At 53.5% G+C, this 115,343-nt stretch carries 99 protein-coding genes and 2 pseudogenes (2 of these 101 cut by a window edge); 52 read left to right on the top strand and 49 right to left on the bottom strand.

The genetic code is table 11. From position 1 onward, the window contains the following. Nucleotides 1–120 carry the 5' end (the start) of a septal ring assembly protein ZapB gene (gene zapB, locus O1Q74_RS00800; protein WP_225086497.1) on the bottom strand. The gene continues 120 nt to the left of window position 1, outside the view, so the window shows 120 of its 240 coding nt (coding positions 1–120); its start codon is at nucleotides 118–120; its stop codon lies off the left edge, out of view. A gap of 696 nt (nucleotides 121–816) precedes the next feature. Between zapB and O1Q74_RS00795 the strand changes: the two genes are divergently transcribed. From O1Q74_RS00795 to fpr, 4 genes are all read left to right on the top strand, one after another. After that, nucleotides 817–1,656, top strand: a complete 840-nt coding sequence (locus O1Q74_RS00795; RefSeq protein ID WP_180775882.1) for an MIP/aquaporin family protein — start codon at nucleotides 817–819, stop codon at nucleotides 1,654–1,656. 53 nt (nucleotides 1,657–1,709) lie between these two features. Then, nucleotides 1,710–3,221 carry a glycerol kinase GlpK gene (glpK, locus tag O1Q74_RS00790; RefSeq protein ID WP_271875584.1) on the top strand — a complete coding sequence of 504 codons (1,512 nt, stop codon included), beginning with the start codon at nucleotides 1,710–1,712 and terminating at the stop codon, nucleotides 3,219–3,221. Nucleotides 3,222–3,355: 134 nt separating this feature from the next. Next, nucleotides 3,356–4,366 carry a class II fructose-bisphosphatase gene (glpX, locus tag O1Q74_RS00785; protein ID WP_271875582.1) on the top strand — a complete coding sequence of 337 codons (1,011 nt, stop codon included), beginning with the start codon at nucleotides 3,356–3,358 and terminating at the stop codon, nucleotides 4,364–4,366. Nucleotides 4,367–4,660: 294 nt separating this feature from the next. Then, nucleotides 4,661–5,407: a ferredoxin--NADP(+) reductase gene (gene fpr / locus O1Q74_RS00780; protein WP_271875580.1), complete on the top strand. Its 747-nt coding sequence runs from the start codon at nucleotides 4,661–4,663 to the stop codon at nucleotides 5,405–5,407. Between the two features lie 17 nt (nucleotides 5,408–5,424). Here the strand turns inward: fpr and O1Q74_RS00775 are convergent, their stop codons facing one another. Further along, the gene (locus tag O1Q74_RS00775; protein ID WP_271875578.1) at nucleotides 5,425–5,847 is read right to left on the bottom strand and encodes a DUF805 domain-containing protein; all 423 of its coding nucleotides are present in this window, start codon (nucleotides 5,845–5,847) and stop codon (nucleotides 5,425–5,427) included. A 257-nt stretch (nucleotides 5,848–6,104) separates the two neighbouring features. Between O1Q74_RS00775 and O1Q74_RS00770 the strand changes: the two genes are divergently transcribed. The 4 genes from O1Q74_RS00770 to O1Q74_RS00755 all read left to right on the top strand — a co-directional run bounded on the left by O1Q74_RS00770 (nucleotide 6,105) and on the right by O1Q74_RS00755 (nucleotide 8,419). Further along, a complete protein-coding gene (locus tag O1Q74_RS00770) occupies nucleotides 6,105–6,704 on the top strand; it encodes a YiiQ family protein (protein WP_271875576.1) in 600 nt (199 codons plus the stop codon). Nucleotides 6,705–6,883: 179 nt separating this feature from the next. After that, complete coding sequence (gene tpiA, locus O1Q74_RS00765) at nucleotides 6,884–7,651, top strand: triose-phosphate isomerase (RefSeq protein WP_225086490.1); 768 nt, start codon at nucleotides 6,884–6,886, stop codon at nucleotides 7,649–7,651. Nucleotides 7,652–7,887: 236 nt separating this feature from the next. After that, nucleotides 7,888–8,118 (top strand): BrnT family toxin, encoded by a 231-nt coding sequence (locus tag O1Q74_RS00760; RefSeq protein ID WP_271875575.1) that lies wholly within the window; start codon nucleotides 7,888–7,890, stop codon nucleotides 8,116–8,118. After that, nucleotides 8,105–8,419: a BrnA antitoxin family protein gene (locus tag O1Q74_RS00755; RefSeq protein WP_010299332.1), complete on the top strand. Its 315-nt coding sequence runs from the start codon at nucleotides 8,105–8,107 to the stop codon at nucleotides 8,417–8,419. Before O1Q74_RS00760 ends, O1Q74_RS00755 begins: the two co-directional genes overlap by 14 nt. A 136-nt stretch (nucleotides 8,420–8,555) precedes the next feature. Here the strand turns inward: O1Q74_RS00755 and aguA are convergent, their stop codons facing one another. From aguA to O1Q74_RS00720, 7 genes are all read right to left on the bottom strand, one after another. Then, nucleotides 8,556–9,659, bottom strand: a complete 1,104-nt coding sequence (gene aguA, locus O1Q74_RS00750; RefSeq protein ID WP_271875571.1) for an agmatine deiminase — start codon at nucleotides 9,657–9,659, stop codon at nucleotides 8,556–8,558. Between the two features lie 3 nt (nucleotides 9,660–9,662). After that, the gene (gene aguB, locus O1Q74_RS00745; protein WP_180787170.1) at nucleotides 9,663–10,547 is read right to left on the bottom strand and encodes an N-carbamoylputrescine amidase; all 885 of its coding nucleotides are present in this window, start codon (nucleotides 10,545–10,547) and stop codon (nucleotides 9,663–9,665) included. 636 nt (nucleotides 10,548–11,183) lie between these two features. Continuing rightward, nucleotides 11,184–11,942 (bottom strand): ABC transporter ATP-binding protein, encoded by a 759-nt coding sequence (locus tag O1Q74_RS00740; RefSeq protein ID WP_271875569.1) that lies wholly within the window; start codon nucleotides 11,940–11,942, stop codon nucleotides 11,184–11,186. A 17-nt stretch (nucleotides 11,943–11,959) separates the two neighbouring features. Beyond that, nucleotides 11,960–13,558 carry an ABC transporter permease gene (locus O1Q74_RS00735; RefSeq protein ID WP_271875567.1) on the bottom strand — a complete coding sequence of 533 codons (1,599 nt, stop codon included), beginning with the start codon at nucleotides 13,556–13,558 and terminating at the stop codon, nucleotides 11,960–11,962. A 21-nt stretch (nucleotides 13,559–13,579) separates the two neighbouring features. Then, nucleotides 13,580–13,981 (bottom strand): ExbD/TolR family protein, encoded by a 402-nt coding sequence (locus O1Q74_RS00730; protein WP_271875565.1) that lies wholly within the window; start codon nucleotides 13,979–13,981, stop codon nucleotides 13,580–13,582. A 1-nt stretch (nucleotide 13,982) separates the two neighbouring features. Beyond that, nucleotides 13,983–14,699 carry a MotA/TolQ/ExbB proton channel family protein gene (locus O1Q74_RS00725; RefSeq protein ID WP_271875563.1) on the bottom strand — a complete coding sequence of 239 codons (717 nt, stop codon included), beginning with the start codon at nucleotides 14,697–14,699 and terminating at the stop codon, nucleotides 13,983–13,985. Between the two features lie 10 nt (nucleotides 14,700–14,709). Further along, complete coding sequence (locus tag O1Q74_RS00720; protein WP_271875561.1) at nucleotides 14,710–15,567, bottom strand: energy transducer TonB; 858 nt, start codon at nucleotides 15,565–15,567, stop codon at nucleotides 14,710–14,712. Nucleotides 15,568–16,013: 446 nt separating this feature from the next. Between O1Q74_RS00720 and O1Q74_RS00715 the strand changes: the two genes are divergently transcribed. From O1Q74_RS00715 to O1Q74_RS00700, 4 genes are all read left to right on the top strand, one after another. Continuing rightward, nucleotides 16,014–17,021, top strand: coding sequence for an ABC transporter substrate-binding protein (locus O1Q74_RS00715; RefSeq protein WP_271875560.1), 1,008 nt, complete (start codon nucleotides 16,014–16,016; stop codon nucleotides 17,019–17,021). An 86-nt stretch (nucleotides 17,022–17,107) separates the two neighbouring features. Further along, a complete protein-coding gene (locus tag O1Q74_RS00710; RefSeq protein WP_271875559.1) occupies nucleotides 17,108–19,378 on the top strand; it encodes a TonB-dependent receptor in 2,271 nt (756 codons plus the stop codon). Nucleotides 19,379–19,382: 4 nt separating this feature from the next. Then, complete coding sequence (locus tag O1Q74_RS00705) at nucleotides 19,383–22,160, top strand: exo-rhamnogalacturonan lyase family protein (protein WP_271875557.1); 2,778 nt, start codon at nucleotides 19,383–19,385, stop codon at nucleotides 22,158–22,160. Then, the gene (locus O1Q74_RS00700) at nucleotides 22,160–22,888 is read left to right on the top strand and encodes a DUF6250 domain-containing protein (protein ID WP_271875555.1); all 729 of its coding nucleotides are present in this window, start codon (nucleotides 22,160–22,162) and stop codon (nucleotides 22,886–22,888) included. Before O1Q74_RS00705 ends, O1Q74_RS00700 begins: the two co-directional genes overlap by 1 nt. On the opposite strand, the gene O1Q74_RS00695 is transcribed toward O1Q74_RS00700, so the two are convergent. The 5 genes from O1Q74_RS00695 to cpxP form a co-directional block, all read right to left on the bottom strand. Next, the gene (locus O1Q74_RS00695) at nucleotides 22,875–23,804 is read right to left on the bottom strand and encodes a LysR family transcriptional regulator (RefSeq protein WP_271875553.1); all 930 of its coding nucleotides are present in this window, start codon (nucleotides 23,802–23,804) and stop codon (nucleotides 22,875–22,877) included. The genes O1Q74_RS00700 and O1Q74_RS00695 overlap by 14 nt on opposite strands. A gap of 519 nt (nucleotides 23,805–24,323) precedes the next feature. Then, nucleotides 24,324–25,286, bottom strand: a complete 963-nt coding sequence (pfkA, locus tag O1Q74_RS00690; RefSeq protein ID WP_225086477.1) for a 6-phosphofructokinase — start codon at nucleotides 25,284–25,286, stop codon at nucleotides 24,324–24,326. 205 nt (nucleotides 25,287–25,491) lie between these two features. Next, nucleotides 25,492–26,394, bottom strand: a complete 903-nt coding sequence (gene fieF, locus O1Q74_RS00685) for a CDF family cation-efflux transporter FieF (protein WP_271879015.1) — start codon at nucleotides 26,392–26,394, stop codon at nucleotides 25,492–25,494. A gap of 43 nt (nucleotides 26,395–26,437) precedes the next feature. Then, on the bottom strand, nucleotides 26,438–27,625 hold the full coding sequence (locus tag O1Q74_RS00680) for a sugar transporter (protein WP_271875551.1): 1,188 nt from the start codon (nucleotides 27,623–27,625) through the stop codon (nucleotides 26,438–26,440). A gap of 398 nt (nucleotides 27,626–28,023) precedes the next feature. Further along, nucleotides 28,024–28,548, bottom strand: coding sequence for a cell-envelope stress modulator CpxP (cpxP, locus tag O1Q74_RS00675; RefSeq protein WP_271875549.1), 525 nt, complete (start codon nucleotides 28,546–28,548; stop codon nucleotides 28,024–28,026). A gap of 153 nt (nucleotides 28,549–28,701) precedes the next feature. Between cpxP and cpxR the strand changes: the two genes are divergently transcribed. From cpxR to O1Q74_RS00655, 4 genes are all read left to right on the top strand, one after another. Beyond that, nucleotides 28,702–29,400 (top strand): envelope stress response regulator transcription factor CpxR, encoded by a 699-nt coding sequence (cpxR, locus tag O1Q74_RS00670; RefSeq protein ID WP_271875548.1) that lies wholly within the window; start codon nucleotides 28,702–28,704, stop codon nucleotides 29,398–29,400. Then, nucleotides 29,397–30,767: an envelope stress sensor histidine kinase CpxA gene (cpxA, locus tag O1Q74_RS00665; protein ID WP_271875547.1), complete on the top strand. Its 1,371-nt coding sequence runs from the start codon at nucleotides 29,397–29,399 to the stop codon at nucleotides 30,765–30,767. The genes cpxR and cpxA overlap by 4 nt, the downstream gene beginning before the upstream one ends. A gap of 197 nt (nucleotides 30,768–30,964) precedes the next feature. Next, the gene (locus tag O1Q74_RS00660) at nucleotides 30,965–33,139 is read left to right on the top strand and encodes a hypothetical protein (RefSeq protein WP_271875545.1); all 2,175 of its coding nucleotides are present in this window, start codon (nucleotides 30,965–30,967) and stop codon (nucleotides 33,137–33,139) included. Next, entirely contained in the window at nucleotides 33,109–33,909 is an 801-nt protein-coding gene (locus O1Q74_RS00655) for a DUF3142 domain-containing protein (protein ID WP_271875543.1), read from the top strand. The genes O1Q74_RS00660 and O1Q74_RS00655 overlap by 31 nt, the downstream gene beginning before the upstream one ends. Before the next feature lie 10 nt (nucleotides 33,910–33,919). Here the strand turns inward: O1Q74_RS00655 and O1Q74_RS00650 are convergent, their stop codons facing one another. Continuing rightward, nucleotides 33,920–34,384: a tRNA (cytidine(34)-2'-O)-methyltransferase gene (locus O1Q74_RS00650; protein WP_271875541.1), complete on the bottom strand. Its 465-nt coding sequence runs from the start codon at nucleotides 34,382–34,384 to the stop codon at nucleotides 33,920–33,922. A 309-nt stretch (nucleotides 34,385–34,693) separates the two neighbouring features. Between O1Q74_RS00650 and O1Q74_RS00645 the strand changes: the two genes are divergently transcribed. Next, complete coding sequence (locus O1Q74_RS00645; protein WP_271875539.1) at nucleotides 34,694–34,990, top strand: hypothetical protein; 297 nt, start codon at nucleotides 34,694–34,696, stop codon at nucleotides 34,988–34,990. Nucleotides 34,991–35,333: 343 nt separating this feature from the next. Here O1Q74_RS00645 and O1Q74_RS00640 read toward each other — a convergent pair whose 3' ends face one another. From O1Q74_RS00640 to ugpB, 6 genes are all read right to left on the bottom strand, one after another. Then, entirely contained in the window at nucleotides 35,334–36,290 is a 957-nt protein-coding gene (locus tag O1Q74_RS00640; RefSeq protein ID WP_271875538.1) for an AEC family transporter, read from the bottom strand. A gap of 334 nt (nucleotides 36,291–36,624) precedes the next feature. After that, nucleotides 36,625–37,374, bottom strand: coding sequence for a glycerophosphodiester phosphodiesterase (gene ugpQ / locus O1Q74_RS00635; protein WP_271875536.1), 750 nt, complete (start codon nucleotides 37,372–37,374; stop codon nucleotides 36,625–36,627). Further along, on the bottom strand, nucleotides 37,374–38,447 hold the full coding sequence (locus O1Q74_RS00630; protein WP_271875534.1) for a sn-glycerol-3-phosphate import ATP-binding protein UgpC: 1,074 nt from the start codon (nucleotides 38,445–38,447) through the stop codon (nucleotides 37,374–37,376). Before O1Q74_RS00630 ends, ugpQ begins: the two co-directional genes overlap by 1 nt. A 25-nt stretch (nucleotides 38,448–38,472) precedes the next feature. Next, on the bottom strand, nucleotides 38,473–39,318 hold the full coding sequence (ugpE, locus tag O1Q74_RS00625) for a sn-glycerol-3-phosphate ABC transporter permease UgpE (RefSeq protein WP_271875532.1): 846 nt from the start codon (nucleotides 39,316–39,318) through the stop codon (nucleotides 38,473–38,475). Nucleotides 39,319–39,345: 27 nt separating this feature from the next. Beyond that, on the bottom strand, nucleotides 39,346–40,233 hold the full coding sequence (ugpA, locus tag O1Q74_RS00620) for a sn-glycerol-3-phosphate ABC transporter permease UgpA (protein ID WP_271875530.1): 888 nt from the start codon (nucleotides 40,231–40,233) through the stop codon (nucleotides 39,346–39,348). Nucleotides 40,234–40,305: 72 nt separating this feature from the next. Continuing rightward, nucleotides 40,306–41,640 carry a sn-glycerol-3-phosphate ABC transporter substrate-binding protein UgpB gene (gene ugpB, locus O1Q74_RS00615; RefSeq protein ID WP_271875529.1) on the bottom strand — a complete coding sequence of 445 codons (1,335 nt, stop codon included), beginning with the start codon at nucleotides 41,638–41,640 and terminating at the stop codon, nucleotides 40,306–40,308. Nucleotides 41,641–41,837: 197 nt separating this feature from the next. Here ugpB and O1Q74_RS00610 point away from each other — a divergent pair, with 197 nt between their 5' ends. Further along, nucleotides 41,838–42,080, top strand: a complete 243-nt coding sequence (locus O1Q74_RS00610; RefSeq protein ID WP_271875527.1) for a type II toxin-antitoxin system ParD family antitoxin — start codon at nucleotides 41,838–41,840, stop codon at nucleotides 42,078–42,080. Next, nucleotides 42,073–42,366 carry a type II toxin-antitoxin system RelE/ParE family toxin gene (locus O1Q74_RS00605; RefSeq protein ID WP_271875525.1) on the top strand — a complete coding sequence of 98 codons (294 nt, stop codon included), beginning with the start codon at nucleotides 42,073–42,075 and terminating at the stop codon, nucleotides 42,364–42,366. The genes O1Q74_RS00610 and O1Q74_RS00605 overlap by 8 nt, the downstream gene beginning before the upstream one ends. A 77-nt stretch (nucleotides 42,367–42,443) precedes the next feature. Here the strand turns inward: O1Q74_RS00605 and O1Q74_RS00600 are convergent, their stop codons facing one another. Both O1Q74_RS00600 and O1Q74_RS00595 read right to left on the bottom strand, forming a co-directional pair. Continuing rightward, a complete protein-coding gene (locus tag O1Q74_RS00600) occupies nucleotides 42,444–42,743 on the bottom strand; it encodes a type II toxin-antitoxin system TacA family antitoxin (protein ID WP_271875524.1) in 300 nt (99 codons plus the stop codon). Between the two features lie 70 nt (nucleotides 42,744–42,813). Then, nucleotides 42,814–42,984: pseudogene (locus O1Q74_RS00595) on the bottom strand (DeoR family transcriptional regulator); the annotation flags it as partial. A gap of 210 nt (nucleotides 42,985–43,194) precedes the next feature. Here O1Q74_RS00595 and O1Q74_RS00590 point away from each other — a divergent pair. Further along, nucleotides 43,195–43,620, top strand: a complete 426-nt coding sequence (locus tag O1Q74_RS00590; protein ID WP_271875522.1) for a type II toxin-antitoxin system RelE/ParE family toxin — start codon at nucleotides 43,195–43,197, stop codon at nucleotides 43,618–43,620. After that, the gene (locus tag O1Q74_RS00585; protein WP_271875520.1) at nucleotides 43,571–43,900 is read left to right on the top strand and encodes a helix-turn-helix domain-containing protein; all 330 of its coding nucleotides are present in this window, start codon (nucleotides 43,571–43,573) and stop codon (nucleotides 43,898–43,900) included. The genes O1Q74_RS00590 and O1Q74_RS00585 overlap by 50 nt, the downstream gene beginning before the upstream one ends. 23 nt (nucleotides 43,901–43,923) lie before the next feature. Here O1Q74_RS00585 and ygbI read toward each other — a convergent pair whose 3' ends face one another. Then, on the bottom strand, nucleotides 43,924–44,685 hold the full coding sequence (gene ygbI, locus O1Q74_RS00580; protein ID WP_271875518.1) for a DNA-binding transcriptional repressor YgbI: 762 nt from the start codon (nucleotides 44,683–44,685) through the stop codon (nucleotides 43,924–43,926). A gap of 354 nt (nucleotides 44,686–45,039) precedes the next feature. Between ygbI and ltnD the strand changes: the two genes are divergently transcribed. The 8 genes from ltnD (at nucleotide 45,040) to O1Q74_RS00540 (ending at nucleotide 56,916) form a co-directional block, all read left to right on the top strand. After that, nucleotides 45,040–45,954, top strand: coding sequence for an L-threonate dehydrogenase (ltnD, locus tag O1Q74_RS00575; protein WP_271875516.1), 915 nt, complete (start codon nucleotides 45,040–45,042; stop codon nucleotides 45,952–45,954). Continuing rightward, nucleotides 45,951–47,216 (top strand): 3-oxo-tetronate kinase, encoded by a 1,266-nt coding sequence (otnK, locus tag O1Q74_RS00570; protein WP_271875514.1) that lies wholly within the window; start codon nucleotides 45,951–45,953, stop codon nucleotides 47,214–47,216. Before ltnD ends, otnK begins: the two co-directional genes overlap by 4 nt. Further along, on the top strand, nucleotides 47,213–47,869 hold the full coding sequence (otnC, locus tag O1Q74_RS00565) for a 3-oxo-tetronate 4-phosphate decarboxylase (RefSeq protein ID WP_271875512.1): 657 nt from the start codon (nucleotides 47,213–47,215) through the stop codon (nucleotides 47,867–47,869). The genes otnK and otnC overlap by 4 nt, the downstream gene beginning before the upstream one ends. A 33-nt stretch (nucleotides 47,870–47,902) precedes the next feature. Next, complete coding sequence (gene otnI, locus O1Q74_RS00560) at nucleotides 47,903–48,688, top strand: 2-oxo-tetronate isomerase (protein ID WP_271875511.1); 786 nt, start codon at nucleotides 47,903–47,905, stop codon at nucleotides 48,686–48,688. A gap of 176 nt (nucleotides 48,689–48,864) precedes the next feature. Further along, entirely contained in the window at nucleotides 48,865–50,223 is a 1,359-nt protein-coding gene (locus O1Q74_RS00555; RefSeq protein WP_271875509.1) for a GntP family transporter, read from the top strand. Nucleotides 50,224–50,527: 304 nt separating this feature from the next. Continuing rightward, the gene (locus O1Q74_RS00550) at nucleotides 50,528–52,198 is read left to right on the top strand and encodes a methyl-accepting chemotaxis protein (protein ID WP_271875507.1); all 1,671 of its coding nucleotides are present in this window, start codon (nucleotides 50,528–50,530) and stop codon (nucleotides 52,196–52,198) included. 816 nt (nucleotides 52,199–53,014) lie between these two features. Beyond that, nucleotides 53,015–54,685: a methyl-accepting chemotaxis protein gene (locus O1Q74_RS00545; RefSeq protein WP_271875505.1), complete on the top strand. Its 1,671-nt coding sequence runs from the start codon at nucleotides 53,015–53,017 to the stop codon at nucleotides 54,683–54,685. A 584-nt stretch (nucleotides 54,686–55,269) separates the two neighbouring features. Continuing rightward, nucleotides 55,270–56,916 carry a methyl-accepting chemotaxis protein gene (locus O1Q74_RS00540; RefSeq protein ID WP_271875504.1) on the top strand — a complete coding sequence of 549 codons (1,647 nt, stop codon included), beginning with the start codon at nucleotides 55,270–55,272 and terminating at the stop codon, nucleotides 56,914–56,916. 90 nt (nucleotides 56,917–57,006) lie between these two features. Here O1Q74_RS00540 and O1Q74_RS00535 read toward each other — a convergent pair whose 3' ends face one another. From O1Q74_RS00535 to O1Q74_RS00510, 6 genes are all read right to left on the bottom strand, one after another. Next, a complete protein-coding gene (locus O1Q74_RS00535) occupies nucleotides 57,007–58,197 on the bottom strand; it encodes an aminotransferase-like domain-containing protein (RefSeq protein WP_271875502.1) in 1,191 nt (396 codons plus the stop codon). Nucleotides 58,198–58,325: 128 nt separating this feature from the next. Then, nucleotides 58,326–59,027, bottom strand: a complete 702-nt coding sequence (gene livF / locus O1Q74_RS00530; RefSeq protein ID WP_012772851.1) for a high-affinity branched-chain amino acid ABC transporter ATP-binding protein LivF — start codon at nucleotides 59,025–59,027, stop codon at nucleotides 58,326–58,328. A gap of 5 nt (nucleotides 59,028–59,032) precedes the next feature. After that, on the bottom strand, nucleotides 59,033–59,803 hold the full coding sequence (gene livG / locus O1Q74_RS00525; RefSeq protein WP_271875500.1) for a high-affinity branched-chain amino acid ABC transporter ATP-binding protein LivG: 771 nt from the start codon (nucleotides 59,801–59,803) through the stop codon (nucleotides 59,033–59,035). Then, entirely contained in the window at nucleotides 59,800–61,074 is a 1,275-nt protein-coding gene (locus O1Q74_RS00520) for a high-affinity branched-chain amino acid ABC transporter permease LivM (protein WP_271875499.1), read from the bottom strand. Before O1Q74_RS00520 ends, livG begins: the two co-directional genes overlap by 4 nt. Then, nucleotides 61,071–61,997 (bottom strand): high-affinity branched-chain amino acid ABC transporter permease LivH, encoded by a 927-nt coding sequence (gene livH, locus O1Q74_RS00515; RefSeq protein ID WP_271875497.1) that lies wholly within the window; start codon nucleotides 61,995–61,997, stop codon nucleotides 61,071–61,073. Before livH ends, O1Q74_RS00520 begins: the two co-directional genes overlap by 4 nt. A 155-nt stretch (nucleotides 61,998–62,152) precedes the next feature. Beyond that, nucleotides 62,153–63,265, bottom strand: a complete 1,113-nt coding sequence (locus O1Q74_RS00510; protein WP_271875495.1) for a branched-chain amino acid ABC transporter substrate-binding protein — start codon at nucleotides 63,263–63,265, stop codon at nucleotides 62,153–62,155. Between the two features lie 404 nt (nucleotides 63,266–63,669). Between O1Q74_RS00510 and panM the strand changes: the two genes are divergently transcribed. Then, nucleotides 63,670–64,116, top strand: coding sequence for an aspartate 1-decarboxylase autocleavage activator PanM (gene panM, locus O1Q74_RS00505; protein ID WP_271875493.1), 447 nt, complete (start codon nucleotides 63,670–63,672; stop codon nucleotides 64,114–64,116). Between the two features lie 83 nt (nucleotides 64,117–64,199). Here the strand turns inward: panM and rpoH are convergent, their stop codons facing one another. The 4 genes from rpoH to ftsY form a co-directional block, all read right to left on the bottom strand. Next, complete coding sequence (gene rpoH, locus O1Q74_RS00500; RefSeq protein WP_225086447.1) at nucleotides 64,200–65,057, bottom strand: RNA polymerase sigma factor RpoH; 858 nt, start codon at nucleotides 65,055–65,057, stop codon at nucleotides 64,200–64,202. A 356-nt stretch (nucleotides 65,058–65,413) separates the two neighbouring features. Then, the gene (gene ftsX / locus O1Q74_RS00495; protein WP_271875490.1) at nucleotides 65,414–66,382 is read right to left on the bottom strand and encodes a permease-like cell division protein FtsX; all 969 of its coding nucleotides are present in this window, start codon (nucleotides 66,380–66,382) and stop codon (nucleotides 65,414–65,416) included. Beyond that, on the bottom strand, nucleotides 66,372–67,043 hold the full coding sequence (ftsE, locus tag O1Q74_RS00490; RefSeq protein WP_012772843.1) for a cell division ATP-binding protein FtsE: 672 nt from the start codon (nucleotides 67,041–67,043) through the stop codon (nucleotides 66,372–66,374). The genes ftsX and ftsE overlap by 11 nt, the downstream gene beginning before the upstream one ends. 5 nt (nucleotides 67,044–67,048) lie before the next feature. Further along, complete coding sequence (gene ftsY / locus O1Q74_RS00485; protein WP_271875486.1) at nucleotides 67,049–68,518, bottom strand: signal recognition particle-docking protein FtsY; 1,470 nt, start codon at nucleotides 68,516–68,518, stop codon at nucleotides 67,049–67,051. Between the two features lie 341 nt (nucleotides 68,519–68,859). On the opposite strand from ftsY, the gene rsmD reads away from it, so the two are divergent. Next, complete coding sequence (rsmD, locus tag O1Q74_RS00480; protein WP_271875484.1) at nucleotides 68,860–69,435, top strand: 16S rRNA (guanine(966)-N(2))-methyltransferase; 576 nt, start codon at nucleotides 68,860–68,862, stop codon at nucleotides 69,433–69,435. A gap of 26 nt (nucleotides 69,436–69,461) precedes the next feature. Continuing rightward, nucleotides 69,462–69,740 carry a DUF1145 family protein gene (locus O1Q74_RS00475; RefSeq protein WP_271875482.1) on the top strand — a complete coding sequence of 93 codons (279 nt, stop codon included), beginning with the start codon at nucleotides 69,462–69,464 and terminating at the stop codon, nucleotides 69,738–69,740. A 3-nt stretch (nucleotides 69,741–69,743) separates the two neighbouring features. On the opposite strand, the gene O1Q74_RS00470 is transcribed toward O1Q74_RS00475, so the two are convergent. Together O1Q74_RS00470 and O1Q74_RS00465 are read right to left on the bottom strand one after the other, a co-directional pair. Next, complete coding sequence (locus O1Q74_RS00470; protein ID WP_271875480.1) at nucleotides 69,744–70,103, bottom strand: DUF2500 domain-containing protein; 360 nt, start codon at nucleotides 70,101–70,103, stop codon at nucleotides 69,744–69,746. Next, nucleotides 70,103–70,423, bottom strand: coding sequence for a DUF1820 family protein (locus O1Q74_RS00465; RefSeq protein ID WP_225086441.1), 321 nt, complete (start codon nucleotides 70,421–70,423; stop codon nucleotides 70,103–70,105). Before O1Q74_RS00465 ends, O1Q74_RS00470 begins: the two co-directional genes overlap by 1 nt. 192 nt (nucleotides 70,424–70,615) lie before the next feature. On the opposite strand from O1Q74_RS00465, the gene O1Q74_RS00460 reads away from it, so the two are divergent. Both O1Q74_RS00460 and O1Q74_RS00455 read left to right on the top strand, forming a co-directional pair. Next, nucleotides 70,616–71,245, top strand: a complete 630-nt coding sequence (locus O1Q74_RS00460; RefSeq protein ID WP_271875478.1) for a lysoplasmalogenase — start codon at nucleotides 70,616–70,618, stop codon at nucleotides 71,243–71,245. Between the two features lie 94 nt (nucleotides 71,246–71,339). Then, the gene (locus O1Q74_RS00455) at nucleotides 71,340–73,739 is read left to right on the top strand and encodes a zinc/cadmium/mercury/lead-transporting ATPase (RefSeq protein ID WP_271875476.1); all 2,400 of its coding nucleotides are present in this window, start codon (nucleotides 71,340–71,342) and stop codon (nucleotides 73,737–73,739) included. Between the two features lie 137 nt (nucleotides 73,740–73,876). Here the strand turns inward: O1Q74_RS00455 and tusA are convergent, their stop codons facing one another. Then, complete coding sequence (gene tusA, locus O1Q74_RS00450; protein WP_012772835.1) at nucleotides 73,877–74,119, bottom strand: sulfurtransferase TusA; 243 nt, start codon at nucleotides 74,117–74,119, stop codon at nucleotides 73,877–73,879. Between the two features lie 215 nt (nucleotides 74,120–74,334). On the opposite strand from tusA, the gene O1Q74_RS00445 reads away from it, so the two are divergent. Continuing rightward, a complete protein-coding gene (locus O1Q74_RS00445) occupies nucleotides 74,335–75,012 on the top strand; it encodes a 7-cyano-7-deazaguanine/7-aminomethyl-7-deazaguanine transporter (protein ID WP_271875468.1) in 678 nt (225 codons plus the stop codon). Between the two features lie 185 nt (nucleotides 75,013–75,197). Next, nucleotides 75,198–75,764, top strand: a complete 567-nt coding sequence (locus tag O1Q74_RS00440) for a DcrB family lipoprotein (RefSeq protein WP_271875466.1) — start codon at nucleotides 75,198–75,200, stop codon at nucleotides 75,762–75,764. A 48-nt stretch (nucleotides 75,765–75,812) separates the two neighbouring features. Here the strand turns inward: O1Q74_RS00440 and O1Q74_RS00435 are convergent. Further along, nucleotides 75,813–76,337: pseudogene (locus O1Q74_RS00435) on the bottom strand (MFS transporter); the annotation flags it as partial. A 331-nt stretch (nucleotides 76,338–76,668) separates the two neighbouring features. Here O1Q74_RS00435 and yhjD point away from each other — a divergent pair. Next, complete coding sequence (gene yhjD / locus O1Q74_RS00430) at nucleotides 76,669–77,685, top strand: inner membrane protein YhjD (protein WP_271875464.1); 1,017 nt, start codon at nucleotides 76,669–76,671, stop codon at nucleotides 77,683–77,685. A 149-nt stretch (nucleotides 77,686–77,834) separates the two neighbouring features. Beyond that, the gene (locus tag O1Q74_RS00425; RefSeq protein WP_271875462.1) at nucleotides 77,835–78,767 is read left to right on the top strand and encodes a sugar kinase; all 933 of its coding nucleotides are present in this window, start codon (nucleotides 77,835–77,837) and stop codon (nucleotides 78,765–78,767) included. A 96-nt stretch (nucleotides 78,768–78,863) separates the two neighbouring features. Here the strand turns inward: O1Q74_RS00425 and O1Q74_RS00420 are convergent, their stop codons facing one another. The 7 genes from O1Q74_RS00420 to bcsE all read right to left on the bottom strand — a co-directional run bounded on the left by O1Q74_RS00420 (nucleotide 78,864) and on the right by bcsE (nucleotide 87,732). Next, nucleotides 78,864–79,022, bottom strand: coding sequence for a hypothetical protein (locus O1Q74_RS00420; RefSeq protein WP_271875461.1), 159 nt, complete (start codon nucleotides 79,020–79,022; stop codon nucleotides 78,864–78,866). Nucleotides 79,023–79,239: 217 nt separating this feature from the next. Continuing rightward, on the bottom strand, nucleotides 79,240–80,733 hold the full coding sequence (locus tag O1Q74_RS00415; RefSeq protein ID WP_271875459.1) for a M16 family metallopeptidase: 1,494 nt from the start codon (nucleotides 80,731–80,733) through the stop codon (nucleotides 79,240–79,242). 378 nt (nucleotides 80,734–81,111) lie between these two features. Next, nucleotides 81,112–82,404: a dicarboxylate/amino acid:cation symporter gene (locus O1Q74_RS00410; protein ID WP_271875457.1), complete on the bottom strand. Its 1,293-nt coding sequence runs from the start codon at nucleotides 82,402–82,404 to the stop codon at nucleotides 81,112–81,114. 318 nt (nucleotides 82,405–82,722) lie between these two features. After that, a complete protein-coding gene (locus O1Q74_RS00405) occupies nucleotides 82,723–83,907 on the bottom strand; it encodes a diguanylate cyclase domain-containing protein (RefSeq protein ID WP_271875455.1) in 1,185 nt (394 codons plus the stop codon). A gap of 342 nt (nucleotides 83,908–84,249) precedes the next feature. Next, entirely contained in the window at nucleotides 84,250–85,911 is a 1,662-nt protein-coding gene (bcsG, locus tag O1Q74_RS00400; RefSeq protein WP_271875453.1) for a cellulose biosynthesis protein BcsG, read from the bottom strand. Between the two features lies 1 nt (nucleotide 85,912). After that, a complete protein-coding gene (bcsF, locus tag O1Q74_RS00395; protein ID WP_271875451.1) occupies nucleotides 85,913–86,131 on the bottom strand; it encodes a cellulose biosynthesis protein BcsF in 219 nt (72 codons plus the stop codon). Further along, the gene (bcsE, locus tag O1Q74_RS00390; RefSeq protein ID WP_271875450.1) at nucleotides 86,128–87,732 is read right to left on the bottom strand and encodes a cellulose biosynthesis protein BcsE; all 1,605 of its coding nucleotides are present in this window, start codon (nucleotides 87,730–87,732) and stop codon (nucleotides 86,128–86,130) included. Before bcsE ends, bcsF begins: the two co-directional genes overlap by 4 nt. A gap of 340 nt (nucleotides 87,733–88,072) precedes the next feature. On the opposite strand from bcsE, the gene bcsR reads away from it, so the two are divergent. The 6 genes from bcsR (at nucleotide 88,073) to bcsC (ending at nucleotide 98,679) form a co-directional block, all read left to right on the top strand. Further along, nucleotides 88,073–88,282, top strand: a complete 210-nt coding sequence (gene bcsR, locus O1Q74_RS00385; protein ID WP_271875448.1) for a cellulose biosynthesis protein BcsR — start codon at nucleotides 88,073–88,075, stop codon at nucleotides 88,280–88,282. Nucleotides 88,283–88,284: 2 nt separating this feature from the next. After that, nucleotides 88,285–89,022 (top strand): cellulose biosynthesis protein BcsQ, encoded by a 738-nt coding sequence (gene bcsQ / locus O1Q74_RS00380; RefSeq protein ID WP_271875446.1) that lies wholly within the window; start codon nucleotides 88,285–88,287, stop codon nucleotides 89,020–89,022. Further along, a complete protein-coding gene (bcsA, locus tag O1Q74_RS00375; RefSeq protein ID WP_271875444.1) occupies nucleotides 89,019–91,718 on the top strand; it encodes a UDP-forming cellulose synthase catalytic subunit in 2,700 nt (899 codons plus the stop codon). The genes bcsQ and bcsA overlap by 4 nt, the downstream gene beginning before the upstream one ends. A 74-nt stretch (nucleotides 91,719–91,792) precedes the next feature. Beyond that, a complete protein-coding gene (bcsB, locus tag O1Q74_RS00370) occupies nucleotides 91,793–94,096 on the top strand; it encodes a cellulose biosynthesis cyclic di-GMP-binding regulatory protein BcsB (protein ID WP_271875442.1) in 2,304 nt (767 codons plus the stop codon). Between the two features lie 6 nt (nucleotides 94,097–94,102). Beyond that, complete coding sequence (gene bcsZ / locus O1Q74_RS00365) at nucleotides 94,103–95,218, top strand: cellulose synthase complex periplasmic endoglucanase BcsZ (protein ID WP_271875441.1); 1,116 nt, start codon at nucleotides 94,103–94,105, stop codon at nucleotides 95,216–95,218. After that, a complete protein-coding gene (gene bcsC / locus O1Q74_RS00360) occupies nucleotides 95,200–98,679 on the top strand; it encodes a cellulose synthase complex outer membrane protein BcsC (protein WP_271875439.1) in 3,480 nt (1,159 codons plus the stop codon). The genes bcsZ and bcsC overlap by 19 nt, the downstream gene beginning before the upstream one ends. Before the next feature lie 6 nt (nucleotides 98,680–98,685). On the opposite strand, the gene qhpR is transcribed toward bcsC, so the two are convergent. Both qhpR and O1Q74_RS00350 read right to left on the bottom strand, forming a co-directional pair. Then, the gene (qhpR, locus tag O1Q74_RS00355; RefSeq protein ID WP_271875437.1) at nucleotides 98,686–99,744 is read right to left on the bottom strand and encodes an AraC-like transcriptional regulator QhpR; all 1,059 of its coding nucleotides are present in this window, start codon (nucleotides 99,742–99,744) and stop codon (nucleotides 98,686–98,688) included. 157 nt (nucleotides 99,745–99,901) lie between these two features. Then, nucleotides 99,902–100,909, bottom strand: coding sequence for a phosphotransferase enzyme family protein (locus O1Q74_RS00350; protein WP_271875435.1), 1,008 nt, complete (start codon nucleotides 100,907–100,909; stop codon nucleotides 99,902–99,904). 258 nt (nucleotides 100,910–101,167) lie between these two features. On the opposite strand from O1Q74_RS00350, the gene eat reads away from it, so the two are divergent. The 7 genes from eat (at nucleotide 101,168) to O1Q74_RS00315 (ending at nucleotide 112,360) form a co-directional block, all read left to right on the top strand. Continuing rightward, on the top strand, nucleotides 101,168–102,529 hold the full coding sequence (eat, locus tag O1Q74_RS00345) for an ethanolamine permease (protein ID WP_012772811.1): 1,362 nt from the start codon (nucleotides 101,168–101,170) through the stop codon (nucleotides 102,527–102,529). 25 nt (nucleotides 102,530–102,554) lie between these two features. Next, nucleotides 102,555–103,898: an aspartate aminotransferase family protein gene (locus O1Q74_RS00340; protein WP_271875432.1), complete on the top strand. Its 1,344-nt coding sequence runs from the start codon at nucleotides 102,555–102,557 to the stop codon at nucleotides 103,896–103,898. Nucleotides 103,899–104,155: 257 nt separating this feature from the next. Next, nucleotides 104,156–105,838, top strand: a complete 1,683-nt coding sequence (locus O1Q74_RS00335) for a ShlB/FhaC/HecB family hemolysin secretion/activation protein (RefSeq protein ID WP_271875430.1) — start codon at nucleotides 104,156–104,158, stop codon at nucleotides 105,836–105,838. A 39-nt stretch (nucleotides 105,839–105,877) separates the two neighbouring features. Then, the gene (locus O1Q74_RS00330) at nucleotides 105,878–110,398 is read left to right on the top strand and encodes a DUF637 domain-containing protein (RefSeq protein ID WP_271875428.1); all 4,521 of its coding nucleotides are present in this window, start codon (nucleotides 105,878–105,880) and stop codon (nucleotides 110,396–110,398) included. A gap of 550 nt (nucleotides 110,399–110,948) precedes the next feature. Continuing rightward, complete coding sequence (locus O1Q74_RS00325) at nucleotides 110,949–111,467, top strand: hypothetical protein (RefSeq protein ID WP_271875426.1); 519 nt, start codon at nucleotides 110,949–110,951, stop codon at nucleotides 111,465–111,467. A gap of 144 nt (nucleotides 111,468–111,611) precedes the next feature. After that, nucleotides 111,612–111,956: a DUF4279 domain-containing protein gene (locus tag O1Q74_RS00320; RefSeq protein ID WP_334311371.1), complete on the top strand. Its 345-nt coding sequence runs from the start codon at nucleotides 111,612–111,614 to the stop codon at nucleotides 111,954–111,956. A gap of 74 nt (nucleotides 111,957–112,030) precedes the next feature. After that, on the top strand, nucleotides 112,031–112,360 hold the full coding sequence (locus O1Q74_RS00315; protein WP_271875424.1) for a zinc ABC transporter substrate-binding protein: 330 nt from the start codon (nucleotides 112,031–112,033) through the stop codon (nucleotides 112,358–112,360). Nucleotides 112,361–112,476: 116 nt separating this feature from the next. Here O1Q74_RS00315 and ggt read toward each other — a convergent pair whose 3' ends face one another. Continuing rightward, entirely contained in the window at nucleotides 112,477–114,270 is a 1,794-nt protein-coding gene (gene ggt / locus O1Q74_RS00310) for a gamma-glutamyltransferase (RefSeq protein ID WP_271875422.1), read from the bottom strand. 43 nt (nucleotides 114,271–114,313) lie between these two features. Further along, nucleotides 114,314–114,511: a hypothetical protein gene (locus tag O1Q74_RS00305; protein ID WP_271875420.1), complete on the bottom strand. Its 198-nt coding sequence runs from the start codon at nucleotides 114,509–114,511 to the stop codon at nucleotides 114,314–114,316. Nucleotides 114,512–114,846: 335 nt separating this feature from the next. Between O1Q74_RS00305 and O1Q74_RS00300 the strand changes: the two genes are divergently transcribed. Beyond that, a protein-coding gene (locus O1Q74_RS00300) for a valine--pyruvate transaminase (RefSeq protein WP_271875419.1) crosses the window boundary here: on the top strand, nucleotides 114,847–115,343 show its 5' portion. It continues 754 nt past the right edge of the window; the window shows 497 of its 1,251 coding nt (coding positions 1–497); its start codon is at nucleotides 114,847–114,849; its stop codon lies off the right edge, out of view.

Here is a 115,343-nt window from a genome sequence, read left to right as displayed (position 1 = left end):
ATCCTGCGACAGCGCGTTGTTCTGCTCTTTCAGCTCTTCAATTTCCATTTGCAACAGCGTGATGGTATCAATCGCCTGCTGAACTTTCGCTTCCAGCTTTTCAAACACTTCAAATGACATTCTTCAAACCCCTTTTAATCGCAACAAGGCAAAGATCGGTTAACGCTGGCTTTCGGACTCTGTAACCAACACCCAACGGTGCCGCCATCCGCCCGTAAACATAATCCTGACCGCGGGACGGCTGGCAAGACAGACCATAGCGAAATTGTATGTAGCCAACCGCCACCTGTCTAGCGCACATCCCCCACTACACGAGTGTGGCAGCTTTTCTTATGTAACACTATCAGTACAAACTGAAAAACGGGCAGCGCGAACTGAAAAACAAGCTGCGCAAACGGAAAAGCGAGTGGCATAGGCTGAAAACGACTCCTGTTCGCCTCCCCATTACTCCTATGTTACCCAAAATAATTCAAATTGTAGGAAGGCGGCAATCGCACGAATCCCCAGGAGCTTACACCAGTAAGTGACTGGGGTGAGTAAGGGAAGCCAACGCACATACAGTTTGAAGTATGACGGGTAAGTGTTAATAAATTTAACCTGAGCGTTACTATCACCCCTGTGTGAAAAATCACTTAGAGTCATTTTATAAGCGAATACGCTCATTTTTTTGACACGCAACACACATTTAAATTTCGATATTTCTCGTTTTCGAGCATTAACGATAAATTCACATCATAAATACATTTAAAACAGAGGATGCCACTAAGCGGTATCCTTAGACCTACCACTCTGTACGTTACCCAGCAGGAAAAAAATATGAGCCAAGCAGAACGTTCAACGCTAAAAGGCCAGTGTATCGCCGAATTTCTCGGCACTGGCCTGCTGATTTTCTTCGGTGTCGGCTGCGTCGCCGCATTGAAACTGGCGGGAGCCAGCTTCGGACAGTGGGAGATCAGCATCATTTGGGGTCTGGGGGTTGCGATGGCAATCTACCTGACTGCCGCCATTTCCGGCGCCCACCTCAACCCGGCCGTTACCATCGCCCTGTGGCTGTTTGCCTGTTTCGATGGTCGCAAGGTGGTGCCTTACATTCTGGCGCAGATTGCGGGGGCATTTTGTGCCGCCGCGCTGGTCTACGGTCTGTATCACAATCTGTTTGTCGATTTTGAACAAGCCAACAATATGGTGCGCGGCAGTACGGAGAGTCTGAGTTTAGCCGGCATTTTCTCAACCTATCCGAACCCGCACATTTCCGTCATGCAGGCGCTGCTGGTTGAAACCGTCATCACTGCCATCCTGATGTGCCTGATTCTGGCGCTGACCGACGATGGTAACGGCATTCCACGTGGGCCACTCGCTCCCCTGCTGATCGGTATTCTGATTGCCGTCATCGGTGCGTCTATGGGGCCGCTGACCGGCTTCGCCCTCAACCCGGCGCGTGACTTTGGTCCTAAGCTGTTCGCTTTCCTGGCGGGCTGGGGCAACGTGGCCTTCACTGGTGCACGCGACATTCCTTACTTTCTGGTTCCTATCTTCGGCCCCATTATCGGTGCCTGTCTGGGTGCCTTCGGTTATCGCGCGCTAATTGGCCGTAATCTGCCATGCGATGTCTGCGAACCCGAGGCAGAAACTACCACGCGTCGTGAAAGCCGTTAAACTTAACGCCACGACCATCCTATTTCACGGTTAATCATTACAGGATTGGATTTATGAACCCGGAAAAAAAATACATTGTCGCGCTCGATCAGGGCACAACCAGCTCCCGCGCCATCGTACTGGATCACGATGCCAATATCGTGAGCGTCTCGCAGCGTGAATTCACTCAGATCTATCCAAAAGCAGGCTGGGTAGAGCACGACCCGATGGAGATTTGGGCATCACAAAGCTCCACGCTGGTCGAAGTGCTGGCTAAAGCCGACATCAGCTCGGATGAAGTCGCGGGCATTGGTATCACCAACCAGCGTGAAACCACCGTGGTCTGGGAAAAAGAGAGCGGCAAACCGATTTATAACGCCATCGTCTGGCAGTGTCGTCGTACTGCTGAAATTTGTGAAAAACTGAAGAAAGACGGTCTGGAAGAGTACGTTCGCAACACCACTGGACTGGTGGTCGACCCCTACTTCTCCGGCACCAAGGTGAAGTGGATTCTGGATCACGTTGAAGGCTCTCGTGAACGCGCCAAACGCGGCGAACTGCTGTTTGGTACGATTGACACCTGGCTGATTTGGAAAATGACGCAGGGGCGTGTTCACGTCACGGATTACACCAACGCTTCCCGCACCATGCTGTTTAATATTCATACGCTGGAGTGGGATACCCGCATGCTGGAAGCGCTGGATATCCCACGTGAGATGCTGCCAGAAGTGCGCGCGTCGTCAGAAGTGTACGGCCAGACCAACATTGGTGGTAAAGGTGGTACACGTATTCCCATCGCTGGTATCGCGGGTGACCAGCAGGCGGCGCTGTACGGCCAGCTTTGCGTCAACCCAGGACAGGCGAAAAACACCTACGGCACCGGCTGCTTCCTGCTGATGAATACCGGTAAAGAAGCGGTGCTGTCCAAACACGGTCTGCTGACCACCATCGCCTGCGGCCCACGCGGCGAAGTTAACTACGCGCTGGAAGGCTCAGTGTTCGTTGGCGGTGCCTCTATCCAATGGCTGCGTGACGAACTGAAGCTGATCGGCGACTCAATGGACTCCGAATACTTTGCGACGAAAGTGAAGGACTCTAACGGCGTCTATGTCGTACCCGCCTTCACCGGTTTGGGTGCCCCTTACTGGGACCCGTATGCCCGTGGCGCGATCTTCGGTCTGACCCGTGGCGTGAACGCTAACCACATCATTCGTGCGACGCTGGAATCGATTGCCTTCCAGACCCGCGATGTACTGGATGCCATGCAGGCAGACGCCGATACGCGCCTGAAAGCGCTGCGTGTCGACGGTGGCGCGGTCGCCAACAACTTCCTGATGCAGTTCCAGTCCGATATTCTCGGTACGCGCGTGGAACGTCCAGAAGTGCGTGAATCCACGGCGCTGGGTGCTGCGTTCCTGGCTGGCCTTGCTACTGGCTTCTGGAACGATCTGGATGAAGTGAAGAGCAAAGCGACTATCGAGCGGGAATTCCGCCCCAGCATCGAAACGGTGGAGCGCAATGTTCGCTACAGCGGCTGGCAGAAAGCCGTGGCTCGTGCCCGTAGCTGGGAAGATCACGACGCGTAATCCATCCACTAATCCATCAACAACGGGCACGCCTGTCGCGCCCGTTTTTTCATCTCGCTCAATCGCCCTTCTCCCGTTGTGATAAAATCGCTGCCACATCTCTTCCTTTCCCGATCGACAACAGACAGGTATTTATGAAACGTGAATTAGCCATTGAGTTCTCACGCGTCACCGAAGCAGCCGCGCTGGCTGGCTATAAGTGGTTAGGCCGTGGCGACAAAAATGCCGCCGACAATGCTGCCGTACAGGCGATGCGCATCATGCTGAACCAGGTCAATATCAACGGCCAGATTGTCATCGGCGAAGGGGAAATCGACGAAGCGCCGATGCTATTCATCGGTGAGCAGGTCGGCACCGGTCAGGGCGATGCCGTGGACATTGCCGTCGACCCGATTGAAGGCACGCGGATGACGGCAATGGGTCAGGCGAATGCACTGGCCGTGCTGGCTGTCGGTGAAAAAGGCGCATTTCTGCACGCGCCAGACATGTACATGGAAAAACTGATCGTCGGGCCCGACGCGAAAGGCGCAATTGACCTCAACCTGCCGCTGGCGGACAACCTACGCAATGTCGCGATCAAGCTGGGCAAACCACTCAGCCAGTTAACGGTGATTACGCTGGCTAAACCGCGTCACGATGCCTGCATCGCGGAAATGCAGCAGTTGGGCGTGAAAGTGTTCGCGATTCCAGACGGCGACGTGGCCGCCTCCATTCTCACCTGCATGCCGGAGAGCGAAGTTGACGTGCTGTACGGCATCGGTGGTGCACCAGAAGGCGTAATCTCGGCGGCCGTCATTCGCGCGCTTGATGGCGACATGCAAGGACGTTTGCTGGCACGTCATCAGGTCAAAGGTGATAACGCCGAAAACCGCCGTATCGGTGAAGATGAGCTGGCACGCTGCCGACAAATGGGCATCGAAGCCGGCGGCGTTCTCAAGCTTGATGACATGGCGCGTAACGATAATGTGATTTTCTCCGCGACCGGCATCACCAAAGGCGATTTACTGGACGGGATCGCGCGTAAAGGCAACATGGCTACCACAGAAACGCTGCTGATCCGCGGTAAATCCCGTACGATCCGCCGGATTAAATCGACGCACTATCTGGATCGCAAGGATCGCACTCTGCACGAGTTTTTGCTGTAACAACCGATTACCCGGCTGACTGATTGTTTCACAGTTGTTAATAAATAGCGTATCGTAGACGCACAAATATAGTGGCGTCGATACCCTAAATAATTCGAGTTGCAGGAAGGCGGCAATCGCGCGAGTCCCCAGGAGCTTACTCAAGTAAGTGACTGGGGCGAGTAAGGACAAATTGGCTTAGCCAATTTGAACGCCGCTTGCGGCGGCCCCTCAGGGCGAGGCTCAGAGATGAGCCGAGTATTGCCAACGCACATGCAGCTTGAAGTATGACGGGTACAACAGGAGCAGAAAAATATGGCTGAATGGGTGACAGGCAAAGTGATTCAGGTGGAAAACTGGACAGAAAGTCTGTTTAGCATTCGGGTTCACGCGCCCACCGATGCATTCACTGCTGGGCAGTATGGCAAGCTGGCGCTGGAGATTGAGGGAGAGAAAGTGCAGCGTGCGTATTCCTATGTGAATGCGCCTAGCGATCCCACGCTTGAGTTCTATCTGGTCACCGTGCCGGAAGGCAAGCTCAGCCCCCGTCTGCATGCGCTACAACCCGGTTCAGACGTCATGATCGTCAAAGAAGCCGCTGGGTTTTTCGTGCTGGAAGAAATTCCTGATTGTGAAACGCTGTGGATGCTGGCAACAGGCACAGGCATTGGCCCGTACCTGTCGATTCTTCAGGAAGGTAAGGATCTGGAACGCTTTAAGAACATCGTGCTGGTTCACGCCGCCCGATTCTCACGCGATCTGAGCTATCTGCCGCTGATGCAACAATTACAGCAGCGCTACCACGGCAAGCTGCGTATTCAGACGGTAGTCAGCCGGGAAGAGGAAACGGGCTCGCTGACAGGCCGCATTCCTCAGCTTATCAGCAACGGTTCGCTGGAAGCTGCCGTGGGCTTGCCGATGGATGCTGCAACCAGCCACGTCATGCTGTGCGGCAACCCGCAGATGGTGCGTGATACCCAGCTGTTGCTGAAAGAAGAACGGCAAATGACCAAGCACCTGCGCCGCAGACCCGGTCATATGACCGCTGAAAACTATTGGTAAACAGTCGGTTGTTTTAACTAGCGGCGGAAGCGAAACGGTTCCGCCTCTACGCCAAAGCGGTTTTCCCCTTTTGTGCCGAGAAAAACGCCGCAGTCGAGCAGCGTCATCACGACAATCAGGATCGGCAGGAAACGACCAATTCCCCACTGCCAAACGGCGGAAAACATCGTCCAGTTCCCCGAAGCCAGCATCCATGCAACCACTAACAGCAGCGCCCACCAGCCGCTCTTATTGCGGTCGTGCAGTCGTTTCACCATAATGGCCGCCGTCGGCCACAGCAATACCACCAAACCAAACGCCGTCGATTGCGTATCCAGCCAGCGTTGGCCGGATAGCGTAAACAGCACCGCCATCAGGGCAACCCAAATGGCCATCCAAAGCCAGAAATCACGACGACCGACTCGGCCTTTAAACGAGAAGCACCACTGCTGTAATGTCATTAACGATAACGCCCTGAATTATCGGCCTGTCTGACCGAATGAATCGGTATTTTGTTCTGGCTGATTTTACCTCAACCTAGACAGTTGCCCGCAATCTTTACGCGATTTTTGTCAGCCACGTGCGATTTCTCACAACGACGTACTTATTTTGACAACGACGTACTTGTTTTGACAACGACGTACAAATGCCGCTTTAATCAAACGTATTACGCCGTTATTGGCCTGAACATCTTCTGAAGTGGCTGACCCGAATCCCTATGACACGAAAACGCATCGCTTCACTTTTGGTTTTATCATCGCTGGTGCTGTACCAGACTCACGCGGGCGCCGATCCGACGTTCCCGCCCAAAACCTCAGCCAATGCGCCGTACCTGCTGGCCGGTGCCCCAACCTTCGATCAAACCATCACGCAGTTCCGTTCCCGCTACAACCTGAGCAATCCGACGCTGCCGATCGGTGAATTTCGGGTTGTCGACACCGGTAATATCACCAGTATGCTGACCCGTGCCGCCAGCCGAATCAACGACCACCTCTATGCCTCAACCGCGCTGGAAAAAGGCACCGGGAAAATCAAAACGCTGCAAATTACCTGGCGACCACAGCCGCAGAGTGAGCAAGAAACTGCGGCGCGTCGTAAGCAGGCCATCGACTATATGGCTGCGCTGGCACGCACGTTCGCCCCGTCGCTAACGGAAGAACAGAGCGTGAAAAAAGTCACCGAACTGCTGGAAAAAGGCAAAGGAAAGCGCTTTTATCCGCAAACGGAAGGCGCCTTGCGTTATGTTGTTGCAGATGATGGCGAAAAAGGGCTAACTTTTGCTGTTGAACCGATTAAGCTAACGCTATCTGAACCGTGATCAACACGGTAATTCATGACGAAAAACAGAGCCACGGTCACATTTCGTCTCTATACTGTGGGCAGGTCATATTGCCTGATGGCAGTAAAATTTGTGCGTCGGTTCACCAACACATTGATTTATTAACTTTTATTTATTAATGCCTTGATTCATTCGCGATTCCGGCTGGAGGAAAAAAGATGCGACATCCATTAGTTATGGGTAACTGGAAGCTGAACGGCAGCACTCACATGGTCAACGAACTGATCGCGGGTCTGCGTAAAGAGCTCAGCACCGTTGACGGCTGTGGCGTAGCGATTGCACCACCTGCTCTCTACCTCGATCAAGCTAACCACCAACTGGCTGGCAGCCGCATCGCACTGGGCGCGCAGAACGTAGACGTAAACCTTTCTGGTGCCTTCACCGGTGAAACCTCTGCCGACATGCTGAAAGACATCGGCGCAAAATACATCATCATCGGCCACTCTGAGCGCCGCACCTACCACAAAGAAAGCGATGAATTCATTGCGAAGAAATTTGGCGTGCTGAAAGATGCGGGCCTGATTCCGGTACTGTGCATTGGCGAAACTGAAGCAGAAAACGAAGCAGGCCAGACAGAAGCCGTCTGTGCGCGCCAACTGGACGCCGTACTGAACACGCTGGGCGCGAAAGCGTTTGAGAACACCGTTATCGCCTACGAACCTGTATGGGCTATCGGTACCGGCAAATCTGCAACTCCAGCACAGGCTCAGGCTGTTCACAAATTCATCCGTGACCATATCGCCAAGCAAGATGCCGCTGTTGCTGAGCAAGTGATCATCCAATACGGCGGTTCTGTGAATGCAGCGAATGCCGCAGAGCTGTTCACCCAGCCGGACATCGACGGCGCGCTGGTTGGCGGTGCTTCACTGAAAGCCGACGCCTTTGCCGTTATCGTGAAAGCCGCAGCCGACGCTAAACGTGGCTAAGCGTTTATAGCAAACGGACGGACACGCGTTCGTCCAATCAAAAAGCCGGTTCGCGCTATCGCGCCAGCCGGCTTTTTTTGATCTCATTCAACTGTCAGTACCACTAGCTTCACTATCAGCTTATCTGCCTGTATCTATACGTTTGACTTCATATTTATTGTAGCTACAATAAATAAATGAAAATTATATTCGACCCGATTAAGAATCAGAGTAATAAGCAAAAACACGGCGTGTACTTGGCCGATGCTGAACATCTTGATTGGGATCGAATGGTTGCCGCATCTGACTCTCTTGGTAACTACAGCGAAGATCGTTACATCGGTATCACTTACGGCCTCGCTTATCTCAACAACCGAATTTATGTCGTCGTATTTACTTACAGCGATGGGGACGATGAAGAAATTTACCGCATTATCAGTTTGCGGAAAGCCACTAAAGCGGAGGTGGAAAAATATGCCAAAACTTAAGCAGGGTACTATCCTCCCTACGGATGAGGAAGACCGTAAAATTCAGGAAGCTATTGCACAAGATCCTGATACACGCTCGCTTGAAGGTGAGAACGTGCAGCTTATGCCTTTCAGTAAATTGAAAGCAATGCGCAAACAGGGACGCCCCGTTAAACCTGCACCAAAAGTACAAGTCAGTATTCGATACTCACCGGAAGTTATCGCAGCCTTCAAAGCGACTGGTCGCGGTTGGCAAACTCGCATGGATGCAGCGATGGCGGACTGGCTTAAAAACCACTCCCCAAACGACATCAAAATTTGATGTAAGCCCTAAACGCCCCCACATAGAGCCAGCTTTCTAAGCTAACCCTAATGAGATGATCCCCCTGTGAGCAGCATGCTAACAGGGGGAATAATCACGGCTAGCGTGATCGCCCACCGTCAGAGAATAGGAAACGTTACTTCGCCGCAGGGATTTGCTGCGTAATGCAGTGAATATTTCCCCCGCCCAGCAGGATTTCCCGCGCAGGCACGCCGCTAATCAAATAGCCAGGGAACATCTGTTGTAGTAGATCGCGTGCAACGTCATCCGTCTTCTCATCCAGCAATGGGAAAATGATTTGCTGGTTGCTGATCAGGAAATTCACATAAGAACCCGCCAGACGCGAACCGGCAAGACGCTCAACCGCATCACCGCTCTCCACGCCCAGCGCTTCCTCTTTGGTTGCATAGAGCGGACCGGGGGCAGGCAATTTCCAGATTTTCAACTGTCGACCCTGAGCATCTTTGGCCGTAGATAACACACGATAAGCGGCCATAGATCGCACGTACTGCGGATCGTTTTCATCATCCGTCCAGTGCAGCGCCACTTCACCGGGGCGCACGAAACAGCACATGTTATCGATATGCCCGTCAGTTTCGTCGTTGTACACGCCCTCTTCCAACCAGATAATCGTCGAAATGCTGAGGTAATCACGCATCAACTGTTCGATTTCCGCCTTGCTCAGGTGCGGGTTGCGGTTCGGATTGAGCAGGCACTCCGCCGTAGTCAGCAATGTGCCTTCACCATCGACATGGATCGAGCCACCTTCCAGAATCAGCGGCGCGGCATAACGCGCAGCCTGATGATAGTCCAGCACCTGCGCGGCGACCTTCTCATCCTGACGCCAGTCTTCATACAGACCGCCAAGTTCGCCGCCCCAGGCGTTGAACTGCCAGTCGATACCCCGACGTTCACCCACCTGATTCAGCACGATGGTTGGACCGGTGTCGCGCATCCAGGCATCGTCGCTTTCCATTTCCACCAGCGTGACGTTCACCGGCATCACTTGTTGCGCATTCGCCATGTAGCGTGCGGGCACGCCCATGATAACCGGCGTATTCTGAGCGATAGCTTCCGCCACGCGCGCGAACGTTTTTTGCGCCGGAACGCCCTGTTCGCGCCAGTTGTCAGTGCGATACGGCCAAATCATCCACACGGCATCATGCGGCGCCCATTCGGCGGGCATCGCAAAACCATCCTGATGCGGCGTGGTGAGATGAGGAGTAGCTAACTGTGACATCACTTATCTCCGGGTCTTGCCGTCAGAAGTGGCAATCGTGCCGTACATGTCCGGGCGACGGTCGCGGAACAGCCCCCATGACGCACGCTGCGCAGCAATAGCTTCTAAATCAAATTCATGCACCAGAATCGCTTCATCCGTCTTATTGGCCTGTGCCAACAGCGCGCCGGTTTGATCGGCAATGAAAGACGAGCCGTAGAACGTCATTTCCAGACCGTCGATATATTTGCTGGCTTCCGTACCAATACGGTTGGAGGCGATTACTGGCACCAGATTCGCGGCGGCGTGACCTTGCTGAACGCGGGTCCAATGCGGCTGGCTGTCGATGTCCGGGTAAGCCGGCTCGGAACCAATCGCGGTTGGATAGAAAATCAGCTCTGCGCCCTGCAACGCCAGGCTGCGCGCGGTTTCCGGGAACCACTGATCCCAGCAAATGCCCACGCCGATTTTTGCGTAGCGCGTCTGCCAGACTTTAAAGCCGGTGTCGCCCGGAATGAAGAATTGCTTCTCCTGATACGCCGGGCCGTTCGGAATGTGCGTTTTACGGTAAACGTCCAGTACGGCACCGTCCGCGTCAATCATCACCAGCGAGTTGTAGTAGGCGTTATTGGCACGTTCAAAAAAGCTCAACGGCAGCACCACGTTCAGCTCCGCCGCCAGTGCGGAAAAATGCTTAATCAGCGGGCTGGTTTCCAGCTCCTGCGCCAGCGCATAGTGCTCTGGGCTTTGATCGATACAGAAATACGGTGCGGCAAACAGTTCCTGAATCAGGATCACCTGCGCGCCTTTTGCATGCGCTTGTCGCACCAGTTTTTCGGCGTTTTCAATGTTCTTAGGCAGATCCCAGGAACACGCCATTTGTGTTGCGGCAACGGTAACTTTTTTCATGCGAAAACCTCAATAATAACGATATATACCCGCCCTTTTTCACCGGCGAGTATCGGCAATAAGTGTTTCTCTCGGTCACGATTATGCATCGACGCTAACCCGCGCGGCCTTAACGAGTGTCTACTCTAAATAATTCAAGTTTCAGGCAGGCGGCAAGAGAAGGAATCCCGATGAGCTTACTCAAGTAAGTGATTCGGGTGAGTGAACGCAGCCAACGTACATGCAACTTGAAGTATGACGAGTATAGGCCAACACACCTGCGCATACCCAATAGGAATATCCTGTTAAGGTATTGACCGAAAATGACATGCGCATTATGCCAGTTAATCACAGCACTTCACTATGCTGAAAATGCATGGATCTCGCGTGGTGGGCAGAAAAGAAAAACCGCCTTTTCATCGTGCTTGGGGTTTCTGACAGAACCAGTTGAGCGGTAGTAACGGATAGATCGTAAAGACGCTGTAAACACATCCCTGTGCGCTCGGCTTGCGCCATCCATGGCGCAAACGCTTTACTCTTCTATTCCGTTACTCCCGTTTTCGCTTTGCAAAATAAATTTATCAAAAGCTTGAACCACTACTTTCACGGCGGTTTCTATCGATGATTAAAATTGAGAGAAAGCGGTAGTTAGCTGCATCAGACTTCAACAGTATCCGCCTGATGCAACGCCTGGCTGACCGCTTGCCGCTGTTCCAATAGCATTGAACTGGTGCGGTCGCGAGGATAGGGCAACGTCACAGGCAGAATCGTGCTAATCCGACCGGGTCGGGGCGACATCACCACCACTCTGTCCGCCAGAAAAACCGCCTCTTCCACATCGTGCGTCACCAGTAATATCGTCAAATCCGTTTGCTGACGTATTTCGGCCAAGCGCGTCTGCAACTGCTGTTTGGTCAGCGCATCCAGCGCACCGAAAGGTTCATCCAACAGGAGAATGCGCGGCGTCGATACCAGCCCCCGGGCGATCGCGACACGCTGCGCCATTCCCCCTGATAGCTGATGCGGCCACGCATCAGCAAAGCCTTCCAGCCCCATCATCTGAAGAGAGTGCGCAATACGACGCGTCACTTCAGCAGGAGAAAGGTTGAGGTTGAGCATACCGAGGCGGATATTGTCCGTCACGGTGAGCCACGGGAACAGGCGTGGTTCCTGAAACACCAGACTGACATCGTCGGGAATGCCGCGCACTGGCCGCTCACCAATCAGAATGCGTCCGTGTTCGGCCGTATCAATCCCAGCCGCCAAACGCAGCAGCGTCGATTTGCCACAGCCACTGGCACCGATGATGGCAACCAGTTCACCCGCATGCAGCGAAAGATCAATGTCCTGTAACACCGTCAGCGGTGCACCGTTGACGGTAAAGTGTTTGGTAATGTGCTGAAAATGTAAGGACATAGCTTCTCCGTTAACGGTCATGCAAAGCGCCAGCGGGTCAACCGCCGCTCAGACAAAGTAATCAGCCGGGAAAATAGTGCGGCGACGGTGGCAATCAGCACCACGCCCGCCATGATGCGTTCGGATTCAAGCAACTGCTGTGCGCGAATCATCATGCCACCCAGCCCTTCCCCCGACGGCATGAAATACTCTGCGCCAATCGCACCCGTCCACGCATGCATCAGCGCCAGCCGCAGACCGGAAAACAGCGGCGGCGACACGCTGGGCAGTATCAGTGTGCGGAGCGTCTGCACGGGCGTCAGACGCAGCACCTGCGCCACTTCCAATAGCGCAGGCGGAAGCTGGGCAATCCCCTGACGGGTTGCCAGCATCACAGGAAAGAACGCCGCCACGGCGATAAACACGATTTTGGCGCTCTCCCCTAACCCGAACCAGGCCGTAATCAGCGGCAGCCAGGCAAATAGCGCCACGCAGCGCAGCGCGGACAGCGCCGGATTAAACAGCCTGTCAGCAATACGCCAACCGCCGAGTAACGCGCCGACCAGCACGCCGATCGCACTCCCTAGCATAAAACCCTGTAGCGCCCGCAGCAGGCTGGCCTTGAGATCGATGAACAGCCCTCCCTGAACCAATCCCGTCCATAGCGCATCGATCACGCGACTCGGTGCAGGAAGAAAAGCCGCATTCACCCACTCGTAGGTGCTACTAACCTGCCACAGCGCAACCAGTATCAACGGGGCTAACCAGGGCGTCAGCGACAAACCGGGTAATACCGTGCTCAGACTATCGCGCCCCAGCACCGGCGCAGGCCAGTGAATCCAGCGGCGCTCCAGCGTCAGCAGCACGCGTTCTCCGGCAAACCCCAGTATGCCAATGATCAGAATGCAGACGAATACCAGATCCAGCATGAACAACTGGCGACTTTGTACCAGCAAATAGCCCAGCCCTTCGCTGGATGCCAACAGTTCGACCGCAATCAGGGCGACCCACCCGGTAGAAAACGCCAGCCGCACACCCGTCATCACATACGGCAGCATCGCAGGCAGAATCAGGTAACGCAGGAAGGCGGCAGGTGGCAAACGCAGGCTACGCGCCATTTCATGCAGCTTTTGTGGCGTCTGTTGGATACCCGCACAGGTATAAAGCGTCACTGGCACCGTTACCGATTTCACCAGCACCACCAGTTTCAGTGCTTCGCCGATACCCAGCGACAGCATCAACAGCGGAATCCAGGCCAGCGTCGGGATTTGCGCGATAACGGTAAAGAGCGGCATAAACAGCGCATTCAGCCGTCGATTCAGACCAAACAGGCTACCCAGCACCAGACCCAGCGCGATCCCCCCGCTAAAGCCAATCACCAGCCGCAGCAGACTGATGGGCAACTGGTGGATTAGCTCCTCGGGGATAAAAGCCCGTGCGCTATCAATCACCGCCAGCGGTGACGGCAGGATCTGTTCAGACATCCACCCGTGACGACTGGCAAGCCACCAGCCGACAAGCACCAGCAGCGGCACAACCAGAGACACGACTAACGCAGAGTATCCCGCCAACAGCGCGGTATCCGTCAGCGAAGCATCAGGGGCGGAGCGTATCCGCAGCGGGTATTTGGGCATCATGATTGTCGATATCCGGCGGCGTTATTTTTGCGTCAGCAGGGAAAGACGGGTAATCCCCGCCTGCTCGACATCGGCCAGCAGCGCGGCGACTGCGCCGTAACTCGCGTCTTTATCCGCCTGTACTTGCACCACCAGATCCGCATTACCCGTTTTAGCCTGTTGCAGGCGCGGCACCAGCTGTTCGCGCGCCAGATTCTCTTTATTGATGAACACGCGTTGCTCGCCATCAATACTAATCACCACCGGATCGGCGCGGTCAGCGGGTGCCACCGCCGACGTTTTCGGGAGCTGAATCGGAATGGCGTTGGTCAACATCGGCGCAGTCACAATAAACACCACCAGCAGCACCAGCATGACGTCCACGAGTGGTGTGATATTCATTTCACTCATGACGTCTTCATCATTACGCGAGGTGAACGCCATATCAGACCACCTCTCTCAGGTTCTTCACGGAGAAAGCGGTGGCCGAGGATTCCACGCTGGGATGAAACGCGCTGACATGAAAATCGTTCGCCTGCATCACGCTGTAGACATCATGGGCAAAGTCATCCATGTCTGCGACGGCCAGCTTGAGGCGACGCAAAAAGTAGTTGTAGATCAGCACCGCAGGCACTGCGACCGCGATCCCTATCCCGGTGGCAATCAGCGCATTACCAATCGGCCCCGCGACGGTATCAAGGCTGGCGGAACCCGATAGCCCAATGTCCTGTAACGCCGCCATAATGCCCCAAACGGTGCCAAACAGGCCGATAAACGGTGACGTACTGCCGATACTCGCCAGAATCGCCAGCCCGCTTTCCAGCGAACGGCGCTCACGCTGAATCTGCTGTTGCAGCGCACGTTCAACCCGATCGGGAAGATGACTATTCAGCGCAAGCTGTCCGCTAATCCGCTCCGGCGCTTTGACCGCCGCTAGCGCCAGATTGGCAAGCGAACCGGGCAGTCTGGCGCTGGTTTCCGGCGTCTGGTTAACGTCATCCTGCTGCCAGAAGGCCGCGCGGAAACGCCGATCGCGCCGCTGTGCCCGCCCGTATTGGACGAATTTCAGTAATCCCAGCCCCCAGGTGACGAGGGAAAACAGCAGCAATAACAGAATCACTGCGCCTTCCGCAGAAAAGAGTTCAATGTGTCCGAGCGTCATAACCAATACCTCATGAGTTCAGCGAAAAATCGACAGGCACCACCACCCAGCCGCTAACCGGCTGATTGCCGCGGCGCGCCGGCACGAAAGACCAGCGCAGCACCGTGTTTCTGGCCGCCTCGTCCAGCGAGGAATAGCCGCTTGATTGATGAATCCGAATGGTTTGCACCTTGCCGTCAGCACGTACCTGTACATTCAGGAGCACGGTGCCTTCATAACCGCGGCTAATCGCCACGTCGGGATAAGACGGGGCGGGATTATGCAGATAGTCCGCATTCGCCAGCGGCGGCGTCAGCGGCGCATCAACGGGTTGCGCGGCGGCCTGTTGCGTCACCGGAGCGGGCGTGATTGGCGCGACAGCTGATTTGGCTTCCGCCTGAGGTTTCGGTGCTGGCGGGTTCTTTTTCACCGCGACCTTTTTCGGTGCCAGTTCAGGCTTTTTCTCTGGAACCTTTTTCTCCGGTTCTGTTTTCTCAGGCGCTGGCGGCAACAGCGCGTTGTCATCGACGGGGTTGTCCACCGAGGGAGGCGCGATCTCCGGCGGCGGCGTCACCGCTTCAGGCTCAATAGGTTCTGCTGGCAGCTCGGGCTCCGCCACCGCCGCAACCAGTTCAACGCTGACAGGCTGTGGCCGGGCAGGCACGGTAACCGGCGGCGTCGATGCTGCGTTGAACAACGCCAGCACCGCCGCGTGCAATAGCAGCGTCGCGATGACGGCCAACCAGCGCTCCGGCCGAGACGAAACCGTCGTATTCAGCGTCGGTACGCGCGACTGCACGACGCCGCTCACCCGGCTGGCGTGCGGAGTCGGCTCCGGTGAATAAGACCGGGATCCTGACACCGCTCCCGCATAGAGTAATTCCGTCATGGTTAGTGCTCCTGACCGTGTTTATTGATACCCCTCATACTTCAACTCGCAGGCAACATTGAGAGGTAATCTAAAATAGCGTTGGAATAATCGATTCTTTCTGCATGCGAAATAAAGTCAACGTATGTATCTGTATATCGATATCTATTTCATCGGAAAGATCATCGCATCCATGGTTTAACGACAAACTAAAGGTAATAAACCCAAACAGGCTAATGCATAGTTGGAATAGTTTTTTTTCGTCCGCTGCATAGCAAGGAAATAAGCGATGAATACTGATTTAGCGATTTATTAAAAATAATAATGCTTTTTTTGTATTAGTCAGTTTATTGCCAACCCTTTAAATGTGTTTCTGCAACAAGATGACGCCGCGCTAAACCGGCGCAATAACAACACTTATATTCGCACACTCACATTCAAACATTTCATCACTGACGGGTAACATAATGACGAGATTAGGACGAAAATGGTTGGTGACCAGCTTATTGGCAATGGGTATAGCCTGGTCAGGCATCGCATCGGCGATCACTGAAATTCGTATTGCCGCGCCAGACATTGGCGCAGGCACAAAACCCAGCGGCGGTGGCCTGCTTGACGTCATTCACAGCCAGAAGTTGCTGGAACGCGAATTTGGCAAAGACGGCATCAGCGTCCGCTGGACGTTTATTAAAGGCGCAGGCCCCGTCATCAATGAAGCGTTTGGCAACCATCAGGTTGACGTGGCCTATCTGGGGGATTTAGCCAGCATTATCGGCCGTGCGCGCGGGCTGGATACACGCGTGATCGCCGTGGCATCACGCGGCATCAATCACTATCTGGCGGTGGCGAAAGGTTCTGGTATTGAGAAAATCGCCGATCTGAAAGGTAAACGCATCGGGATCTTTCGCGGAACAGCCGGTGAGCTTTCGTTCGTCAGCGCGCTTGATTCGCAGGGCCTAAAACCCTCTGACGTGAAGCTGATTAATCTCGACTTCGCAGCGGCCAGCGCGGCGTTAGCGGCCGGACAGATTGATGCAACCTGGGGCGGCAGCAATACACTTTCGCTGCGAGATAAAGGGCTGGCGGACATCCCACTGTCTAGCCGTGACCTGAATGGCGCAGGCCAGCTCAGCGGCTTCCTGCTGGTAGATGAGAAATTTGCCAAAGGCAACGAGGATATTCTGCGCCGCCTGGTCAAAGTGCAACGAGAAGCGGCAAACTGGGCCAGCGATGAGAAAAATAAAGATGAATTTATTCAACTCTTAGCCACCCAGTCAGGCTATCCGGAAAATATATTACGCGTCGAATGGGATACATTGCCGCCATTAACCGAACGTCTTTCACCCGAATTGGATCCAACCTTCGTGGAAAAATTAAAACGCGCCGTCACATTGGCTTATGAATCACGTCTTATTCGACAACCTTTTGATGTCGATAAATGGCTGGATGATTCTTATCTGAAAGCCACACAGTAATTTATTTCCCCCAAAAAATTATAGCCCCTGTATTGCCGTGAATTTCACGGCAATGGGTAGCCTATTGACTGAATTTGGAAGACGCTATGTATTTTAAAAAACACCAACAGTATTTAAAAAAACACCAGCACAAAATAATGTCGGGCATTTTAATGAGCTGCGTCTTAACGCTTCCTGCAATAGCGCGAGCAGCCGACCCGCAGATCGCCGCGGATAATACTCCCCGTACGGAGGCCACAACCGTCGCCCCCGTTCAACTAAAACGTGTGAAAGTGAACGCCCAGCGTACGCCCGTTCAGCCGCCGACCACGCTGGCATCGGTGATCGATGGCAAAACGCTCGAAGAAGAACGGGTGTATCGCTTTGAAGAACTGTCGCAGCTGGTGACCGGGCTGGATGTCGATACCGTCGATGTGATGGACACCACAGTAACGATTCGTGGGATCGGTGACGGGGGTGAGAGCGGCACCAACATCGGTATGCCGGGCAGCGTCGGGCTATTTGTCGATGGCGTTTACTTGTCCCGCCCCGGCGTCATCTCTAATGATTTACTGGATATCGACAGTACCCGCGTGCTGAAAGGGGCACAGGGCGCAGCCTACGGCTTTAATACTACCGGCGGCGCCATTGATATTCGCACCCGTAAACCCACCTTCACCCCTGAATATTCACTGGAGCAATCTTTCGGGCAGCGCGGCTATCTACAATCCAAACTGATGGCGTCTGGGCCGCTCAGCGACCACTGGGCGGGACGCATCAATCTGTCACGCACCGAACGGGGTGGAAACGTCACGAATATCGAAAACGGTCATAAACTGGGAGGCAGCACCAATAACGGCGTGCGCGGTCAGTTGCTTTATCAACCTAATGACAGCTTTAGCCTTCGCATCACTGGCGATTACAGTGATTCCACGCAGCGTCCGGTTTCGGTGCTGGTGAGCGCAACCGATGCGTTTCGTACTCGGGCGGAACAGACCGGCCTCAAGGTTGTCGGCGGCCGTCAGGTCGCGATGGATGACGAGAATATTATTCGCGTGGCGCAAGGCGGTGGATCGGTAGAGGCCAACTGGAAGCTGAAAAACGGCTATAGCGTTAATTCTCTGTCGTCACTACGCTATTTCCGCGTATTGCCCAGCACGGCGGATAACTGGAACATTCCGCTCTATCACGACAGCGGCGCTGACGTGCGCGATCGCGTCTGGTCACAGAGTTTTTGGTTGGATTCCCCCAAAGGTAATACGTTCGATTATTCACTGGGCGTCGATTACTGGGGAGAGAACCTCGATACCGAGGCAAACAGCCGCTACTACAACGACAACCGCGTGCGGACGTGGGTAGGAAATGGCTATCAGGGCATTAACGTTCAGCGCTTTGGCACGCTGGATGACACCGTTTATTCCGTCTATGGTCGCGGAACCTGGCATGCCGCCGAGAAACTGGATGTCATTGTCGGCCTGCGCCAGACCTATGAGAAAAAAGAAGGGACGTTTGTTCGCAAAAACCGCGCAACCTTTGACTCTGGCCCGCTCTCGCAAACCAACCGCCTGCCCTCTGGCTCCATCAGCCTGAACTGGTTCGCAGCACCGAACGTCACCCCTTACGTCACACTGGGCTATGGGGAAAAATCCGGCGGCCTGAATGTTTCATCCGGGGCAGCAAGGCAGCTCGGAATCGATTCGCTGTACGTCGATCCAGAAAAAACCCGTTCGGCGGAGCTGGGGGTCAAAACCCACTGGTTACAGCGCAAAGTGGAATGGAATACCGCACTGTTCTGGAGCGTTGTCGAAGATTTCCAGAACAACGCCTATGACGAGGAAACGGATACCAGCTACCTGATTAACGCCGGGAAATTCCGCTCACGCGGCGGCGAAACACAGCTGACGCTGCGCCCGCTTGACGGCCTGAGCATCAGCCTGGCTGGTACTGTTCTGGATGCCCGCTACCTGAACTTCCCTAACGCCCGCTGCCCGGCAGAAATCTCCGCCGTCTCGTGCGATATGTCAGGAAAGCGTGTCTTTAAGTCCCCGACGCTGAGCTACAACACACGCGTGCGTTATCAATGGGATACACCAAACAATCTGCAAGCCTCGGTTTCCGGTCAATGGTCATGGCGGAGCTGGGCCTATGGCACGCTTGACGATTCCGAATACAACCGCATTCCAGCGTATGGCGTTCTGAACCTGTCTAGCGGACTGAGCGGTAAGCAAGGCGATAACCGTTGGAACGTCTCACTGTGGGTGAAAAATGCGCTGGATAAAGACTACTACCGCTCCGTCAGAGGCTCCAGCGCCACAACGGGCGTGATTGGCGAACCACGCATGGTCGGGATCTCGATTGGCTACGACTTCAAGGGCTAACGTCATGGACAAGATGGCTTACTCGCGCCGACGCTTCCTGCGCGACAGCACGCTGCTGGCGCTGTCGGCACCGTTCTGGACATCGGCGCACGCCACCACGCCTCAAGCCTCTGCCTACGCAGGCGAATCTGCGCCACAGGTCAGTCTGCGCTGGCTGGACGGGCAGCAGCCCCACGCCTTCACCGGCGTGACCTGGGGCGTAGCCTGGCCACAGGGCGCGGTGCGTAACGACAGCGGCTTCCAACTGCACGATGCGCAGCAGCGGACTTACGACCTGCAAAGCTGGCCGCTGGCTCACTGGCCGGACGGTTCGATTAAATGGTCGGCACACGCGCTGGGCGGCACCACGCCGCCCGAAGACGGGCTAACGCTGCGGCCGATTCCCGTTAAGGACGCGCCGACGGGTTCAGCAATGGTCAGCGAGCATGAGCACGGCTGGACGGTGGAGACGGGCCGCATTCGCTATGTGATTCCACGCTCAGGCTCTCGCCTGATCGAAGAAATCTGGCGGGATAATCGGCTGGCGTTAACCAACGGCAGGCTGGTGTTGCGCATGCAGCGAGGGGCGGAAACGGATAGCACGCTGACGCAGGATACCTATCAGGGTGTGATTGATACGGTCACGGTGGAGCAAAACGGGCCACAGCGGACAGTGATTGCACTACGCGGTACGCATCACGCCCAGCAGCAGGAGCGGACGTCTATCCCCTTTATTATCCGTATCTATAGCTATGCGAACACCGACTCGCTGCGTGTCATACACACCCTGATTTATGACAACGATGACGAACAACTCAACCTGAAAGGGCTGGGGTTAGCGTTTGATGTGCCGCTACAGGGAGAACTGCACGATCGTCACGTCCGTTTCGTTTCCGATCAAGGCGGACTCTTTCGTGAAGCGGTACGCGGCCTGAGTGGGCTACGCCGCGATCCCGGCGCAGCCGTTATCGCGGCACAGTTGGCCGGACAAGCTACACCGCCGATCGCAGATTTTTCGCCGGAGGTCGGAAAAAGGCTGGATTACATTCCCGCGTTTGGCAGCTACCGCCTGACCCAGCACCATCCCGACGGCTTCCAGATACACAAACGCACCGCTGCCGGACAGGGCTGGCTGCTTTCCGCCACGGGTGAACGGGCGGCGGGCGTCGGCTATCTGGGCACGCCAACCGGCGGCGTGGCATTCGGAATACGCCATTTCTGGCAGAGCTACCCGGCCTGTCTGGAAATCGAGAAGGCTCACACTGACGCGGCGACCGTCACGCTCTGGCTGTGGTCACCGTGGGCAGAACCGATGGATATGCGCTTTTATCATGACGGGCTGGTTCAGGATACCCATGACAAACAGCGCGAAGGGCTGGCAATTACCTACGAAGATTACGAACCGGGCTTCGGTTCGGCGGTCGGCGTGGCTCGCACCAGCGAACTGTTTATTGATGTGCTGCCCGCGACGCCCGACGCGGACGATCTGGTGAAGCGGGCGCGACGCATGCAGCAACCGCCACTGCTGGTGGCGGACGCTCAGGACTTGCACCGCGCGCAGGCGTTTGGCCCACTGTGGGCACCCGTCTCTTCTTCCTCTGCCACTACGCCAGCCCGCGTCCGGCTGGAGAAACAACTGGAGGCATATTTCGATGTCTATCAGCAGGAGGTTGAACAGCGGAAATGGTACGGCTTCTGGGATTTCGGCGACGTGATGCACACCTATGACAGCGACCGTCACGTCTGGCGCTACGATGTAGGTGGCTACGCGTGGGATAACTCGGAGCTCAGCACCGATCTGTGGCTCTGGTATTACTTTCTGCACAGCGGGCGCGCCGAGGCATTTCGCATGGCAGAAGCCATGACGCGCCACACGGGCGAAGTGGACGTACACCATTTGGGACGCTTCAGTCCGCTGGGGTCACGACACAATGTCCGCCACTGGGGCGACAGCGCCAAACAGCTGCGTATTTCTACCGTTGCCAACCGTCGTTTCCTTTACTACCTCACTGCCGATGAGCGCATCGGTGAACTGATGGACGAACAGGTCGAGGCGCTGCGTACACTCGGCACCGTCCTGCCCGGCCGCAAGATCGGACAAACATCGCCCGCCGATCCGCATCACGTCAGCTTGAGTTTCGGGACGGACTGGGGCGCGGTAGCCGCCGCCTGGTTAACCGCCTGGGAACGGCACGGCGATCCGGCAATGCGTGAACGCCTGCTCACCAGTATGCAAACCATCGCGGCGCAGCCACACGGTTTTTTCACTGGCGGGTCAGCTATCGATCCCGATACCGGGCGCATCGTGCTGGCTCCGCCGAATCAGGTGGAGATTTCACATCTGAGCGCGGTTTTTGGTCTAACAGAAATCTGTAGTGAGCTGGTCGAAGCGCTGCCCGATCCCGCGTTTACCCGCGCATGGCTCGACTACTGCCGACTGTATAACGACCCCGTCGCGCTAAGCGTGACCGTGGGTAAGACGGTGAAAAAGCTCAATCTGGCTCAGGGACATGCCCGACTGACTGCCTTTGCCGCACGACGGTTGAACGATCGTGCGCTGGCACAGCGCGCCTGGGAAGAATTTACCGCAGGCAGCGGCGGTATCGCCCATCCGACGCTCGAACAGCGGCGCTTAACGCCTCCCATCGTGCTCTCTCCGATCAATGAGGCGGTGATTGATTCCACCATTGATAAACATTCCGGCAGTACCACCGCCACCAATCTGGCGACCAATGCCGTCGCGCAGTGGGGATTAACCGCCATCGCCCTGCTGGCCTTGCTGGATGACATTCCCTCTTCTTAATGCCGCCACCCGGCGGCACGCTACAGGACATCACCATGACTGACCCAGGTTGTACTGAAAACACGCTCCTACTGTCGCCACAGGCAGGCGGCACACATGACATTATCGATTCGCCACATCGTTCAACGTTGATCTGGTCCACGGATTCAGCAGGTCAGCCGTTACGCTGGCAGGTCGAACAGGAAGACCCTGACCGCACGGCGATCCAGACCACGCCGGAGCATCTGAGGCTGGAAAGCGCCGCCGGGCTGACGATCTGGCTAGACACCCCACTCTCGGGCACCTATCGCATCGCCTTCACGCGCGAGGTTTTAGTCGCAGATTGCCCTTACGACCGGGTGTCCGATGTGAACCAGTTCTGGGCCGCGCGCGACCTGCATCACCCGAGCCTGTTTACCCGGTACGGCAAACTCAACGAATATGACAGCCTGAATCTGTACTATGTCGGCATGGGCGGTAACTGGAACAGCACCACGCGATTTCGGTATTACGATGGTTACGGCGAGCGCCTGCTGCTTGGCGAATATACTGATGCTGCGCACCTGCTGCGCCCGAATCATCGCTATCGCATCGTGATTGAAGTGGATCGGCGGGAAACGCGTTTTTGGGTCGATAATGTGCTTTATTTCCACGCCAGCTATCCAAATACGCCAGCCCCAGGCTATTTTGGCTTTCGGACCGTCTTTTCACGTCAGGAAATCAGCGATTTCAGCATCACTCCGCTGTAAGCGCCGTAGGCGTGCCGTGCAGGTCACCGTCGACCTGCACAAAAGTGTCAATCAACTTGCGCGCCAGCAACGACAAGCGAGCGTCCGCCAGATAAATAATGCCGTAGTGGGTATAAAACTCGTCGGTGTTGTCGTCCAGACCCGCAATCTTCAACATATGCAGCCCGTGTCGCTCGGGCTCGTTGAAATGGTTGGTCGTGCCGATGGCATCCGAATGACGAACCACATCCAGAAGGCTGTAGCCATTCTCACACTCAATGCTGGTGCGAATATCCAGTTTACCGCTCAGTTGCACCAGCGCACGGTGCAGGTTGGGTGGGCGGATCGTTGCCGCCAGCGGGTAGGAAAAGAATTGCTCGACGGTGATCTCTTCCTGCGCCGCCAGCGGATGCCCGCTACGGCAGCAGAAGCCCCAGCGGTGCTGGCTCAGCGGCTGTACGCGATAGCGGGTATCGAATTCAAAATTGCGCATGTCCGCCACGATAAAGTCCAGCTCTTCGGCCATGAGCCGATGGCCCAGCGCCTGCCAGTTATCGACACGAAAGACCATCCGCACCTTTGGGTAATGTCGCGAAAAATCCCCGATCACCTGCGGCATTAGCCAGGCTGCGGGAGCTGGGCCACAGCCAAAATTCACTTCGCCCGCTTCTTTCTCGTTGAATTGCTGGATATCGTTAAACAGATCGTGCGTCTGATTAATCAGGCGGCGCGCGTGTTCCAGCACCACCAGCCCTTTCGGCGTCGGCTCCAGTTGGTTCATGCGATCGATCAGACGCGTACCGATGGTCTGCTCCAGCGACTGAATGCTGCGGCTGAAAGCGGATTGAGAAAGCTTCATCGCCTGTGCTGCCGACGTAAAATTTCGATGTTCAATCAGAGCAATAAAGTGGCGCAGTTGGCGAAGATCGATGTTCATAGCAGCAATCAGCGTGTCATCAAGACGGAAGGAATTTGCAGGCTAGCAGGTCTGAACGTGCAGAAAAAATAATAAAACCGATTTTTATATTCTTGCTGGTTATATATCTACAACGGCGGATGTGATGGAGGAGCCGGAGGAGGGACTCACCTCAAATGCCTAGCGCAGGCTCTTATACGACAATCCAGAGGCATCGCGAGTTTTGCCGTTATCCGGCGTAAAAAATTATGCTGAGGAGATAGCGGGCTTAGGATGAGCCGCAGGGACGCGGCTCAAGCTTGCGCCACGTCGGGAACGTGTCGCAAGCGGTCCGTGAAGCCAGATACCGACGAAGGAACCGCGTCAGCGGCATAATTCGCGCCTAAAGCCTTGGGGTCACGGGGCGAGCGGCGCTTGAGACGCCCCGTGTCGGGCGCGTGCTACGAGGTAGCATGAAAATAACAACATTATCGCGCACGAAACCGTCTTAACGTCCGCATAAAAATAGACGAAGAGACAGAAAGCATCAGCTTTGTGGTATCAGAACAGTTTTTTCGCTGTATCCAGCCAGTCGCCTTTGAAAGGACGTTTCATGTTCTCAATGGCGTCGATGATGTCGTGGTGCACCATTTTTTCATTCTGGATACCGACACAGCGGCCGCCGTAGCCCTGCTGCAACAGTTCGATAGAATAAGCGCCCATGCGCGAAGCCAGAATACGGTCATACGCCACCGGTGAACCGCCACGCTGAATGTGGCCGAGTACGGTCGCACGGGTTTCGCGTCCCGTTTCTTTTTCAATGTATTTCGCCAGTTCGTCGACGTCGCACACCAGTTCGGTGATCGCCACAATCGCGTGTTTTTTGCCTTTCTCAATACCTGCTTTGATTTCGCAGACCAGATCTTCCGGGCTGAACGGCACTTCCGGCAGAACGATGAATTCACAGCCGCCAGCAATCGCCGCCGCCAGCGTCAGGTCACCACAGTGGCGCCCCATCACTTCCACAATAGAAATACGCTGGTGTGAAGAGGAGGTGTCTCGCAGGCGGTCAATCGCTTCCAGCACGGTTTCCAGCGCAGTAAAGTAACCAATCGTGTAGTCCGTACCCGCCACGTCGTTATCGATCGTGCCCGGTAAGCCGATACAAGGGAAACCCATTTCGGTCAGACGCTTGGCACCCATATAGGAACCGTCACCGCCGATAACCACCAGCGCATCCAGACCGCGTCTTTTCATATTTTCTACGCAAACCTGACGCACCGCTTCATCACGGAACTGCGGGAAACGCGCAGATCCCAGAAACGTGCCGCCACGGTTAATCACATCCGATACGCTGTAGCGATCCAACTGCTCCATACGATCTTCATACAAGCCCTGATAACCATCATAAATGCCGTAAACTTCCAGCCCTTCTGTGAGTGCAGCACGAACCACACCACGAATTGCCGCATTCATACCTGGCGCATCGCCACCGCTCGTCAACACTCCGATTCTTCTAATCATGACAACCTCTGGACTTGTAGATGTAATTTTGCAGGATTCTTCTATCGTAAATTCACCGCCGCCGTAAAACAGGCAGCAACGCCTTATTCTTTTATTAGCATATTATAACAAACACCCGAAGCTGAATTGATTCAGGTCAGGCTAAATTGTGCATAAATTTTCATGGCGTATCACGTTTTTCACATAAAATGTGAAACATAGCCGACTACACCGCCAGCCTGCCACGCTGATTTTCCGGCACGACGGAAATCGGATCCTGATGGATAATAATATCGGCACCCGGAAACTGTTTAAGTAATGCCTGCTCCAGTTCATCTGCAATTTGATGTGCCTGAACCAGCGGCAGGGCATCATCCATTTCCAGATGCAGTTGAATAAAGCGCGTTGGGCCGGAACGTCGGGTACGCAACGCATGTGCGCCGCGAATACCCGGCCAGTTTGCGATAACTTCAGCGATGGCACGGTGTTCTTCATCCGGTAATGCCCGATCCAATAGCGACTGCACGGCGCCATACCCCATGCGCAACGCGCTGTATAAAATATAACCACCTATAGCTAATGCAAACAGGGAATCGGCGCGCGTAACGCCTTTCCAACTGAGCGCCAACGCCACCAGAATCGCGCCGTTCATCAACAGATCGGACTGATAATGCAGCATATCCGCCCGCACCGCCTGGCTATGCGTACGCTTCACGACCCAACGCTGGAACGATACCAGCAACAGCGTGGCCACGAGCGCAATGAGCGTCACCCACACGCCCACTTCCGGCGCGTGCAGCGTCTGCGGCTCCAGCGAGTGTTGCAGCCCTGTCAGAATCAGGAACAGCGCCGAGCCGGAGATAAACATGCTCTGCGCCAGCGCCGCCAGCGACTCCGCCTTACCATGGCCGAATGCATGTTCAGTATCCGCCGGCTGCAACGAATAGCGCACCACCAGCAGGTTAACCAGCGACGCGGCGATATCTACAAGCGAATCAACCAGCGATGCCAGCAGGCTCACCGAACCGGTGTGCCACCAGGCAAACACTTTCATTATGAACAGCACCAGCGCCACGACGGTTGCGCTCACTGCTGCCAGCGTCACCAGACGCGCATAGTGTGGATTCATCATGCCCTCACAGAAAACCGATCGCCTGGGTTGTTACCCACGTTCAACTCGTTAATGATGTTTTTAACACACGGGAATAGCGAACAAACGTCAAAATACAGCATACCGTCGCCAGCATCGCCATCGCCGCCCCCATGAAGCCGATGTCGGGCAAGCCTAAATGGATAATAACCTGATTGCCCAGCAGCGCACCGCCGCCGATCCCAATGTTATAAATCCCCGAATAGAGCGCCATTGCCACGTCGGTGGCATCCGATGCCAGTGTCAGCACTTTGACCTGCATCCCCAGGCTCAGCGCCATAATGGCGATACCCCAAACGATACACAGCGTCGACAGGCTCCAGCCGCTGAATGACAACGGCAACAGTAACAGCAAACACACCGCCAAAAACGCGAAGGAAACAATCAGGAAGCCCGCCGGGTATTTGCTGCTGTAGCGGCTAAACAACATACTGCCAATGATGCCGGCACCGCCAAAAATCAACAGCAAGATAGTGGTGAAGTTTTCATTCAACAACGCCACTTTCTGGATAAACGGCTCAATATAACTGTAGGCGGTAAAGTGCGCCGTCACGATCATCACTGTCAGGCCGTACACGCACAGCAACGCCGGACGCTCAAGCAGGAGAGGCAAACTCTTCAATGAACCGGAATTGCTGCTCGGCAACATGGGCAGCAGTTTCATCAAACCCAGCATAATCGCGACGGCGCTCAGGCCAATAAGGACAAACGTTACGCGCCAGCCCAGATACTGCCCGACCACACGCCCTAGCGGCAGTCCCAGCACCAGCGCCAATGCCGTTCCGGTCGCCAACAGGCTCAGCGCCTGCGCTTTTTTGCCCGCAGGCGCCAGCCGTACCACCAGCGATGCCGTAATTGACCAGAACACCGCGTGAGCCAGCGCCACACCGATACGGGCGATGACCAGCACCCAATAATTCCAGGCCAGCCCAGACAGCACATTGCTGACAGCAAACAGAATAAAGATTTTGATCAGCAGGCTGCGCCGTTCCATATCACTGGACAGCAGCATGCAGGGCAACGACATCAGCCCCACAACCCAGGCATAAATCGTAATGATCAGCCCAACCTGCGCGGCACTCATGGAAAAGCTAGCCGCGATGTCTGACAACAACGCAACAGGGGCAAATTCAGCAGTGTTAAAAATGAATGCCGCCAGAGAAAGGCTGACGACGCGTAACCAGGCGGTCGAACGGGAAGAACGGGTCATGGTATTGATATCAAAAGTTAAAATAAAAGAATGCGCCCCCTGTCGTGGCAGAGGCTAACGCGATGGAGCAATGGTACAGAGAAAGTATGACATCGCCATGTAATCGGCGAGCGGCCAAGGGTGTTTCAGCGTGCTTTTATGAGGATGTCAGCCAAAAGCCTGAAGACAGGTAAAGGAACATTCATGAGCATCATTTTTGGTGCTCATATTCTACGCGTTCTATCTTATATTGTGCTGATTTTTTCGTGCCGAATTTTAGACAAAAAAAACCCTCCATCATGGAGGGCGAAAAGACAGGGATGGTGTCTATGGCAAGGAAAAACAGGGTGTGTACCTACTACACATTACTACTCGGACTGCACTACGTTTACTACAGACTACTTACTACACTAGCGCGACTACTCGGGACTATCTGTCTCAACATCGTTTGTCGTGCCTGGTGATGGCGCGGACATCTGGTTAAACATGGATACCTGTTGCTGCATCTCTTTCATACGTTGCTTATGCTTCAGTTCTAATATTTCTTTCTGCGCTGGCGTCAGCAGGTTGTACATTTGGTTGCGCACTCGGGTCATCTGAATCTGACGCTCAATCTGCATACTCATCATTCGGGTTATTTGCACTCGCACCGCCGCTTCATCAAATGTTTCCGCCGTCACCAGCTTGTGCATGGCTTTAACATCTTCGGAGTTAAACGCCGGCTTGTCTTGACGGCTCTGGTGCATCAAATCGCGCATTTGCTGGCGCTGTTGCTCAGTCAGCCTCACGCCATCGAACATACCTTGCTGGCCGGATACCCCTTTTATGGCGGAATCATCGATGTTCCAGCCGCTCGCCGAGGCGTCTCCATTTTCTGCTGCAAAGGCGGTAAATGTGCCTAACATAAGCAGTGAAGCAAGAGATAAGGTTGCGAACTGTTGCATCAATAACTCTCCAGAGCGGTACGTCATTTTGTGAATCAATGAGCATGAGTCTACGCATCTTGCTGCAAACATCCGTCAGAGGATGTAAAACTACGTAAAGTCATGGAATAGCGCTAATCTATGTCGTATTTTGCCCTTGGAGGTAGAGAAAACATGAATAAAATTCTGCTGGTTGATGACGATAGAGAGCTAACGGCTTTACTGAAAGAGTTGCTCGAAATGGAAGGTTTTAACGTCGTTGTCGCCTACGACGGCGAGCAGGCGTTACAGATATTAGATAGCACTGTTGACCTGTTATTACTGGACGTGATGATGCCGAAGAAAAACGGTATCGATACATTAAAAGAACTACGACAGCATCATCAAACACCGGTCATTATGCTGACCGCCCGCGGCAGTGAATTAGACCGCGTGCTTGGTCTGGAACTGGGTGCCGATGATTATCTGCCGAAGCCCTTTAACGACCGGGAACTGGTGGCGCGAATTCGCGCGATTCTCCGCCGTTCTAATTGGACCGATCAACAGCAGGCGGGCGATAACAGTGCGCCGACGCTGGAAGTGGATGGCCTGCGTTTGAATCCCGGACGACAGGAAGCCAGCTTTGACGATGTTGTGCTGGATCTGACGGGCACCGAATTTACGCTGCTCTATCTGTTAGCCCAGCGACTGGGACAGGTGGTTTCTCGTGAGCATTTAAGCCAGGAAGTGCTGGGAAAACGACTGACGCCATTTGACCGCGCGATCGATATGCATATCTCGAACCTGCGCCGTAAATTGCCAGAACGCAAGGACGGTTTACCCTGGTTTAAAACGCTGCGTGGACGAGGCTATTTGATGGTATCGGCTGCATGATCAACAGTTTGACCGCCCGTATTTTTGCTATTTTTTGGTTAACGTTGGCGCTGGTACTCATGCTGGTTCTAATGGTGCCCAAGCTGGACTCGCGCCAGCTTACCGCCTTGCTGGAAAACGAGCAGCGGCAGGGCATCATGCTGGAACAGCACATTGAAGCAGACCTTGCCAACACGCCCGCCAACGATCTGCGCTGGTGGCTACGGCTGTTCTGGGTGTTGGATAAGTGGGCACCGCCAGGACAGCGCCTTTTTCTGGTTACCAGTGAAGGCCGGATTCTCGGCGCGGAGAAACATGAAACCCCGATTGTGCGTAATTTTATCGGGCTGTCGGATAACGCCGACCATCCGCAAAAGAAAAATTACGGCCGCATCGAGCTTCTCGGTCCTTTTGCAATCCGCGATGGTGATGACAACTACCAGCTTTACCTGATTCGCCCTGCACGCAGCCCGCAGTCAGATTTCATCAGCCTGCTGTTTGACCGTCCTTTACTCCTGCTGATCTTCACCATGCTGATCAGTTCCCCGCTACTCCTCTGGCTTGCCTGGAGCCTGGCGAAACCCGCACGTAAGCTCAAACATGCTGCCGATGAAGTCGCCAAAGGCAACTTACGCCAGCACCCTGAGCTGGAATCCGGCCCACAGGAGTTTCAGGCGACGGGCGTCAGCTTTAACCAGATGGTCAGCGCGCTGGAACGGATGGTTACCGCACAGCAACGTCTGCTGTCGGATATCTCTCATGAGCTGCGCACGCCGCTGACGCGCTTGCAGTTGGCAACGGCGCTACTGCGTCGGCGTCAGGGTGAAGGCAATGAGCTGAACCGCATCGAAACGGAAACGCAGCGGCTCGACAGCATGATTAACGACCTGCTGGTGCTTTCCCGCAATCAGCACAAGAACGAGCTGACCCGTGAGTTCCTGCATGCCGATGAGCTATGGGGCAATGTGCTGGACGATGCCGCTTTTGAAGCCGAGCAAATGGGGAAAACGCTGGACGTGCCTTATCCTCCGGGGCAGTGGATGCTCTTCGGTAACCCGGCCTCGCTCGACAGTGCGCTGGAAAATATCGTGCGCAACGCGCTGCGCTACTCTCACAACCACATTGAAGTGGCCTTTTCAGTGGATAATCAGGGCATCACCATCAAAGTGGATGATGACGGCCCCGGCGTGAGCCCGGAAGATCGCGAACAGATTTTCCGCCCCTTCTACCGAACCGATGAAGCGCGCGATCGCGAATCCGGCGGCAGCGGTTTGGGCCTCGCTATCGTGGAAACCGCCATTACGCAGCACAAAGGCTGGGTCAAAGCAGAAGACAGCCCCCTGGGCGGGTTGCGCTTGATCATCTGGCTGCCGTTGCATCAACGGTAAATCGGAGCGGTTCCTCCACCGCCGACCTTTCTTTCTATCAGACCATACCACCTCAGGTGCCCGACATGGGCACCTGTCATTTTCTGTTTATCTCCGGGCTAAATAATTCGGGTTTGAGTTTTTTACGCGATTGCGTAGAGTGATCCCCACTCATGCCGAAAACAGGCAAGACCCGTGTTAAATGAAGGATACCAACCATGAAAGGAGTAACGCTGCTGGCTGGCGTACTGACAGCGTTAATGAGCAGTCAGGCATTCAGTTCCAGCGATGGAGTGTGCGGTTTTTCCGACTCAGAATGTGGCATGTCTGCCCTGCCTTACCTGCAACCGGGTAATGACACGCGTACGAATCTGATGTTGCTGCAAAGCCGCCTCCACGGAATTTCGCTTCCGTTACCCCATCCTTTACCCGATCAAACGCGTTCACGTGTCGACCCTTTCACGGCCTACCGAGTCATGGGGATCGCGGCGACGGAAACACCTCAGACATCAGAGGCAGGAGAGGATGTCACGGCGGATGCGCCCTACCTCTCGACGCTCAACAAAGCGAAGCAACTGCATCTTCCCTTGTCCGTTCAAAGCACTATCTCGACGTTTTCGCCTGACGATAACGAAGGACGGCATATTTCCAATGCGCTCTCCACGCTGGAAGCGTTTTTCGACGTCCTTCTGACAGACAAACAGCTCACCGGGGAACAACGCACGCTGCTGGCACATCAGCGGGTGAATATCCTCAACCCGTTGTATACCAAAGAGGCACTGAACGAGGGTCTTGTCAGACTGACGGACGCAGGGCATGCAGGCGCACTCACGCACTATCTGTTCGCGGTTCTGGCGTTTTATCAGGGTCACTTTGATGAGGCGGAAAGCGGTTTTCAGGCGTTGGTATCATCACCACAGCCTTGGGTAGCGGAAACCTCGCGCTACATGCTGATTCGCGTGGCAATCAATAAAGCCATGGAAGATGCGCTAGATGAATACAACATGTTCGATGCCAGTAAAGCCGATAAGGCTACCGCTCAGTCGGCCGTTCAGCATATTGACGACTACCTGAAGCAGTATCCCGAGGGACAGTACGTGGATTCCGCTAACGGACTGTATCGCCGCGCATACTGGATCATAAATGATACGAATGCCCTGGCGAAAACGTACCAACACGAACTGGACGGCACCACCGATATCGAAGACCTCCTTGAATTAAACGATGAGATCGACAATAAGTTGTTGGAAAATAGTCAGTTCACCAGTGCGCCAGACAGCGCGCTGTTGACGATGGTACAAGATCTCAAGCGATTCCGCTCCGATGAAGGCTGGCTGGCATTACCCGCCTTATCCGCCGATGAGCTGGCCGCACAGAAGCCGCTGTTTGAGCAAGGCAACATGCAGGACGCGTTTAGCTACCTTCAGGCCGCCCAGCTGTTTTATGGGCAAAAAGATTACGCTGCCGTGGTTAACAGCGTTCCCGCGACGCAAGCAAACGATATAACCGATACCGTGCGTTTTAGTCTGCAAGTGCTGCGCGGCCGGGCGCTGGTTCGTCTGGAGCGCTGGGATGAAGCAGAAGCACACTGGCGCCAATTGCTAACGCGCAATATGGGGTACACGCAAAATCAGTTCCTGCAACTGGCCCTCGCGGAAACGCTGGTCAAGGCGGGTCACCCGGAGCGGATATTTACCGCCGATAGCCCGGTGAAAAACCTGCGTTTTCGTTCCGCTGTGCTGAAAGTCAGCGCCAATGCCGATCTGCTCCGTCAGCAAACGAGTGCGAAACAGAGCCACGAAGAACGCGCTATCGCGTTGCATACGCTGTTGACCAAATCACTAACGCACGGTGATTACGCCAGCTATCTCAAAGATATTCAGTTGCGAAAAGACATCGCGCCGCTGGTCAGCAGCGAAAATCAGAGCTGGAATCAGGAAGATCTAACGGCGTTTGATTGGGATGGCAGCGACACCGAAGAAGACTATCAATGTCCGGCGCTGAATGACGTGGTCACGACGTTGAACCAACGCCCCAACGACGCCCGTGCGATTAACTGCCTCGGCGAATTTTTCCTGCGTACCAATAACAGCGTGGGCTTCGACTGGGGTGAAGGCAGCATGTTGAGCGGGCTCACCAACGCGCCAACGCAATTCGTCGGCACCGAATATAATCGTCTGGATGGTTATATGCGGGTGATTGCCGATCCGAAAGCGCCACCGGAAGACAAAACCTATGCTCTGTATCGCGCGGTCTACTGCTATGCGCCGAGTGGCTATAACGACTGTGGCCCACAGGAAATCAGCAAAGCCACCCGCAAAGCCTGGTTTACCCAACTGAAAACCAAGTACAAAGGCAGCGTGTGGGCAGACAAGCTCGATTATTACTGGTAACGTCGTCAATCGTGCTGGTCGGCCTGCTTGCATTATGTATGCAGGCCGCTTCCGTTAACGCGGCACCGTTAACCACCCACGTGGCACCCACCATCGTTGATGCTACGCGCTATCAGGATTTCTGGCTGTGGGCGGCGGTAAGACCGCAGCCCATCCTGCATCAGGCCCAGACGCTGTACTTGCATCAGGGAGAAGTGGCTCGCCGTCAGGGCAAAGTCGTTTTCCTGCGTCAGGGGATTCCACCCAGCCAGCTACGCGTTAACCGCGTCTGGCTGGCTTTTCGCATGACGACGTTGGAGCTTTCCGATCGCCACCTGAACCGAATGATAAAGTTACGGGAAAAGTGGCAGCGCCACGGAAATCAGGTTGTCGGGATTCAGATTGATTTTGACGCGAAAAGCTATCAGTTGGCTGGTTATGTCGCATTTCTGACACAGCTGCGCGAGCGTTTACCCGAGGATTGTCAGCTCAGCATTACCGGGCTGCTCGACTGGTCGAAAACCGGGGATGTATCGGCATTGAACCGTTTACAGGGTAAGTTGGATGAAGTGGTGGTGCAGACCTATCAGGGGCGCAGCACCATTACCAACTACGCCGAGTACCTACCCGCGCTGCTGAAACTGGCTCTGCCTTTCCGGGTGGGATTGGTACAAAACGGCAAGTGGGAACCGCAGTGGCAGCAGCGCCTTGCCACTTCACCGTATTATCGCGGGGAAGTGGTGTTTCTGGTGAATCCGCCACTGAAAAAATCCGCCACCGGCAAACTGTAGCAAGCCGTGACTACAGGCAGCCGCCGAAGCCATTTTGCCGCCAGGCTTCATAGCTGATGATCGCCACCGCATTGGACAGGTTCAGGCTACGGTTATTCGACTGCATGGGAATGCGGATACGAAAATCTGGCTCGAAGCCATTGCGAATCTCATCCGGCAGACCGGACGTTTCCGATCCAAACAGCAATACGTCACCGGGCTGGTAGCTCGGCTGATCATAAGGACGGCTGCCTTTGGTGGTACAGGCGAAGATGCGTTTACCCGGAACCGCGGCCAGAAAATCCTGATAATTTTTATGACGGCTGACGCTCGCCAGATCGTGATAATCCAGCCCCGCACGGCGCAGTTTTTTCTCTTCAAAATCAAACCCCAGCGGTTCAATTAAATGAAGCGTACAGCCGTTGTTAGCCACCAGTCGGATAATATTGCCGGTGTTCGGTGCAATTTGAGGCTCATAGAGCGCGATATGGAACATGAGATAACATCAACCACGAAGGAAAATTCCGCCGCAGTATAACGCATTCCCACAGGGCAACCCAAAACCTGTACGCCGGAATGCGGATTACTCTGCACGACGTTTTCACCCACAGCGATTACACTTGACCTTACAGATGAAGGCATTCGAGCGGCGATAATGGATAGATCGTAAAGACGCTGTAAATACATCCCTGTACGCTCGGATTGCGCCATCCATGGCGCAAACGCTTTACTCTTCTATCTCATTATTGCCGTTTTCGTTTCGCAAATGGCTTATCTACAGGCCGAAGGCTTGTGTGGAGGTTTAATGAAACACCCTAAGACACTATTCGCCTGTGCTGTGCTGCTCGGCCTGCCGTTTGTGGCAAGCGCCAACACGACACAAGCGCCCACACCTCAACAGCAGTTTGAGAACGGCATCAGCAGCCAGAAACAGTTGCAGCAGACTATGCAGCAGAGCCAGAAATTGCAGCAACAGCAACTGAATCAGCAGCTCCAGCAGCGTAATCAACAGTTGAATCAACAACGTCAGCAGCAGCTACAGAAAGATTTGGAGCGGTCGCAGAGAACCACGCCGCCGCCGCCAATTCAACAGAACCCCTGACCAACGGGTCTGCTCTTTTGGTTTTTTATTATCTTACGCGCGTAAAGAATTACGCTGAGGTGGGCATGACCGCCGGATGAGCGGTATGGACACCGCGAAAGCCTGTGCCGCGCCGGGAGCGCGTCACAGGCGGTCCGGGTTGCGGGCATGAACACCGAAGGTACCGCAAAGCGGCGTGATTCCCCGCGAAAAGCCGGGGGTCACGGGGCGGCGGCGATTGAGCCGCACCGTGTCGGGCGCATACGACAACGGTTGCAGAAAACCACGAGAACAAACGCGCACGAAACATTACATAACACTAACAGAATGCCTAACCACAGGCTTCCTAGCCAAGCGTGGCTAACTATAACCGCACACCCATCAGCGTCAGAATCAACGGCGTGGTTAATGCCGCCATCGCCGTGGAGAGCAGCAGGCTGGATGCCACCGGGCCGCCCAGCACATCGAACTGGCGCGACATCAGATAGACGTTGACGCCCACCGCCATCGACCCCAGCAGCACAACCGCACGCGTTTCCATTTCCGGCAGACCGAGTGCAATCGCAATTCCCCAGATCACCAGCGGCTGCACCAGCAGCTTGATCGTGCAAATTGCCGTGCTAATCTGCCAGCCATCGCGCACGCGGTATTCCGCCAGCCCCATTCCCAGCGCCACCAGCGACAGCGGCGCGGCAATCTGTCCCAGCATGGAAAGCGGCTGATCGACATAAGACGGCAGCGGTAATCCCGTCAGGCTGAACGCCGTACCGGACAGAATGCCGATAATCAGCGGGTTCTTCAGCACGCCCAACGCGGTTTTGGTAAACCCCTGTAGCGACAACGCCCCGTTACGCGCCCATTCCACCGACACCGTCACCAGTGTCCACAAAATAAGCCCGTTAAACACCACGACCAGCGCAACCGATGGGATCGCCTCTTCGCCCAGCATCAGCGTCGCAATCGGCAGCCCCAGCATCACGTTGTTGGAGAAGATGCCACTCAGTGCAAACAACGAGCCGGAGACGCCATCAAGATGGAAGATCTTACGCGCCACGATCCGCCCTAAGATAAACACCAGCAGGCAGCCGCCGAAAAAAGCGATCAGCAGTCGGGCATCCACCACCGGACGTTTGGAAAAATCCGACATCAGGCGGAACAGCATCGCGGGCATGGCGACGGAGAAGACAAAACGCGTCATACCGTCGGTCACGGTGGTTGGCCATTTACCGTAGCGAATCAGGCTATAGCCGAGCGCGATGAGAACAAAGAGGGGTAACGACAGAAAAATCTGGTGCCAAAGCGAAACAATAAATGCGGGCATGAAGCCACTTCCTTATTACCGGCACCAAGTCAGAAAGGGGATCCGTTATTACGGAGATATACCCTAAATAATTCGAGTTGCGTGACAAAACGTTAGCGTTTTGAACAACGCTATGCGTTGACCCTTTAGGGCAAGGCCCATTTATGGCCTTGTCATGCGGCAACCGCGTGACAAATTCGTCAGGAACGAATTTGATCAGCCAACGGCTGGCCTTCGGTGAGAGACAGGATGTCTCTCATTTCATCCCCAAGAGCTTACTCAGGTAAGTGACTGGGGTGAACAAGGGAAGCCAACGCACAAGCAGCTTGAAGTATGACGGGTATAGAGGCAGACCTCAGCCGGTCGCGAAGTTAGCCCCAATTAAATCTATCCGGTCAGTACAGATGCAGTCAACGCCCCAATCCAGCAAAGTTTGCGCGCGATCAGGTTGGTTGACGGTATAAACCAGAATGCGTAAACCCGCGGCTTTCAGCGCCGCGACGCGTTCTGCCGTCAGCAGTTTGTGATTCAGGTGAATGGACACACACCCCAGACGCTGCGTTAATGTCAGCCAGTCCTCTTCCCACTCATCCAGCAACAGCCCGCGCGGGAGTTCCGGTACAGTCTTCTGCGCCGCCTCGAGGGCTTCGATAGAGAACGAGGACAGCAACGGTGCTACCGGGTGATCGGCCCACAACTGGCGCGACGCCAGTGCAATCACCCGTCCGGTTTCGGTTTCATATCCGGTGGTAGGTTTAATCTCAATGTTGGCCGCCATCCCATACTGTGCACAACGTTTTGCGACTTCCGATAGTAGCGGCAGGCGTTCACCGACAAATTGATGACCGTACCAGCCACCGACATCCAGCCCGACCAATTTGTCCCACGGCAGTTCGCCTGCAATACCCCAGCCGTTGCTGGTACGCTCAAGCGTGTCGTCGTGTAGGAGGAAAATCTGACCGTCATGCGACAGCTTGGCGTCAAATTCGATCATCTTGTGACCGAGGCTGGCACCGACATCAATCGCCGCCAGCGTGTTTTCCGGTGCCAGTGAACCACCGCCGCGATGGGCGACAATGCTCGGGTAAGGCCAGATTGTTTCCATTATTTCATCCGTAATCCGCTTTGCGAATCAAACAGGTGCCATGATGAGGTCGGTAAATGCAGCCAAAGCGTCGAACCGATGGAGGGACAGTGCTCATAAGAGAGCCTCGCGATGATGTTTTGTCCGCCCCACTTGCCGTGCGCTAAGTTATCTGCCCCCAGCAGTTCGAGTGTGTCGATCTGTAGCGGAATGCCGTCGGTTTCGCGCGCCGCCAACTGAATATGCTCCGGTCTTACCCCCAGCGTCAATGCCTTACCACGCCACTGCGGCTTCGGCTCAGGTAGTGCCAGCGCGATGTCACCGCCGATTTCAAAGCGGCAGCCATCATCGCTAATACGCCCTGACCACAGGTTCATAGCGGGTGAACCAATAAAGCTGGCCACAAACAGCGAGGCCGGACGACGATAAATCTCAGCTGGCGCGCCGATTTGCTCTGCGATCCCTTTGTTCATCACGATGACGCGCTGCGCCAGCGTCATGGCTTCAACCTGATCGTGTGTGACGTACAGGCTGGTGGTTTTCAGGCGCTGGTGCAGTTGCTGCAATTCCAGCCGCATCTGTACGCGCAGTTTGGCATCCAGATTCGACAGCGGTTCGTCGAACAGGAACACCGCCGGTTCACGGACAATCGCCCGCCCCATCGCCACACGCTGACGCTGGCCGCCCGATAGCTCACGCGGTTTGCGTTGCAGCAGCGGCATCAGTTCCAAAATACGCGCCGCGTCTTCTACGCGCTCACGAATCTGCACCTTGCCGAAACCACGGATTTTCAGGCCGTAAGCCATATTGTCGAACACGTTCATATGGGGATAAAGCGCATAGTTCTGGAACACCATCGCAATACCGCGATCTTTCGGTTCCAGATCGGTGACACGCTGGTTATCAATATAGATATCACCGCTGGTGGTGCATTCAAGGCCAGCCACCATACGGAGCAACGTTGATTTTCCGCAGCCCGATGGCCCCACCATCACCACAAACTCGCCATCAGCGACGTCCAGATCGATAGGTTGGATAATCTGTGTTTTGCCATCGTAAGACTTGGTGACGGCCTGAAGTTTTAAACATGCCATAAGCGTTTCCGAAATTCGTCTTGATTTATTTTTCGCTGTCGACCAGACCGCGAACGAACCAGCGCTGCATCAGTAGCACCACCAGTAGCGGCGGTAGCATGGTCAGCAGCATGGCAGCCATCACTTGATTCCACTGGGTCGCCCCATCGCCGGAGGCAATCATGCTTTTAATCCCGGCGACCGCAGTACCCAGATTGGCATCGCTGACAATCAGCAGCGGCCACAGGTACTGGTTCCAGCCGTAGATGAATGTGATCACGAACAGCGCCGCCAGATTGGTCTTCGACAGCGGTAAAACCATATCGAAGAAGAAACGCATCGGGCTGGCACCGTCGATACGCGCCGCTTCCATCAATTCATCCGGCAGCGTCATAAAAAACTGACGGAACAGGAAAGTGGCGGTCGCCGAGGCCATCAAAGGCAGGGTTAAACCGGTGTAGCTGTCCATCATGTCCAGCCGCGCGATCACTTCCACCGTCGGGAAAATACGCACTTCCACCGGCAGCATCAGTGTCAGGAAAATCATCCAGAAGAACAGGTTACGCAGCGGAAAACGGAAATAGACGATGGCGTAAGCGGACAGGATCGAGACGGTGATTTTGCCTACCGTAATCGCTAGTGCTATCACAAAGCTGTTGAGCAGCATCAACCCGAACGGCGTAGTGTTGTTGCCCGCACCGTGCAGCCAGATATAACGCAGGTTTTCCCACAGGTGAGAACCGGGGATGAGCGTCATCGGCACCTGAAAGACTTCCTGGTTATCCAGCGTGGCGGCCACAACCCCCACATACAGCGGAAACAGTACGGCGAGGATGCCGACGATCAGCATGACGTGGCTGAAAATAGTTAACCCGCGACGATTCTCAATCATTGGCCGTTGACCTTAGTAGATTCACCTTCATTGATAGTTCACCTTCCGTTCAACAAAACGGAACTGAATAATGGTCAGCCCGATAACCAGCATCATCAGTACCACCGACTGCGCTGCCGAACTGGACAAATCCAGCCCCGCGAAGCCCTCACGATAAATTTTGTAGATCAGCGTGGTCGTCGACTGCACTGGCCCACCGGCCGTCGCAGCATCGATAATCGGGAAGGTATCGAAAAAGGCGTATACCAGATTGACCACCAACAGGAAGAAGCTCACCGGTGAGATCATCGGCAACACCAAATTGAAGAAGCGCCGTACCGGGCCTGCGCCATCAATCGCGCCCGCTTCGACTAATGAACGAGGGATCGATTGCAGCGCCGCAAGAAAGAACAGGAAGTTATAGCTAATCTGCTTCCAGACCGATGCCAATACCACCAAAAACATCGCCTGACCGCTGTGCTGCGCATGGTTCCACGTATAGCCCAGCAGCCCAAGAAAATGGGTGATCAGCCCCAGACCGGGATTAAACAGGAACATCCACAATACGGCAGCAACGGCGGGGGCCACGGCATACGGCAGGATGATCAACGTCTGGTACAGGCGGCTGGCACGGATCACATAGTCCACCAGCGCGGCCAGAAAGAGTGAAATCAGCATGCCAAACCCGGCTACCAGAAAGCTGAATATCAGCGTGGTGTAAAACGAATCGAGGTAGTAAGGGTTATTGAACAGTTGCCTGAAGTTTTCCATACCGACGAACTCGCTGGATAACCCAAACGGATCCAGATTCTGTACCGAATACCACAGCGCCTGACCGGCTGGCCAGATAAAGAAAATCACGGTAATCAGCAGTTGAGGCAACACCAGAACATAGGGCAACCAACTACGACGAAAAACGGGGCGGGATGATGTCATGCGGTAACTCATTGCAAACAGAAAAGAAACAGGCCGATTCCCTTCGGCCCGGTATTACTCAACAGAAGCGTATTACTTCGTCGATTGTTCAAAGCGACGCAGCAGCGCGTTACCGCGTTCTACTGCGCTATCCAACGCCTGTTGAGGCGTCTTCTTACCTGTCCATACGCTTTCTAATTCTTCATCTACCACGGTACGGATTTGCGGCATGTTGCCCAAACGAAGACCTTTGGTGAACGGCAACGGTGGCTTGTTCAGCATCTGACGTGTGGCGATATCCGTACCTGGGTTTTTCTCGTAGAAGCCTTGCTTCTGCGTCAGCTCATATGCCGCAGTCGTGATTGGCAGGTAACCGGTTTTCTGGTGCCATTCAGCGGCATTTTCCGGCTCAGCCAGGAACGTCATAAACTCAGCGACGCCTTTGTAGGTCGCGGCATCTTTGCCGCCCATCACCCACAGGCTGGCTCCGCCGATAATGGCGTTTTGCGGTGCGCCTTTCACATCAGCGTCATACGGCATCATGCCGACACCGTAATTGAACTTGGCGTGTTCGCGAATGTTCGCCAGCGAACCGGAAGAAGCGGTCGTGATGGCGCAGTCGCCGTTATAGAATTTCTCGGTCGGCTCATCCTTACGCCCGAAATAGGTGAAGTCACCCTTCTTGTTCATGTCCTGCAACAACTGAATGTGCTTAACCTGCGTCGGCTTGTTGAATTCCAGTACGGCATCAGTGCCGTCAAAACCGTTATTTTTGCTGGCAACCGGCAGACCGTGCCAGGCACTGAAGTTTTCAATCTGAATCCAGCCCTGCCAGCCGCTGGCGTAGCCGCACTTCATCCCAGCGGCACGCAGTTTGGCGGTATACTCCGCCATTTGCTGCCAGGTTTTCGGTGGCTGTTCGGGATCTAACCCTGCCTTCTTGAAGGCATCTTTGTTGTAGTACAGCACCGGCGTGGAGCTGTTAAACGGCTGCGACAGCAAGTGGCCGCTCTTCGCATCGGTGTAATAACCGGAGACAGTCGGCACAAACACCGACTCGTCGAAATTAATGCCTGACTCTTTGAAGACTTCATAGACAGGCTTGATGGCTTTACTTGCCATCATGGTTGCCGTACCCACTTCGTAGACCTGCAAAATGGCCGGTGCATTCCCCGCACGGTAAGCCGCAATCCCGGCAGCCAGGTTCTGCTCGTAGTTGCCTTTATAGACCGGCACAATTTTTACATCGCTGTGTGCTTGGTTAAAACGGTCAGCCAGAGAATTCACTTCTTTCCCTAGTTCGCCTTCCATGGAATGCCAGAAAGGAATTTCTGTCGCGGCCTGCGCACTGGCGCTCATCAGCGCGAATGCCACACACGCCGCTGCGGTGCGAATAGCATGTGTTTTACGAGTTGTGTTGTTGAACATGCCTGTCTCCTGCAATCAATTAAATGCGCCATCATCACGGCGTTTTTTATGCGAAGGTAAACATGACATGCGCGCATGACATAAAAATAACGGGAAGATGACGGGAGAGTGACAGAGGGAAGAGGTCTTCTTACTTGACTACTAAGTAGTCTGTTTCGTGCTATTATCTGTGTTAATAGATAACACAGGGGGTTTTTATGCCTAGAACGACAAGCATTACGATCGGCGAACAACTGGATGACTTTGTCTCCAAATTAATAGATAGCGGTCGCTATAGTTCTACCAGTGAAGTCATCAGGTCAGCGCTTCGCCTTCTTGAGCAACAGGAATCCAAAACAGAGGCTCTGAAAAAAGCGATTTGCGCTGGGGAACAAAGTGGAGAAAGTTCGTTGACGCTGCGTGAAATTGCAGCAAAAAAGAAGCGCGAATTGAATGTATAAACTCTCTAATTTTGCAGCAGAAGATTTCGCAGGCATCTTTGAGTACACATTGATCAACTATGGCATCAATCAGGCTGACAATTATACAGAGTCGCTAGAGAATACGCTGATTCTGCTAGCAGAATCCCCTTATATAGGCCAAGAGTACCCTGAAATTAGCCATGGTGTGCGCCGATTCGATCATAGGCAACACGCTATTTTCTACCGCATACGAGAAGAAGATCTTCTTATCATCCGAATCCTACATCAGCAAATGGAACCTATGTGCCACTTTTTTGATATTTAACAAAAGTGGCTCAATAAGGGAGTGTCCGATCAACTGCATGCAACCAAGAACAATAATGAGTAATGGCTCTGGTGCAGTTATTCCCATGGAGATTTGCGGCTCATCAGCTCGTTAATGCGCGCCTGGCGCTCTGCGGTGATAGGCGCATCCAACTCGGCCAAGAATTCGTCAAACTGTTCGTTGTCCAAAATAAACAAACGTTGACCTAACAAGATGTCCTGCGCCTCGCAGCAGGCGGCTTCAAGCATAAAATCGGTACGTGATTTTGACACAAGGTTTGCAGCCATATCGATAAAGTCCCGCTGGGAGGCTTTGGCCCAAATGATGACGAGTGGTATAATTATCTTTTTTTCATGAAGTTGTTTAATTAACGACATCGCGATAATACGTTTATTTCCACATTGGACTCAAGACGATAGTCAGGCCGTCCCAATTTGGCTATCCCCCTCACCCCGCCACCAGCACCTCAACCCCCATTTTACCTAGCGCGTCTTTGGCAGCGGCGGGCAGGCCATCGTCGGTGATGATGCTATCGAATACGCTGAGCGACGTGGCGAGGTGGGTGGCGATGCTGCCATATTTTGAGATGTCGCACAGCAGGACGCATTTTCTGCTGGCTGAACATCACGGCGTCTTTTGGGCGCAAACAAACATGGCATGCGCGTATGACCGAAAAATAACTGGAAATGACGAGAAAATGACAAAGAGAGGTAAGAGGTAAAAGCACCGATTAAACATACTATTTCGTGCCACTACGACTGCGATCATTGCAGAAAACCCGTAATTTAGACTATAGTTATTATTACTAGTCATGTTTAAGGATGAACCGTGGCGGTATACACAACGAAGCTCTTCGATAAAAAACTAAAAAGCGAAATACTTTCTGATAGTTACCTTTGTGAGATTGCTAATGATGTGATGAATGACCGTGTTGAGGGTGACCTTGGCGGTGGTGTGCTTAACAAACGAATTGCATTGAATGCCGGAAAGAGTGCAGGAGCCAGAACCATCATCTTTTTCAAGCTGGGCTCTAATCTATTTTTTGCCGATGGATGGAAAAAAAATCAGGTCAGGAAAGGCGTTAAAGAAATTCAGGATGATGAGCTGGCTGTTTATAAAGACATTGCTGATGACCTACTTCAACTCACCGTTCAACAAATAGCTCGATTGGTAAAAGTGAAAGAACTACGAGAGGTGAAATGCGATGGCTGCAAAGATGAAAGAGTTACAGCAAATGGCGCAAAGCCTGCATGAACACGGGGGTATCACTGATACCACGATGGAACGCATCAATAATCGGGTTGCCGCACGGGAATTCCGTGAGCGCATCGAGCAAGCTCACGCAATGAGCGGTGCAGAAATTCAGAACATGCGTTCCCGTTATAAAATGTCGCAATCTTCTTTAGCTTACGCTCTCAATATGTCCGTTGAGAGCGTCTCAAAATGGGAACGTAATGAGAAAAAACCCTCTGGGGCTGCACTACGTCTTCTCAATATAATCAACGAGAAAGGTCTGGATATTTTTGCCCGTTAGATATCAACAAACAGAAATAGCCTTCACCCCGCCACCAGCACCTCGACCCCCATTTTGCTCAAGGCGTCTTTGGCGGCGGCGGGCAGGCCATCGTCGGTGATGATGCTGTCGAATACGCTGAGCGGCGTGGCGAGGTGGGTGGCGATGCGGCCGTATTTTGAGGTGTCGCACAGCAGGACGCACTTGCTGCTGGCTTCTACCGCCGCGCGTTTCACCACCACCTTGTCTTCGTTCGGCGTGGACAGCCCGCGCAGGCTCCACGAAGAGGCAGAGATAAAGGCGATATCAATAAACAGGTTGCGCAGCGCCTGCGCGACGGCTTCTCCAATGCAGGAGCGATTTTCCCGGCACAGCGTGCCGCCCGTGTGGATCATGCGGCACTGGCTGGACTCAATCAGAAAAGCGGCAATCGCAAAATCGTTAGTGACAATCACGAGATCGTCGCGTTCAGCCAGCTCGCGCGCCAGCGATAGCGTTGTGGTGCCCGCATCCAGATAAATGCAGCTATTCAACGGAATATGCTGCGCCGCCAGTTTCCCCATCGCCGCTTTCTGCTGGCTGAACATCACCGATTTATCCTGATGCGACGGCTCAATCGCCAGCCGTTCGGGCGATCGCACGCCGCCGGAGACGCTCAGCAGCAGGCCGTCCTGCTCCAGCTTTTGCACATCACGCCGCACCGTCATGTGCGACACGCCCAGCCGCTCGGTCAGTTCGTTAATACTTACCGCGCCGCGTTCGGCGATCAGCGCCAGAATCTGTTGATGACGTTCTACTGGAATCACGCTGTCCGTTCCCTGTTTGATGATGCTGGTTTGATAGACATTAGGTTTGATAAAGACCGAGTCTGATAAATATTGTGAGAAACAGCCCATTTACTGACGATAATTATCATAAATTCACGTCATAAACTACACCAAGCATAACTGCGCCCATCGTCACGTAACACCAAAATATTCATAATCACATGATATATAAAGGTAATTAAGAATATCTCTTTCCCTGCGGTGTTCAGCTACACTGAATCATCACGATCTCAATGTTAATTTATGTGATAAAAATCACCATAATTTGTTCTGATAGTCCTTATATTTAACACCATAGAACAAAAAATCACTAATTTTAACAAGGCAACCACGATGAAAAAGACTTCTGATTATGCTGTCGCCGTTATCGGTCTGGGTTCCATGGGGTTTGGCGCTGCGGCATCCTGCATCAACGCTGGCCTGACAACATACGGTGTCGATATCAACCCGCAGGCACTGGAAAGATTACGTCAGGCAGGAGCAGCGCAGGCAGATACACGTATTGATGCCTTTGCCGACAAGCTGGATGCCGTCGTGCTGCTGGTGGTGAACGCCGCACAGGTCAACGGGATTTTGTTTGGTGAACCGCAGGTTGCGGCGAAGCTCAAGCCCGGTACGGTGGTCATGGTGTCTTCCACGATCTCTGCGCAGGATGCCAAAAATATTGAGCAGCGCCTGGCAGAACATCAGTTGATTATGCTGGATGCGCCGGTCTCCGGTGGTGCGGCTAAAGCCGCCGCTGGCGACATGACGGTGATGGCATCCGGCTCCGATCTGGCTTTTGAGAAACTGAAACCGGTACTCGACGCCTTGGCAGGCAAGGTTTACCGCATTGGTGAAGAGATCGGGCTGGGTGCGACGGTTAAAATTATCCATCAGCTATTGGCTGGCGTACACATCGCCGCCGGGGCAGAAGCGATGGCGCTGGCCGCTCGTGCCGACATCCCGCTGGATATCATGTACGACGTGGTGACCAACGCTGCCGGGAACTCCTGGATGTTTGAGAACCGTATGCGCCACGTGGTAGACGGCGACTACACGCCGAAATCCGCTGTGGATATCTTCGTGAAAGATCTGGGATTGGTCACCGAAACCGCCAAATCGCTGCACTTCCCGCTGCCGCTGGCCTCCACTGCATTCAACATGTTTACCGCCGCCAGCAACGCCGGATTCGGTAAAGAAGACGACAGCGCGGTCATCAAGATTTTTAACGGCATTACGCTGCCGGAAAAGAAGGAGGCACCATGATCAAGTTAGGTGTGATTGCCGACGACTTTACCGGTGCCACGGACATCGCCAGCTTTCTGGTGAACAACGGGCTGCCAACCGTCCAGCTCAACGGCGTGCCGCCATCCGATTTTAAGGTTGAGACGCAGGCTGTGGTCATTAGCCTGAAATCGCGCTCCTGCCCAGCGGAGCAGGCGGTCGCGGATTCCCTTAAGGCGCTGGCGTGGCTGCAACAGCAGGGTTGCCAGCAGTTCTACTTTAAATATTGCTCCACCTTCGACAGCACCGCGAAAGGCAACATCGGTCCGGTGACCGATGCGCTGTTGGAACAGCTCGGTGAAACGCAGACTATTATCTCTCCGGCGCTGCCGGTGAACGGCCGAACTGTCTATCAAGGGCATTTATTCGTGATGGATCAGCTGCTGTCCGAATCCGGGATGCGTCACCATCCGGTTACGCCAATGACGGACAGCAACCTGATGCGCGTCATGGAACAGCAGGCAGCCGGACGCTGCGGGCTGGTGCCATATGCCGTGATGGATCAAGGGGCGGAAGCCGTTAAACAGCGGCTGACCCAGTTGAAAGAACAAGGTATGCGCTATGTGGTGCTGGATACGCTGAACGAACAGCATCTACTCACGCAGGGCGAAGCGCTACGCGATATGAAGCTGGTCACCGGTGGATCCGGCCTGGCGATTGGACTGGCACGCCAATGGGCAGAGTCTGCAGCACAAACCGGTTCCGCCACCGAGGCGGGCAAGCCGCAGTCCGGCGCAGGCGTTGTGCTGTCCGGTTCCTGTTCTGTAATGACCAATAAGCAGGTCGCCCAGTACCTGAAACAGGCGGCGGGTCGCGCCATTGACGTCGCTCGCAGCCTGCAAGGCGATGAATCCTACGTGCAGGAACTGGTTGCCTGGGTGAAATCCCACCGTGACGATGTGCTCGCGCCACTGCTGTACGCCACGTCATCACCTGACGAACTGGCACAGATTCAGCAGCGCTGGGGGGCAGAAGCCAGCAGCCAGGCGGTGGAGAAACTGTTTGCCACCGTCGCTCGCCAGCTTCAGCAGGAGGGCTTCCAGCGCTTCATTATCGCGGGCGGTGAAACCTCCAGCATCGTGGTGCAAACGCTGGGTATTCACGCGTTCCATATCGGGCCGTCCATTTCTCCCGGCGTGCCGTGGGTGCGTTCCACCAATCACCCACTCTCGCTGGCGCTGAAATCCGGCAATTTTGGTGATGAAGACTTTTTTGCCCGCGCCCAAAAGGAGTTTGCCGCATGAGTGAAAAACACCACAGCACCGAAGCCGCGTTGAACAACGAGCAGCGCGCACGCGCGGAAATGGTCAAGCTGGGCGCGTCCTTTTTCCAGCGCGGCTACGCCACTGGCTCAGCGGGCAACCTCTCGCTGCTACTGGATGACGGCACGCTGCTGGCAACGCCGACTGGCTCCTGCCTCGGCGATCTGGATGCCGAGCGGCTGTCCAAAGTCAGCCTGAGCGGCGAGTGGATCTCCGGGGATAAGCCGTCGAAAGAAGTCAGCTTTCATCTGTCGATTTACCGTAACGATTCCGAGTGCAAAGCGATCGTGCACCTGCACAGCACCTATCTGACCGCGCTCTCCTGTCTGGAAGGGTTGGATACGCAGGATGCCATCAAGCCGTTCACACCTTATGTGGTGATGCGCGTCGGTAAAGTGCCCGTCGTCCCTTATTACCGTCCCGGCGATGCCCGGCTCGGGGAAGATCTGGCGAAGCTGGCTTCGCGTTACAAGGCGTTCTTATTGGCTAACCACGGCCCGGTCGTCACCGGCAAGGATCTACGCGCGGCGGCGGACAACATGGAAGAGCTGGAAGAAACCGCCAAGCTTATTTTTATTCTCGGTGACCGAAAAATTCGCTACCTCACCGCTGACGATATTGCAGAGCTCTCTTGATGAGCCATTTTTTGCTGAACCGAGGAGTTAACCATGCCTAAGTTTGCTGCCAATCTTTCTATGCTGTTTACCGACGTGCCGTTTCTCGATCGTTTTAAAGCCGCTGCCGATGCGGGTTTCACCTCGGTCGAGTATCTGTTTCCTTATGAATATCCGGCACCGCTGCTGGCGGAAAAACTGCGGGAAAATGGCTTAAAGCAGGTGTTGTTCAATACCGCACCCGGCAATGTTGCCGCAGGCGAATGGGGCGTGTCTGCCCTGCCCGACCGCATTGAGGATGCTCGCCGGGATATTGATAACGCTCTGGAATATGCGCTGGCGCTGAACTGCCCCTCGGTGCTGGTGATGGGCGGCGTCGTCCCGCCCGGTGAAGACCGCGCGGCCTACCAGCAAACCTTTATCGATAACCTACGCTACGCCGCCGATAAGTTTGCGCCGCACGGCATCAATATCATGATTGAGGCACTGAGCGCGAAGGTGAAACCCAATTATCTGTTCGCCAGCCAGTATCAGGCGCTGGAATTAGCCAACCTGATCGATCGGCCGAACGTCTATATCCAGCTGGATTTCTTCCATGCACAAATTGTCGATGGCAACCTGGCACAAATTATTCACGATTTGGATGGCCGTATCGGACATATTCAAATTGCTTCTGTCCCTGCGCGACATGAACCTGATGAAGGGGAAATTAATTATCCATTTATCTTTGCCGAATTAGATCGCGTGAATTATTCCGGCTGGGTTGGCTGTGAATATAACCCGCGTGGTAAAACCGAAGACGGATTGGGATGGGCTAAACCCTGGCTGGAGAAAAAATAATTACAAACCTGAAAAAATAAAATCAACACCAGAGAAAGATTAATAAATAAAAAACGGAAGAAGACCGATTCCCGTATTTATTACGGGAATTTCGGTGCTTTTTCTCAAAATAACAATCGATGCCCAGTACCTTTTCAGCCTCTGAATTGAAAAGACGGGTCAATGAGGATAAGAATATGGCCACCTCGCTCTTACTCTGCATCGCTGTCGCAGGGGTATTACTCCTGCTGCTGATGGTCATTAAATTAAAAGTTCAGCCTTTTGTTGCTCTGCTAATTGTCAGCCTGTTAGTTGCACTAGCAACCGGAATACCGACAGAAGAAATAATGAAAGTGATGACCAGCGGTATGGGTGGAGTACTCGGTTCGATCACGATGATCATTGGACTGGGAGCCATGCTGGGAAGGATGATCGAAATTTCCGGCGGCGCTGAATCGCTGGCCAGAAAATTCACGCAAACACTGGGAGAAAAGCGCGTTATTGCTGCACTGACGATGGCGGCATTTATTCTCGGCATTCCGGTATTCTTTGACGTCGGGTTTATTATCCTGGCACCGATTATTTATGGTTTCGCCAAAGTCGCCAAAGTCTCTCCACTGAAATTCGGTCTGCCCGTTGCGGGTGTGATGCTGACTGTCCACGTTGCGCTCCCTCCGCACCCTGGCCCGGTGGCCGCAGCCAGTCTATTAAAAGCCGATGTGGGTTGGTTGACCATATTAGGTCTGGCGATCTCTATTCCTGTCGGCATTATCGGCTTCTGGGTTGCCAAGTATCTCAACCGCCGCCAATACGCCTTGTCTGTTGATGTGTTAGAGCAATTACAATTAGCGAAAACGGAAGACAAAAGTGAGGTAGCACCGCATAAGAATGCGCCTTCCGCCAGTCTGGTGACCGCGTTGATCGTCATTCCTATCGCGATTATCATGCTCGGCACCGTTGCTGCAACGTTATTCCCTGCGGGCCACCCGCTACGTAATATCACCACATTAGTCGGTTCCCCTGCGGTAGCGTTGCTCATCGCTCTCGCGCTGGCATTCTACTTTATCGCCACGCGCAGAGGCTGGTCACTTGAAAAGACCGGGAACGTCATGGGAGACGCGATGCCCGCTGCTGCCGTCGTCATCATGGTGACCGGTGCGGGTGGCGTATTCGGTAAAGTGCTGGTGGAATCCGGCATCGGTAAAGCGCTGGCGGATACGCTGACCAGCATTCACCTGCCGCTGGTGCCTGCCGCCTTTATTCTGTCGTTGGCGCTGCGCGCCTCGCAAGGCTCCGCCACCGTCGCCATTCTTACCACCTGCGGCCTGTTGAGTGAAGCCGTCAGCGGCTTGAACCAGATGCAACTGGTGCTGGTAACGCTTTCTGCCTGCTTTGGCGGATTGGGACTGTCCCACGTTAATGACTCCGGTTTCTGGATCGTCACCAAGTATCTGGGGCTGTCTGTCGCCGATGGTCTGCGCACCTGGACGGTACTGACCACCATCCTCGGACTGGCCGGATTCCTCTTCACCTGGGCATTATGGCTGGTGATGTAAACCCCTTAACGTTTCACCCCTTACGACGTTTCACTAAAGGAAAAACCGCTGATATTCAGCGGTTTTTCTCCCCTTCCTGACGATTTTTCTGCATCTCATCTGACCATTATCCCAGAGATCTATTGCACCCGTACTTTTCCAGTATCCTACTCCACCCCACAACAGTGACAATTAAAATCAATCTTTTCCCAAATGTGCCGATATTTCAAACAACGTTGGGCAGCTCAACGAACACATCAGCATACCGCTGGCGTAACATAAAATGCCATTCACAATAGCTATTTTAAATAGCAATGAGGGTAACATGCAGCGTATAAAAAATATGAAATTGGGTACTCTGATCGGTTTCGGTTTTTCTATCATTATCTTTATCGGGGTATTAGTCGCAAGCTTCGGCAGAGCCCACCTTGTCGAGCTAGGTAGCACAACAGACCGCCTGGTGAAAAGCAATCTTGCCAATTTGATGGTCATGCAAGAATTGAAGGATAACCTGAATATTACGATTAAAGCGACATTGCGTATGTTGGTCGCAAAAGACAGAAATGTATTGGAATCCAACCAGAAGTTAATCGAAACCACAAGCGCAAAAAATACCCAGCTATTAGCTGCATTAGAAGAAAAATTACAAGCGGCAGAAGTCCGTGCGATTTTGCCCGAATTCCAGCAAAACCGTACAGCTTTTGCCACACTGGGACGCCAGTCCATTACCCTGTCCCTAAACAATCAACAAGCTGAATCAACGGAGTTAGTCAGAACGCAGCTCGAACCTGTGCAAACAAAGATGTTCAATAATATAAGCACCATGATTCAGTTGCAGAAAGACTTCACCACGCAACTTGCTGACGAAGCCATTGAAGAGTCCTATAGTGACGGAAATTCATTACTTATTGTCTCTATTCTCGGTGCACTGATAGGCAGCCTGATCGCGTGGTTGATTACCCGGCACGTGAAGAAACAGTTAGGGGGCGAACCGGCCTATGCCACACAGGTAACACAGGAAATCGCACAAGGTAATCTCGCAATACCGGTCGCTCTTACGTCAGGCGACAATACCAGCTTGCTATTCGCGATGAATAACATGCGAAAAAGCCTGGGCAGCATCGTTGAACAGGTACGTGAGAGCAGCGAATCTATCGCCACTGGTGCCAGACAGATTGCTGCTGGCAGCGCGGATCTCAGCCAGCGCACGGAAGAGCAGGCGGCCAACCTGCAACAAACCGCAGCTTCTACGGAAGAAATGAGCCAAACGGTGCGTCAAAATGCCGATACGGTGCGTAACGCTGCTCAACTGGCGCAGGCCGCCAGCAATACCGCCGCTAAAGGTGGTGAAGCCGTCGGCAATATCGTGGTCACCATGAAAGAAATTACCGACAGCTCGCATAAGATTAGCGACATCATCAGCGTCATCGACGGCATCGCTTTCCAAACCAACATTCTGGCACTCAACGCCGCGGTAGAAGCCGCACGGGCCGGTGAGCAAGGCCGTGGCTTTGCCGTGGTGGCCGGCGAAGTTCGCTCGCTGGCACAACGCTCCGCCACTGCGGCCAAAGAGATTAAAGAATTGATCGGCCACAGCGTCGAGAAAGTGGAGACAGGCTCCGCACTGGTCAGCGATGCGGGAACGACGATTGAAGAGCTGGTTCGTCAGGCACGCCACGTTGCCGATCTGATTAACGAAATTGGCATTACCACGCAGGAACAAGAATCCGGCGTTTCGCAGATTCATGAGGCCGTGAACCAACTCGATCAGGTCACACAGCAGAACGCCGCACTCGTTGAGCAATCCGCGTCTGCGGCCGATAGCCTAAGCGAACAGGCTGCCCATCTGGTCGAGTTGATGAAAGTCTTCATCGTTGAAGGCGGATCGTCGCAGCGCTCTGCCCCGCAGTTGAAAATGCCTGGCGGAGCCACGCTCTCGCTGGCCAAGCCTAAAAGCAAAGCGGGAAACGATAAGCAAAACTGGGAAACCTTTTAACGGTTAATCAAAAAACGCCGAATCCGCTAAGCGATCGGCGTTTTTTATCCCCTTCCGACCTGAATTCCTCGCATGACGACTCAGCACGTGCCACGACGTATGCTTTTCCGCCATACATTTTTTCAATCCACATTCTTTTCCAACCCGTATACTTTCCCCGTATGGATTGAAGAAACGCGCCAATTTTTTTCAATAGGGAAAAGCAATTAATAAAAAAGAAAAAATCGCAATTAACTTTACATTCAGTGCAATAAAAATAGAATCAATAAAAAGGAAGACACATGGCAACTCTTCGATTATAAAAAAAATCGAATATACGCGGGTAGAATCATCATGTCGTTAGAGAAAAAGAATAAATACCGCTTTATCGTTGAATAAATAAGAAAAAAGCTATAACCACAACGTCTATTCACATGACTGTCAATTTAACATTACAGCTTGGCTGCAGTTTATTTTCTCTCTAATTCATAGAGATATTGCGGCTTTTTCCTCCGCCTTTTATACTTCTGCACCATCATTTCCTCTTATCGGAATAGATCCCACGGCGCCAGACAGGATCATCACTTAGCGAAGCACGTGACAGGATAAAGTAAACGCAGAATAGGTTTATTCGCCAAGAAAAACGGACAACGATTACGGAAAAAGATATACCTGCCACCCTTCAAGTCGCCTATTTTTTCATCTTTCTGCGACTCGAAATTTTAAGGTATCAACGTGATGGTATTTGCAAAATAAATACGTTTACGCAACGCCTATTTCACATTTAAAGCATGCGACGCCAACAATATTCATTTTCATCATATAATAAGGGACACAATGAATTTTATCAAAAATAGCAGCCTGGGTAAAATGCTAGGGACTGGCTTTACTCTGGTCATCGCCATCGGTTTTCTCGTGGCGATATTCGGTCATATCCAGTTAGACAAACTGGGAGAAAATACCCAACAACTGTCGCAGGTTCGCCTTTCTAATCTCCTGATGATGGACGAATTCAAAGATAATCTGAACAGTAACGCCATTGCCATCAGAGATTTAGTTTTGCTAGAAGATGAGCAGCAGATGCAGGAAAAAAAAGCCCTTATCGAAGCCACGACTGCCCGCAACAACGCGCTACTCGTAAAAATACAGGATAATACGGTCGATAAACATGCCAGAGAGCTAGTTTCCGTGCTAGCGCAAGTGCGCCCGGCCTATCTCAGCAGTATGCAAGAAGCCACCACGCTAGCGATGGCATATAGGAACAAAGAAGCTCATGAACTGCTATTAAGCAAGGTACAAACCACACAGAGTACCGTCTTCAACGCTCTGAATGATATGGTTAATTGGCAAGAAAAATTGACGGTTAGCGATGCCGACCACTCGACCAAGAGCGCCGCTAATGCAGGTCGGCTGATGATCATCATCTCCCTGCTTTCTGTCGTGCTAGGCGCAATGATCTCATGGTGGATTACCCGAACCATTAAGCGCCAGCTCGGGGGTGAGCCAGCCTACACGCTGGAAGTGACGCGTCAGGTTGCACAGGGGAATCTGGCCGTTGCGATTGAACTGCGCGATGGCGATACCACCAGCGTGCTGGCGGCGATGGAAGATATGCGTCAAAACCTGAGCAACCTCGTCGGTCAGGTGCATCAGAGCAGCGAATCTATCGCCACGGGTGCTACGCAGATTGCCATGGGCAACACCGATCTGAGCCAACGTACGGAAGAACAAGCCGCGAATCTTCAGGAAACCGCCGCCTCAATGGAACAGATGAATACCACGGTGAAACAGAACGCGGCGACCGTGCGCACCGCAACGGAGCTAGCCCATTCAGCCAGCACCACGGCGCAAAAAGGCGGCGATGCGGTCAATAACGTTGTGCGTACTATGGAAGATATCACCGCCAGTTCGCGTAAAATCGGTGATATTATTGGCGTTATCGACAGCATTGCGTTCCAGACCAACATTTTGGCACTTAACGCCGCCGTTGAAGCAGCCAGAGCCGGTGAACAAGGCCGTGGCTTCGCCGTGGTCGCGGGTGAAGTGCGTTCTCTGGCGCAGCGTTCCGCTTCCGCCGCCCGTGAAATCAAGGATCTGATTAACGTCAGCGTGGCTAACGTAGAAATGGGTGAGAAGATGGTGAACGACGCAGGCATCACCATCAAAGACATTGTCGAAAAATCGCAGCATGTTGCCAACCTGCTCAGTGAAATTGGCCTGACAACGCACGAGCAGGAACAGGGCGTTGCTCAGGTGAATGATGCAGTGAATCAGCTCGATCAGGTGACCCAGCAGAACGCCGCGTTGGTTGAAGAATCGGCCTCCGCCGCCGACAGTCTGAGTCAGCAGGCCAGAATGCTGTTGGAATTAATGGGCGTGTTCAAAATCAGCGGCGTTCAAGCCCGGGTGCCACGCCTGAGCGCACAGGTGAAGCAACCGACAGCGCCGAGACTGGCTCTGGCAAGCAAAGCAGGCGGCACAAGCAGCGACAACTGGGAAACCTTTTAACGAACGCGCCGATCGGTAGATCTTTCGGCCTTGTAGCAAACAGAATACAGCCGCTGAGCCTTCAGCGGCTTTTTATTGTATCAGGACAAAAGGAATAAATAATAAGTTAAAAAAACCCTCACTCATTAATAAATATCACAATTAAAAATGGAAAGTTACAAAAGAATAAAAGATAAGAAAAAGATCTGACTCTTATTAGGCAGACCGCCATTGATTAATATTTTTTATCTATTTTTATTGCGATAAGAAAATAATATTAATTTATGAGAAATTAATAAATCAGGGGTTTTTGTTACGTTTATTCTTCCATCAAACTACCGCGTTATTGTCTATACTTTATTCGTCATTCCCTTGGTCTGTAACTATTTCCAACAGATATTCCATAATGTGCATGAAAGTGACGCCCTACTCCTTTGCCAATACAGCGAGCGGGGCGACCTTCTTGTATCAGAAAGACATCAGGGGATAAGTGGAATGATGAAATTCATGGAGTTCACGAGGTGAATCGCATCTGTACCATCACCTTTTAACAAAAAATAACGACACCTGCCGTGTCAAATTTCAATAAATAAAAAAGGACCATCATGAAGAATATAAGCTTGGGAAAAATGTTAGGAACGGGGTTTACGTTCATTATCGTGATTGGGTTTTTAGTCGCCATACTGGGTCGCGTCCAGTTAGAAAAACTCGGCGGCAACATTCAGACCTTGTCACAGGTACGCATTACCAATCTACTGCTGATGCAGGAAGTGAAAGATAACGTCAACATCGTCGCTCGTGCCATCAGAAATATTGCGCTTCTCACCGATCAACAACAAATGAAAGTGGAGAAGGATCGCATCGAGAAATCCATCTCACGTAATAGTGATTTACTGGCGCAAATACGTAAAAATGCCGTGGATAACGACGCGAAAACGCTGATCACCACGCTGGAGCAGGTACGGCCTGCGTATACAAATAGCGTGAAAAAAGGCATCGAGATGGCCATGTCCAGCCAACACGATGCATTTCGTAATTTCTTGCTGACGGAAGTGCGAGCCACACAAACCAGCGTATTAGATATTCTGGATAAGATGGTTGAGATGCAGAAGCACCTCACGGTCAACATCGCCGACCAGTCCGAGCAGGAAGCGTTAAATGCTGGCACATTAATGCTGGTTCTCACACTGTGTGCTTCCCTGCTGGGAGGCGTTATTGCCTGGTGGATCACCCGGAAAATCAAACGTCAGTTGGGCGGCGAACCGGCCTATACGCTGGAGATTACCCGTCAGGTCGCACAGGGGAATCTTGCCATCGCCATTGAACGGCGTGCCGGAGACACCACCAGCATTCTGGCCGCGATGGAAGAAATGCGCCAAAGCCTGAGCAGTATTGTCGGGCAAGTCCATCAAAGCAGCGAATCTATCGCCACCGGTGCCAGCCAGATTGCCATCGGCAATACCGACCTGAGTCAACGCACGGAAGAACAGGCCGCGAACCTACAGGAAACTGCCGCTTCCATGGAACAAATGAACACCACAGTTAAACAGAACGCCGATACCGTGCGTAGCGCTGCACAGCTCGCGAATACAGCCAGCGCCGCCGCCCGCAAAGGGGGGGATGTCGTTAACCATGTCGTACGAACTATGGAAGAGATCACTACCAGTTCGCGTAAAATCGGCGATATTATCGGTGTGATTGACGGTATTGCTTTCCAGACCAACATTCTGGCGCTCAACGCCGCCGTCGAAGCCGCACGAGCAGGGGAACAGGGGCGTGGGTTCGCGGTAGTTGCCGGAGAAGTACGCTCGTTGGCTCAGCGTTCCGCTTCCGCAGCACGTGAAATCAAGGATCTGATTAGCATCAGCGTCAGAAAAGTAGAAGCGGGTGAGCTACTCGTCAACGAAGCGGGCGTAACCATCGGGGAAGTCGTAGATCAGTCGCAGCGTGTCGCCAACCTTATCAATGAGATCGGCCTGACCACCCACGAGCAGGAACAGGGCGTTTCTCAGGTGAATGATGCGGTGAATCAGCTCGATCAGGTCACCCAGCAAAATGCCGCACTGGTTGAAGAATCAGCCTCAGCCGCAGACAGCCTGAGCCAACAGGCCAGACATCTGGTTGAATTGATGAGCGTTTTCAAGATCGACGGTATCCAGCCACAGCGTGTCGTACCACCAATAGCTACACTGCAAAGGCCAAAACTGGCGTTTGCGGGTAATTCAGGTAACCAGAACTGGGAAACCTTTTAAACACTCAGCCTGGTAATGCTACGCTTATAAAGAAAAACCGCTGAAATATCAGCGGTTTTTTCACATTAACGGACAACCCATTATTGGCGCTTACAGCGCGCGACGCAGTCGCGCCACCGCTTCATGCATTTGCTCATCCGTTGCCGTCGCAAAGGACAGACGCAGCGTTGAGTGATCGATATTGTCTGGGAAAAAGAACTCGCCTGGCACGAAGACAACGCCCTGTTCCAGCGTTTTCTTCAGCCATTCCGTCGTGTTGAAATCGTCCTGACGGAACTTCGCCCACAAGAACATCCCGCCTTTCGGCTGGTTGAAGGTGATCACATCACCCAGTTCCTTCTCGACTAATTGCGCCAACAGTTCGCCTTTGTGCTTATAGGCGTGGCGAATTTTTTCAATCTGTGAATCCAGACGACCCAGCCCCAGATAGCATTCCGCGACGGTCTGCGACAGCGCGCTGGCGTGCAGGTCGGCGGCCTGTTTGATAATCGCCACTTTGTGCAGCAGCCAATCCGGCAGAATCGCCCAGCCGAGACGCAGCCCCGGTGCCAGCACCTTCGAGAACGTGGAGGTATACAACACGTATTCCGTGCTACCCAGCTTCTCCTGCGCCAGTTGGAACAGCGTTGCGTTACGCTCTTCGGTGAATCGCAGCTCGCCATAGGGATCGTCTTCGATAATGACAAAACCGTAGCGTTCCGCTAACTGAATCAGTTGCTGGCGGCGTTCATCGCTTAGCGTAACACCGCTTGGGTTACCGAAGTTCGGGACGATATAAACGCCCTTAATGCGCTGTTTCTTCAGCAGCGCTTCCAGCTCGTCGACGACCATACCGTTGGCATCAGATGACACCGACATCACCTGCGCCTGCGCCAATTCCAGCGTTTGCAGCGCCGCCAGATAAGTCGGGCGCTCAACGACGAACACGTCGCCCGGATCGACCATCGCGCGCATAATCAGGTCCAGCGCCTGCTGCGAACCTGCCGTCACCACAATATCGTCGCCGCGCGTTTTTACGCCGCGCACGGCGCACAGATCGGCAATACGTTCACGCAGCACGCCGCTGCCTTCGGTTAAGCCATACTGGAATGCCGTTTTCGGCTGTTCGGTAATCGCTAACTGCGTAGCCTGGTTTAGCCCTTCAAAATCAAACAAAGCATCTGACGGAATTCCGCCAGCCAGCGAGATAATATTTTCCATCTTGCTGTGTTTCAGCAGTTCACGGATGGCGGAACTTTTTAACTGAGCGATGCGGTGCGCTAACAACCCTTCAATGGCCATCTCTTCTTAACCCTTCTACGAAACAGGCCGGTAAACCGGCCCGGTAGCGATTCCCCTGTCATCCCTCAAGCTGCATATGAGTTGGCTTTCCGCCACTCGAGTGATTTAGGGTAGATCTGCTCTAAAAATTATCCGCCCAGATAGGCCGAACGTACCGCTTCATTAGCTAACAATGCCGCACCGGTATCTTCCAACACGACATGGCCGTTTTCAAGTACATAGCCCCGGTCGGCCAGTTTCAGCGCCTGATTGGCATTCTGCTCCACCAGGAAGATGGTCATGCCCTCTTCACGCAGTTGCTGGATGGTATCGAAAATTTGCAGGATGATAATCGGCGCCAGCCCCAGCGACGGCTCGTCCAGCAGCAGTAAACGCGGCTGGCTCATCAGCGCACGGCCAATCGCCAGCATCTGCTGCTCACCGCCAGACATGGTGCCGGAACGCTGGGCGCGGCGCTCATACAGGCGCGGGAACAGATCGTAGACACGCGCAATACGTTCCTGATACTGCTCGCGATCGGCAAAGAACCCACCCATCGCCAGATTTTCTTCTACCGTCATGCGGGAAAAGACGCGACGGCCTTCCGGCACAATCGCGATCGCTTCACGCATAATCTGCGCAGTCTGCCAGTTCGTAATGTCCTTACCGTCAAACGTGATGGTGCCTTCCGTTGCGCGCGGATCCCCGCACAGCGTGCCCAGCAGCGTGGTTTTACCCGCGCCGTTCGCACCGATAAGCGTAACAATCTCGCCCTGATTAATATGCAGGCTGACCTGATGCAGCGCCTGAATTTTTCCGTAGTGGGCGGAAACCTGATGTAATGACAGCATAAACGTTATCCTTCACCCAGATAGGCACGAATGACATCCGGGTTGTTACGAATTTCCGCTGGAGTACCCTGTGCCAGCGGCGTGCCCTGATTGACAACATAAATCCGGTCGGAAATTCCCATGACCAGCTTCATATCGTGTTCAATCAACAGCACCGATACCTGATGGCTATCGCGCAGTTCCACAATCAGCTGATTTAACTCGTCAGTTTCTTTCGGGTTCAGGCCGGCCGCAGGCTCGTCCAGCATCAGCAGTTCAGGCCGCGTCACCATACAGCGGGCAATTTCCAGACGGCGCTGCTGGCCATAAGCCAGATTTCCCGCCTGACGGTTCGCTAAATCCAGCAGACCGATGCGCTCCAGCCACACCGCAGCGCGCTCCTGCGCATCGGCTTCCGCACGACGAAAGCCCGGCGTTTTCAACAGCCCGGCAAACACGCCGCTTTTCAGATGTTGATGCTGCGCCACCAGCAGGTTTTCCACCACCGTCATTTCACGGAACAGGCGAACGTGCTGGAACGTACGCACCACGCCCATACGGGCAATGGCCTGTCCCGGTAACCCTTCCAGATGACGTTCGCGCAGCATGATGGTGCCGCCGCTCGGGCGATAAAAACCGGTCAGGCAGTTGAAGACCGTGGTTTTCCCTGCCCCGTTCGGGCCGATCAGCGAGACGATTTCGCCAGCATGAATATCCATTTCAACGTTGTTGACCGCCAGCAGGCCGCCAAAACGCATCATCAGACCTCTGACTGATAATAGTGGCTGCGTGCTCATGCTTGCTCTTCCTTCTTCGCGACTTTCAACTTCATCTCAGGACGCTTCATCGGCAGCAGACCTTGCGGACGCCAAATCATCATCAGAACCATCAATGCACCCAGCAACAGCATGCTGTATTCATTCAGATCGCGCATCAGCTCACGAGACACCACCAGCAGGATTGCCGCGAGAATGACCGCAAACTGCGACCCCATTCCGCCCAGCACGACGATGGCCAGCACAAAGGCAGACTCGGCAAACGTGAACGATTCCGGGCTGACGAAGCCCTGACGCGCGGCAAACAGCGTACCGGCAAAACCTGCAAACGCGGCGCTGATAGTAAAGGCCGTCAGCTTGATGCGCGTTGGGCTCAGGCCCAGAGAACGACAGGCGATTTCATCGTCGCGCAGCGCTTCCCACGCACGTCCCAGCGGCATCCGCAGCAGGCGGTTAATCACAAATAGGGTCAGTACGACCAGCAGCAGCGCAACCAGATACAGGAAGATAATACGGTCGCTGGGGTCGTATTGCAGACCGAAGAAATTGTGGAACGTATCCCAGCCGCCATCGCGCGCGCTGCGGCTGAATTCCAGACCAAAGAAAGTCGGTTTAGGGATCTGGCTGATGCCGTTCGGGCCACCGGTAATTTCGGTGTTATTCAGCAACAGGATACGGACAATCTCACCAAACCCGAGCGTCACAATCGCCAGATAGTCGCCGCGCAAACGCAGCACCGGGAAACCGAGCAGGAAACCGGACAGCGCCGCCGTCATGCCCGCCAGCGGCAGACTTTCCCAGAAGCCCAATCCGTAATAGTGGTTCAGCAGCGCATAGGTATACGCGCCGATGGCGTAAAACCCGCCGTAGCCCAATACCAGCAGGCCAGACAGGCCAACCACCACGTTCAAACCCAGACCCAGCATCACGTAAATCAGCGTGAGGGTGGCGATATCCACCGTACCGCGCGACACCAGAAACGGCCAGGCGATGGCCGCGATAATCAATGCCGCAGCCAATACCTTCTGCCGCGGCGTACTGCCATCAAAGCTCGGCAGCACCAGCGACGGCGCGGAAAATTTCTTGATGCTTTGCTGGAAGAACGGGCGGATCAGCTGGAAGAAGAACACCACGATGCAGCCTGCGCCAATCCAGTACCAGCGCACTTCATCGGCACCGCGCACCACCAGTTTGGTGCCATCCAACGCCAGCTGCATGCCCATTAAGAACGAGGCAAGCACCAGCAACATGAACGCGGAAACCAGCGCGTTAAATAGGTTGAGCTGTTTCATACTTTCTCAACCTCCGGACGACCCAGAATGCCGGTAGGCATCACCAGCAGCACCACAATCAACAGGGCAAACGACACCGCATCTTTGTATTCCGTGCTCAGGTACGCGGACGTCAACGCTTCGGCTACGCCCAGAATCAGCCCACCGATCATCGCACCAGGGATACTGCCGATGCCGCCCAATACCGCCGCGGTAAAGGCTTTCATCCCAGCCATAAAGCCAATATAGGGGTTGATGACGCCATAAAACTGCCCCAGCAGCACGCCAGCAACAGCGGCCATGAGCGCACCGATAACGAAGGTCAGGGAAATGACGCGATCGGTGCTGATACCCAGCAGGCTCGCCATTTTCAGGTCTTCCGCGCAGGCGCGGCAGGCGCGTCCCATACGGGAATAGCGAATGAACAACGTCAGCGCCAGCATGGCGAGGAACGTAACAATCCAAATGATCAGCTGCATGGAGCTAATGGTTGCGGCAAAGCCATTGCTTTCGCCCAGCACCCACTGACCGGTCACCAGACTCGGCAGCGCCACATCACGTGAGCCCTGATTCAGGCTGACGTAGTTTTGCAGGAAGATTGACATCCCGATGGCGGAAATCAGCGCGATCAGGCGTTTTGACGTTCGAACCGGCCGGTAGGCCACCCGTTCGATACTCCAGCCATAAGCACTGGAAATGACCACGGCGGCAATGAAAGCGGTGCCAATCAGCAGCCAGCCAGCATCAATGCCCATCATCATCAGGGCCGCAATCACAATAAAGGAGACATAGCTACCGATCATATACACTTCGCCGTGCGCGAAGTTAATCATGCCGATAATGCCGTAAACCATGGTGTAGCCAATGGCGATCAGCGCATAGGTGCTGCCCAACGTCAGACCGTTGAACATCTGCTGAAAAAAGTAAAGGAACTGCTCGGACATACCTTAACCTTAAATGCTGCCCCCGCGCCTTGCGGCAACGGGGGCTCGGTATTGAGGGATTATTATTGGTACACACGCAGAGGGCGGAGAATGCTCCTCACACCGCAGAGGCAGACAACGGCAAATTTATCCGCTACCCGCCTACGGCATAGTGATTATTTCACTGCGCTGGACGTACCGTCTTTGTGCCACTCAAATACGCCAAATTCAAACCCTTTCAGGTCGCCTTTTGCATCCCAGCTTAATGGTCCCATTACGGTATCCACGGATTTCGCTTTCAGATCCGCAACCAATTTTTCTGGCTCATCGCTACCCGTACGCGTCATCGCGGTGGTCAGCGATTGCAGCGCAGCATAGGTCGTCCAGACGAACGGGCCAGTCGGGTCCAGTTTCTTGCCTTTCAGCGCATCCACAATCGGTTGGTTAGCAGGAACCTGATCGTAGCGCTTCGGCAGCGTGACCAGCATCCCTTCAGACGCATCGCCCGCGATGTTGGACAGCGAGGAGTTACCCACGCCTTCCGGTCCCATGAACTTGGTCGTCATGCCAGCCTGACGCGATTGGCGCAGAATCTGCCCCATTTCCGGGTAGTAGCCGCCGAAATACACGAAATCGACGTTCTCTTTCTTCAGACGCGCAACCAGCGTAGAGAAATCTTTGTCACCCGCCGTCACACCTTCAAACAGCACGACATTCGCACCGGCTTTTTTCAGGCTATCCTGAACAGAGCGGGCCAGGCCTTCACCATATTGCTGTTTGTCATGCACCACGGCGATACGCTGCGGTTTGATGGTTTCAACGATGTACTTGGCCGCGGTGGGTCCCTGATCGGAATCCAGCCCCGTCGTACGCAGCACCATTTTGTAGCCACGCGTGGTGAGGTCGGCGTTGGTTGCCGCAGGCGTAATCATGATCACGCCTTCTTCTTCATAAATATCAGACGCAGGCTGCGTAGAGGAGGAACACAGATGGCCAATCACATAACGGATACCGTCATTGATGACCTTGTTCGCTACGGCAACCGCCTGCTTGGGGTCGCACGCGTCATCATATTCAACGCCAACCAGTTTGTTACCGTTGATGCCGCCTTTTGCGTTGATATCTGCAATAGCCTGACGTGCGCCAATAAACTCCATGTCGCCATACTGGGCAACCGGGCCAGACATCGCGCCAACAACCGCAACCTTAATATCGGCAGCATTGACCGCATGGCTAAACGCCGCCGCCATACAACCCATCAGCAATACTTTACCTTTACTGAATTTCATTCTTTTTACCCCATCTGTCATTATGGATATTGCCGAAAACCTGACCGCCTTCTGCCATAACCTGCTATTTTCTTATAAGTAAGAAAGGCTTAGGTTATTATTAGTAATGATTTCTAATAAGGCTTTATTTTTCATATTATTAAACAGGAATATTATGCTGCAAATCAACTCACATTGTCAGAAACAAGCGGAGCAAACAGCACAAAACACCAGATGCAAAACCCAGCATTTAATTTATATATAGTCAGATATTCTACTTTATGCATTAATTGTTGATGGATTACTCGAAAAACAAAGAACAAGAAAAACATTTGCCCTATTAACCATAACGATCAAATTACACAACTGATCTACTACAAAACAACTACATTATTCTTCACTCATATGATGGAGTGCCGATAAAAATGAAACTAGCCGTTGAATGCCTCACCCAATTCAGCCCCCAGGACAAAATTGATCTGGAAAAAATCTGGCCGCATCAAAACATTGGTTTATTAGAAGCAGGATTAAAACCGACTCGACGACTCTTTGCCGCCCGTTTTAACGATCGGTTACTCGGCGGTATGTTGGTCGAAATTGCAGGGGACTACGCGGAACTGAGCGATCTGATGGTGCGTGAAGTCACAAGGCGGCGGGGAGTAGGACAACTTCTGATTGATGAAGCACGTCGTCAACTGCCTGAAGTGAACGAATGGTGGCTGGCCACGGCGAATCATGCCGCGATCAAAGAGGAAGTGCTGGCGCGGTTTATGGTGTCCTGCGGCTTCTCACCGGTATCCGGCGGCTGGCGCTATATTCGCCGAAAAGAAACGCCGCTGATTCTTGATGAAATCAACTCAGAGAAGCCATAACCCAAACGCGACAGTCTGACATCAGACAAAAACAAAACGACCGGGCATTACCCGGTCGCTACAGAAAGAAACGATGAGAGCAATTAGGCTTCTATCGCCGCTCGCAGTTTCTTCATCGCATTCTTTTCTAACTGACGCACGCGCTCTGCGGAAACGCCGTATTGATCGGCCAGGTCCTGCAAAGTGGATTTGTTGTCATCATCCAACCAGCGGGCGCGGATAATATGCTGGCTACGCTCATCCAGCCCTTCCAGCGCGTAGGTAAGCTTATCCGCCGCATGCGTTTCCCAGTTATCTTCTTCAATGCCATCGGCAAAATCAGACGATTTATCCTGTAGGTAAAGCATCGGCGACATCGCCTTGCCGTCGTGCGAATCTTCTTCCGGCGTGGGATCAAACGTCATATCCTGCGCCGCCATACGGGATTCCATCTCGCGCACGTCTTTGCTGGTCACGCCAAGTTCACGTGCCACCAGCTCGACTTCATCCTGATTAAACCAGCCGAGACGCGTTTTCGTCTTACGCAGGTTAAAGAACAGCTTACGCTGTGCTTTGGTGGTCGCGACTTTCACGATACGCCAGTTACGCAGCACGTATTCGTGAATTTCTGCTTTGATCCAGTGCACGGCGAAAGAAACCAGACGCACACCCACTTCAGGGTTAAAGCGACGTACCGCCTTCATCAGGCCGATGTTCCCTTCCTGAATCAGGTCCGCCTGCGGCAGGCCGTAGCCGGAATAGTTACGGGCAACGTGAATAACAAAACGCAGGTGTGACAGAATCAGGTGCTTAGCCGCATCCAGATCGCCCTGATAATGCAGTCGTTCAGCCAGCGCCCGCTCTTCCTCCGCCGTCAGCATCGGATAGGCATTGGCGGCACGAATATACCCTTCCAGACTGCCCTGGGGAACTAAGGTGAAAGTTTGCATATCTTTGGTCATTCAACCCTCTCAGTTGCTCTACTCGTCATATTGCAGTCGACTATCTTAGCACTGCTTCGCCGTATCGTTTTGCGCGAAAATGGCAAAACACGGCACCTTAAAGATGACTTTTATTAAAAACCCTAAAAACGGGTTACTCAAATCCTAAACGCTGTCTATTCAGACTGTGATTTCGCTCGCAAGTTCCTATCATTTTATTCAGCTCCAGCCAGAGATCAAGCAGGGGGAAAACGAGCCGTTAACGCACGAAAAACCAAGGGGAAAACACAGCGGGAAGCGCAAAGAAGAGATGTCGCTGAGGAGATTTCCCCTGCAATACGGTCTGAATTACAGGGGATGATTATACCAGAAAACGCTTATTGTGGTGTAAAACGGCGTAAATGTTGCACGGTGGCCAGCCAGGCGGCCAACCAGCCAATCATGCCGGCAATGAGCAGCAGCAACAGGGATTCATCCCAGCTCAGCCCTTTGACAGCAAACGTCGTACCAAAAACGGAAGCCACCTGTGCGACTACCGCATCCAGCTTCCAGACCAGCGCCTGTGATAGAATCAGCGATAGCACCGCACCACCCACGCCCATTGCCGCTCCGCCATTCAGGAACGGACGCAGAATAAAGCCGTCCGTCGCGCCAATCAGCTTCATTACGTTGATGGTTTCACGGCGGCTGAAAATACTCAGACGCACACTATTGCCGATCACCAAAAAGACAGCGACGACCATCAAAATGCCAATCGTCGCGGAAATCTGCCCGACCAGATTGGTCAGCGCCACCAGCCGGGCAAACCAGCTGTCGTCCATCCGAACTTCATCCACGCCCTGCGTCGCTGCCACGCGATCGCGCAGCGTCGTCAGCGTGGTGGAATCCTGAAAGCTCATTTTCGGCGTGATAATCGCCACCGCTGGCAGCGGATTCTCTTCCAGCATATCCAGCGCGCCGCCAAAACCAGACCAGTTGCGGAACTCGCCCATCGCTTCATTGCGCGACAGGTAATTGACTTTATCAACGCCCTCTTCCGATTGAAGCTGCGTGATAACCGCCTGCGCCGCGTTGTCATCCAGCGATTTATCCAGATACACCGTCAACTGCGGTGAGGGATACCACTGCGAAGCAGCCTGACTGACGTTTTTCCACACCAGATAACAGATGCTGGGCAATGCCAGCGAAATAGCGATGACCATGACGGTCAGGAACGTCGCCAGCGGCTGGCGCAGCATATCAACCAGCGTATTCATCCAGGCGTAGCGCCACTGTTCCTGCCAGCCGCCGCGCAGCGCTTTGGCTTTTGCGACAGGCTTTTTCGCATTACGGACGTTATTCGCCATCGTGGTTTCCCCCCACCATGCGGCCATCCGACAGCGTCAGCACACGGTAATTACGGCGGGCGATCAGCCCGGTATCATGCGTCGCCATCAGGACGGTGACGCCGACACGATTGAACTCTTCAAACAGGCGCAAAATGCCTTCTGACAGCGCTTCGTCCAGGTTGCCAGTCGGTTCATCCGCCAGCAACACGGCGGGTTTGTTCACCACCGCGCGCGCAATGCCAACGCGCTGCTGCTCACCGCCGGACAGCTGGATAGGGTAGTTTTTCGCTTTATCCAGCAGGCCAACCTTGTCCAGCGCAGCGGAGACCCGACGACGGATATCCTCACTGCTGGCACCCGCGATGATGAGCGGCATCGCGACGTTGTCATAGACCGTACGTTCCATCAGCAGATGGTGATCCTGAAAGATCATGCCGATCTGACGCCGCAAGAACGGGACTTCACGTTTTTTCAGGCGGCTAATGTTGTGACCGCCAAACAAAATCTGACCCGCGCTGGGACGTTCAATGCCACAAATCAGTTTCAGCAGGGTACTTTTCCCTGCGCCGGAATGGCCGGTCAGGAACGCCATTTCCGCGGGGCGCAGATGGAAATCCACCCCTTGCAATGCCTGACGCCCACCGAGGTAAGCTTTACTGACCTGTTCAAAACGAATCATCCGTTTTAATCCTCTCGGGCAAAAAGTGCCTCAATAAAATCGTCGGCCTTGAAGGGCCGTAAATCATCAATGCCTTCCCCTACCCCAATATAGCGGATAGGAATAGCGAACTGGTCGGCAATGGCGAAAATCACCCCGCCTTTCGCGGTACCGTCCAGCTTCGTCAGGGTAATCCCCGTCAGCCCAACGGCTTCATTAAACAGTTTGGCCTGACTCACCGCGTTCTGGCCGGTGCTCGCATCCAGCGTCAGCATCACTTCATGCGGCGCGTCTTCGTCCAGCTTCTTCATCACGCGCACAATCTTTTTCAGCTCTTCCATCAGGTGCGCTTTGTTCTGCAAGCGACCCGCGGTATCCGCAATCAGCACATCAACACCGCGCGCTTTTGCCGCCTGAATCGCATCGAAAATCACCGATGCCGAATCCGCACCGGTATGCTGCGCGACTACCGCCACGTTATTGCGCTGTCCCCAGACCTGAAGCTGCTCAACCGCCGCCGCACGGAAGGTATCACCCGCCGCCAGCATCACGGATTTGCCCTGTGCCTGGAACTGGCGCGCCAGTTTCCCGATGGTGGTCGTTTTGCCCACGCCATTAACACCAACCATCAGAATGACATAAGGCGTTTTGCCTTCGATATTCAGCGGGGCGTCCACCTTAGCAAGAATCTCCGCCATTTCGTCTTTCAGCTTCACAAAAAGCGTATCAGCATCTTTCAACTGGCGGCGACTGGCGTGCTCTGTCAGGCTGGTGATGATTTTACGGGTCGTTTCGACCCCAACATCCGCAACCAGCAGTTGTTCTTCCAGTTCATCAAACAGATCGTCGTCGATTTTCTTACCGCGAAACAATCCGATAAATCCTGAACCGAGGTTCTGGCGCGTTTTTACCAGACTGCGTTTCAGGCGCGCGAAGAATCCCTCTTTTGTTGGGCGTTCCTGCTCTTGCGCCACAGCCGGGGCATCATCTGGCTGCGTAGGATCTTGTTCTTCGTCTGCTTGTTCTTCCTGCTGCACGATCGGATCGGCGACATCCCGATCGATAACATCATGATCGATAATGTCATGATCGTCGGTGGCGGAAACAGTAGGGGCAGAAGCGACAGGTTCAGGGGTGATAGGTTCAGAAACGTTGGCTTCCTGAACAGCGACGGTCAATTCGTCTGCCGCTGCGGTAACGTCACGCTCGGCGACCGGTTGGGTCAGCACTTCCGCTTCAACCTTTGGTGCTTCTTCAGCCTCTATCTTTTCTTCAAAGACAGGTTCTTCCGAAACTAAGGGGTCTTCCGGTAATGGTTTCTCTGCCTGCTCCGGCGCGTGCTCAACGGTCTGATGAGCCGATACTGCGGCATCCGACTCCGCCGCTGACGGCTTCTCTTGAAAAACCGGCGTCTCTTGCGGCTGCTCTTGTTGTTTTTCTTCCTGTTTCCCTAGTCCCAGCCAGGAAAAAAAACCGCGCTTCTTTTCTTTTGACATGTGCGATCGCGCTCCACGCTGCTCACCGCAGCGAATCAATCAATGAAAATCATATTTAAACAAATAAGTTTAACACTTTCCTGCCGACAGCAACACGGAGGCAATGGCAGACAATGCGACGCGTTACCTGCAATCTTCGTAACGAAAGGCAATGTCCGTAACGAAGTGTGTCAAACGCCGCGCGTTACCGGAAGGCCGCAGACCGCACAAAATTTTGGCTTAAGCGCCTTAACATCCATCTTAACATTCCCTCTACACGTAACCGCCGCTAGAATAGCGCCAGAAATTTCCTGCCCGTATCCACACCATGATGATGCGGCACAACAATAACCCTGTGAGCTATGGCTAAAAAAAACGCATCGTCAGCCGCCGGACAAATCCGAATCATCGGTGGTCAATGGCGCGGCAGAAAACTTCCGGTTCCTGATAGCCCCGGTTTACGTCCCACCACCGATCGCGTACGGGAAACGCTGTTTAACTGGCTGGCTCCCGTCATCCAACAGGCACGCTGTCTGGACTGCTTTGCCGGCAGCGGTGCGCTCGGGCTGGAAGCCTTATCCCGTTATGCTGCTCACACCACATTATTGGAAATGGAACGTGCAGTCGCCCAGCAATTAACGCAAAATCTGGCGCTGCTTCGGGCGGAAAATGCCGAGGTGGTCAATACTGATGCCCTGAGCTGGCTGGCGAAGCCGGGTACGCCGTTTGACGTCGTGTTTCTCGATCCGCCGTTTCGCAAAGACCTGCTGAACAACACGCTTGCCCTGCTGGAACAACAGGGTTGGCTGGTGCCAGACGCGTGGATTTACGTGGAAACCGAGGCGGAAAATGCGCAACTGACCATCCCGGAGAATTGGCAACTGCACCGTGAGAAAATTGCGGGTCAGGTCGCCTACCGTTTATACATCCGTCAATGATCTTCGCAGCAGCGTAAGGGTAAGAGATGATTTTGATTAATCTTGGCAGGCTACTGATGTTGGGCGTGTGGGGATTTTTGTTGCTCAACCTGATTCAGCCGTTTCCCAGGCCGTTGAATATCTTCATGACCGTGGCGATGGTGTTTATGATCCTGATGCATGGTTTTCAACTGCTGCTGTTAAAATCCAGCCAGCCGAAAGACAGCCCCGCGCTGAACCGCGCGCTTCAGGCGCGTATTTTCCTTTTTGGCGTGTTTGAACTGCTGGCGTGGCAGAGAAAACAGCCTAAGCCGCCGACGTCGTAACCGCTAATTCTGCTGGGGCACAAAGCGGATAAAGCGCGTGCCCTTTAGCTGCAACGATCCCTGCATACCGGTATCAAGCTGGTGATAATCCGCGTTCTCAAGGCGCAACGTGATAGTCGCGCCGCCGGCAATCGGCCTGAACGTGACCTCATACAGCATGTCCTCTACGACCATACTCTGATGCTCACGCGCACGCCGACGGCGACGGGGAAATTCGCGTTTGTGCTTCACCTCTGCGGCCACAATGCGTAGCGGAGCGGCATCGTTCTGCGCTTCCCGGTTACGTTGGCGTCGATACTGCCGCGCCGCCAGCACCAAAATCGCGCCAACGGCCAACGCCAACAGCCAGGGGAAGTCATTCATCAGGGTTTTTTGCCCGGAAGATAAGGAAACGCGGTCACGTTATCACCTAAATCAGAAATACGGGCGCTACCTTTTTCCGTCACGGCATCAATGCGAATGATCGCCTGTAGCGGGATGAAACTGCGGCTAACGCCGGAAAATTCCGTTTTCAGTTTCTCGGTTGACGGGTCAACCAACACCGCAGACTGGCTATCAAACACGAAGTCGGCAATTTCAATAAAGCCGAACAGGCTGCTCTGAACCAGCTCACGCACGTAAAGCTGGTAATTTTTACCGTTATTTATAAATTGAATACGATAAAGCGCGGACTCATTACTCATTCAACACAATGCTCCCTTCAGAGACTTCACGGCACCCATCTACAATAAAAACAGGCGATAACATAACATGAAGCTCACGAAAATCGCATCCACCTCACGATGTGTTGTTTAACTTCCTCACAATCCCCTACACTGAATAAAGAACGGCTTATCTTTATCCTGACACAAACAAAAACACAAAAAGGACACGCTATGCTTTGGTCATTTATTGCTGTGCTTTTTTCTGGTTGGTTGTATGTGGACGCCAGCTACCGTGGGCCAACGTGGCAGCGTTGGTTATTCAAACCGGTCACGATGCTACTTTTGCTGGCACTGGCCTGGCAAACGCCGCTGCTTGGCGTGCCGGGCTATCTGATTGTGCTGGGATTGCTGGCAACGCTGGTCGCAGACACCTTGCTGTTGCTGCCGACTCAGCGCCTGCTTTACGCGTTTGGCGCTTATTTCCTCTCCCATCTGCTCTACACCATTAGCTTTTTTACCGGACAAATCACGCTCACATTCTTCTGGCCGCAGGCATTAACGCTCGTCATTCTGGCCGCGATCCTGATCGCGATTATCTGGGGGCGGCTGGAAGCACAGCGCTGGCCCGCCTGCGCATTCATCATCATGACCACGCTGATGGTCTGGATTGCCGGTGAGCGGTATTTTGCGCTGGGGACAAACGCGAATTTCTCCCTGCTGACGGGCACCGTACTGCTGTTTATCGCCCATGCGGCCTGGCTGATTCACCATTACTGTTTTCCGTTCCGCGCCCATCAGGCGATTGTGGCGGCGGGCTATTTTGGCGGCCATTTCCTGATTGTTCGCTCCCTCTATTTCTGACGTTTTCGGCGCTCACGAAAATCTGGCTAAGCATTGAGCGGCGGTGTAAAGTTCCTGATGAGAATCGTAATCACTAATAACCCAGGAGGAAAAGATGCACTCTCATCAGCACCACCACAATGCTGAGAAATCAGCCTGCTGCAATAACGGCGTTCATCACGCGCCGCGTACTTCCGCACAGCCACGTAGTTCCACACAGCACAGTTCCGCGCAACATGCCAAAAGCTGCTGCAATGAACACGCGCAGCATTCAAATCACGCAGACCATAGCTGTTGTTCAACCAAACACGCGTCTGACGCCGTGGGACAGACCGCCTGTGGCACAGAGCAGCATTCGTCAGACGGCGGCGGTAGCGCGGATTCAGACGACCCCGACGGTGGAGACAGCGACAGGCCCCGATCAAACCAGCGTTTCAGTTGGAAAATCAGCGGGATGGATTGTCCCAGTTGCGCACGTAAAATCGAAAATGCAGTAAAAAATCTCACTGGAATTGAACAGGCCAAAGTGCTGTTCGCCACCGAAAAACTGGTTGTTGATGCCTACACCGATATTCGCCCTCAGGTTCAACAAGCCGTTCAGCAAGCTGGCTTCACCTTGCAGGACACCGCACTCCCCCTCACACCACCCGAGTCATCTACTGTACGTCGTTTCGTACATGAATATGGTTTCTTGCTACTTTTCACTTTGCTGGCTGCTGCAAGTTGGGGACTTTCCCTGTTAAGCGAGCGCGGCGGGCAAATCGCGTTTATCGCGACCACGATTATCGGGCTGGTTCCGATCCTGAAGAAAGCGGTGCAGCTCATTCGCTCCGGTACTCCCTTCGCGATTGAAACGTTGATGAGCGTGGCTTCCATCGGAGCGCTTTTGATTGGTGCCACCACAGAAGCCACGGTCATTTTGTTGCTGTTTATGCTGGGCGAATACCTGGAGTCTTACGCGGCAAACCGCGCACGGCGCGGCGTAACAGCACTGATGGCGCTGCTTCCCGAAGACGCCATGGCGATCATCAACGGGCAACGGCGTCTCGTGCCTGTCGCCAGTCTGGTTCCCGGCGATGTGATTGAAGTCGCGCCCGGCGGGCGACTCCCCGCCGATGCGGAGCTCTTGAACAGCGACGCCAGTTTTGATGAAAGCGCCCTAACCGGCGAGTCGGTACCCATTGAGCGTACGCCGGGTGAGAAAATTGCCGCTGGCAGCCTGTGTGTCGATCGGGTCGTGCAGTTGCGCGTGGTGTCACAGTCGGGCAACAGCGCGATCGACCGTATTCTGCAACTGATAGAAGAAGCGGAAGAGCGCCGTGCGCCGATAGAGCGCTTCCTCGATAAGTTCAGCCGCTATTACACGCCAGCCATCATGCTGCTGTCGCTGCTGGTGATTCTGGTGCCGCCGCTGTTGCTAGCGCAGCCGTGGCAAGAGTGGATTTATCGCGGTCTGACGCTGCTGCTAATCGGCTGTCCGTGTGCGCTGGTGATCTCAACACCCGCGGCGATTACGTCCGGGCTGGCCGCCGCAACGCGCCGTGGGGCGCTCATTAAAGGCGGTGCAGCACTGGAATCACTGGGCAGCATCAAGACCATCGCGTTTGACAAAACGGGCACGCTGACGGAAGGCAAGCCGCAGGTGACGGACGTGTTGCCCGCCGCAGGCATTAGCGAAACGGCGCTGCTGACGCGCACCGCCGCGGTGGAATCGGGTTCGCACCATCCGCTTGCCAAAGCCATCGTTCAGCATGCGTTGTCCACAAGCACATTCCTGCCAATGGCGGAAAACCGCAAAGCGCTGGCAGGTGTCGGCGTGGAAGGCACGATAGGCGGCAAGCGGATTCAGGTCAGCGCGCCGACTCGCGTCGCACCCGACTTGCTCGACGCCGACGGGCTACAGTGGATTGACGCGTTGGAAAGCGAAGGGAAAACCGTCGTGGTGGTACAAGAAGACGACAAGCTGCTCGGTTTACTGGCGCTGAGCGATACGCTACGCCGCGATGCGCGTGAAGCGCTGGATGCCTTACAGCAGTTGGGGATCAGAGGCGTGATGCTCACGGGCGATAATCCTCGCGCAGCGGCAGCGATTGCAGCGACATTAGGGATCGATTACCGCGCCAGCCTGCTCCCTGCCGATAAGGTCACTGCAGTCAGCGAGTTGAGCAAGCAGCATCCCGTCGCGATGGTGGGCGACGGTATCAACGACGCACCAGCAATGAAAGCCGCAACCATCGGGATTGCGATGGGGAGCGGGACGGATGTAGCACTGGAAACGGCCGATGCGGCACTCACGCACAGCCGCCTGACAGGGCTGGCTGCCATGATTAGCCTGTCGCGGGCAACGCAACGTAATATTCGTCAGAACATTGCCATCGCGCTAGGGCTGAAAGCGGTCTTTCTGGTCACCAGCATTCTGGGTATTACCGGACTGTGGCTGGCCGTGCTGGCGGATTCCGGCGCAACCGCGCTGGTCACCGCCAACGCGCTACGGCTATTGAGAAAACAGGACTGATATTACCGTTGCTGGCTGTGAATTGAAGGCTCGAGATACACGGAGCGACCACGGGGCGAGGCCTCCCTACGGGAACCTCATCCCCGTGTTTCTCCTAATCACACACGTCAACGAACGATATAACGCACTGAATATTATTAACCTTTGCGCAGCAGATACCGATAGGGAAGCTGTTCGGTTTCCTGCGCCAGAAGCTCATGCTCCATGAACACGCAAAAACCGGGAATATCGCGGGTGGTGGCCGGATCGTCGGCGATAATCAGCAGCGTTTGCCCGGTTTCCATCTGGCGTACCGTCTTACGTACCATCATCACAGGCTCAGGGCAGCGCAGCCCCTGCGCATCAAGGGTTTTATCCGGGTTGGTAAAAGGATCGGTCATCAACGTTCTCAGTGCTGGAATCAAAAAACCGCCCTAGTTTACGCGGAGGATTTCCCGACGCAAGCGACGACAACGTTTGCGCATAAAACAGCCATTTTTCTGGGCAAAAGACATTGCATTAGCAAAGCAATTGCGTATTATGCCGCCGCGTTGCAGCATAAATCTGCACGCTATCTCTTGGGTTCCCTAACCCCAATAACCAAAAAGGTCACATTATGTATCGTTTTACTCCCCAGCAGCGGCTTACGGCGCTGATCTGGCTATCGTTGTTCCATATCCTGATCATTACCTCGAGTAATTATCTGGTGCAGCTCCCGGTATTGATTTTCGGTTTTCATACCACCTGGGGCGCGTTTACCTTCCCGTTTATTTTTCTGGCAACTGACCTGACGGTACGGATTTTCGGTGCACCGCTGGCGCGTCGTATCATTTTGACCGTGATGGTACCTGCGCTGGTGATTTCCTATCTGGTGTCGTCCCTGTTTTATCAGGGATCGTGGCAGTCGTTCGAGTCATTAAGTCAGGTGAATATCGTCGTGGCACGTATCGCCTGCGCCAGCTTCATGGCGTATGTTCTGGGCCAGATTCTGGATGTTCACGTCTTCAATCGGCTACGCCAGAAACGCGCGTGGTGGGTCGCTCCGGCCGTGTCGACCGTGTTTGGTAATTTCAGCGACACACTGGCCTTTTTCTTCATCGCGTTTTATCGCAGCACCGATGCCTTTATGGCCGCGAATTGGGTTGAAATTGCGATGGTAGATTATGCCTTTAAACTTTTGATCAGCCTGGCATTCTTCCTGCCGATGTACGGCGTGATGCTAAATATGGTGCTCAAACGACTGAGCGAGCAGAAATACTCAGCCGACTACCGTTCTGTCAGCAGCCACCATTAATGCCAATTGGCGGCGATTTACGCCGCCCTTTCCCGCTAAATCACTCATCATTTTGTAAAAATAACGCAGGTTCCCACAACGGTTTGCAACAACAAAACGCTTGTTTTTGCTATCTGAATAGGGTGCCATACTGTTATTACCTGTTTCAAAAGATGACCTGTTCAAAAACGAGAGAAAGGGATCCCATGTCGAATGTAATCAAATACCTCGGTGTCGGCTTGCTTGTCGGCCTGCTTGCTGCCTGTGATGGCAAAACGGATGACGCCGCAAAAGCGGGCGCGCAAGATAAACCTGCCGCAGCAGCCAGCGCGGGTCAGAATATTGAATTAATGGAGGGCAAGATTGCGTTTACTCTGCCCGCCGACATGCGCGACCAGAGTGGCAAAGTCGGAACACAGGCGAACAACATGCACGTTTACGCCAATGACAATGGCCAGAAAGCGGTCATCGTGATTCTGGGCGACAACACCACGGAAGAGTTGACCGTTCTGGCACAGCGTCTGGAAGATCAGCAGCGCACACGCGATGCCAACCTTCAGGTCGTGACCAATAAGACTATCGACGTTGACGGCAAGAAGCTGCAACAGCTCGACAGCATTATCACCAGCAGCGGACAGCAGGCTTATTCCTCCGTCGTGCTGGGTAAAGTGGAAAACCAACTGCTGACCTTGCAAATCACGCTGCCAGCCAGCAATCAGCAGCAGGCACAGAGCGAAGCAGAAGGCATCATCCACACCCTGAAGCTGAAATAATCGGTGTTATCGTCGGACAGTAGCCACCTAGGTGGCTATTTAAAGGATATAGCAAAGTACGCCGAGCGGTGCGCCAATCGCCATCGCGCCGTAGGTGGCAATGCCATTCCATGAAATCACGCGTCCGATGTGTCGAGAACCCACCACGCCGACGCCCCAGAGCGTTGCGCCGGTACCGGCAAAACTCTGTCCGGCCCCCAAAACAATGCGCCCAAGGCACAGCAGCAGCAATGTCATCACCGGCGAGGCATCGCTAAAAGCGGCCAGCAGATAAAACACGCCGCTTAACATGACGCCAGCCAACCCCCAGATGACGATGTTCTTCGACCCTTTTTCATCGGCGCTGCGACCCGCATGGGGGCGGCTCAATAGCGTGGAGAAGTATTGCAGGCTGATCACCAGCCCGGCCCAGAACGCACTATAGCCAAGGTGATCGTGCACGTACCCCGGCAGCACCGCCAACGGCAGACCAATATTCAGATAGCTGGCGAAATTGAACGCCACAATCGAAACGATGCGCAGATTAAGGCGCAGACCGCTCAGCGACGGTTCGGATGGGGAAGGTGTTGGCATGGAAAATTCACTCGCTTAACGTCCGTGTATGACGTAATTTCAAAAAAACATCGAAAAATCATATTGCTATATACTCTAAATAATTCGAGTTTCAGGAAGGCGGCAAGAGAAGGAGTCCCGATGAGCTTACTCAAGTAAGTGATTCGGGTGACTGACAAACCTGCTAAAAGCAGGTTTGAACGCTCCTTGCAGCGGCCCCAACGGGGCGAGGCACACGCCAGTGTGCCGAGTAGCGCAGCCAACGCACATGCAACTTGAAGGATGACGAGTATATTGTTGGTTATAATCAACCTTATGCTACTAAACTAATCCCGAACACAGGAGAAACGCAATGCCTGTACCGGCAGACCCGGACCGCCAGCCAACACCATCACCCCCTGCGGGGGACACATCGCCGCAGCCACCCCTTTCGCTTCTGGACAAGGCTAAATGTCTGGCCGCACGTATTCAGGCGATTCCCAGCGTGGCCCACCTGATTCGCGCGGGAGAACGTTTCAACGACCGCATGGGCAACCAGTTTGGTGCGGCGATTACCTACTTTTCTTTTCTGTCGTTGATCCCCATTCTCATGGTGTCTTTTGCCGCCGTGGGCTTTGTGCTGGCCTCCAATCCCGATCTACTGACGGGGTTGATCAACCGCATCGTTAACAGTATCAGCGATCCGAATCTGGCTACTACGCTGAAAAATACCGTCAACACAGCCGTACAGCAGCGTACTACCGTTGGGCTAACCGGTTTGCTGATCGCGCTCTATTCCGGCGTCAGTTGGATGGGAAACCTGCGCGAAGCGATTCGAGCCCAATCGCGCGACGTCTGGGAAAGAAACCCGAAAGATGAAGAGAAGATTTACTTTCAGTACACGCGGGATTTCCTGTCGCTGACCGGCCTGGTCATTGCGCTGATTATTACGTTGTTCCTGACCTCGGTTGCCGGCACCGCGCAAAACATGATTGTGACCGCGTTGGGGCTGGATGGCATTGAGTGGTTGCGCCCGGCGATGACGCTGATCGCTCTATCAATATCCATCTTCGCCAACTATCTGTTATTCCTTTGGATATTCTTCGTTTTGCCGCGCCATAAACCCAAGCGCAAAGCGCTCTTTCGCGGCACACTGATCGCCGCAGTGGGTTTTGAAGCCATAAAATTCGCAATGACAGTCGCACTGCCTAAACTGGCCAGTTCGCCTTCCGGTGCCGCGTTCGGTTCGGTTATTGGCCTGATGGCATTCTTCTATTTCTTCGCGCGCCTGACGCTCTTCTGCGCCGCCTGGATCGCCACGGCAAACTATAAAGGTGACACCTCGACAGACCGGAATGAGCAGGAAAAAGAACCGCCCTCCGATCGTTAAGAGCAGCGGGGGAAGCACTGGTTTTCCGATCTGTGTCATGAAAAAGTAAAACATCGTTTCAAGACTATTGACTCAGTCTCACGTAATGTTGAGACTGATGTTAGCTTCCGCGTTTTTTATACCCAGCTTTTTCAAACAGGCCAAAAGTGATGACAACTACTAACATTGCCGTAATCGGCGAATGCATGATCGAACTGTCGCAGAAGGGCACGGATCTTAATCGTGGGTTTGGCGGCGATACACTGAACACCGCCGTTTACATTGCCCGTCAGGTAAACTCCGAGAAACTGGGCGTGCATTACGTGACTGCACTCGGCACAGATAGCTTCAGTACCGAGATGGTTGCCGCCTGGCAAAAAGAAGGGGTGAAAACCGACCTGATTCAGCGACTGGACAACAAACTGCCCGGTCTATACTTCATTGAAACTGACGCGAGCGGCGAGCGTACGTTCTACTATTGGCGCAATGACGCCGCAGCCCGCTACTGGCTGGACAGCCCGGAAGCAGAAAAAATCGGTCAGTCACTGGCACACTTTGACTATCTCTACCTGAGCGGCATCAGTCTGGCGATTCTGAACGCCGAAAGCCGTCAGCGTCTCCTCGCCCTGCTGCGCGCCTGCCGCGCCAACGGCGGTAAAGTGATTTTTGATAACAACTACCGTCCACGTCTGTGGCAGAGCAAGGAAGAGACGCAACAGGCCTACACCGACATCCTGTCCTGTACCGATATTGCCTTCCTGACGTTGGATGACGAAGACATGCTGTGGGGCACGAAGCCGCTGGAAGCCGTGCTGGAGCGGACGCACAATCTGGGTGTTAGCGAAGTGGTAATTAAACGCGGCGCGGACTCCTGCATCGTATCAGAACGTGGACAAGCGTTGGTTGATATCCCGGCGATCAAACTGCCAAAAGAGAAAGTGGTCGATACCACCGCAGCGGGCGACTCTTTCAGCGCAGGCTACCTGTCAGTGCGCCTGAATGGCGGCAGCACGCAGGAAGCGGCACAGCGCGGCCACCTGACAGCCAGCACGGTCATTCAATACCGTGGCGCGATTATCCCGCTTGAGGCAATGCCTGCATAATCACCGTGCATCACATCAATCTTAAGGCCGCAACAGCGGCCTTAAGATATGACGCATAACAGTGGTAGCACTCTGCCTCACCGATGGCTTTGTGGTTTAATGTGGTCCTGGCTGGCTCATCGGCTGTTCCTGGAAGCCCCCGAATGGACCACCTCCCCGACCGCCACCGCCGCCTCCACCCGGAGGTGGGAACAGACAACCGCTCAACATGGTGATCAGCGCGAGCACCCCCGCAGCTTTCAGAATACGACTCATATTTTATCCCTCGGTACATTTTATGAAACACGAGGGATAATAGGGGTGGAGAAAGGTAGCAACAACGAGATTTTTCCTTAAAATCCACGTATAAATAAAGAGTTACATTACCTAACGTTCTGCTAACGATATCCTGTACTTTGCTATACGTGGCCTTTTACTCCGATCGGAAACCACAAACCGCTACCCTGCATCCTGATATCCAAAGGCGACTGCCCTACTGCGACTGCGCGGCAGGCGATTTTTCAGCTTGAGACGCTGCTGCGGTGCTGGCAGCAGGCTCAGTCACTGGCGTCATAATCCGGTCGTAGGCTTCCTGCAACGCCTTCATATTTGCTTCCGGTTCACCGGGCTGTTGGATCAGCATCAGTGTCGTATCCTGCACCAGTTGCTGGTGCAGTTCCTGATTCAGCATATCGAGCGTCAGCGAGGACAGATAGGTCTGGCGCAGTTTCTGATACTGCTCGGGAGCAATATCTACGACACCGTTTTGCTGAGAGCGCAGGCGCTGATCCATCAGGATGTCCGTGCTGGTACGCGCATAAGTGGCAAACAGTTTATTCAGTTCGTCCGTCTTGCGCGCGATTAGCGCATCAAACTCTTGCTGTGTCAGCCCTTTTTCACGCAGCGTCGCCAGCTCACGCGCGATAAACGTCACGCCCGGCTCAACGCCTTCGCTATTCGGCACATCCATATTAATCGCGCACTGAGAACGGGTATAAAACACATTGCAGTCGAAGCGGAGGTTGTTGCCCTTCAGCGGGCTCTTCTCCAGCACCTGCTGTAAGTGCCAGAACATCGCTTCCCGCGTCATATCACCCAGCCAGTAGCGAACCAGCGCCTGTGATTCACGAATTGGGTGCCACGGGGCATCCCACATTAGCGACACCGTATCCTGCTGGGCGTTGTTATTCATCAGGCTGATCGCCTGCGTCGGCAGCGGGCTTAATGTCGGTAACGGCGCGGGGGCTTCGCGTTTCCCTTCCAGCGGGGCGAAGACTTTCCCGATCTGCTCGATCACGCTGCGGTTATCCACATGACCGACGATGTAGAGCGTCATCGCATCTGGCGTATACCAGGTTTTATAAAACTGTTGGAGTTGTTCACCATTTAGCGGCGGCTTGACGTCCTGAGCAGGATCGTGCGCCAGCAGGGGCGAGCCTTTCAGACGATAGCGCCAGCTCGGATCCTGTGGGTTAATCGGAAAGGTTGCGACTTGATCGGGCACCTTCAACGCGGCCTGTAGGCTTTTTTCGTCAAACGTCATCTGCCCTGCGCTTTCCGCCAGCCACGTCAGCGCTTCTTTCAGCAATTCGGGGCGATTGTTCGGCAAGCTCAGATTATACGACGTGAAATCGTACGAGATAATTGCCGGAGGCAGGACGCGGGAACCGTTAGCATCGCGCATCCACATGGAAGGTCGCTGGGCTGCGGATAATTTATCGCCGGGCGCCAAGGCCAGACGAGGAAGAAAATGGGCAAAACCTACCTGCTGGGCGTTTTCCAGCAGCGACCCGGCATTCACCACCAGACGCAGCTCAACCCGATCGCCGGGGCGCTGTGGTGTGGTTAATAACTGCCAGGTAAAACCATTATCAAGCTTACCCTGCTGCCAGGCAGGATCGGGCTGTAGTGCTTCAGCCTGCACGCTGCTGCTGACCACGGCCAGCAACAAACCACCAACGAAAAGCGCCTTTTTGGTGCCCTGCATGTGAACCCCTACTCATAGCTATCCAACATAATAATGTGGTTATTGTTGATCATTATGGTGGCCTTGCGTCTGCCACCGCACACTCTCGTGGATATATCACGGAAAAAATTGAAGACGCGAAGTGTACCATTCCCTTAGACCGCGCGCTTTTGTCTATGTCACTCCAGGAGGCGAAATAATCTGCAAAAAAGGCAAAAATAGTCATATTTAACAATATTTTTACGTTTTATGACGGGTAAGAAAAGCAGGAGAGGCGATTTGCTTTGACTCGTTGAGAGGCAAAAAAATTCCCCACGGCACGTTAACACCGCAGGGAACTGATTTCGCAAGCTATATCGGAATGCTCACTGCAACCGGAATGATAACTGCATGCTGGAATTACGACTGTGCCGTCGGCGTGGCCGCGTTATCGCTTTTATTGGTACCGGACAGCTCAGCATCCAGTTTCTTCTCATCCAACTCGCGGCAGTATTTCGCTACCACGATGGTCGCAACACCGTTACCAATCAGGTTGGTCAACGCACGGGCTTCTGACATGAAACGGTCAATACCCAGAATCAGCGCCAGACCAGCAACAGGCAGGTGACCCACAGCAGACAGCGTTGCCGCCAGCACGATGAATCCACTTCCCGTCACGCCCGCTGCGCCTTTAGAAGACAGCAGCAGCACCACTAGCAGGGTAATCTGATGCCAGATATCCATGTGGCTGTTGGTCGCCTGAGCGATAAATACCGCCGCCATCGTCAGGTAGATGGAAGTACCGTCAAGGTTGAACGAGTAACCGGTAGGAATGACCAGGCCGACGACAGATTTTTTACAACCGACCTTCTCCATCTTCTCCAGCATACGTGGCAGCACAGATTCAGAAGAGGACGTACCCAGAACAATCAGCAGTTCTTCACGGATGTAGCGAATGAATTTGAAGATGCTGAAGCCCGTCGCTTTGGCAATACTGCCCAGAACCAGAAACACGAACAGAATACAGGTGATGTAGAAGCAAGCGATCAACTGCCCCAGTTGCACCAGCGTACCGACACCATATTTACCGATGGTGAAAGCCATTGCACCGAATGCCCCCAGCGGAGCCAATTTCATGATCATATTAATGACGCCGAAAATGACCTTGGAAAAGCTGTCGATCACATCAAAAATCACCTTGCCTTTTGGCCCTAAACGGTGCAGCGCAAAGCCGAACATCACCGCAAACAGCAGAACCTGCAAGATATTGCCACTGGCAAACGCACCAACCACACTCGCCGGAATCACGTCCATCAGGAATGGAATCAGACCCTGCTGTGAAGCCTGTTGGGTATAAACCGCCACCGCAGACGCATCAAGCGTACTTGGATCGATGTTCATGCCCGCGCCAGGCTGCACGATGTTGACCACGACCAGGCCAATAATCAGTGCAATCGTACTCACAATTTCAAAATACAGCAGGGCGACCGCACCAGTACGACCAACCGACTTCATACTTTCCATGCCTGCGATACCGGTAACGACCGTACAGAAGATAACCGGTGCAATAATCATTTTAATTAATTTAACAAACCCATCGCCCAGAGGCTTCATTTGCTCGCCAAGCTGGGGGTAGAAATGCCCCAACAGTATCCCTATCGTAATGGCGGCAAGAACTTGAAAATAAAGACTTTTAAAAATTGATGTTTTCATACATACGTCCTATGGTGGGGAAAACACAGGAGGGGAATAGGGTACGAAAATGCCGCCTGTGATTGCGCCGGAAAGTAACATTGCAATAACAAGCTGAGAATGTTTTATAAGTTTAGTTTGTGAACGGCAGGTTAAAAACAAGAGCTGAATCACGTCAGCAAGAATTATAAAGAAACATCAATGCAATTTACTTGTAACAGATGCACATTTTTGCAGCAGAACAATCCTCTTAAAAAGCGCTCACCCCCCGTCATACGGGGAAAGTAGCGACCAGGAAACCCACCCACAAAAAGTAACATTTACGTTACCTGCAAATAATCAGGAAGACGCGGTTAGGCAATGAATGCCGTATTTCTTATCGCGCCGCGCTAGCTGCATGGCAAAACGCGCCTGAGACAACAGCAGTGCCGCCGCCTCTGGGCGAGGCTCGGTAATGGTGAGGATACCGACGCTGACAGCCCGTACAGGCTGGGAGTCCGTGGGTAAAAAAGGCGCGTTGATCGCCAGCATGACGTTTTGCGCCCAATCCTGCGCTTGTCCAGCGGATTCCAGCGTTTTCCCGATGAGAGCAAACTCATCGCAATCGAGACGCGCCAAACAGGTTGTCCCTGCCTCATGCTGTTCTTCAATCACCGCACTAAGCTGCGTAGCCAGCGTGGTCATATCGCCCTGCTTACCGGCTGAGACATCAAGCCCAAAAACCAGCAGACTGAACGGTGTCGCATCGGCCAGGCGTTGTTCGAGGCGTCGCATAAAATGCGCTTTATCCGGCAGCCCCACCCCTTCCGTTCCGGCAGCAAGAGACTGCTCCAGCAACTGTTGATTACGGTTGTAGCTGCGCACCAGCGCACCCAGCTCATCATCCTGATGCCAGGGCGGCAACGTAAGCGGGCTATGCAACATGGCATCCGGCGGGATATTTTGTAGCTCGACAATAATCCCGCGCAGCGGGTGTATCAGCAGGCGATTAATGCACCAGGTAATGGCGATTGACATAATCAACGCCAGCAGCAGATACGTCGCCAGCATGGTTGAAAAGGTGCTGACGATAAATTGATACATCCGATAGGAATCCGCCTGCAAGACCAGATGCGCCAGCGGTGCCGAATACTGCGTCTGCGGCGGGGAATAAAGCGGAATCGAAATGCGGATCGGCAGCCTGAATACCCGCGCGATCCAGTCTGGCACCGGGCGTTCTTTCGGGAAATTCGCGTGCAGCGTTTGGAAATCATCCGGCAGCAACACATCTGCCCGGCTCAGAAAGGCAACCGGTAATAAACTGTCCAGAATATTGCCTGCCCGCTGCACTTCCCCTTGCAGCACCGCATCCGTCAGCGGCTGACGCACGGAATACGCGATACTCTCCAGCTGTCTGGCATAGTCTTCACGGCGTTGATGAACAAAGTGAAAGAGCTGTATGACGATAAACAGGCTAATCGTCACCAGTGCCACGGCAGACACGGCTGTCATCTGTTTAATCGTTAATGAACGTCTGAGCCGCAAGCGCTTTCTCCGTCAACCTGATTATGTAAGACCTGAACACCCGCCCTTCGGGATAAAACAGGCAGGCAACATAAATATGAAAGCGCGCCGCGACAGGTGACACACCGCAAATAGTATAAGGCAGCTTATCGCCGCCTTAACGCTGTTTTCTACGGATATTCGGGGGATTTCATCTTAATCCTAGGCTATTCCCGGCAACCGCGGTAACGCGGCCTCAGAATAGGGTATATCCCCTGCATAAGCCAGAGGGCGGCTATTCGGTAACAGACAGAAGGTGGCGGACGCCGCCGGGAGAAGCATCGGGCAAGCTTTTCGCCTGCCCGATCGCATCACAAGATGAGGCTATTGCGGGTACGGCACCCAGTCTCCGCCATTCAGACGAATATAAGGTTTTCCCTGATATTGCATCACGATAGCGTTCTCATTTTCCGAGACCGCTTCCGTTTGTGGCAGCGCGCTCGTCAGCGTTTGCCAGTCCACGGAAGGGGCGGTGAACACTTTGCCGTCCACCATTCTCGCCACCAGTTCCGAAATCGCCAGATAGCTGCTCGGCGATGTAATCTCCAGCGCGTCGCCCTGATGCGGTGCCTGTTGACCAAACAGTTTCACACCGACGGGAATATGCGTGATACTCGGACTGGGAATATCGCGTAGCCCGGACATTTGCATCTTATCCCCGGCCAGCGCCGCACCGTGTTCCGGTACCACAATCACCATCACCTTGCGACCGGATTTTTGCAGCTCGTCAAAAAACGCATCCAACTGGTCAAACAGCATCTTCGCGCGTAGCGCATAGTCCGCTGACTGATTGGTGCTGACAAAGCGATTGCCATCATGCAGCGGAATCAGGTTAAAGAAGGTCGCGTTACGCGCCGTCGTCGCGTTATCCCGCTGGTTCAGCCAGCGATTTAACAGCTCCAGATCGTTATAAATCGGCTCGCCATCGAACGAGGTAATCTGATGGCTGATGCCCTCCTGCGACAGCATTGGGATCTGAATGTCGCCCTCTTCACGTACCTCACGCAGGTAATTGCCAAAGACGCCGGAGTGATCGAGCATCAGTTGTTCTTCAAAACCCAGCTTCACCAAATTGCTGAACAGGTAGCACTGCTGGTTCACTGGCTGGTACAAATCGGTGTGGGACTGTTGACCACAGCTTGCGCGCAGCAGGCGAATAGATGCAGGCCCACTATAAGCCGTGGCGGAATTAAACTGACGGAACAGGATGTCGAATTTCTTCCACAGCGGATGGTTTTCTAACTGCGCCACTTCCAGATCCGACCACGACAGCGAACAGATATTGATAATCAGCAGGTCAAAAGGCTGGGCATCCTGTGGTAGCGTGGTAGGGAACGCCGTGGTTCGCGCCTTTTCTCGCGAATAAAACTGATTCAGGTAAGCCGTCAAATTCGCGTTCGTTGGCGGTAATGTCGCTTCGGGCAACGCGGCATCTCCTCCCGTTGGAGACGCTGCCGCCGAGGGGGCGGCCGTCGTCGATGTTGCGGGCATCAACGACACCGCAGGCCCCGCCAGATTGACGATGTTTAGCCACGCCAGCACCGCCACGGTAAACACCGTAATACGAATCCACTGCGCGAAAAACAGGTAAGCCACGCTAATGACCACCGCCGCGCCGACCATCTGCCAGTTAATGAAGCGGTTTAACAGCTCCAGCAAGTAGGCCGCGCTAAAGCCAGCAACCTGTGTTCCCTGACTGAGAATGCTGTTGATGCCCGGCAACCAGGTATCGTGGTAAAACAACCCGATACCGAGCGGGATAGCAAAAATATGCCGCCAGCGGTGCAGCGTGACGTTGGGGATCGGGAACAGCAGAAACGCCAGAAAAACCAGATTAAGCAGAGGATGAAAATTCAGGTAGCCAAACCATAGCAGGGCAAATTTCAGCAAAAAATACAAATTCCAGGCACCGAGCCCACGCCAGTAACGCCATATGTCCTGCTGTTTTTGCGTATCATTTTGTTGAGTACGTGTTTTTTCGTCCATTTTATTTTTTAGTCTTTGCTGAAGTCGGCTTGGTTGAGACCGTTTTTGTTGAAGAAGGGCTGCGCATCCAAACGCTCGCAGGTTTCAGGTAGCGCGGCGGCAGCAGTCTGTTTTTCCAGTACTGAAGCCAATTGGGAATCATACGGTGCGCCAAATAGCCAAGCGTAAAGAAAATGACCGCACTCAATAACCCCAGTTGAACGATATCCATCAGGTTCATGAGGGTTCTCCCGGTGCGCAAGCCAGTACGTCAGGTTCTCGTAAATCAGGGTTGAGTAAATCAATCGTAATAGGCTCACGCCGAGGCGTCTGGCCGTGTGGCGCAGATTCAGTCGGCTGCAATTGAACATAATCGTTAATCTGCTGTTCCTGACCCCGCGTACCGTCCTGCGTCCAAGATTTGATTTCCGCCAGAATCTGTAAATCTTGCGACCAGACAATTCGATTACTGAACACTTCATCCACCGGCAGACGGAAGATGGATTTCAACGCGATATCCAACTCATTCAAACGGCAATTGGACAGGAACAAAAACAGGCGCCCCTGCACGATCGTGACGACATCACCAAAGCGCCGCAGCGAGCACAGCGTCAATAGCTGCGCGGCCCGCACGCCTGGGACAGGGCGCAATGCGACCAGAACGCCTTTGCTGCCTTCGGGCATGATCGTGCTATCAATCAACATCTGCACAGACTGCCGAAAGGTCTCAGGAGGCTGATAGCCTTTAATCTGTAGCGGCCGCATGGTGGTTAGCAAGACCTCGACATCGACAGGCACATGCCTGGTAAAGCGCTGCCCCTGTACGCTTTCAATCTTCGTCAGAAAACGGGATAGCGGTTCGGAATGTGAAACGATACTATTTGCGCCACATGCCAATAGCAGACGTTCGTCACTGGCACGCAGGCAAGGCTTCATTTCACGCACCACAATCTTCAGCAATTCACCGCGTTGGCGACGCAAGCTATGAACCTGTTTGACGAGCATCTCCACCTGGCTGGTTTGATTGAGCGCAAAAACGAGGGTCGCCGAATGGGTCAGCATGCCGGTTTGTACCAACATGGCGTTGTCGTCCAACAGTTGCCAGTTTTCTGACAGCGCAGGCGCGCCTTCCATCACGCTCTTTTCCATCAGGAACAGCCCATCGTCATCCCGAGACGGCGTGAGAACGGGCTCCTCTTCCTTCAGCATGTGCCATCCGTCATTGCCAGATTGCAGCATTTGTACCTTATTCGCCCGTACGCCTCTTTCCGTTGCCCACCATGACACCATATACTGGGCGCGATCCTGTTGCCATTGCAGGCTGGCTAAACCGTAGAGCCCGCGATGTTGGGAAATCAGCATATTCCTCAGGCGGGTGACGCCGCTGCTATGGCCGATAACCACCAGTGTACACTGGCGCTGATGTAGCCATGCCGCCGTGTCATTCACCCAGCGTTGAAGCCTTTCCGGCGAAATATCCCGCCACAGGCTAGCCAGTGCATAAAGCACCAGAAGGCGATTTTTAGGGCGTAATGCGCGCATTAACTCATTGGTTAAATTCAGCAACGCGGCTTTATTTTCCGGCAAAACATAGCAAGATAACTGTTTTGTTTTGGTATCATTTATCTCATTGGAAAATAGCTCTGTCAGCAGCGAATCGGATCGCTCCCCACAGCCTATTAACGTCACTCTCGCGTCATTATTCTGGCCATGTATGACTTGCTGGCAAAATAATGCGGCATCAACCCTTCTATCAATATTTACCCAATAAAAGCCAGCCTGCTGGAGCGTGGCCAGCTCATCCGAAAGGTCAAAAATACCTAATGAAAAGTTCTGCTTCATAGACTGGTTTCTTTTCCGTTAATGACGGCATTTCACCTTAAATATACAGTCAAAATAAACTCTAGCATCCCCTTGAGGGATCACAACTGTACACGATGAGTTATTCCTATCGGTTGATAAATTACCCGTTACTATTATTTTTACCTATTCACAGTATAATCATCAATTCATTGCTATAGTGAATTGGCATCCCTGACTCCTCATTAAAGACAGCAGAGGCGTAAACCTTTACCTGCCAGACTGTCTGTTATGGGTGCCAAAAGCAGCATCACATCTGCCATTCAGATGTTTCCCTTTATCGTTCTCAATGATAATGGATAGCCTATTTCAGAGGCATGGGATGAATAACGGACCAACTTGTAGAAATGCCAGCGCACGCGCCGATTTAACCGAGAATGCAAGAGCCGATGACGATCTACGGGTTCTCAGTCAGGCCTTTTCTTTACCTGAAATAAATTATATCGACATCGCCCGTCAGGCGCGACTGAGCCAAATGATGGCTCGCTGGCCGCTGCTGGATGAATTAAAAGAATCGGCCGGGAGCGACTGACGATGCCCGTGATTGCATTGCAGGGGATCCGCGGCGGTGTGGGCACCACCTCGATAGCGGCCGCACTGGGCTGGGCCTTCCAGCGGCTAGGCGAATCCGCGCTGGTGATTGATTTCTCGCCGGACAATTTGCTGCGCATTCACTTTAATATGCCGTTTGAGCAGCGCCGCGGCTGGGCGCGGGCGGAAGCCGACGGCGCGCCGTGGCAAACCGGCGCGATGCAATATCTGCCCGGACTGGATTTTCTGCCGTTTGGTCGCCTGAACACGCAGGAAGTCGCCACGCTCCAACAGCATTACCAGCAGCACCCCGCGATCTGGCAAAAAAATCTGGCACAAATCAGCACGGCAGGCCGCCACCGCTGGATACTGATCGATGTGCCAGCAGACAATAGCCCGCTCACACGGCAGGCGTTAGCCACCGCGAATACCGTGTTTCAGGTGACGGTGGCAGATGCCAACTGCCATTCACGCTTACATCAGCAGGTATTACCGCGTCAGTGTCATTTTCTGGTGAATCAATTTTCCACGCTCAGCACACTCCAGCAGGATTTACACCAGCTTTGGCTGCACACGCTTTCACACCTGTTGCCACTGGTGGTACACCGCGACGAAGCTCTGGCAGAATCACTGATGCTAAAACAGCCTTTGGGTGAATGCCGCCCAGACAGCGTAGCAGCGGAAGAGATCATGACGCTGGCAAACTGGTGCCTGATTCACGTTAAGGAAAGCGGCGTATGAGCGGGATCCTGCGCTTCTTTCTTGTCCCCCCGGCCAGACAGATGATACAGCAGCGCTACCGCAGCTATCGTCAGCAAGGTGCTTCCGCCTTTGCCGCCTTTTTCACCACACTGTTTGCGATACTTGGCTGGATCGTCCTGCGGCTGGAGTCTGAGGGGTGGCAACAGATTCGCGCGCAGCGAACCTACTGGTTCCCACATATTTCGCCTCAACGCCCGCGTCCGGCTGATATGCTTCGCTACCTGACGCAGGGGCTTTGGCTGCTGACCATCAAAAACGGCCAGTTGCCGACATCACGCCGCAATGTCTTCTCCACGCTACCGCGCTGGCGGCAGCGCTACATGAACGTACAACAATCGCTGTTCGCCCACTTTAACCACACCAATGCTGACGATCGCGAAGACAGTAAGCCAGGAACTGCCAGAGCGAATCGCGTCCAACGGCTAGTCACGGTCGTGCTGAGCCTGTTGTGTGCGGCGCTGGGGCTACTGTGCATCACGCAGCCGTTTGATTTGTTATCGCAGTTTATCTTCATGACGCTGCTGTGGAGCATCGCCATGCTCGTGCGTAACATGCCGGGACGCATGCCGACGCTCATGATGATCGCCCTTTCTTTCACCGTCTCCTGCCGTTACTTATGGTGGCGCTACACCGAAACACTGAACTGGGACGACCCCCTCAGCCTGGCGTGTGGTATGGTACTGCTGGCGGCGGAAACCTATGCCTGGGTCGTATTGGTTCTGGGCTATTTTCAGACGATCTGGCCGCTGAACCGCCCCCCTGTTTCACTGCCGGAAGACAGCAAAACGTGGCCGACCGTCGATCTGATGATCCCTACCTACAATGAGCCGCTAAGCGTTGTGAAACCGACGGTGTATGCCGCGCTGGGCATCGATTGGCCGAAAGATAAGCTCAATATCTATATTCTGGATGATGGGGGGAGAGACGAATTTAAAGACTTCGCCAGAGAAGTCGGCGTCCATTACATCGCTCGCGTCACACACGAACATGCCAAAGCCGGGAACATCAACAATGCGCTGAAACAGGCAACAGGCGAATTCGTCGCCATTTTCGACTGCGACCACGTCCCGACCCGCTCTTTCCTGCAATTAACCATGGGTTGGTTTTTCAAAGACAAAAAGCTGGCGATGCTGCAAACGCCGCACCATTTCTTCTCACCCGACCCGTTCGAACGCAATTTGGGCCGCTTCCGGCGTACGCCCAATGAAGGCACGCTGTTCTACGGTCTGGTACAGGACGGTAACGACATGTGGGATGCCACATTCTTCTGCGGCTCCTGCGCCATTCTGCGGCGTAAACCGCTGGATGAGATTGGCGGTATTGCAGTCGAAACGGTCACGGAGGATGCACATACCTCACTGCGCCTGCATCGTCGTGGATACAGCTCAGCATACATCCGCATTCCGCAAGCTGCGGGGCTGGCAACCGAGAGCCTCTCCGCTCACATCGGCCAACGCATTCGCTGGGCGCGCGGTATGGTACAAATCTTCCGGTTGGATAACCCGATGTTTGGCAAAGGGTTGAAACTGGGGCAACGGCTGTGCTATGCCAACGCCATGATGCACTTTCTGTCCGGTATTCCCCGGCTGATCTTTCTGACAGCACCGCTGGCATTTCTGCTGCTGCACGCTTATATCATTTTCGCCCCGGCGTTGGCCATCGCGCTCTACGTGCTGCCGCACATGGCGCACTCCAGCCTGACCAACTCACGCATTCAGGGTCGCTACCGCCACTCGTTCTGGAGTGAGATCTATGAAACTGTGCTGGCGTGGTACATCGCCCGCCCGACTACCGTTGCGCTGTTTAACCCGCACAAAGGGAAATTCAACGTAACGGCCAAAGGCGGGCTGGTTGAAGAACAGCACGTTGACTGGGTGATCACGCGGCCTTATCTGGCACTGGTGCTGCTGAATATCGCTGGCGTGGCATATGGCATCTGGCGTCTGATTTACGGGCCGCCCGAAGAGATCATGACGGTGATCATCAGCCTGCTCTGGGTCGCGTACAACATGACCATTTTAGGGGGAGCTGTCGCAGTTGCAGTGGAGGCTAAACAGGTTCGTCAGGCGCATCGTGTAGAGATGTCGATGCCCGCCGCGCTGTTGCGCGCTGATGGCCATCTTTTCCCCTGCGTCCTGCGCGACTATTCCGATGGAGGTGTCGGTGTTGAAGCCCGTGAATCAGGCATTCTTCAGGTGGGGGATAACGTCTCGCTGTTGCTCAAACGTGGCCAGCAGGAGTACGCCTTCCCTTTCAGCGTCACCCGCACGTTCGACAACAAGATTGGCCTGCGCATGATTAACCTGACCATCTGCCAGCATATTGATTTCATTCAGTGTACCTTTGCCCGCGCCGATACCTGGGCACTCTGGCAAGACAGCTTTCCGCAGGATAAACCGGTCGAAAGTCTGGTTGATGTACTGTCCCTCGGCTTTCGCGGCTACCTGCGTCTGGCGGATTACGCGCCGCCCGTTATACGCAACATTATTCTGTCCTTCCTCAACATCGTGGTCTGGGTTGTGTCATTCATCCCACGCTATGTAGGAAAACGCACCGAACCAGACCAACCGGGCGCTGCGCTGCCAGAAAAAGCCATTCATCAGGGCAAGACGTCGTTTGCCCATGAAACGCGATTTACACAAGAGAACCTGTTTGAAAAAAAGACAGTGGCTTGATTGCCATTCACAGACCGTGATCAACGGTCTTTCTCACGACAACGAGAAAGGCCCTTAACATTGATGATGACACAATGACGAAAAAAATAATCTGGTTCACCGCATTGGCTTTAGGCGTCAGCTCATTATCTCAGGCTGTCACCGCGCCGTATGCACCAACACCGGCCACGGGGGACGCAACCCAGCCGCTTGCGACGGCGATGCCGGCGAGTCCTCCGGCGCAGCCGTCAACCCCTGCCGCCGTGCGCAACGTGATGCTGCCTTTTGCGCAGATTGCACCAGCCCCAGGTGCCTTTGCATTACGCGGCGTCGACCCCAACGGGCAAATTGAGTTCGGCGTTCGCAGCGACGAGGTGGTCACACAGGCTTCTCTCGATCTCGAATTTACCCCGTCACCGGCGCTAATCCCCACCGAGTCGCATATCAAAGTTTATCTGAACAATGAGCTAATGGGCGTTACGCCACTTGGCAAAGAGCAGATGGGGAAATCCAACCGCGTCCGTATTCCTATCGATCCGCGCTACATCACGGACTTTAACCGCCTGCAACTGGTGTTCGTCGGTCATTATCAGAACATCTGTGAAAATCCGGCCAGTACCAGCCTGTGGCTGGATGTCAGTAAAGCCAGCACGCTCAACCTGCAATTCCAGAAGCTGACGCTGAAAGACGATCTGTCGCCGTTCCCTGCACCGTTTTTTGACAGTCGTGATACCCGCCCACTGACGCTGCCCATCGTCTTTGCTGGCCAGCCGGATCTCGTGCAACAACGTGCCGCCGCGATGCTCGCTTCCTGGTTTGGCAGCAAAGCACAATGGCGCGGACAGTCCTTCCCTGCACTCTTCAATCAGTTGCCGGATCGCCACGGCATTGTGTTTGCCACAAACGATAAGCGACCAGATTTCCTGCGCGATACGCCTGCCGTGAACGGGCCAACGGTCTCTATCATCAGCCACCCCAGCGATCCGCACATCAAGCTGTTGCTGATTCAGGGACGTGATGACAATGAGCTGCTCACCGCCGTACAAGGTATCGCTCAGGGGAACACGCTGTTCCGTGGGCAAAGCGTTACTATCGATAAGGTGGAACAGCTTGCGCCACGCCAGCCGTATGATGCGCCAAACTGGGTTCGCACCGACCGCCCGATGACCTTCGCCGAGCTTCAGCAATATAACGAACAACTGCAAACTGATGGCATCGTGCCCCGACCGATTTCACTGACCATGAACCTGCCGCCCGACCTGTTCCTGATCCGCAGTCAGGGCATCGATATGCGCCTGAAATACCGCTACACCGCGCCACAGATTCAGGATGGTTCGCGTCTAAGCATCAACCTGAACAACCAGTTTGTGCAGGCCTTCTCGCTGGCACCGGAGCACGAACAGAATGCCCTATTAATGCGCCTGCAGCTAACACAGGGGCTATGGGATTCCGACAAGAGCCTATCCATTCCGGCATTGAAACTGGGCACCACCAACCAGTTACGCTTTGACTTCAACTACACCACGCTGCTCTCCAGCGGCACCGCCGACCGCTGTGAAACTTATACGCCAGTCGTGAATCACGCCATTATCGACAGCAACTCGACGATTAATTTCTCTGGCTACCGCCACTTTATGGCGATGCCCGATCTTCGCGCCTTTGCCAATGCTGGCTATCCGTTCAGCCGATTGGCTGACCTGTCACAAACGCTGGTACTGGTGAACAAGCAGCCACAGCCGGCTCAGGTCAGCGCCATGCTGAACGCCATTGGTAACATTGGGGCGCAAACCGGCTACCCGGCATTGGCGGTACAGCTCAGCGATGACTGGACGCAAATCGACAAGCAGGACAGCGATATTCTGATGATCGGCGCTATCCCGCCAGCGCTGCACGATGACAGCAAAATCAACCTGCTGGTCGAGCAAACGCAAAGCTGGATCAAGCAACCGACGCGCCAGAGCGCTGTCCCGGATACGGGGTCGCCCGAATCTGATGCGAAGCCAGACAGCAAAACCACCGTCAGCAGTAACGGGGCGATGTCGGCCATTATCGGCTTCCAGTCTCCGTATCACGATCAGCGTAGCGTTGTCGCGCTGCTGGCCGATAGCCCACGGGGCTATACGCTACTCAATAACGCGCTGATCGACAGCGAAAAAAGAGCGTCGCTGTTCGGCTCCGTTTCCATCATCCGCGAATCGGGCATCAATAATCTCCGCGTCGGGGACATGTATTACATTGGCCACCTGCCGTGGTGGGAACGCATCTGGCACGCTCTGGCGCAGCATCCCGTCTGGCTGGCCATCATATCGACCCTTACCGTCATTATTGTTGCCTGGCTGTTGTGGCGTGGCCTGAAATTCTTCAGTCGCCGTCGCTTATCGCCGGATGAAAGGGGCTAACGCACCATGCCACGCGTGCTGCGCTACCTGATCCCCACGCTACTATGGCTATGGACTTCCCTGGTCACTGCCGCCGTCTGCAACTGGCCAGACTGGGAGCAGTACAAGCAGCATTACATCAGCGCGGAAGGACGGGTGATTGATACCTCCACACCCAACAAAATCACCACGTCCGAAGGGCAAAGCTACGCCATGTTCTTTGCGCTGGTCGCCAACGATCGCGTGATGTTTGATCGGCTGTTGCAATGGACGGAAAACAACCTGTCCGCAGGTGATTTAAGCGCGCATCTGCCCGCCTGGCTGTGGGGAGAGAGTAAGGATAAACAGTGGACGGTGCTGGATCCGAACTCGGCTTCCGATGCCGACCTGTGGATTGCCTATAGCCTGCTTGAAGCTAGTCGCCTGTGGCAAGAAACACGCTATCAGACAGTCGGTACTGCGCTGCTCGCCCGCATCGCCAAGGAAGAAGTCGTGCATATTCCTGGGCTAGGCGTGATGTTGCTGCCCGGCAAAGTGGGATTCGCAGAAGAAGAGCGCTGGCGCGTAAACCCCAGCTACCTTCCGCCACAACTGCTGGCTCGATTTGCGCCGCTGGGTGAAACGTGGAAAGCCATGCAGCGCACCACACAACGTCTGCTGTTGGAAACTGCGCCGAAAGGATTCTCGCCGGATTGGGTCATCTGGCAAAAAGATAAGGGGTGGCAGCCCGATACCACTAAACCCAACGTCGGCAGCTACGACGCCATCCGCGTCTATCTGTGGGTAGGGATGATGGCCGACAGCAGCAGAGGAAAAACCGATCTGGTCAAACAGTTTCAGCCGATGATTCAGCAGACCATCCAGCAAGGTCTACCGCCCGAAAAAACGGATACCGCGACAGGTGCCGTCATCGGACAGGGATCGGTCGGGTTTTCCGCCTCACTGCTGCCGATGCTCTCCCGTCAACCGGACGCGCTGGCGGCCCAGCGACAACGGCTCGCCGACAATCCACCGGGGGACGATGCGTATTTCTCCGCCTCTCTGACGCTCTTTGGTCAGGGATGGGATCAGAAACGCTATCGCTTCACTTCACAAGGTCAACTTTTACCGTCTCGGGGCAGCCAATGCACAACAACACCGTAAACTGGCTGCGCCTCCTCCCGTTATTGCTGGTTGCTGCGCCGCAGGCCTACAGCGCGGAAACCGCGTCGCCAGAGCAATTTCTGATGGAACAGGTGCGTCTGGGGGAAGCCAGCAACAAAGACGATCTCGTGCGCCAGTCACTTTACCGGCTGGAGCTGATCAACCCAGATAGTCCCGACGTTATCGCGGCCAAACTGCGGCTGGCTCTGCGTCAAGGCGATCAAGCACAGGCACGCCAGCAGTTGGACAAGCTGAAGGCCGTGGCTCCCAATGCTGCCGTTTATCGACAGGCAGAGATGACGCTGGCGCTGACACAGGAAACCGCACGTCAACAGTTGCAGCAGGCGCAGTTGCTGTCTACCGCCGGGCGCTACGCAGAAGCCAAAGCGCAGTACGACGCGCTTTTTCACGGCGAGCCGCCAACGCTCGAACTCGCCGTGGAGTATTGGCGAGTGGTTTCCCGTTTGCCCGACCAGCAGCCTCGGGCGATTAAACAACTGGAAACGTTAGATCAGGCCTATCCGAACAATGTGCCGCTTCGCATGGCGCTAGCACGGCTATTGTTTAGCCAGAATCGCAATGAGCAAGCCTATCCCTTGCTGAGGCAGCTTTCTAATGACTCTGTCGGGCGCAGTCAGGCCGCATCGCTATGGCTGGAAATTATTAGCCGGATGCTGGTCACGCCACAAAGTGTGGCTGAACTAAACCGATTTCTAAGCGTGTTTGATGAAGGCGAGCAAGCAGAGACAGCGCGTAACATACTTAGCCGCCAGCAGAAAATATTAGCCGACCCCGTTTATCAAGGACGGCTGCACGCGCTGGCGCAGATTGAAGATGGCGGCGGTAACAGCGCCACACTCAATAAGCTGAACAAAGCGCTGACCGCTACGCCAAATGACCCTGAATTGATCGGCGCAATAGGTCTGGTTTACCTGCGCGCGGGCGATCGAGCAAAAGCGCTGGCACAGTTTCAGAAGGCATTGCAGGCGGATGTTAATCGCCTGAACAGCGGCAAATGGGAAGGGCTGATTCAAAGCACGCAGTATTGGACCACGATTGCGGAAGGCGATAATGCGCTAAAAACCAATAATTTACCGCTGGCACAGCAGAAATATCAGCAGGCGCGTCAGATGGATAACACCAATCCCTATGCGCTGATTGGTCTGGGTGATGTCGCCGTTGCCAGCCCAAACGATGCCGTCGCCTTGCCGCTCTATCAGCAGGCTTTACGCCTTGAACCCGGCAACGACAACGCCTTACGCGGTCTGGTCGGTATTTATCAACGGCAGTCGCCGGAGAAAGCGCTCGCTTACCTCAACGGCCTGCCACGTAGCCAGCAGAACGCAATGCGGGAGACACTTGCCGCACTGCAACTCGATATCCTGAAACAGCAGGCGGACCGACTTGCAGAGCAGCAGCAGTGGACGCAGGCGGAGGAAAAATATCGTCAGGCGAACCAGCAGGATCCAAACGATGTGTGGCTGGCCTATCACTATGCCCAGACGCTGCGCCAGTTGGGACAAACGCAGCAGGCGGACCGCGTGGTACAACGCGCAACTGCCGTGCCATCGGCCAGCGCGGAGAAAAACTACGTTTACTCACTTTACCTGTCATCCACCAATCGCGACGAACAAGCGCTCACTCACCTGAATACGCTGCCCACGGCACAGTGGAACGACGACATGCGTGATTTATCCCGGCGCCTGACGATGCAGACCCGGCTTGCAAAAGCGGAAGCGATGCGCGATGCAGGCAACGAACCCGCCGCCATTGCTTTCCTGCGCCAGCAACCATCTGACACCCGTATCGATCTCCTGCTGGCAGACTGGGCGCTGGCACGGGGTGAATATGCAACGGCGCTGGCGGATTATCAACGCATCCGCACACGAGAACCACAGAACCCCGAGGCACAGTTGGGTGAGATCGATGCGTTTATCGCGCAGGGTCGGCAAGATGAGGCGCGCCAGCGTCTGAACCAGCTCCCCGCACAGGCAGCGGACACCCTCAACGCACAGCGGCGCGTCGCCAACGCTTGGCAAGCGGTAGGCAATCCGCAAAAATCGACGGCGCTTTTCCGCCAGCTAAAAATCGATGCGCAAAAAGCGCCCGTCGGTCAGACCAAGGCTCTAGTCTATCGCGATGCGGCACGCGTTGAGCAGCAGCAGTCTCAGCCGGAACAGGCGCAGCAGGACTATAAGCAGGCGATGGTCGCCAGCGGCATCACGCCTACGCTGTCGCAAACCGACGATGACTATACCCGGCTGACGCGCAATCATGCAGGAGACGACTGGCTGCAACGCGGCATCCGCGCCGAGGCGGCGGATCGGTATCGTCAGCAGGATCTTACCGTCACCCTTGACCACGATTACTGGCGTTCGAGCGGCACCGGCGGGATTTCCGATCTAAGCGCCCACGACACCATGTTGCAGATAGACATGCCGCTGTACGACGGCCGCGCCTTCTTCCGCACCGATACCATGCAGATGAACGCCGGTTCCTTCTCAACGGGCAGCAACGGTGCCTACCGGGAAACCTTCGGAACCTGTGCCGCACAGGACTGCTTCAGCGGTAAATCGCAGAAAACGACCGGCACCAGCGTCGCCGCAGGCTGGAAGAACGATCGCTGGTCAGCGGATATCGGCACCACGCCGCTCGGCTTCGACGTGGTCGATATTGTCGGGGGCGCAAGCTACAGCGGTGACTGGCGGCAAATCGGCTGGACTGCGACGGCCTCGCGCCGCCCCATCTCCAGCTCGTTGCTGGCATTCGGCGGCACTAAAGACCCTGGCACCGGCATTACCTGGGGTGGCGTGCGCGCGACAGGCGTCAGCCTTGGGTTGAGCTACGACCGGGGCGAAGCGCACGGTGTCTGGAGTGATTTCAGCGTCCACCAAATCACCGGTAAAAACGTGGCCGATAATGACCGCGCTCGTGCTATGGCGGGGTATTACTACAAGCTGATTAACGAGGATAACCGACGCGTCACGGTCGGCCTGAACAGCATGTGGTGGCGCTACCAGAAGGATCTCAGCGGTTACTCACTCGGTCAGGGCGGTTACTACAGCCCACAGCAATATTTTTCGCTGGGTGTGCCGGTGAACTATCGACAGAGGACGGAAAACTGGTCATGGGAGCTCGGCGGATCGCTGTCGTGGTCCCATTCGTCAACGAAAAACCAGCGTCGCTACCCACTGGTTGGCCTTCTGGGTAACGCCGCACTCACCGACAGAGACAACATTGAGCAAGGCAGCAGCAGTTCCGGCTTCGGCTATACGGCGCGTGCCGTCGTCGAACGCCGCCTCAGCTCACACTGGACGCTAGGTGTCGGTATCGACATTCAACAGGCGAAGGACTACACCCCAAGCCACGGCCTCATCTATTTGCGCTACTCCGCTTCCGGCTGGCAAGGCGATCTCGACAGCCCGCCACAACCGCTTACGCCGTACGCGGACTTTAAGTAATCCGCATCAGGCGAGGTTGAGAGCCTCGCCTTTGCGCCACTGACGGGGGCTGATGCCAAACCAGCGACGGAATGCCCGGGAAAAGGCACTCACCTCGGAATAACCGAGCAACAGCGCCATTTCCGAAATTGGCAGCTGCTTTTGTTGCAGATAGTGCGTCGCCATTTCACAGCGCAGCTTATCAACCAGCAATGAAAAACTGAGCCCTTCTTCCCGCAAACGACGCTGAAGGGACCAACTGGATAACCCGACCTTTTCCGCCACGTCTTCCAGCGTCGGCTCTTTCTGCATCAATAACAGATGTACCTGCGTGCGCACCTGATCGACGATACTTTGCTGTGGTGACGCTTCATTCAAGCGGCGAATGGCATCCTGCATCACCAGCAGCAGCGTCATATCGCGATCCGGCATGGTACGAATCAGCTGATGTTTGGGGATCAGCAGGGAATTGTAGGGTTGATCGAAGTAAACCGGCGCATCGAACACTTTGCAGTGCTCATGCCACATTTCAGGACGAGGATGCTCAAAATGCACCTCGCGTGGTGCCCAATGCCGACCCAGAACATGGCGGATCAGGTTCAGAAACATGCCGAGCGTCAGTTCGGCATCCTGACGACGATGTAAAATGGCACCGTGCCGGACCTGATAGTCCAGCCGCCAGCAGTCTCCTTTATCCACCATGCGCGTCAGCGTATCGTGTTGATGGCAGGGAAATGCCTTCACTACGTTATGCAGCGCCTGCTCCAATGTGTCTGAACATAAGCCGATATAGCCGATCAGGCCTAATGACTGCGGTTTAAACTGCTTGCCGTAGTGTAAACCGAAATTATCAACACCCGAATTACGCGCCGCTTCCTCCATCACCCGGCAATAGTTCACCAGTCCCAGACTGAGTGTCGGGCTGGCAAGCTGTTCTGGATCGACACCGCTAATGCCAAAGATACGATCGGCATCGCCGCCGTTATCATGAATAAAGTCGCCAAGCCCGGTCGCTGCCGCCGCCAAAACACCTCGGTGGCAGGAGAATGCCGCGTTCAGTGCCGAAGAGTACGTCACATTTTCCATTTTCTTTCACCTCGCCGTATCACTCTGCCCGCCAACGGGTCATGAAACGATCAGCAAGTTTCGTACCAGTCCGCACTCACATGAAATCAATGGGTTATAAACTGTGCATTCAATGAGCGGGCATTACCATAGCGCAGGCTGCCCGCTCGTGGTGCATTCAGGCCACACCAATCGGCAAATCGCTGGTTTCCAGATAGCGACGACACAGGCGCACACTGTGTTTTGCCCAGTCAGCGCCGAGACTTTGCGCCATCTCCGTTTCTGCATGCGAACCCACCCATGCGGTAAGCTGGACACGCCGTTGTATCAGCAGCGTTGGCAGCAGCGCCAGCTCCTCATCGCTGACGTGAGCGACACGTTCGTAGCCACACAGCCAGTTTTCAACCCACTCTGCCGCACGCGGATGGTGCTCCACAAAGCTAATCGCCGCGGCCAGATCGTGCAGATACCACCCCATGCCACAATCATCAAAATCGATCACGCGCGTTTCACCACGATGCAAGAGTAGATTGGTCAGGCGCAGGTCGGCATGGATCAGGCCATAGCGCTGCGGCGCTTTGCCAAATGCCGCCATCTCTGCCCCCATTCGCTCAATCGCGTCTTCCACAATGCCGTGCTCCGCCATCGACAAATTCGGCGCGTCACGCCAGTTCCCCCAGTGGCTCTGCGCACTGACCATCGTATGATGATCCCAGACAATACGCCGGAAACCGTCGGGCTTTTGCCACTGACGGCTGTGCTGGTGCAACCGGCCGGTGATTTCGCCCAGTTGCCGGAACGCACGTGGATCGACGCTGGTGGTCGGCATATCACCGTCAATCCAGTGAAACAACACGGCGTAGCGGCAGGAGCCATCAGGAAGATCCAGCGACTGTACACGCTCCCCCACCGCATCACGTACGGCTTCCGGCACCACAATCCCCGTATCACGCAATGCGTCCAGCCACTGTAACTCGCTTTCAATTTCCGCTTTCTGATGGTAATGGCTGCGATGTAACCGCAGTGCATAACGCTTACCTGCCGACGCAACAAGAAACGTCGCATTTTCCGAACGACATAGCAGCCGCAGTTCCCCTTGCAGCGCCGCCGGATAGCAAGCAAGCGCCCGGTGCGCCAGCGCGGTCATTTCTGCATTACTTAAGGTGTCATATTGCTTAGCACTCATAGTTCCCACTCCGACGCGAATCAATGAGCATTCAGCATGGCGTGTGTCGTGCAGAGAAACTTGACGCCCCACAACCCCTGTTTGACCCCAGAAGGCATAAGAACAACACCAACCGTAAAAGTTGACTTCAGCGCGCAGCATTCGATACGCCAGCGTCAAGTTTTCCACCAACAAGCGTGGGCATTATCGCTACACAAGCCAACAGGGGTTGCCGTACTGGCCCCGAATAACCATGAGCAGACTGACGGGGATAATGTAATGACGAGCAAATTAAAGCCCACGCTGGGCACCCTGCATTTGTGGGGTATCGCGGTAGGACTGGTAATTTCTGGTGAATATTTTGGCTGGAGCTACGGCTGGGGCGTCGCGGGCACGTTAGGATTTTTGGTCACAACACTGTTCATCGCCGCCATGTACACCTGCTTTATTTTTAGCTTTACCGAACTCACCACGGCGATCCCCCATGCTGGCGGCCCCTTTGCCTATAGCCGACTCGCGTTCGGCGATCTGGGCGGCCTGATTGCCGGTATGGCCACGCTGATTGAATTTGTTTTCGCACCGCCTGCCATTTCGATGGCGATTGGCGCCTACCTGAACGTGCAATATCCCGAGCTGAATCCCAAATTCGCGGCCGTTGGCGCATACCTTATCTTCATGAGCCTGAACATTCTCGGCGTGAAGCTGGCGGCGATGTTTGAGCTGGTGGTCACGCTGCTGGCGGTCATGGAATTGCTGGTATTTATGGGCGTAGTCGCACCGGGCTTCAGCCTGAGTAATTTCGTGGCACACGGTTGGGCGGGACAACATGAATTTTCACCCGCAGCCATTTCCGGCATGTTTGCGGCGATACCGTTCGCCATCTGGTTTTTCCTCGCTATAGAAGGCGCGGCCATGGCCGCCGAGGAGGCAAAAGATCCGAAACGCACGATTCCGCGAGCCTACGTCAGCGGCATCCTGACGCTCGTGGTTTTAGCCATTGGCGTGATGCTGATGGCGGGCGGCGTAGGTGACTGGCGCCAGCTCTCCGACCTCAACGATCCCTTGCCACAGGCAATGAAACTCATCGTCGGGGAAAACTCCAACTGGATGCACATGCTGGTGTGGATTGGCCTGTTCGGTCTTATCGCCAGCTTCCACGGCATTATTCTGGGCTACTCCCGTCAGTTTTTCGCCCTGGCGCGCGCAGGCTATCTTCCGCCGGGGCTTGCCAAACTGTCCCGCTTCCACACCCCACACCGCGCCATCTTGGCTGGTGGTGCGATCGGGATTGCCGCCATCTTCTGCGATGGCATTAATCTCCAAGGCATGAACCTGACCGCAGCGATGATTACCATGGCGGTTTTTGGTGCCATCGTCATGTACATCATGAGCATGTTAAGTCTGTTTCGCCTGCGCCGCAGCGCACCCAATATGGCACGCAGCTATCGCGCACCCGGTTACCCCATCGTCCCCGCATTCGCACTCGTCTGCGCCATCATCTGCCTGATTGCGATGCTCTGGTTCAACCCAGTGATCGGTGGGCTGTTCTGTACCTTTATGTTGCTCGGTTACCTCTATTTCCTAACCACCAAAGCACGACGGGAACATCTGCTTGAACCGCTTGTCGCCGATGCCAACTAACATTGAGACGCACATTGGAGAGATTATGGCTACACGTTCAACCATCATGGATACCAACAGTTTCCGCGCCGAGCATGCTGACGCGCTGAGCGCGGATATCCGTACGCTGACCGACAAGCGCAGCCGGGTACTAGGCGAGTCTTATCGTCTGTTTTATCGCAAACCCGTTCATCTGGTGCGTGGCGAAGGGCAATACCTGTGGGATGCCGACGGCAAGAAATACCTCGACGTCTATAACAACGTCGCCAGCATCGGGCACTGCCACCCGACAGTCATCGATGCCGTTCATCAACAAATGACGCAGTTGAACACCCATACCCGCTATTTGCATGAACGTATTCTGGACTATTCAGAGCAGCTCCTCGCCACTGCACCCGCGGCCATCAATCGTGCCATGTATATGTGCACGGGTTCAGAAGCCAACGATCTCGCGATCCGTGTGGCGCGTGCCTGGAGTGGCGGCACAGGGATTATCGTGACGCGTGAGGCCTACCATGGCACCAGCGATCTGACCTCCGGTGCTTCACCCGCATTAGGCAGCGGCCAACCGCTGGCGGCGACCACCCGACTGGTGCCACCACCTGACGCCTATCGCGTCACTACGCCCGATCTGGGCGTATGGTTTGCCAATGAAATCCAGAAACAGATCGATGATATGGCAGCACACGGCATCAAATTTGCCGCGTTCCTTGCAGATTCCATCTTCTCTTCCGATGGTGTACACCCCAATCCGCGCGGCTTTTTGCGTCCTGTGGTTGATGTGGTGCACCGTAATGGCGGGATTTTCATCGCGGATGAAGTTCAGCCCGGCTTCGCACGCACCGGCGATGCTTTCTGGGGTTTCGCACGGCATGACGTAGTGCCGGATATCATCACCACCGGAAAACCGATGGGCAACGGCATCCCGGTTTCCGGGCTGCTGGCAAAAAGTGACGTACTCGCTGCTTTCAGCGACCAGATCCCCTACTTCAATACGTTCGGTGGGAATCCGGTGGCGATGGCCGCTGCGCAAGCGGTGCTGAAAGTGATCCACGATGAGCAACTTCAGGAACATAGCCGCGTCGTGGGCGCGCAGTTACTGGCAGAACTGACCACCCTGCAAGACAAATACGCTTGTGTAGGCAACGTACGCGGTGCGGGGTTATTTATTGGGTTTGAACTGGTGAGCGACAGAGAGAACAAAACACCGGATAAAACGCTGGCGCTGAATCTGACAGAAGCACTACGTGACCGTGGTGTACTGACATCGGTCGCTGGCCCTTATGGCAACGTACTTAAACTGCGTCCACCACTGGCGTTCCAAACTCAGGACATTGACTGGCTGGTCGGCGCGCTGGATGATTGTCTGGGCGCGCTAACCCACGTCTGATTTCGATCTCTTCCTCCTCATAGGGTTTCCATCACAGCGGAAACCCTATGATAAATATCAACATTACGTTATCCCGCGATATAGTTACCTGCCTATTTATACAAAAATGATAATGACTATCATTTTTATTCTCATAAATTAAATTTCTCAACGCATTCTGTCGAATTTCTATCGGGTATCGATTTTACCTAGTCACGGAATAAGGCATTTGTGTATATAAGCGCAAAATGTAAATCAACGTAAGGATCGCGTTCATTTTGTGTAAAACCCTTTCTTTTATAAGCCTTATTTTTTTGAGCCTCAGCAGCTCAGCCTTTGCCGCCACCGCCATCAGCCCAACGGATCGAGATGCGCTGGAACTCCAGCAAAAAGCATTACTGGAGCAGGCCAAACAGCAGCGGTTATCGTTGGAAAACAGCACCACCTTAACAATACCGACAGTCACCGCCTCAACGGCAAAGGATGCCGTCTGCTTCCCCATCCAACGTATTGCCTTTCACGATGCAGACGCCCTCTCGATGAAAGATCGAGCCACTATTCAGCAACGCTACCAAAATCGCTGCCTTGATTTAGCCACCATCCATAACATCGTAAAGGAAACCACCAACGCCTACCTGACTCGTGGCTTTGTCACCAGTCAGGCCTATTTACAAGAGCAAGACCTCGCCGGCGGCACGCTCATCATCAGCGTCAGCGAGGGAAAGATAGAAGCCATTCGCATGGAAGGGGAAACACCACTCGCAATCAAGATGGCATTCCCCGGGCTGGAAGGACGTATTCTTAATCTGCGTGATATCGAACAAGGGATGGAACAGCTTAATCGCCTGCCTTCACGGCAGGTTGCAATTGATATTCAACCGGGAAAACAAGCGGGGAGTTCAATTGTTTATCTCAAGCGCATCACGAAAGCCCATCCTGCTACCCTATCTCTCAGCGCTGACAACAGCGGACAAAAAAACACGGGCCGCGAGCAGCTTTCCACCCACCTCACCCTCGATAATCCATTGCGGCTCGCCGATCGCTGGTGGCTGACCGCCAGTCGCGATAGCGCGTTCAGCCATAGCTACGGCAGCAAAGCCTTATCGGGCGGGATGTCTTTGCCTTATGGCTACTGGACGCTCGGCTACCAATACGCCTGGAATGACTTTTTCCAACCGATCCCGATCGGCAGCAGCGCGTATCGCTATGAAGGGCAAAGTAATACTCATCAGCTCAGCCTTAACAGAACGCTCTATCGAGATGGGAAGCAGAAGCTGGCGCTGGATAGCGCGCTCTCTCGCCGACGTACCGAGAACCGGATGGCGGGTGAACGCCTTGAGATCAGCAGCCCGACAGTCAGCAGCGCCAGTATCGGACTCAGCTATAGCACCACGCTGGCGGGCGGATATTTTACGCTCAACCCGATGCTCAGCCATGGCTTAAGGAGTTGGGGCGCAACGGATGACACAAAGGAAAACCGTGACCTGCAGCGCAGCGAGTTCCGCAAATTTAGCGCCAGCAGCAGCTATTTCTACCCACTTACCCCTTCGCTGTATTTCCTGACCTCCCTTTATGGCCAGACCACGCCGGACAACCTGTATACCAGCGAACGTGTCTCGCTCGGCGGCGAGTATTCCGTGCGGGGATTTAAGGAACAAACGCTGATCGGCAACCGAGGCTTCTACTGGCGTAACGAACTGAACTGGCAATTCACCACACTGCCGTTTCTGGGCGATATCGCACTCACAACGGCAGTGGATAGCGGATGGATCGCGGGGAAAACCGGCAAAGTCGATGGCGGCAATATGACCGGTACTTCTGTCGGTTTGTCCGCATCTTCACGTTGGATAAGCCAGTCAGTGTCGCTCGGCGTGCCGCTGCATTTCCCGGACGATCTCCATCCCGATAACGCCGTCGTTTACTGGCAAGTCACCCTCCCCGCTACGGCACTTTTTGATTAAGCGTTTTATTCACAGCAAAAGGAAAACAAGGAAAGTCACATGGAAAAATTCAATAACCGCGCCACACGCGGACTTAGCTATCTGCTGATCTATCTGACCGCGATTCAGCCGTTACACCCCGCGTTCGCGGCACTCACACCAGACGGCCCACGCACGCAGGTCAACAACGCGGGTGCCGTACCGGTCATCAATATCGCAACACCAAATGCGGCAGGTGTTTCTCACAATACCTATAAAGATTTTAGCGTCGGGACGCCCGGTGCCGTACTCAACAACAGCATTGCCGCAGGTCAATCGCAGTTGGCCGGACAGGTAAACGCTAACGCCAACCTCAATGGCAAAGCGGCCGATCTCATTATCAACGAGGTGACGGGCTCCACCCGCTCAGACCTGCAAGGGAAGGTCGAAGTCTTCGGGAATAAAGCCAACGTCTTGATTGCCAACCCGAATGGCATCACCTGTGATGGCTGTGGGTTCATCAACACACCTTCAGCCACGCTGACGACGGGTAAACCGGTGCTGGATCAGCAAGGCACCCTGGAAGCGTTGGAAGTGAAAAAAGGCAGCATCACCATTGGTGGAAAAGGCCTGGACGGTTCAGCAACGGATTATGTCGATATCCTCAGCCGGGCAACCGAACTGAATGGCAAGATCAATGCGAAAAGCCTGACGCTAACTCAGGGCAGCAATCGGGTCGATTTCAAAACCGGCACGATCGCCCCCATCGCCGGAGAAGGTGCCAAACCGCTGTTGGCGGTGGATACCAAAGCGCTCGGCGGTATGTATGCAGAACGCATCCGGCTCGTGGCAACCGAAGATGGCGTCGGCGCTAACGTCGCTAACCTGACCAGCTCTCAACAGGGCATCACGCTGGACAGCAAAGGTAAAATCCAGCTCGGTAATGTGCACGCGAAAACCGATCTTAATCTGAATGCACAGCAGGTCGATATTGCTGCTGGTAATACAGTGAAAAGCGACCGAGATATCACGCTTGCCAGTACCGTATTGAATAACCAAGGGAATATTATAGCAGGCGAAGATATGCGCCTGTTCAACGATAACCTGACCAACACGCAGGCCACCATTCAGGCCAACAACAATCTGTGGATTCAGAAAGACGCGACGGGAAACAAAAGCGTTAAGGTCGAAAACCGCTCGGGAACAATTAAAACCAATACCGGGGATTTGGTGATTCGGACAGGTTCACTTAAAAACGTCAGAGATAAGATCGTTGTAAAAGAAAAGAAAGATTTAACTTACGCCAACCTTAATATTGAGAAGGAATTACCGCTTCGTGCACTTTCTGATGCGACAACGTATATTCCCTCTATTGCTAAAAAAGAAATTGAGGGGGAATTTACCACCTTAACACCTGAAGCTGAAATTCAGGGAGAAAGAAATCTCTATATTAATGCGACTCAACTAGAAAATAACGCCAGTAGTTTAAAATCTTTTGGTAATATATTTCTGACTGGGCAAACATTTTTAAATATTTCCCCCTTGTTCAAGCAAACGGAACATACAACGAACTTTCGTTCGGAAACCGCACAGGAGCAGGCTGTCAGACGCTCAAATACGTCACAATCCGCCAGTACAACCTTCCTTGATGATGGCATGCCACTAATTCTTGCTTACTATAAAGTCAAAGATAAAGAGAGTGCCTTTAAGAGTGAACAACTGTTATCAGCAAAAGTACAGGCGACTGGGAATGTTGTTGCAGATTTTAAACAGGTTATTGACATATTCAGAGATAAAGAGCCAACATCTCAAGCGTCATCAATATTTACATCATTGGAAAAAATAAACATTAAAGGGAGAAATGTATTATTACAAGCAGGAAAGATGAATATTAATGGTACAATAGAATCTGATAGCGATACAAACTTGATGTCACAAAGTTTGACAAATATTAAAAATGCTCATATTTTATCAAAAAACAATGATATAAATATCAACTCAGTCACATCTATATCGTCGACAACCTCATCATTAAGAGCAAGGAATATAAATCTCACCAGCCGTGAAGGTAATATAATATACGGTACTGATTCCTCACCTTTATTTAGTGATTCAGGTGAGCGCGCCTATGCGCTACTCTTCGCAGGAGAGAGTCTTGCTTTAACCGCAGGAAATAATATCTCCTTATCCGGTGTTAATTTTGGGAACAACCAGAATACAGCTTTTGTTGCCAAAAAAGACATCATTATACAGAACTCAGATTATGACTTAATCACCCACAAAAAACAGAACAACCAGGCTAACGATCAAAAAATATTTAATGATACTTTTTTCAAACTAAACAATATCTTTTCTAGCAGTAGCATTCTTGCGAAAGCAGAAGGAAACCTCATACTATCTGGCATTTCATTTACTGCGGGTAAGAATATTGATCTAATCGCTAATGGAAAAATAACCGTTGATAATAAAAAAACAGGAAGTATGTATAATACTGAACTTATTCCATTAACACGTACTCCCGAGTTATCGAGCTCGATTAACAGCAGAGGAAGTTTGTTAATCAACTCAGGTGATATGCTCACTATCAAATCAGCCAATTTATCAGCAACTAATAATATTAGCCTTCTTGCAGGAAATAGCATCTCTCTACTTTCCACGGCCTATTCTGCTATCGCTACACCTGACGAAGAAAATAGAGACGTTCGCCATGCTATCACTCAGATTGATGCGCGAAGAAATCTTACTATTGCCACAAACGGCGATCTGATTGCATCTGGCAGTTCATTAACGTCAACAGGGGATATGACCTTAAGCAGCAATGGTAAAATGGAATTCAACGCACTACAGAATCACTCAGTGCGAGAAGGTGATAAAGAATTTAATGAATCGACAACACAACAAAATGTCATCTTAAACAGCGGTGGTGTACTGACGCTTTTATCCAACAGCAGCATCTTATTTCAGGCCACTAGTTTACTTGCAAAAGGTGCAATGGACGTGGCTGCTAAAGGTGGATTCCTGTATGCGCAAGCCATGGAAGAAACCAATCACTATGAAATAGAATCCAGCAGTCGCACCTGGTATGGGAAAAAGAAAAAAGGTAAACAGACCTATCATAATGTCAGTAATAAGGTGACCGAGTTTACTGCCGGAAGCGACATCAATCTGCTTAGCCGTGATGACAGCATCTATGAAGCGAGCAAAATAGAGGCAGGTAAGAACGCTAAACTCACCAGTACTCAAGGTAAAGTCATCTTTAAGGCGGTAAAAAACACCACGTTTGAGCAGACTATCACCACATCGAAAGGCTTCTTCATTAAAAATTCCGATAGGGGATACACCAAGGACACCTGGCTATTGCCATCTATCCACGCTGGTGGTCAGTTTACCGTTGATGCCGCAGCAGGAGTTTCCGCTGCCGTAAAAACACACAATGCTCAGTCACTGCAAAACGCGTTACTGATTCTCAGCAATACTCCAGGGGCGACGTGGCTGAAAGGGTTAAATACCCGTAAAGATGTGCAATGGAACGCAGTACAGGATGCCTACACAAATTGGAACCATACCACCCAAAGTTTGAATCCAGTGGTGGGTGCCGTAATTGCCATTGCCGTTGCAGCAGTAACCGCTGGTGCAGGTCTGGCAGGGATGGCTGCAACAGCGACGGTCAATGCCGCTGGTGCGACCGGAATGACAGCCACTGTGATGTCCGGAGCAGTTTACTCAGGTATGACGGCTCTGACCTCACAGGCAGCAGTCGCACTGGTCGACAACAAAGGTAACCTTACCAAAACCATGCAAACACTGGGTAACAGTGCTTCTGTAAAATCACTAGTTACTTCAATGGCAATAGGTGGTGCGCTGGCTGGTTTTGATCAGATTTTAAAAACAGGCACAGCGGTCAGCGGCACACAGAAACTGCCCGTATTGAATAACGGAGATTGGTATAGAGTCGCACAGCGCATTGCTGGACAGTCAGTAATCAGCTCCAGCATCGGTACTACGATTAACGGCGGTAGCTTTAAAGATAATTTCACCACGGCGCTCCTCAGTAATATCGGCAGCCAGATCAATGCGGAAGGTGCTAAATTTATTGGGGATAACGGCGCTGTTCTTGATGTCCCGGGCAAATCACTCAGCCATGCTGTCGTCGCGGGCATAGCAGCTGAAATAAGCGGTGGTAACGTTAAAGGTGCCGCGGCGGGTGCGCTGGCAGCAGAGCTGGCTGGTGCAGTAATGGGGAGTAGTTTGTTTGAACCAAAATACAAAAGCGAGCTTGATAAACAAGTCGTTACACTTCTCAAAATTGCCCAGCAGGACGAAACCAGTGCGTTAATATCCCGAGTTATCGGTTCTCTGGCTGGCGCAATTGCTACCAATTCACCTGGCGGAGTGAATAGTGCAGCCAATGCTGCTGAAATAACCTACCGATACAATTTTCTGGAACATGAGATTGACCAAATGTTTCAGGAAAATGCCAACGACATAGAAGCGGCGAAGGGAGGAGATAAAGCGGCACAGGAACGTGTTGACGCCCGCATGGCTGCGATCATGATGATCATGGACTTTACACCTGTCGCGGGGGGATCAAAAGTGCATTAGAAGCGCAAACCTCTCTTGATTATCTTTTAACCGCAGCAGCGATTGTCCCAGGCCTCGGAGTAGCGGGTAAGGCGGCAATAAAGCAGGCTAGAAAATATCTAGACTCAGGGAAAGTTAAAGAGGCCGAAGCGGCGTTTGAAACGGTTAAAAGTGAAATTGCACTCATAGAACGTCCTTCCTGGAGAAAGTCGGAGACTGACGTAGGTAAAAATCTAGGAGAAGGTTGGCGTGAACAGGTCAGCTTTAAAGGCGGTAAAGAGGTCCCGCACGGCACAGCAGGCAGCGTACGCCCAGACTGGTGTTTAGGTACAATTTGCAGTATAGAGGTAAAAAATTATAACCTTACGACTAACCAAAGCGGGTTAATTAACAATGTATCAAAGCAAGCCATTGAACGTCAGATGAATTTACCCGCAGGAATGAAGCAGGAAGTTATTATTGATATACGCGGGCAGACTGTGACAGCTCAGCAAAGAGCAGTTATCAGACAAAGTATCGTCGAGAAATCCAATGGCAGTATTAGCCCTTCATCAATCAGGTTTAAAACAGAATGAAAACGATAGGATTCAGTGGCGGAGATTTAGTTGTTGAGCTAGGCACAGTCAATGATTTTTCACTATTTTTTCAGTGTATTAACAATGTAACAAAATTGAACTACCCAGATGAAGATTGGGATATTTTAGTTGATAGACTCTACAAGAGGTATCTACGCCTTGAAGAACTATCACTTGCTAAAGAAAAAATGAATAGAGTAAGAGACTTGTTTTCTATCTTCCCCAGTACATCAATTGATTGGGATCATAAAATGATAGTCTGTCGAGAAAAAAGCTGGATAAATCCGAATCAAGCTATGCTATCAGATATATTCAAGCGTTATTTCGAAGCATTCTTAGAGTGTGTGGAATCTGCTGAAATAAATTACCAGCTTTTCAATTCATATCAAGGGTATGAATACGAAGCAGTAAAAACCGTTATTTCTGACTTACCTTGGTTTATCGAAGATAAAAATCGTCCCCTCGAACAGTATGATGCTCTGGGGCCTGATGATCTGCCATTTTGGTTGAGATAACATGATAATAATCTAAATGTAATAAACCTGAGCCTGCGGCAGGCTCAGGTTTATTCAAATAATAAAAATTTTATTAAATCATCTTTATTGGTGCAGTTAATAACCCCCCCCCAGATTGATTAATATTCAACCAACAATCACATTTTGGGAAGTGTTCTTACAGTACTTTTGGTATGTAGTGAGGTTAAGGGACACAGCCTAGGTCGAACCTGTGAAGTAAAAATATCGGGATGGTTTCTTTCATCCGAAGACTTTATTTCTTCAAAAGATCTAAGGGATCATGTTTATTGGATTATCACCAAACTTGATGTTCCTCGGGAGGGTTTAAAAAAACTGCAAAATATACCTGATGTTAAAATGACACTTAGCTGTGTATGGTGGTCGGCGGTCGGTCACGGCGGCCCTGTGTTATGGCCAGAGCAAATGAAGGCATTAGCTGATTTAGATCTGGAATGTTCTTTTGATATCTATTTCTTTCCCGAAGAATAGATGTCAAAAATTATATTTAAACATAAGGCATTGGTTTAAAACCAGGAAATAAAAAATAGAAAGGTCATCTATTAATGAACAAATTAAAAAAGAACGAAATATATATAAAGATGCTGTTACTTTCCATTCCTTATATCAGGAACATGCAACAACATAAAAAATCATCTGATTTATCATGCTACTATGAAGCTGAACTTGTCCATAACTTAGTTTATACTATCTTGACGCCAGATTTTGAAGATCACGACATTTACTTTCTAAACAATCAGGCAAGGTATTATATCGAAAACTGTAGTGATGATATTTCAATAGCTTATAGCGGTCAGAAAGAACTTATATCATCTCTTTTTGAGATGGTTCCACAAGAAATGAAATCGAAGCTTCTGTGGGAAGGTCCAAAATAAGAGATTAAGAGTAATTCAGACAACATCCATGAATTTTAATTCATGGATGTTGTGAATAGTTAAAAATAATCCATAGGTAGGGGGAAGTAAACCGCTTCTCCTGACGTGCATTCAAATCAATACCCTATCGCTGCCCCGGCCGGGCGGCGGATGTCATTGGCGCCGTACAGGTAGCCTTCCCGCACTTTGCCGGATACCGCCGAGTCATTGCCCGAATCCGCAGGCGTGACGCCCGCCGCACCCGGTAGGCCGACCAAAATCAGCTCCGCTGCACCCCAAGGCGTTTGTTCCACCATCTTGTAGCCGCGCTGCTTCAGCAGGTTCAGCGTATCGGCAGATAGCCCGCGCTGTTCGTAATACACCTCGTCCGGCAGCCACTGATGATGGATACGCGGTGCGTCTACCGCTTCCTGCGGCGCCATGCCGTGATCGATGATATTCAGCGCCGTTTGCAGCGTGATGGTGATAATGCGCGAACCGCCGGGTGAGCCAAGCACCATGAAGACTTTCCCGTCTTTCGTCACCAATGACGGACTCATGGACGAAAGTGGACGCTTACCGGGGGCGATCGAATTACGCTCCCCTTGCACCAAACCGTACAGGTTTTTCTCGCCCACTTTCACCGTGAAGTCATCCATTTCGTTATTGAGGAAGAAGCCCGTACCCGGCGCGATCACCACCGAGCCAAAACGCCCGTTGACGGTATAAGTCGTGGACACCGCGTTGCCTTGATTATCCACGATGGAATAGTGCGTGGTTTCCGGTCGCTCGTGCGGGCCGATCCCCGGCTGCACGTTTTTGGATGGCGTCGCGTTCTCCGGTTCGATTTGTTTGCGAATTTCAGCGGCATAATCCTTACTTAACAACCGCTCAACGGGGTTACTGACAAACGCCGGGTCGCCGAGGTAGGTGTTGCGATCCATGTAAGCGTGACGCATCGCTTCCGTCAGCACATGAACGGTGGCCGCCGAGTTAAAGCCTGCCGATTTAATGTCGTAGCCTTCGACAATATTGAGGATTTCACACATCGTGACGCCACCGGAACTGGGCGGCGGCGAAGAGACAAATTGATAACCGCGATAATTACAGGTTACCGGCGCCGTTTCGGTAATGCGATAATCGGCAAAATCAGCCGCCGTCAGAATGCCGCCGCCCTGCTTTGCCGCTTTCTCCACCGCCTGCGGAATTTCACCTTTATAGAAGGCATCCGGCCCTTCCGCGGCAATCGCCGCCAGCGTATTCGCCAGATCGGTTTGCACCAGCTTATCACCGGGCTGCAACGGGCTGCCGTCGGGACGCAGGAAAATGCGCGCCGCTTCCGGATCGGCTTTGAAGCGTTTTACGGTGGTGTCCAGAATATCGGTGTCTGCCCGCGTCAGCTCAAAGCCTTCACGTGCCAGCTTAATCGCCGGTGCCATTACCTGTTCACGCGTCAATTTGCCGTATTTTTGTAGCGCGGTATCCAGCCCCAGTACCGTTCCCGGTACGCCAGCGGCCAGATAGCCATACAGGCTCGCATCCTTTTTCACGCTCCCGTCCGCATTCAAATACATGTTGGCGCTGGCCGCCGCAGGTGCTGTTTCACGGAAGTTGATAAAGGTGTCTTTCCCATCGGCCAGATGCAGCGTCATAAACCCACCGCCGCCAATATTGCCACAGCAGGGATTCACCACCGCCTGCGCGTAGCCCACGGCCACGGCGGCATCAATCGCATTGCCGCCCATCTTCATGATATCGACGCCAATCTGCGAAGCCAGATACTGCGAGCTGACCACCATGCCGTTTTTCGCTTCCACCGCAGGGGCAGACGCCGCCTGCACAGCTCCGCTCACCAGCAGCGCCGTCACACTCAGTGACAGCAGCCATTTTCCCGATGCCACCCTTCCCAATGTCGTGTTTCTTATTCTCATGGAGACCCCTTTATCCCGTTGATTTCACTGATTGCTTTTAGCTCTACCCTCTTGCGAAGCCAACTTGCAAAGTCCGCGCCAGAAAATGGCCACGGCTTAACGGATCCGTCAGCACCAGTAAAAAGCGTAGGAAAGGCATGAGAAATTGCGAAAATAGCCGCGTAGCTTTGCGACGCTGCACGATAAATACGCCCCATAACACCACAACACACAGCGCGGGCAGCACATCTTTCAACGACATCCTCATCCCCTTCAAATACGTAGCCAATCCCTCCGTCACGGTACGCGTAAAATGAAAAAACGGATAAAAAAAGATAATTATGGCGTCACGTGATGATAACTAAACGTAACCATGGGGTGGGATGACACATCATAAACGGCGATAATTGTCACGATATCAGCCTCATGTATAACGCATCCCTGGTTTCTGACAGCACTGAGATAAGATACTCATGCTGATTTTTAATAATATATCGAGATAAAAAATTACAAGTCTGTTTTTTGACCACATTGCACCCTATTGGCGCAAGCGCTATGGTTGCCGGTAACCTGTGTACGACCACTGATAAATAAACTATGAACTTTTCTCTTTTCGGCAAGAAATTCACACGTCACGCTGGCATCACCCAATTAATGGACGACCTGAACGAAGGGCTGCGTACGCCAGGCGCCATCATGCTGGGTGGCGGCAATCCGGCGCATATTCCGGAGATGGATAGCTACTTCAAACAGCTGTGTCAGGATATGCTAGAACAAGGGAAGTTAACGGAAGCGCTATGCAACTACGACGGCCCGCAAGGTAAGGATACGCTGCTTACTGCACTGGCCGAACTCCTGAGTAATGAATTAGGCTGGCAGATTGGACCACAGAATATTGCGCTGACAAATGGTAGCCAGAGTGCATTTTTCTACTTATTTAACCTGTTTGCTGGTCGACACAACGATGGCAGTCTGAAAAAGGTACTGTTTCCGCTGGCACCGGAATATATCGGCTATTCGGATTCCGGGCTGGACGACAACATGTTCGTCTCCGTTCGTCCCCAGATCGAGCTCTTGCCTGAAGGGCAATTTAA

This window comes from Pectobacterium sp. A5351 (genome assembly GCF_028335745.1).
Taxonomy (GTDB): Bacteria; Pseudomonadota; Gammaproteobacteria; order Enterobacterales; family Enterobacteriaceae; genus Pectobacterium.
This window is presented reverse-complemented; position numbering and strand designations above follow the sequence as displayed.

What these genes read in the sequence shown, in the direction of transcription:
- bcsF (WP_271875451.1), bottom strand. Translation starts at nt 86,131, where the DNA reads ATGAACCTGATGGATATCGTTCAACTGGGGTTATTGAGTGCGGTCATT.
- livG (WP_271875500.1), bottom strand. Translation starts at nt 59,803, where the DNA reads ATGAGCACGCAGCCACTATTATCAGTCAGAGGTCTGATGATGCGTTTT.
- otnI (WP_271875511.1), top strand. Translation starts at nt 47,903, where the DNA reads ATGCCTAAGTTTGCTGCCAATCTTTCTATGCTGTTTACCGACGTGCCG.
- O1Q74_RS00650 (WP_271875541.1), bottom strand. Translation starts at nt 34,384, where the DNA reads ATGTTCCATATCGCGCTCTATGAGCCTCAAATTGCACCGAACACCGGC.
- bcsE (WP_271875450.1), bottom strand. Translation starts at nt 87,732, where the DNA reads ATGAAGCAGAACTTTTCATTAGGTATTTTTGACCTTTCGGATGAGCTG.
- O1Q74_RS00720 (WP_271875561.1), bottom strand. Translation starts at nt 15,567, where the DNA reads ATGACGGAATTACTCTATGCGGGAGCGGTGTCAGGATCCCGGTCTTAT.
- ugpQ (WP_271875536.1), bottom strand. Translation starts at nt 37,374, where the DNA reads ATGGAAACAATCTGGCCTTACCCGAGCATTGTCGCCCATCGCGGCGGT.
- O1Q74_RS00795 (WP_180775882.1), top strand. Translation starts at nt 817, where the DNA reads ATGAGCCAAGCAGAACGTTCAACGCTAAAAGGCCAGTGTATCGCCGAA.
- O1Q74_RS00695 (WP_271875553.1), bottom strand. Translation starts at nt 23,804, where the DNA reads ATGAACATCGATCTTCGCCAACTGCGCCACTTTATTGCTCTGATTGAA.
- O1Q74_RS00775 (WP_271875578.1), bottom strand. Translation starts at nt 5,847, where the DNA reads ATGACATTACAGCAGTGGTGCTTCTCGTTTAAAGGCCGAGTCGGTCGT.
- O1Q74_RS00710 (WP_271875559.1), top strand. Translation starts at nt 17,108, where the DNA reads ATGTATTTTAAAAAACACCAACAGTATTTAAAAAAACACCAGCACAAA.
- otnK (WP_271875514.1), top strand. Translation starts at nt 45,951, where the DNA reads ATGATCAAGTTAGGTGTGATTGCCGACGACTTTACCGGTGCCACGGAC.
- O1Q74_RS00680 (WP_271875551.1), bottom strand. Translation starts at nt 27,625, where the DNA reads ATGACCCGTTCTTCCCGTTCGACCGCCTGGTTACGCGTCGTCAGCCTT.
- O1Q74_RS00330 (WP_271875428.1), top strand. Translation starts at nt 105,878, where the DNA reads ATGGAAAAATTCAATAACCGCGCCACACGCGGACTTAGCTATCTGCTG.
- O1Q74_RS00640 (WP_271875538.1), bottom strand. Translation starts at nt 36,290, where the DNA reads ATGCCCGCATTTATTGTTTCGCTTTGGCACCAGATTTTTCTGTCGTTA.
- O1Q74_RS00475 (WP_271875482.1), top strand. Translation starts at nt 69,462, where the DNA reads ATGATTTTGATTAATCTTGGCAGGCTACTGATGTTGGGCGTGTGGGGA.
- cpxA (WP_271875547.1), top strand. Translation starts at nt 29,397, where the DNA reads ATGATCAACAGTTTGACCGCCCGTATTTTTGCTATTTTTTGGTTAACG.
- rsmD (WP_271875484.1), top strand. Translation starts at nt 68,860, where the DNA reads ATGGCTAAAAAAAACGCATCGTCAGCCGCCGGACAAATCCGAATCATC.
- O1Q74_RS00645 (WP_271875539.1), top strand. Translation starts at nt 34,694, where the DNA reads ATGAAACACCCTAAGACACTATTCGCCTGTGCTGTGCTGCTCGGCCTG.
- O1Q74_RS00735 (WP_271875567.1), bottom strand. Translation starts at nt 13,558, where the DNA reads ATGATGCCCAAATACCCGCTGCGGATACGCTCCGCCCCTGATGCTTCG.
- O1Q74_RS00520 (WP_271875499.1), bottom strand. Translation starts at nt 61,074, where the DNA reads ATGAAACAGCTCAACCTATTTAACGCGCTGGTTTCCGCGTTCATGTTG.
- O1Q74_RS00535 (WP_271875502.1), bottom strand. Translation starts at nt 58,197, where the DNA reads ATGGCCATTGAAGGGTTGTTAGCGCACCGCATCGCTCAGTTAAAAAGT.
- ftsE (WP_012772843.1), bottom strand. Translation starts at nt 67,043, where the DNA reads ATGATTCGTTTTGAACAGGTCAGTAAAGCTTACCTCGGTGGGCGTCAG.
- aguA (WP_271875571.1), bottom strand. Translation starts at nt 9,659, where the DNA reads ATGTCACAGTTAGCTACTCCTCATCTCACCACGCCGCATCAGGATGGT.
- O1Q74_RS00305 (WP_271875420.1), bottom strand. Translation starts at nt 114,511, where the DNA reads ATGTCGTTGAAAGATGTGCTGCCCGCGCTGTGTGTTGTGGTGTTATGG.
- O1Q74_RS00755 (WP_010299332.1), top strand. Translation starts at nt 8,105, where the DNA reads ATGCCAAAACTTAAGCAGGGTACTATCCTCCCTACGGATGAGGAAGAC.
- O1Q74_RS00440 (WP_271875466.1), top strand. Translation starts at nt 75,198, where the DNA reads ATGTCGAATGTAATCAAATACCTCGGTGTCGGCTTGCTTGTCGGCCTG.
- O1Q74_RS00730 (WP_271875565.1), bottom strand. Translation starts at nt 13,981, where the DNA reads ATGGCGTTCACCTCGCGTAATGATGAAGACGTCATGAGTGAAATGAAT.
- O1Q74_RS00715 (WP_271875560.1), top strand. Translation starts at nt 16,014, where the DNA reads ATGACGAGATTAGGACGAAAATGGTTGGTGACCAGCTTATTGGCAATG.
- O1Q74_RS00605 (WP_271875525.1), top strand. Translation starts at nt 42,073, where the DNA reads ATGTATAAACTCTCTAATTTTGCAGCAGAAGATTTCGCAGGCATCTTT.
- O1Q74_RS00550 (WP_271875507.1), top strand. Translation starts at nt 50,528, where the DNA reads ATGCAGCGTATAAAAAATATGAAATTGGGTACTCTGATCGGTTTCGGT.
- bcsC (WP_271875439.1), top strand. Translation starts at nt 95,200, where the DNA reads ATGCACAACAACACCGTAAACTGGCTGCGCCTCCTCCCGTTATTGCTG.
- O1Q74_RS00415 (WP_271875459.1), bottom strand. Translation starts at nt 80,733, where the DNA reads ATGCAGGGCACCAAAAAGGCGCTTTTCGTTGGTGGTTTGTTGCTGGCC.
- O1Q74_RS00540 (WP_271875504.1), top strand. Translation starts at nt 55,270, where the DNA reads ATGAAGAATATAAGCTTGGGAAAAATGTTAGGAACGGGGTTTACGTTC.
- bcsG (WP_271875453.1), bottom strand. Translation starts at nt 85,911, where the DNA reads ATGGACGAAAAAACACGTACTCAACAAAATGATACGCAAAAACAGCAG.
- tusA (WP_012772835.1), bottom strand. Translation starts at nt 74,119, where the DNA reads ATGACCGATCCTTTTACCAACCCGGATAAAACCCTTGATGCGCAGGGG.
- O1Q74_RS00600 (WP_271875524.1), bottom strand. Translation starts at nt 42,743, where the DNA reads ATGTCGTTAATTAAACAACTTCATGAAAAAAAGATAATTATACCACTC.
- O1Q74_RS00555 (WP_271875509.1), top strand. Translation starts at nt 48,865, where the DNA reads ATGGCCACCTCGCTCTTACTCTGCATCGCTGTCGCAGGGGTATTACTC.
- ugpA (WP_271875530.1), bottom strand. Translation starts at nt 40,233, where the DNA reads ATGACATCATCCCGCCCCGTTTTTCGTCGTAGTTGGTTGCCCTATGTT.
- O1Q74_RS00315 (WP_271875424.1), top strand. Translation starts at nt 112,031, where the DNA reads ATGAACAAATTAAAAAAGAACGAAATATATATAAAGATGCTGTTACTT.
- rpoH (WP_225086447.1), bottom strand. Translation starts at nt 65,057, where the DNA reads ATGACCAAAGATATGCAAACTTTCACCTTAGTTCCCCAGGGCAGTCTG.
- bcsA (WP_271875444.1), top strand. Translation starts at nt 89,019, where the DNA reads ATGAGCGGGATCCTGCGCTTCTTTCTTGTCCCCCCGGCCAGACAGATG.
- glpK (WP_271875584.1), top strand. Translation starts at nt 1,710, where the DNA reads ATGAACCCGGAAAAAAAATACATTGTCGCGCTCGATCAGGGCACAACC.
- livF (WP_012772851.1), bottom strand. Translation starts at nt 59,027, where the DNA reads ATGCTGTCATTACATCAGGTTTCCGCCCACTACGGAAAAATTCAGGCG.
- pfkA (WP_225086477.1), bottom strand. Translation starts at nt 25,286, where the DNA reads ATGATTAGAAGAATCGGAGTGTTGACGAGCGGTGGCGATGCGCCAGGT.
- O1Q74_RS00460 (WP_271875478.1), top strand. Translation starts at nt 70,616, where the DNA reads ATGCTTTGGTCATTTATTGCTGTGCTTTTTTCTGGTTGGTTGTATGTG.
- bcsB (WP_271875442.1), top strand. Translation starts at nt 91,793, where the DNA reads ATGACGAAAAAAATAATCTGGTTCACCGCATTGGCTTTAGGCGTCAGC.
- O1Q74_RS00350 (WP_271875435.1), bottom strand. Translation starts at nt 100,909, where the DNA reads ATGAGTGCTAAGCAATATGACACCTTAAGTAATGCAGAAATGACCGCG.
- ftsX (WP_271875490.1), bottom strand. Translation starts at nt 66,382, where the DNA reads ATGGCGAATAACGTCCGTAATGCGAAAAAGCCTGTCGCAAAAGCCAAA.
- ltnD (WP_271875516.1), top strand. Translation starts at nt 45,040, where the DNA reads ATGAAAAAGACTTCTGATTATGCTGTCGCCGTTATCGGTCTGGGTTCC.
- glpX (WP_271875582.1), top strand. Translation starts at nt 3,356, where the DNA reads ATGAAACGTGAATTAGCCATTGAGTTCTCACGCGTCACCGAAGCAGCC.
- livH (WP_271875497.1), bottom strand. Translation starts at nt 61,997, where the DNA reads ATGTCCGAGCAGTTCCTTTACTTTTTTCAGCAGATGTTCAACGGTCTG.
- bcsR (WP_271875448.1), top strand. Translation starts at nt 88,073, where the DNA reads ATGAATAACGGACCAACTTGTAGAAATGCCAGCGCACGCGCCGATTTA.
- aguB (WP_180787170.1), bottom strand. Translation starts at nt 10,547, where the DNA reads ATGAAAAAAGTTACCGTTGCCGCAACACAAATGGCGTGTTCCTGGGAT.
- O1Q74_RS00410 (WP_271875457.1), bottom strand. Translation starts at nt 82,404, where the DNA reads ATGAAAACATCAATTTTTAAAAGTCTTTATTTTCAAGTTCTTGCCGCC.
- O1Q74_RS00325 (WP_271875426.1), top strand. Translation starts at nt 110,949, where the DNA reads ATGAAAACGATAGGATTCAGTGGCGGAGATTTAGTTGTTGAGCTAGGC.
- ugpE (WP_271875532.1), bottom strand. Translation starts at nt 39,318, where the DNA reads ATGATTGAGAATCGTCGCGGGTTAACTATTTTCAGCCACGTCATGCTG.
- O1Q74_RS00420 (WP_271875461.1), bottom strand. Translation starts at nt 79,022, where the DNA reads ATGAGTCGTATTCTGAAAGCTGCGGGGGTGCTCGCGCTGATCACCATG.
- qhpR (WP_271875437.1), bottom strand. Translation starts at nt 99,744, where the DNA reads ATGGAAAATGTGACGTACTCTTCGGCACTGAACGCGGCATTCTCCTGC.
- O1Q74_RS00510 (WP_271875495.1), bottom strand. Translation starts at nt 63,265, where the DNA reads ATGAAATTCAGTAAAGGTAAAGTATTGCTGATGGGTTGTATGGCGGCG.
- O1Q74_RS00630 (WP_271875534.1), bottom strand. Translation starts at nt 38,447, where the DNA reads ATGGCATGTTTAAAACTTCAGGCCGTCACCAAGTCTTACGATGGCAAA.
- fpr (WP_271875580.1), top strand. Translation starts at nt 4,661, where the DNA reads ATGGCTGAATGGGTGACAGGCAAAGTGATTCAGGTGGAAAACTGGACA.
- panM (WP_271875493.1), top strand. Translation starts at nt 63,670, where the DNA reads ATGAAACTAGCCGTTGAATGCCTCACCCAATTCAGCCCCCAGGACAAA.
- bcsZ (WP_271875441.1), top strand. Translation starts at nt 94,103, where the DNA reads ATGCCACGCGTGCTGCGCTACCTGATCCCCACGCTACTATGGCTATGG.
- fieF (WP_271879015.1), bottom strand. Translation starts at nt 26,394, where the DNA reads ATGAATCCACACTATGCGCGTCTGGTGACGCTGGCAGCAGTGAGCGCA.
- otnC (WP_271875512.1), top strand. Translation starts at nt 47,213, where the DNA reads ATGAGTGAAAAACACCACAGCACCGAAGCCGCGTTGAACAACGAGCAG.
- cpxR (WP_271875548.1), top strand. Translation starts at nt 28,702, where the DNA reads ATGAATAAAATTCTGCTGGTTGATGACGATAGAGAGCTAACGGCTTTA.
- O1Q74_RS00700 (WP_271875555.1), top strand. Translation starts at nt 22,160, where the DNA reads ATGCCGCCACCCGGCGGCACGCTACAGGACATCACCATGACTGACCCA.
- cpxP (WP_271875549.1), bottom strand. Translation starts at nt 28,548, where the DNA reads ATGCAACAGTTCGCAACCTTATCTCTTGCTTCACTGCTTATGTTAGGC.
- ugpB (WP_271875529.1), bottom strand. Translation starts at nt 41,640, where the DNA reads ATGTTCAACAACACAACTCGTAAAACACATGCTATTCGCACCGCAGCG.
- tpiA (WP_225086490.1), top strand. Translation starts at nt 6,884, where the DNA reads ATGCGACATCCATTAGTTATGGGTAACTGGAAGCTGAACGGCAGCACT.
- O1Q74_RS00425 (WP_271875462.1), top strand. Translation starts at nt 77,835, where the DNA reads ATGACAACTACTAACATTGCCGTAATCGGCGAATGCATGATCGAACTG.
- O1Q74_RS00740 (WP_271875569.1), bottom strand. Translation starts at nt 11,942, where the DNA reads ATGTCCTTACATTTTCAGCACATTACCAAACACTTTACCGTCAACGGT.
- ggt (WP_271875422.1), bottom strand. Translation starts at nt 114,270, where the DNA reads ATGAGAATAAGAAACACGACATTGGGAAGGGTGGCATCGGGAAAATGG.
- O1Q74_RS00705 (WP_271875557.1), top strand. Translation starts at nt 19,383, where the DNA reads ATGGACAAGATGGCTTACTCGCGCCGACGCTTCCTGCGCGACAGCACG.
- O1Q74_RS00660 (WP_271875545.1), top strand. Translation starts at nt 30,965, where the DNA reads ATGAAAGGAGTAACGCTGCTGGCTGGCGTACTGACAGCGTTAATGAGC.
- ftsY (WP_271875486.1), bottom strand. Translation starts at nt 68,518, where the DNA reads ATGTCAAAAGAAAAGAAGCGCGGTTTTTTTTCCTGGCTGGGACTAGGG.
- O1Q74_RS00455 (WP_271875476.1), top strand. Translation starts at nt 71,340, where the DNA reads ATGCACTCTCATCAGCACCACCACAATGCTGAGAAATCAGCCTGCTGC.
- yhjD (WP_271875464.1), top strand. Translation starts at nt 76,669, where the DNA reads ATGCCTGTACCGGCAGACCCGGACCGCCAGCCAACACCATCACCCCCT.
- O1Q74_RS00340 (WP_271875432.1), top strand. Translation starts at nt 102,555, where the DNA reads ATGGCTACACGTTCAACCATCATGGATACCAACAGTTTCCGCGCCGAG.
- O1Q74_RS00585 (WP_271875520.1), top strand. Translation starts at nt 43,571, where the DNA reads ATGGCTGCAAAGATGAAAGAGTTACAGCAAATGGCGCAAAGCCTGCAT.
- O1Q74_RS00545 (WP_271875505.1), top strand. Translation starts at nt 53,015, where the DNA reads ATGAATTTTATCAAAAATAGCAGCCTGGGTAAAATGCTAGGGACTGGC.
- O1Q74_RS00725 (WP_271875563.1), bottom strand. Translation starts at nt 14,699, where the DNA reads ATGACGCTCGGACACATTGAACTCTTTTCTGCGGAAGGCGCAGTGATT.
- O1Q74_RS00445 (WP_271875468.1), top strand. Translation starts at nt 74,335, where the DNA reads ATGTATCGTTTTACTCCCCAGCAGCGGCTTACGGCGCTGATCTGGCTA.
- bcsQ (WP_271875446.1), top strand. Translation starts at nt 88,285, where the DNA reads ATGCCCGTGATTGCATTGCAGGGGATCCGCGGCGGTGTGGGCACCACC.
- O1Q74_RS00465 (WP_225086441.1), bottom strand. Translation starts at nt 70,423, where the DNA reads ATGAGTAATGAGTCCGCGCTTTATCGTATTCAATTTATAAATAACGGT.
- O1Q74_RS00470 (WP_271875480.1), bottom strand. Translation starts at nt 70,103, where the DNA reads ATGAATGACTTCCCCTGGCTGTTGGCGTTGGCCGTTGGCGCGATTTTG.
- O1Q74_RS00610 (WP_271875527.1), top strand. Translation starts at nt 41,838, where the DNA reads ATGCCTAGAACGACAAGCATTACGATCGGCGAACAACTGGATGACTTT.
- O1Q74_RS00770 (WP_271875576.1), top strand. Translation starts at nt 6,105, where the DNA reads ATGACACGAAAACGCATCGCTTCACTTTTGGTTTTATCATCGCTGGTG.
- eat (WP_012772811.1), top strand. Translation starts at nt 101,168, where the DNA reads ATGACGAGCAAATTAAAGCCCACGCTGGGCACCCTGCATTTGTGGGGT.